Origin of the sequence: Luteibacter anthropi, assembly GCF_023699965.1 — a bacterium.
Lineage (GTDB): Bacteria > Pseudomonadota > Gammaproteobacteria > Xanthomonadales > Rhodanobacteraceae > Luteibacter > Luteibacter anthropi.
Map to the genome: position 1 here is coordinate 172,560 of NZ_CP077072.1, position 115,343 is coordinate 287,902.

A 115,343-nucleotide genomic window follows, 5' to 3' on the forward strand; every position below is an offset into this window, starting at 1 on the left:
TCCATATCCCGAGGGGCAATGGCTCGCCAACATGGCGGAAATCGCCTTGAAGGAGAGCCCCTGCCGTGACCTGCACCGTGATCATCGCCGACGACCATCCCGTCGTCGTCGCAGGCGTCGAGACCGTCCTCACCGCGCACCGCTACACCATCATGGCCCGGGCCTACGACACCGACACCCTGCTCCGGGACATCACCGAGAACCCTTGCGACGTACTGGTCACGGACTTCTCCATGCCCGACGGCACCCACCCCGATGGCATGCCGATGATCCGCCGCATCCGCAGTCTCCGGCCAGACGTGGGCATCGTGGTGCTCACCATGCTCAGCAACCCGGCCATCCTGCGTACGCTGCTCGACATGGGCGTGGCAGCCATCTTCGACAAACGGACCAACCTGAAGGACATCCCCGTGGCGGTCCATGCGGCGGACGTCGGTCGCTGCTACCTGAGCCCGGCGGTACGCCGCCTGTTTCATCAGGCCGACTGCGCCGACCAGCGCAACGACCTGGACGCACGACTCTCCCCGCGCGAGGTGGAGGTGCTTCGCGCGTTCGCCGAGGGGTTTTCGTTATCGGATATCGCTGGCGCGATGGGGCGCAGCTTCAAGACGATCAGCCGGCAGAAGCGCTCGGCGATGGGCAAGCTGGGCCTCGCCAACGATGCCCAGCTCTACCAGTTCCTGGCCGGCGTCACCGCCAGCCGGCTGGGGTCACGCTCCGTGCACCTGAAGGCGGCTGCCGCACTGACGGCCACCGCCTGAGAGGCGGATCAGGCCACCAGGCGGCCGGAAGCCACCAGCTCACAGACGAGGCGCACCTCGCCATCCATCGCCCGGTCGCGCTGCATGAAGGCGATGTGCTCGCGCAGGGTCGACAGCGCCTTGCGCACAGCGTGGCCGCCGTGGAAGTCGTCGGCGCTGGCCAGTGCCTGCATCAGCGCCCGCACTTCTTCTTCAAAGCGGGCGTAATGCGGCGAATCGCTGCGCGGGGCGCCGGAGACCTTGGCGGCCAGGGCCTGCCAGTCACCGCGATGAGCCAGCGTGCGGGCGGCATTGAGCATGTCCTGACGGTATTCCAGCGCCTGGGCGGCGGTATACAGCTCCATGGCCAGCACGTGACCGAGGTCTTCGGTCATCTCCAGCACGTGGCGGGCCTCGTTGGCGCCCATGGACACATGGTCTTCGGCATTCGCACTGGTGGGCACCGAGTAAACGGATGCCGGGTGCGCACGCGTGGCGAGGTCGTTCACCAGCGCGGCGGCGGTGTACTGGACAATCATGAAGCCCGAATCCGTGGCGTCTTCATTGCCAATGAGGAAGGCCGGCAGGCCATCGTTGTTGGCCGGGTCCACCAGCTTTGCCGTGCGACGCTCCGAGATGGAGGCCAGCACCGGAATCGCCGCCTTCACGTAGCTCATGGCCAGGGCCAGCGGCATGCCGTGGAAGTGGCCGGCGGAGATCACCGGGTCTTCGATGACCTGGGCATTCTCGGCGTCCGGGAACACCAGCGGGTTGTCGGTGACGGCGTTGAGTTCGATATCGAAGACGCGGCAGGCCTGCTCCCACGCATCGCGCACCGCACCGTGCACCTGCGGTGCGCAGCGCAGGCAGTAGGCATCCTGCGGCTGGTGCTTCTTGCCGCCCTTGAAGGGCAGAAAGCGCGCATAGAACGCCTCCTTGCCATGACGCTGCGTGGCCGGTACCCAGTCCCAGCCGATGTCGAAGCGATGGGCCTGGTCGGCAGGCTCCGACCACGAATCCGCCAGCCAGGGCCGGAAGCGCGGCACGAGGTGATAGGCGATGTCCGCCAGCGTGGAGCCTTCCAGCAGGCCACGGATGCTCCGGGCTGCCTCGACCTGTCCCGGATGGGGGCGAAGCTCGTGCACCTGTTCGGCGTAGGCGCCCGTGCGACCGGCGAAGGCGTCCAGCGTCATCGCGGCAGCCAGGTCGGCCGTGCGGATCAGCATGTCCATGGTGTCCAGCGCGAGCACGCCCGTGGCGAGCATCTGCGTGGTGCCATTGTTGAGGGCCAAGCCCTCCTTGAACGACAGCCGCACCGGTTCGAGACCGGCCCTGGCCAGGGCATCGGCACCGCTCAGGCGCTCGCCCTGATAGAAAGCCTCGCCACCGCCCAGCAGGACGATGGCCAGGTGCGACAGCGGGGCGAGATCGCCACTGGCGCCCACCGAGCCCTTTTCCGGAATGACGGGGATAACGTCGCGATTGAGCAGTTCGGCGAGGGCGCGCAGTGTTTCCACGCGAATACCCGAGTGACCGCGCATCAGCGTGTTGACGCGGATGGCCAGCATCGCGCGCACCACGTCTACCGAGAACGGCTTACCCACGCACACCGCGTGCGTGATGATGAGATTACGCTGAAGTTCTTCGAGCAGCGTCCCTTCGGTGGCTTCCGGGTTGCCACCGGGCAGCTCGTCGCGCACGCGATGCGCACCGAGCAGCTTATCGGCATTGCTGCCGAAACCCGTGGTCACGCCGTAGATCGGCTCCCCGCCCCCTACCTTCTCGGCGAGGAAGTCCGCCGCCCGCTTCACCTTCAGCAACTGGGTTTCGTCGAGGCGGATCGAGGCGCCCTGACGGGCGATGGCGGCGACCTGGGCGCGGGTGAGGCTGCGCCCGTCGAGGAGGATGCTGTTCGTCATGGGAAATCCCGGGGGAAAGGGGGAACGAAGAAAACTCAGCGACCGATTTCGGCCTGGGCCAGTTCGACACGCAAGGTTTTCACCAGATCGGCGCGCGATACCTCGAACTGGTCTTCGCGGCGCAGGTCCTTCACTGTGACGACGTCCTTGGCGACTTCGTCTTCACCGATGACGATGGCGAAACGGATGCCGGCACGGTCCGCGTACTTGAACTGCTTGCCGAGCTTGCCGCTTTCCATCACCACCTCGGTGGCAATACCCGCACCGCGCAGGTCGTTGGCAACGGCAAGGTAGGTGGGCAGCAGCGAGGGGTCCATCTGCGTCACGAGCACATCCACCGTGCTCTGCGCCGTCGAGATGAGCCCCGCATCGCGCAGCTGCCAGTACAGGCGCGTAAGGCCAATGGAAATGCCCACGCCGGGCAGGTGCGACTTGGTGTACTGCCCCGCCAGGTTTTCGTAGCGACCGCCGGAGCAGATCGAACCGATACCCGGGTGATCGTTGAGCGTGGTCTCGTAGACCGTGCCCGTGTAGTAATCCAGGCCGCGCGCGATCGAAAGGTTAAGCGCGAAATAGGATTCCGGCACGCCGAAGTCACGGATGAGCCCCAGCACTTCCTTCAGCTCCGCCCTGCCCTGCTCGAACACTTCCGAGCCATTGCCCAGTGCATCGAGTTTCGCGAAGGCGTCGTCAACCGACGTGGAGCGCACCTGCACGAACGCGAGAATCTTTTCCGCCGCCTCGGCCGAGAGACCGAAGGCCTCGCCCGTGAGTGTTTCGCGGACATAGTCAGGGCCGCGCTTGTCGAGCTTGTCGACCTCGCGCAGCACCAGCATCTGCTGTTCCGGATCGGTGACACCCAGGTTTTCGAAGTAACCGCGCATCAGCTTGCGGTTGTTGAGCTGGATGGTGAACGCACCGATGTTCAGTTCACGGAACACGCTGTGGATCACGGCCGGAATCTCGGCGTCGTAACGCACCGAGAGGGAATCCTTGCCGATCACGTCGATGTCGCACTGGTAGAACTCGCGGAAACGGCCACGCTGGGCACGCTCGCCGCGATAGACGCGCTGCATCTGGTAGCGACGGAACGGGAAGCTGAGATCGTGTTCGTGCTCCGCCACGTAGCGGGCGAGCGGCACGGTGAGGTCAAAGCGCAGCGCCAGCTCGGGCACGCCGTTTTTCGTCTCGGCGTTGAGCGAGCCGGTGGACTGCACGAAGTAGACCTGGCGCTCGGTTTCGCCGCCCGTCTTGGTCAGGAGGACGTCGCTATGCTCGATCACCGGCGTCTCGATCGGCAGGAAGCCGAAACGCTCGTAGTTGCGGCGGATCGTGTCCAGCATGCGCTGGAAAGCAATCTGGTCGAGCGGCAGGAGCTCGAGGACACCAGGCATGGTGCGGGCCGGGGTGAGTGCCATGCAATTCCTCTTGGGACAGGCTGTACGGAAGCCGCCAGGCGGCAGCCCGTTAGAGTACCAGATGGCGTCAGGGCACTCCGGGAGCCCTGTGTAAAAAATTTGAGAACACCTGTTGCCATCCGGGGCCGCCATGGCTAATATACGCGGCTCCCGTCGGGGTGTAGCTCAGCCTGGTAGAGCGCTACGTTCGGGACGTAGAAGTCGCAGGTTCGAATCCTGTCTCCCCGACCAATGAATCAACAAAAACACCGGCCTCTGGCCGGTGTTTTTGTATGCGCGATCCATACGTGGCGACACTCAGTATGCCGCGACGAACACCTCCACCACCTTGCCCATCGCCTCGCGCCAGCGCCGCTCCAGTTGCGGGGTGAGCTGGTCGTCCCGTTCGCGCACCGCCAGCATCAGGCTTTCCAGCCAGTGCTGGTGAAATACCGGAGAAACCGGCGCCCTGCCCGTTCTCGCATGCACGCGAACCATCTCATCAACCGGCCGCCTCGCCATGCCATCGCCCGCTGCCCAGGAAATCGCCAGGCTGATACCCCGGCGCAGGGCCATATGCTGTTTCTGGAAATCGGTGCGCGCGAACAGTGGCGAGATATCCGGATCCCGGGAAAGAAGGATTTCGTAGAAGCGCTCGATGAAGCCGCGCGAACGCAGGCAGCGACCGTAACTGGCCTGCAAATCGTCGTATCCCGTCGACATGGGTCATCCCCGCCAGAAAACGCCCAGACTAGGACGAAGCACGCGCAGCACCCCTGACCTGGATCAATTCCTTGGCTGGGATGTGCCTGGAGCACGAGCCGGAAGCACGATGCGCTGAAACGCAAAACGCCCCACAAAGGGGGCGCTTTACGTAACTGGCGGAGAGTGAGGGATTCGAACCCTCGATAAGGCTTTTGACCCTATACTCCCTTAGCAGGGGAGCCCCTTCGGCCTCTCGGGCAACTCTCCGGATTGTTTCGCCGATCTGACCAACTCAACGAGCCAGCAAGGATACTTGCCCTTGCGCGGCTCGTAAAGCCTTATTGATCGTTACCGGAATGGTCGCCGGCATCGCCTTCGTTCTTGATGCGCTGGTAGATCTCTTCGCGGTGAACCGCAACGTTCTTCGGCGCATTGATACCGATGCGGACCTGGTTACCTTTCACACCCAGGACGGTGACGGTCACCTCGTCGCCGATCATCAGGGTTTCACCGACCCGGCGGGTCAGAATCAGCATGATTGATACTCCATAAAATCAGGTATTGGCTTCCCCACCAACGACAACTCACCCCGAGTGCTTGTCGCCGATGGATCGACGTTTCGACCATCGAAGGCCGAACTGCCTTCCCCGGCTCATAAGTTGTGTTTGTCGCTGACCAGCTGTCCTGCCTTCGACCCTTTGCCGGATCGATGCCGAAGGATGCGCTCGACATTCGGCTGATACTAGCTGAGCCAAACCGACTGGCGCAACGCACGCGACCGTGAAGACCGACGCCGGCCGCTCGATCGGAGCGGCCGGCACCTCGCAAGAACTTCGGATCAGCCGAGCTTGCCCGCGATCCATGCCGGAATGCCGGCCAGGATGGCAGGCAGGCCGGGGGCATCCAGGCCGCCGCCCTGGGCCATGTCCGGTCGGCCGCCGCCCTTGCCTTCAATCTTCGAGGCAACCTCGGCAACGAGGTCGCCCGCCTTGATCCGGCCCAGGGCAGAACCGCCCACACCGGCCACGAGCGACACGCGCCCATCGGCCGCGCCGGCAAGGATCACCGCGCAATCGCCGAGCTGTTGTTTCAGCACGTCGAGGCTGTCGCGCAGCGACTTTGCATCAAGGCCTTCCAGGCGTGCGGCAACCACCTTGATACCCGCGATATCGGCAGCGGAAGCGGCCAGATCGGCCGAAGCCGAGCTGGCGGCCTTGGCCTTGAACGATTCGATCTCGCGCTCGAGTTTCTTCTGGCGATCGAACAGCTGCCGCAGCTTCTCGATGACGTCGTCACCCGTGGCAGCAAGAAGACCTGACACCTCGCCGAGAATGCGCTCTTCGTCGGCTATACGGGCCATGGCACCGGCACCCGTGACGGCCTCGATACGGCGCACGCCAGCGGCCACGCCCGACTCGGACACGATCTTGAACAGGCCGATATCACCCGTGCGCGACACATGCGTGCCGCCGCACAATTCGGTGGAGAAGTCACCCATTTTCAACACACGCACTTCCGAGCCGTACTTCTCGCCGAACAGGGCAATGGCACCGAATTCGATCGCGTCGTCGTAGCCCATGTGATGCACTTCGGCCTGATCGTTACGACGGATCTCATCGTTGACCATGCGCTCGATCTGCGCGAGTTCTTCGGCCGAAAGTGCCTTGAAATGCGAAAAATCGAAGCGAAGACGCTCAGGCGCCACCAGCGAACCCTTCTGCGCCACATGATCACCCAGGACCGTGCGCAGGGCCGAATGCAGCAGATGCGTTGCCGAATGATTGAGCACGGTGGACTGACGCTGCGCGGCATCCACCGAGGCCGTGACGATGTCACCCTTGTTCAGCGCGGCAGAGCCCTGCCACGTGCCGAAGTGCGCGAAGAACACGCCACCGACCTTCTGGGTGTCCTGCACGGCCAGCGCGCCCGACGGATTGCGCAGCATGCCCGTGTCGCCAACCTGGCCGCCGGATTCGGCGTAGAACGGCGTGCGATCAAGCAGGAGAAAACCTTCCTCGCCATCGGCGAGGGTATCCACCGCCTTGCCCTCGCGAACGATGGCGACGACACGTGCATCGGCGAGATCCAGAACCTCGTAGCCGGTGAACACCGTCGGCGCCAGCACGCTGGCCACTTCGGCAGGCAGCTGCGCCTTGGTGGCGAAGTTGCTGGCGGCACGTGCACGTGCACGCTGCTCGCCCATGGCCTGCTCGAAGCCGGCCATGTCGACGGTCATGCCACGCTCACGCGCGATATCTGCCGTGAGATCGACCGGGAAACCATAGGTGTCGTACAGGCGGAACGCATCGACACCCGGGATAACCTGGCCCGACTTCGCGGCGATGTCGTCGAACAGGCGCATGCCGTGTTCCAGCGTCTCGCCGAAGCGCTCTTCTTCCGTCCGGAGCGCCTGCTCAACGAAGGCACGCTTTGCGGCCAGCTCAGGATAAGCCTCGCCCATTTCCTCCACGAGCGGCGCGACCATCTTCCAGAAGAAGTCACCGCGCACGCCCAGCATCCAGCCATGGCGCAATGCGCGGCGGATGATGCGGCGAAGAACGTAGCCACGCCCCTCGTTCGACGGCAGCACGCCATCGACGATGAGGAACGATGCGGCGCGGATGTGATCGGCAATGACACGCAGCGACTTGTTGGACAAGTCGGCCGTGCCGGTCAGGCGCGATGCCTCGCCGATGAGGTGGGCGAACAGGTCGATCTCGTAGTTGGAATGCACGTGCTGGAGTACGGCCGCAAGGCGCTCCAGGCCCATGCCCGTGTCGACGCACGGCGCCGGCAGGGGCGACAGCGTGCCATCCGGTGCGCGGTCGAACTGCATGAACACGAGGTTCCAGATTTCGATGTAGCGATCACCGTCTTCGTCGGGCGAGCCGGGGGGGCCGCCGGCAACATCCGGACCGTGATCGAAGAAGATTTCCGTACACGGACCGCAGGGGCCGGTATCGGCCATTTGCCAGAAATTGTCCGAGGCGAACGGTGCCCCCTTGTTGTCGCCGATGCGCACGATGCGATCGGCCGGCACGCCGACTTCCTTGTTCCAGATGTCGAAGGCCTCGTCGTCCGTGTGATACACGGTGACCCAAAGGCGGTCGGCCGGCAGCTTGTAGACGCTGGTAAGCAGCTCCCAAGCGTAGGCGATGGCGTCGCGCTTGAAGTAATCGCCGAACGACCAGTTGCCCAGCATCTCGAAGAAGGTGTGGTGGCGGGCGGTATAGCCCACCTGGTCGAGATCGTTGTGCTTGCCACCCGCGCGCAGGCAGCGCTGGACGTCGGCAGCCCGGACGTAGCCCGGCTTTTCGCTGCCCAGGAACACGTTCTTGAACGGGACCATGCCCGAGTTCGTGAACAGCAGCGTGGGGTCGTTCGACGGCACCAGCGATGCCGAAGGCACGATGGTGTGGTCCTTGGAACGGAAGAAGTCGAGGAAGGTCGAACGAATGTCGGCGGTTTTCATGAGCGATCGTGGCTGGCGGCTGCGTGTCACGGAGACGCTCCGGCCGGAATCAAGGCTCGTTGCCTTCAGTCGTCGTCGGGGTCTTCCGCATCGGCGTGGGTAAGAACACGTACTGTGGCGGCCGCGAAGCCTCGACGCAAGAGGAACTGCGCCCTTCGGGCCCGCTCAGCCGGGTCCGCGCTGCCCGCGCCATAGCGTCGGCGCAACTGATCCGCGGCAATTTCGTGCCAATCGACACCGGCCTCCTCCAGCAGGGTGCGGACCTCGCTGTCGGCAAGGCCCTGGCTGCGCAGCTCGGCCCGTATGCGGGCCGGCCCATAGCCCTGCCCTACCCGGGTGCGGAGCAACGACTCCGCGAATCGCCGGTCATCCTGATAGCCCTGGCCTTCCAGCCGCTCGACGGCGGCCGTGGTTTCCTCACGCGCAAAACCGCCGCGCTCCAGCTTCTGCCGGAGTTCGCGACGGGAGTGTTCACGGCGGGCCAGCAGGCCCAGCGCCTTGTCGTAGGCGCTGCGGGAGGGGCGGCCGGCCTTGCCGGACTCGCCCGTCCCGCCGCTACGGTCAGGCTTCCTCGGCCTCATCCTGCTCGGTGTCGTTCGAGGCGCTGTTGCTGTTGCCCGGCTTCACGAGCAGGCGCGCGCGCAGTTCGGCATCGACTTCGTTGGCAATGGCCGGGTTGTCACGCAGGAACTGGCGGACGTTTTCCTTGCCCTGGCCGATGCGGTCGCCCTTGTAGCTGTACCACGCGCCGGACTTGTCGATGAGGTTCTCGCGAACGCCCAGCTCGATGATCTCGCCTTCGCGCGAGGTGCCCTCGCCGTAGAGGATCTCGAATTCGGTCTGGCGGAACGGCGGCGCCACCTTGTTCTTGACCACCTTCACGCGGGTTTCGGAGCCGATGACTTCCTCGCCCTTCTTCACTGCGCCGATGCGGCGGATGTCGAGGCGCACCGAGGCGTAGAACTTCAGCGCGTTACCACCGGTGGTGGTTTCCGGGCTGCCGAACATCACGCCGATCTTCATGCGGATCTGGTTGATGAAGATGACCAGGCAGTTCGACTTCTTGATGTTGGCCGTGAGCTTGCGCAGGGCCTGGCTCATCAGGCGGGCGTGCAGACCCACGTGGGAGTCGCCCATCTCGCCTTCGATTTCGGCCTTGGGCGTGAGTGCTGCCACGGAGTCGACCACCACCATGTCGACGGCGCCGGAGCGCACGAGCATGTCGGCGATTTCGAGCGCCTGTTCGCCGGTATCCGGCTGGCTGACCAGCAGGTCGGCCACGTTGACGCCCAGCTTTTCGGCGTAGGACGGATCAAGTGCGTGCTCGGCATCCACGAAGGCCGCCGTGCCGCCACCGCGCTGGCACGAAGCGATGGCCTGCAGGGTAAGCGTGGTCTTGCCCGAGGATTCCGGGCCGTAGATCTCGACGATGCGGCCGCGAGGCAGGCCGCCGATGCCGAGGGCGATGTCGAGACCCAGTGAACCAGTCGACACGGTGTCGATCTGGTCGTCGACCCGGTCGCCAAGACGCATCACGGCACCCTTGCCGAACTGTTTCTCGATCTGGCCAAGGGCGCTGGCCAGCGCCTTGCGCTTATTGTCGTCCATCGTGATTCCGGTCTCGTAAGTAGTGGGGTTATGTTGCCCGACCGTGGTCTCAGGGACTGCGATCCGCAATCCCCAAGTGTGCCATAGCCTCAGGGCTTCTTCAGTTCCTCGACCATTCCAGCGAGTGCGGCCGCCACCGTCTGCCGCCGCACCGCCTCGCGATCACCTGCAAAATGGAAGAGCGTGGCGTGGGCGTAGCCCCCGCGGCGCTTCCAGCCGATCCAGACCGTACCCACGGGCTTGTCCGCGGTACCACCGGAGGGGCCCGCAATACCGGTGACCGCCACCGCCACGCCGGCGCCATAGCGGGCGACGGCACCGGACACCATCTCCAGCACGGTCTCCTCGCTCACCGCACCGGTGCGCTCTAGGGTACGCGGGTTGACCCCCAGCAGGGATTCCTTGGCGCTATAGCTATAGGTGACCACGCCGGCCTCGAACCACGCCGAACTGCCCGCCAGGTCGGTGAGCGACTTGGCGATCCAGCCACCGGTGCAGGATTCGGCCGTGGCAACCATCACGCGGCGCTCGATGGCGGCCGTCGCCACCTGTTCGGCCAGGGCCATGAGGTCGGAATCGGCAGGAACGGGGATCGGGGTCATAAAGGCTGCCTTCTAGTGCAATGCGGAATCGGCACGTTCTACCACCGGCGGAAAATGAACGCCAAGCGGACATGCGGACTGCGTGGCCCTTTTACCAGCAAGCAGCCCCTGATGACCCACCCCTCCCTCTCACGTCGATCGCCCCCGCCCTGGATACGGTGACGCCGCCTACACGTTCTCTGCTGTTTCATCCACGCAACAGGGGGACGGCCGATTGACGGCCGCCAAGGGCGAAACCCACTAACGCAACCATCTTGTGTCGCACAAGCTATGCAACACACGTTGTGAACGCCATGCGCTTGCGTATTGTGAGGCATCCCGGATTTCCCCGAAAAATTGGAGGGATTTGGTAATGCAGCCAATAAGTCAATGGATAACCACGCGCCTTTCGCCCGAGCCCCGGGTCGACGAATCGCGGATGTATGGACGTCTATTTGACGGGATCATCGGAAGCAGGCCGACGCACTTGCAACCCACCTCAACAGTGATGAAACAACCACCATCAGCCCTGTCTGGCGAGCGGCCCGAATGCGCGTCATCGCGACTCACCAGAACCGTCAACAGTTCGACTTCTTCAAAATGGTTTAATGCGAAAGACTTCATCACCCCATAAATGTCAAGGCATGTTTCGCGTCTTTATTCTGTGAAATCAATCACGAAGATAAATTTTTTCCGGTCTAGCCAAATGATGAATGATGAGTTATTTTTTTGACGCGGATGGAATCCGTCGCGGGGAGTCCACAATCGTTAGCCGGTTTTTCTCGATGAGCTGCTGTCGCCGACAGCATGGCTCCCGGCTTCGACGGTGCTCCCTCGGAACACCAGGTGGATAAGAGCGACCAGGGTCGCCAGGAGTTGGATGCTGTATGGATTGCAAACCGATGAGACGGGTCGTAGAGGCCCGTGATCGTCATCAAAGGGCCGCGCCCTGCGCGAATGCAGGCGCGTGCCCGTTTTATGGATGCATCAGCGATCGCTGCGGCGCAGTGCGCGTGCGCGAGCGTTTTTTTGCCGAATAGCAGTCGAGTCGTACCGGGTGGAATCCGGTGTCCGTCGATGGACCGATGCCGCAACCCGTAATCAGAAAGTATCTATCTTTCAACGAATTACGAGTCAAACGTGAAAACTGACCTTCCTAACTTTCGAAAAATTGGCACGTCTGCCGTGATTTGCCTGGCTCTTATCGGATGCGGCACTCCGCCCGCCAAGGATTTCGGGGGTACCTGGAAGCCTGTGAACCGCTACGACGACACACCGACCGAAATCCCGCTTGCCGTGCCCTACGCTTACTACGCGGCTCCGATGGACGGCACGCTCAAGGTCATGCTTACGCGCTGGAGCTCGGATACCGGTATGAAGTTGTCCTATCGTCTTCGTTCCGACTTCACGCTTCCCAAAGCTGCGTCACAAATTCACACCTCCGAAGCGCGTGATGCCGCCTCGCAGTTGAGCGCCATCTATGCGCCGCAGGGCATCGCCGTGGTCATCGAAGGGCCGCAGATCATCGTGGAGGAGGTCAGCCACATCACGGCGCCTTCCGTCCCGGGCGCCACGCCGCCCAACGCGCAGGCCTCGGCACCCACGCCGGCCAAGCCCGCCACCCCTGACACCAAGTGACGGACAGCCCCTGATGCTCAAGAAAAAAGAATCGCCGAAGATCGACGAGGCCGTGTCGAAATCGGTGAACTTCGAAGTGACGATTGCCGACATGGCCAGGCGCAGCGAACGCCGCGCGTGGTGGGTCGCATCCGCATCCCTGGTCGTTTCGCTCTGCCTGGTCGGCGGGTACTTCTACATCCTTCCCCTCAAGGAGAAAGTGCCCTACCTCATCATGGCGGATGCCTATACCGGCACCAGTTCGCTGTCGCGCCTGACCGAAGACGTCACCAACCGTCGCCTTGCCGCCAGCGAAGCCATCAATCGCAGCAATATCACGCATTTTGTGATGGCTCGCGAATCGTATGACTACAACATGATCATGCTGCGCGACTGGGATACGGTGATGACCATGTCCTCGTCCAAGCTGGCGACGGCTTACATGAACCTTCATGCGCCGGAAAACCCCGGCAGTCCGTACAAGCAGTATGGCCGGGACCGTGCCATCCGCATCAAGGTCACCAGCATCGTCCTCATTCCGGGCGACGCGCCTGGCGATCCGCCCCAGGGTGCCACCGTGCGCTTCCAGCGCACGGTCTACAACAAGATAAATGGCGCAACCTCGCCGCTGGACAACAAGATTGCCACGATGGCGTTCGTCTACAAGCCGAACCTGAAGATGGACGATCGCTACCGCGTGGAAAATCCCCTCGGATTCCAGGTTCTGGACTACCGCGTGGACAGCGACTATGCCGATACGCCGCCCGGTGAGGTTGCCGTCGATCCGTCACCAGCGACCGCTGCACCGACGCCGGCAGTGGACGGCGCCATGCCCGCTCCGACGGTCGATACGTCCGGTACCAACGTTCCGCCGACCCAGGCCAACGCACCTGCGGCCCAGGCAGCTCCGACCTTGCAACAGCCCGTCCAACCTACCGTCCAACCGAACGCTTCCGCACCTGCCGGCGGCCGCGCGAATGGAGTCCGCCGCTGATGATCTTCCGGTCCAAGCCATCCGTCGTGGCGCTCACCCTGCTGGCCGCAGCATCGGCTGCCATGCAGGTTCGCAGCGCAGAGAACACGCCCTTGCCTCCGCCAGCATCCATTGCGCCCGCGCAGGCACTACAGAGTTACGAGTACGAGCCGAACCGCATCTACACGGTGCGCACCGGCCTTGGCATTACCACGCAGATCGAACTGAGCCCGAACGAGAAGATTCTCGACTTCAGCACGGGCTTCAGCAGTGGCTGGGAGTTGACCAGGCGCGAGAACGTCTTCTACGTGAAGCCAAAGAACGTGGACGTCGACACCAACATGATGGTGCGAACCGCCACCCACTCGTACGTCTTCGAGCTGAAAGTTGTCGCCACCGACTGGAAAACCCTCGACCAGGCCCGTCGCGCCGGCGTGCAATACAAGGTCACTTTCACCTATCCGGCCGACACGAGCTTTCTCGACGAAACCAAGAAAGTCGAGGCATCACCGATGCTCGACACATCCCTCGTCAAGGGTCGCGACTACAACTTCGACTACGACTACGCCAAGAAGCGGAAGACCGCGGTGTGGCTGGTACCGATCAACGTCTACGACGATGGTCGTTTCACCTACATCAAGATGCCGGACCTCAAGCAGTTCCCGACGGGAAATTTCCCCTCGGTATACATGCGTGAAAAGGAACACGGAGAGGAATCGCTGGTGAACACCACCGTGGAAGGCAACACGATCATCGTCCACGGCACGTACAACTACCTGGTGATTCGTCACGACGACAACGTTGTGGGTCTGCGAAGGAACACGAAGAAGTGAGCCCGAATAATCCCTACCACCCCGATGACGATTCGGCACGTGAGAACGTGACGAACAACGAGCAGGCTCAGCAGCACGATCCGCTGTCGGGCAATCCGTACTCCAACCAGCAACAGCGCCAGGCCCAGCCGGACCTGGATGCGGCGGCGCCCCAGCTGGCTGCCGCCGATGTGCGCCGGATGAACCGACGTGCGCTGGCATTTCTCGGCGGGATCGTCATGCTTCTGTTGTTCGTCGGCTACTTCCTGGCAACCGGAGGCCGCTCAGGCAAGCAGGAAGCCGCGCCCAAACCCAAGGAAGAAACGGTCACCGTCCCTCAGGCACCCAAGCCACTTGCCCTGCCGACACCCCAGCCGGCGGAACCGATCGCCCTTGTCCCGCCGCCGCCGCTACCTACTGCGGAGCAGACCCGTCCGGCCCGTATGGACCTGCCGGCGCGCCCGGCAGGCCCCACGCTGCTAGAGCGTCGCATCATGGCTGCGGAAGGCGGGGCCGCGCAGGCAGCCGGAGGCATGAATGGTGCCCCTCCGGGTCCGCAGGGGCCTTATGGCTTTCCTGGCCTGGGCGGTCCGCAGCAGCCGCCGCCGCAGTCGTACAACGGCGTGCCCATCAACAGCGCCTACGCCAAGAGCGACGAGGACGAAAAGCCCACCAGTGCGGAGCCACTCACGCACCCGGATACCCTCATGCTGCGCGGCACGTTCATTCGATGCGTTCTGGAAACGCGCATCATCACGGACATCCCCGGCTTCACGTCATGCATCGTGACCGAGCCCATCTATTCGTTCACCGGCAAGCGTTTGCTGTTGCCCAAGGGTTCGAAGGTACTTGGCAAGTATGAAATGGAGCCCAATGGTCCCCGCGTCGCGGTGATCTGGGACCGTATCGTCACGCCGACCGGCATCGACGTGAAGATGTCCAGCCCGGGCATCGACAGCCTCGGCGGTGCCGGCCACCCTGGTATCTACAACGCCCACTGGGGTAGCCGTATCGGCTCCGCCCTGCTGATCAGCATGTTCAGCGATGCGTTCAAGTACGAAGCCGCCAAGCACGGCCCGCGCCAGACCACGATCGCCGCCAACGGCACGGTGCTTGACAACCCGTACGAGAGCAATACCGCCCAGACCCTGCAGATGCTCGCGAACAGCGCGGTGGTGCGTGCCGCCAACCGTCCGGCCACGGTGACGATCAACCAAGGCACCGTGCTCGCCATCTATGTCGCCAAGGATGTCGACTTCGCTGGCGTAGTCGCCCGCTACTGACGAGCACGACATGAACGAACCCGCCCTCGCCGCCGTCGGAAACGATTTCCTCGACTACCAGTACGAGATCCTCGGCGTGCGCGAGTACCTGTCGTCTCCCGATGTCACGGAAATCTGCATCAACCGGCCAGGTGAGCTCTATCTGGAATCGCGCGGCGCCTGGCGCCGTGTCGAGGTGCCGAGTCTCACGTTCGAACGCGCCCGCCAGTTTTGTACCGCGGTAGTCAATGAAAGCAACACGGGGCAGCGCATCACCGATACCGATCCCGTGGTGTCGCTGACCTTCCCCACCGGCCAGCGTGCGCAGTTCGTGATCCCTCCGGCCTGTGAGGCCGGAAGGATATCGATCACCATCCGCCTTCCGTCGCGGCAGACCAAGTCACTGGCCCAGTACCAGGAGGACGGTTTCTTCGATGAGATCATGGAAGGAGGCCAGACGCTCACCGATACCGATCGCGAACTGCTCGAACTCAGGGCCGAGCGTCGCTATGCCGACTTCTTCCGCCGCGCCGTACTGGGCAAGAAAAACATCGTGGTGGCGGGGGCCACCGGCAGCGGCAAGACCACGTTCATGAAATCTCTGGTGAACCATATTCCCACGGAGGAGCGCCTGGTCACCATCGAGGACGCGCGGGAACTCTTCATCGAACAGCCGAACGTCGTCCATCTGCTTTACTCCAAGGGCGGGCAGAGCGCGAGCAATGTCACTGCCAAGAGCTGCATGGAGGCCTGCCTGCGCATGAAGCCCGACAGGATCATCCTCGCAGAGCTTCGCGGCGATGAATCGTTCTACTTCATTCGTAACTGCGCATCAGGCCACCCAGGATCCATCACCAGCTGCCACGCCGGCAGTGTCGAGCAGACCTGGGACCAGCTGGCCCTGATGGTGAAGGCCTCGAACGAAGGCGCGGGCCTGGAGTTCTCGACAATCAAGCGCCTGCTGATGCTGACCATCGACATCGTGGTCCACATCAAGGCACATGCAGGCAAGCGACACATTACAGGCATCGATTTCAACCCCGCTCGCGCCATGGGCGCCAGCGGGACCTAACCGCACACCACACCAACGGTCATCAGACAGGAGTTGTAAGGTGCTTCCAGGACTTGAAATGATGGGTTGCCAGAATCTCTCCGTACCCGCGGAGGTGATGCAGCACGTCGTCAACGTCGAATCGAGCCACAACCCCTACGCCATCGGCGTGGTGGGCGGCCAGCTCGTGCGCCAGCCCCAGAACCTGCCTGAAGCCGTTGCCACGGTGCGCATGCTGGAAGACAAGGGCTACAACTATTCGCTGGGCGTAGCCCAGGTCAACCGGGCCAACCTCGGCAAGTACGGACTGGATACATACGAAAAGGCATTCGACCTGTGTCCCAATCTCCGGGCTGGCTCGCAGATCCTGGCCCAGTGCTATGCCAGTGCAGGAGGCGACTGGGGCAAGGCCTTCAGCTGCTACTACTCGGGCAACTTCACCACCGGATATCAGGACGGCTACGTCCAGAAGATCTTCGATTCCATGGCGCGCCAGGCGGCCATGGTGGGTGCGAATCCCATCCCCCTGCAGGTGGCGCGGAATGCGGCTGTCAGCATGGTCAAGGCCGCGCCGCTGGCGAGCACTGACGGCGCGACCCGGGTAGCCATGCGAAGCGTGGCGATGCGTAGTGTCGCCGATGCCGCCCTGTCTGCGACCATCGCGCCCGCAGTCAGTCGCGTCGCAGCCGTGGGTCCCGCCGCGGAGCCCCCGCAGGCCATGGGCATGAGCGCGGAAGATCTCCAGGCCCTTGCCCAGGTTCAACAGCAGGAAATGCTGCCAGCACCGAATATGCAGGCCGCCTACGCACCGCCGACGATGCCGCAACAGCCTCCCGGTCGGATTCCCACCGATCCGGCCACCGCCCGGTTGATGAACCAGGTGGGTCAATCCGTGCCCGACACCATGCAGGCGCAGCCAGGCCGTATTGCCATGGACCCGGCCACGGCTGCCGCCATGGCAGGTGTCGGCGTCTCCGCCGCCAATCCGAAGGGCGCCCAGGCTGCTACGCCATCCGACAGCGGTGTCTTCGTACCCGAAGTTCATGGGCCAAACGATCCGGCTCCAGCCTCCGTTCAAGCTGCACCGAAAGCGCCTGCGGTAGACCGGGCCGACTTGCGCAATGGAGGTGGCGATGGCGCCTTCGTCTTCTGATTTTCCTGCCGGGGGCCCCGCGCCCACCGCATCAGCAATTCGCACGGGGACCCACCCTGCCCGGGTCCCGGCGATGGCCTCAAGGCCGCCCTGCCACGTCCATCCGAACGATGCCGTGGTTTACCCGACCGGCTACCCGCGTAGTAGCCACTTCGATCAAAACGTAGACAAAGGAACTCTCGCGATGGCCAAGCCGTCCTTCAACCCCACCATCGATAAGTCCAGCGCAGATCTCTCGCGCAAGATTGCATTCGCCTTCATCGTGATCGCCATGCTGCTTCCCACCGTTGCATTCGGCTTCGTCGATGGCGGTGACTCCACCCAGACCAGCACGAAGGTCTGTGGTTTCTTCGAAAACATCAACGGCCTGCTCAACGCCGCTTCCATCGTGGTGGTGACCATCGCCGTGATCTTCTCCGGCTACCAGATCGCCTTTGCGCATAAGCGCATCGCCGACGTGGCCCCGGCCCTCATCGGTGGCGTGCTGATTGGTGCCGCGGCCCAGGTGGCCAGCATGGTCGTCGGCGGCAGCGGCAGCGCCAGCAAGGCCTGTGACGCTACCAGCGGCAAGGTGATGGGCCTGCTCATCGACGCAGCCAGCACCATCCAGCACCTGCTGCCGTTCCATGCATAAGAATCCGCTGTTCCGCGGCTGCACCCGCCCACCGATGTTCATGGGCGTTCCCTATATCCCCTTCTTCGTGGGTGCGGGCAGCGGCTTGTTGTTTGCGGAGTACTTCAACCTCTGGTTCCTCCTGATGATTCCCATCTCGATCTTCGTCATGCGCCAGATGGCGAAGCGGGACGAGATGATCTTCCGGTTGCTCGGCCTGCGCCTGCAGTTCCGGGCCCGGGTAAGGAATGTCCAGGAGCATGACGGCATGTGGGTATTCACACCCAATAACTATCGCGAGCCATCGGCCAAGTCTGGTCGCTGAACAGCCTCTCGCCCTGGCAGGCAACTGCCAGGGCGAATCATCGATTCATCCGGTAACGACCATGTTCATTCCCGACGCCCCCATTGCTGAACACATTCCCCTGTCCACGCATGTGTCCCCGACCGTTGTGAAAACCACGGCAGGTGACTTCCTCATGGTCTGGCGACTGGGCGGCCTGCCCTTCGTCGGTCGTGAAGAGTGGGAAATCGAACACCGACACAATACGTTCAACCGCATGCTGCAGACGCTGCGCGCGCCCGACTTCGTCAATGTGGCCTTCTGGGTCCACGATATTCGCCGGCGCCGCAAACTCAAAGACAACAGCAAGTTCGAACACGCATTCAATCAAACTCTGTCAGATGGCTATTTTGAATCGCTGTCTGGTCAGAAGCTGATGCAGAACGAGCTTTACCTGACCATGATCTATCGTCCGATCGTGGAGGGTAAACGCTTTGCCGAAAAATCCAGCGACGTTTCCCGGCTGGAGGCTGAGCAGCGCCAGGCGATCACCAAAATCCTTGAACTTGCCGGTAACGTCGAAGCCGTACTCAAGGATTACGCGCCGAACCGACTTGGCATGTACGAAGCGCCAAACGGTATCGTCTTCTCCGAGATCCTGGAGCACTTCGGTTTCATCCTCAATCGGATCGACGAGCCGGTGCCGGTGCTTCCGGCAGCCGTAAAGGACTACCTGCCGGTCAGTCGCCAGCGGTTTTCGAGCCGGACGGGTGATTTCGTGCTCACCACGCCGTCGGGGGTGAATCATTTCGGCGCGATCCTCAACGTCAAGGAATATCCCGAAGGCACCTACCCGGGCATCCTCAATGGACTGAAGTACCTCGACTTCGAGTATGTAATCACCCACTCGTTCAGCCCCATGGGCAGGCAAGCCGCCCTCAAGGCCCTGGATCGCACCAAGGGAATGATGATTTCTTCGGGTGACAAGGCCGTCAGCCAGATCATCGAACTCGACCAGGCCATGGATCAGCTCGCATCGGGCAACTTCGTGCTTGGTGAGTATCACTTCTCCATGACCATCTATGCGCCGTCGCAGGAAATCCTGGGGCAGCAGCTGGCCGCAACCCGTGCGGAGCTTTCGAACGCCGGCTTCGTATCGGTGAAGGAAGACCTCGCCGTCACTTCGGCGTTCTTTGCCCAGCTGCCGGGCAACTGGAAGTACCGGACCCGGCTGGCCAACGTCAGCTCGCTCAATTTCCTCGGCCTGTCGCCGCTGCATAACTTCGCCACTGGCAAACCGCAGAACAACCCCTGGGGTGACTGCGTCACCACGCTGCAGACCACGAACGGCCAGCCCTATTATTTCAATTTCCATGCCACGCATCCGGCCGAGAATTCGCTGGGTGAAAAGGCCATCGCCAACACGATGGTCATCGGCAAGTCCGGCACGGGTAAAACCGCCCTCATCAACTTCCTTCTGAGCCAGGTGCAGAGGCTCGATCCCGCACCCACCATCTTCTTTTTCGACAAGGACAAGGGTGCCGAAATCTTCGTTCGCGCCTGCGGCGGAAACTACCTCGCCCTGGAAAATGGCAAACCCACGGGGTTTAACCCATTCCAGTGTGAGCGCTCGGAAGAAAACATCCAGTTCCTGGCAGACCTCATCAAGGTGCTGGCCGGCAAACCGATCTACAGCTCGCGCGAGGAAGAAGACATCTTCCGTGCCGTCGAGGCCATGCTCGATACGCCGATGCATCTTCGCAACATGACCAATTTCCAGAAGAGCCTGCCCAACCTCGGTGACGATGGCCTGTTTGTCCGCATGCGCAAATGGACCTCCGGCAATTCGCTCGGTTGGGTGTTCGACAACCCTCGCGATACGGTGGACCTTACCCGGGCCAACATCATCGGCTTCGACTACACCGACATCATCGACAACGCCGAGGTCCGTGTTCCCGTCATCAATTACCTGCTGCATCGGCTCGAAGCGATCATCGATGGGCGCAGGCTGATCTACGTGATGGACGAATTCTGGAAGATCCTCGACGGCAAGGGCGGCCTTAAGGAGTTTGCCAAGAACAAGCAGAAGACCATCCGTAAGCAGAACGGCATGGGCATCTTCGCCACCCAGAGTCCGGAGGATGCGCTCGCCAGCGACATCGCCGCCTCGCTCATCGAACAGACCGCCACGATGATCCTGCTGCCGAACCCCAACGCAAGCAAGGAGGATTACGTGGATGGCCTCAAGCTCACCGAAGCCGAATACCAGGTGGTGGTCAGCCTTGATGAGCGGTCGCGTTGCTTCCTGGTGAAGCAAGGTCACGCCTCGGCCGTATGCCAGCTCAATCTTCGCGGCATGGACGATGCCCTGGCGGTCATTTCGGCCTCCACGGACAACATCGAGATCATGCATCAGATCCTGCAGGCCCGAGGTGAAACCCTGAGCATTCACCCGGATGACCTGAGGCCGGAGCAGTGGCTTCCGGACTTCTACGAAAACAGGAAGGGCAGCGGCAAGAAGCCCACCCCAGGCCCCCAGTCCTCCCGCACCGCGCGTAGCGCGGCGGGTTGAGCCATACAGCATCGACGATCGGAGAACACCCCATGTCAACGGTTATATTTCGCATTCCCCTGCGCCCGACCTTCCTCCGCTTACTATCCCTGGCGGCAATGATACTTACGGGCAGCGTGATCGCACCCGAAGCACATGCACAGTGGGCAGTTCATGACGAAGCGAACGATACGCTCAACACCACGATGGGCGGCAAGACGGACGGAAACTCAGTCAATGACAATCTGAATGCCATCAGGAAAAAACTGATGATCTCAGACTACACAAATGGTCGACCTGGCGATCGCGTGAAAGACCCGGCGTCCACGATTCCCACGGATACCACCCGGCTGATTCCCACTGGCGACAAGCGCTGCGACGCGCTACCGGATCCGCAGCAGACGAACTGCAACAAGATCGTGGAAATCCAGAATGCGCAGTATCAGTACATGCTTACCATGTATGCAAACAGCAAGACCCGTAACGACATGCTTCAGGCCATCATCGCCGATCGCAAGAGCATCAAGGCCGATGACCCGAATGCGCTCGGAAAAATCGAAGAGAACACCAACCAGCTGACCGCCCTCTATAACCTGATCGCACTGGACCAGGCGCAGATGCAGTCGGTCAATTACGCGTACGAAGCCAACTTGCGGTTCCTCCGTGAGGAGCAGGGCCGCCTGGCCCGCGCCGCCAATAGCGGAAAGACGGCGGACAAGCCCTCTCCGTTCACCATTCCGCTTCCAGGAGGCGGCGATCTGGATATTGGCAAGGCACTTCCATCCATCGCCGCTGGTGCTGCACTTAAACTTGCCCTGGATGGTGTTCAGTCGGACAAGCCTTCCGGGATACAGACGCTTTCGATATCCCAATCGAACGGCTGGTAATGCGCACTTACAGTCCTGAACTTCTATCGCAAGGAATGGTTCCATGATTGGAACAATCGGAAGCCTCTTCGACTTTGCTGTCGCTGATATTGGAGATGGCGTAAACGAAGCGACCAATTTCGTCTTCTTCCGGACGATCAACAACTTTCTGCGCACCGAAATCGATTACATGCAGTGGCGCCTGCTCTCAAGCGCCGCTTCACTCATCGGTACAGCTGCCGTGGTCATCCTTACCATATGGATCATGTGGCAGGGATTCCGCATCGTCACGGGACAATCCCGCCAGCCCATGATGGTGCTGGTTGGCGATGCCGCCCGGGCAACTCTTATCGTCTTCATCGCAACGTCCGTTGCCTATGCCTCGAGCCCGATCTACTGGACGCTAACCGACGGAATGTCGTCAACCATTTCCAGCTATGTTTCGTCGAGCACCAAGAGTCCATTTGAGTCGATCGATGACAATCTGGCAAAGATGGAAATGGCCCTGGCCCTTATCGACAGCGTCGACCCGGGAAACAAACAGTCTGAACAGGAAGCCAAGGACCGCAACCGCTGGTTCACTGGCATCGGTGTAGCCGGGCCATCCGTGATTGCAGGTGCCATGTTGTTGCTCAACAAAATTGCCCTGGCCCTGTTCATCGGCTTCGGGCCATTCTTCATCATGTGCCTGCTTTTCGAGAGCACCAAGCAGTTATTTCAGAAATGGCTCCTATATGGCATAGGAACGGTGTTCTCACTGGCGGTTCTATCGGTCATGGTCACCATTGCCATGAAGATGCTCGGCGCCATCACGGCGGCCTACGCCGCAAAGTACCTGACTACCATGGCATTGACCGGTGGCAGCAGCACCGGCGCGGACGGCATCAACAGCCTGGCCCTTCAGCAGGGTGGCATCGGCCTGTTACTGTCTACACTCATCGTCATGGCACCGCCTATGGCAGCATCCTTCTTCCAGGGCACACTGGGTCAGTTCTCTTCCTATTCCTCGTTTGGCCTGATCGGCTCGCAACTGGGGGCACAGGATCAGCAGGCGATTGCTCAAGGGAGAGCATCGGCAGCATCGGGCTACAACCCGCCGCCTAGAAACAATGGAGGTGAGGATGCGGGCGCTCACAGAGATAAGTCACAGATGCTGTCGGCATTTGGGGCTGGTGGCATAACGAACCAGGGCGATGCCGTTAAAATGGGTTCCCCCCGACAGTCCGATGGGTAACAAGATGAGTATCTCCAAACTGCTAGTTATCGCCATATGCTTCTTAGGGCCGATCTCCTGCTTTGCGCAATGCGCTCCGGGAATTCCCTCGGCCGGTAACCCGGGATGCATTCCTCCTACGGCGCCCGGCTCTCCCTATGGAGTTCCCGATGCAAACGCTCCGGCGGACGTACCGCTGCCTCAGCAAAACGTCCAGTGGGCAGACAGTTGGGGAGCCATCGCTTATGACAGAGTGGAAGTCAAGGCGGGCAATGCAGAAGACCAGCCATCGAAGGAAGTCGCAAGCAGGGTGGCGATGGATTACTGCCAGAGATATGGAGGCAAGCAGTGCCAAGTCGTCATCACTTATTACAACCAATGCGTATCCGCTGCACAGCCAACTGAAGGCCTTGGTGACATAAGGTTCTCTACTGCTGCAGAGCAAGAAGATGCTGATCAGAGAGCCCTTCGAGCATGCGGCAGTGGATGTGTCACCGTGCTCAGAAAATGCAGCTTGCCCAAACGAATCAACTAGGCAAGTGCAACGCCGCACTGATTGTTAAAAGCGCCATCAGGCAAGCTTGCTTGATGGCGTATTCGGCACGAAATTGTTGAAAGGAGTCAACCATCAAATGGAGCGAAAACTAGCAAATTGGGGGCTGAGAAGATTATTCATTGCATCATTTTTCATGATCACTTTTGCACTTAACGGCAACTCAGTTCACGCGCAATGTGCGCCCGGCGTCCCCTCAGCGGGCAACCCAGGATGCATTCCTCCCAACGCGCCGGGCTCCCCGTACTATCAAGACCAGGCACCTTCACCAAGGTCTATACCACAGACCGTAAAGTGGTCAAGCCGATGGGGGCCGCAGCAATCGATGACGAAAGCGGCAGAGGTGGTACCGTCGAAGACAGGGAAAGCGAAGGTATTGCTCGCGATATCGCCACGGATCTTTGCCGCAAGAATGGCGGAAACAACTGCAAAGTTCTGATTGCCTATCATGACCAATGCGCAGCGCTAGCTCAAACACCTGGCGGAGGGAAGATCTTTGCTACGTCCGCCGTGAATTCTCAGAAAGCTGAGCGCATGGCTTTGGATAATTGCAATAGCGATCGATGCGCCATCATATATAGCAAATGTAGTCTCGCCCAACCTACCGACTAAATTACAGTGATGCGATCTTTAATTGCGTGACGTGATTCCTCTCAAGAAGTACCCGGCATCCATAATAGAGGCAGAACGTCAACGCATCTTCCATGCATAAGGAAAAGGGCGAACAGAAGCATTTGGTCATGCTTTGCATGAATAGCCTGGTTCATGCTGCCTATTTCTGTTTTGGCCTGATCGGCTCCCGGCTGGGGCGAAAGATCAGCAGGTGATTTCTCAGGGAAGGGCTAGTTTGGTTTCTGGCTATACACATCCGTCCCGCAACCATGAAAGTAATCGTACGAACAGTTTCGCAGACAAGTCACAAGTTCTATCGTCCCTTGGAGCTGGAAGTACTACGCAGTCTGGTTCCATTAAAAAGGGAAATGCCCGACAGCCCAATGCATCCTAGAATGAAACTATCAAATAGCCTGTTTGTATTGACCTGCATAGCGATATCAGGCCCGTGCTTCTCGCAATGCGCTCCAGGCATACCGTCCGCCGGAAACCCTGGTTGTATTCCACCGACAGCACCAGGATCTCCATATGCTCTTCCTGATGGGACCGTTCAGCCACCTGTACCCGTTGAACAAAAGGTTCGATGGGCAGATAGCTTCGGCGCAATAGCTTATGACCATGTAGAAGTTAAAGCCGGAAACTCCGAGGACAAGCCGTCCAAGAAAGCTGCTGAAGATACAGCGATGGACTACTGTCGAAGAAACGGCGGCAAGGATTGTCAAATCGCCGTTTCCTATCACAATCAGTGCGCATCGGTTGCCCAGGCACCTTCTGGCGGAGGCAACGTCTATTTTGCTACCGCGGCCGAGCAGGAGGATGCCGACAGATATGCTCGCCAGGACTGCGGCCCTGGCTGCATTACAGTTCTAAGCAAGTGCAGCCTCCCAAAGCCGAGCAACTAACCAGATACAACGTCGGACCATCTGATAAAAACGCAGTAAGGCAGCATTGCACAGCCCAAGCACGCTCATTAAAGGGAGTCAACCCGAAGATATAGTCTGCCCGAGCGTACGCAATAGACTCAGGACCCGCCCAGCCCATGAAACCACGACGTTCTCCAGGGAGAAACCTTCCCATGACATCCTTTGCAGGAGCGGGCCTGGCATTTCTCGCCCTGCTCTTCTCGGCACCCGGCGTGTTCGCCCAGTATGCGAACCCCTACGCCACGCAGAACCGCGCCACGACGTCCGCCGCGACGGACAAAGGAAGCAAGATGGATGACTTGAAGTCGTTTGCAACGGACGGAACCCGGATCCTCGAATCGAAGACGGGTGACCTGACCGGCGCAGGACACAAGGATGTCCTGCTCGTGCTCGACCCGCCGACAACTGGCAAGGAAAGGCTTGGCGAAGGCCCGAGCCGCACGGTGCTGGTTCTGCTGCGGGACCCATCCGGCAAGCTCATCAAGGCCAGCAGCAACAGCCATGTGGTGCCTTGTGCCACCTGCGGCGGCGTCGCCGGCGACCCCTTCGGCTACGTGCGGGTCGAGCCCGGCTCGTTCACCATTGTGAACGGCGGCGGAAGCCGGGAGCGCTGGTCCGACGAATTTACTTTCACTTACGCGAAGGATAGCCAAGACTGGTTCGTCACGAAGGTGAATCGTCAGGTCTCCGACAGTGAGACCGGTCACGAGAAAAAGATCGAACTGACCCCACATGAACTGGGAAGGGTTTCGTTCCACGATTTCGACCCGGCGAAGGTCCAGGAGGTGACCCTCCCCTGAGCCGAAGCCTCCGTGGTCGCGGAGGATGATTGAAGACAGCAGGAGAAGCTGTCGCCATCGAAAGTTAGACAGGAGCTGCACATGGCGATTGATCGTGAGACCCAGGTCCTGACGGACGCGTATGCCGCTGGCATACGATCTCCCCGGGAGCTGGCCAACTTCATGGCGCAAGTGACACATGAGTCCAATGGGCTGAACCGGCTTGAAGAAAGCTTCCGGTATACCCGTGGTAGCTCCCAGATTCCCGTCCAGTCGGCCTGGCGCGAAGGCGCTGCCGCTCTGGAGAGTGCCCGCAAGGATGCCCTGATGGGCAAGCCGGAGCGGCTGGCTGAACTGATGTACGGCGGTCGCAACGGCAATGACGATCCCGGTGATGGCTGGAAATACCATGGTCGCGGTTATATCCAGCTCACCGGCAAGGACAACTATCGTGCAGCGGGAGAGGCACTGGACCTCGACCTGGTGGGCAAGCCGGAACTGGCTGCCGACCCAAAGAACGCCTCCCGCATCGCCACCTGGTACTGGCAGAATCGCGTTCCGGAGCAGGCGCGTGAAGACGTGCGCGCCGCTACCCAGGCCGTGAACGGCAAGCTCAACGGACTGGAAGACCGCGAGCGCCGCTTCGACGACTGGCAGCGCCGGCTCAACCCCCAGGTCCTGGAGCGGCTCGCCAGCGGAAGCGTCGGCCAGCCGGCCCCGAATCCATCCGAAGCAGCCGCCGGACGCGTCCTCAAGGAGGGCATGCGGGGTGAAGATGTCCGCGTGCTGCAGGCCAGCCTCGCCAGGCTGGGCTATACCGACGCGAACGGGCGCGCATTGCACACCGATGGAGAGTTTGGCCCCGGCACCCGCGGTGCCGTGGAACGTTTCCAGCGCGATCACCATCTGGGCGCAGATGGTATGGCGGGGCCGGAAACACAGAGCGCCATCACGGCACAGAAGCACGCCGATGCCATCCGCCAGGATCAGGCACGCAAGCCCGGGGACAACCCTGCTGATCGAACCCTCCTCGACCAGGCGCGGACAGGCGTCCATGCCGTGGATGCCCAACATGGCCGCAAACCCGACCAGCTGAGCGAAAACCTGGCCGGCTCGCTTGCCGCTGCCGCAAAACACAGCGGACTGACCCGGATCGACCACGTAGTGCTGAGTGATGACGCCAGCAAGGTCTACGCGGTGCAGGGGGAGATGAATTCGCCCCATAAGCGGATGGCCGAGGTACAGACCGCCCAGGCGGTGAATACCCCCGTGGAGCAGAGCAAGGCAGCCATGGCGACCGCACAGGAAAAACAGCCACTGGCGCCGCAGGAGCCGTCGCACCAGCAGGCGCCCCCGCAATCGGGGCCCGGTCGCTGAAGACCTTGGCGCCAGCATGACATTCAGGCAGTCATAGTGGGACGGCAATCGGCACGTCAAAGTTGCCGGATCGCGCACAGTGAGGGGGTTGGAATCACGCTAGGGTAGTGGGACCTGAATCCGACGGCACAGGAAACATGCCGATTCGCTGGATCAGGGCAGGCCCGTCGGGACGACGGGTGAACGGCACGCGGGATGCGACGCCGAAAGATGGTCAAACAGGAGTTCCATATGGCGATTGATCGTGAAACGCAGGTCCTGTCCGCGGCCTACGCGGGCGGTATTCGCTCTCCCAGGGAGCTGGCCAATTTCATGGCCCAGGTAAGCCATGAGTCCAATGGCCTGAACCGCCTCGAGGAGAGTTTTCGATACATGCGGGGAGTGACCCAGATCCCCGGACAAGCTGCCTGGCGCGAAGGCCCCCAGGTGCTTGAGGCTGCACGCAAGGAGGCCTTGCAGGGCAAGCCGCAGCGGCTGGCCGAACTGATGTACGGCGACCGCAACGGCAACAACGAACCGGGTGACGGATTCCGTTATCACGGACGTGGCTACTTGCCCGTTCCCGGCAAAGGGCACTATCGGGCCGCGGGTGCCGCACTTGGCATCAATCTGGTTGACACACCGGAGCTGGCGGCCGAGCCGCAGCATGCGGCACGCATCGCCGTATGGTATTGGCGCAATCATGTGCCACCCGAGGCCCGGGAAGACGTAAAAGCCGCAACGCAGGCCCTGAATGGCCGCCTATACGGCCTGGACGACCGCAGAATGCGCTTCGACGCCTGGGAAAAACGACTCACGCCCCACGTCATGGCGCGACTGGCCCACCCTGAACAGGACAACGATGTGCATCCGGCGGACGCCCGCATCGCTGAAGCATCCTCCGCAGCGCTTGCCGCCAACGCCCTGCGGGCGCGTGCGAAGAAGCGCAGCAAGGAAGACGAGGCAAAGAAGACGACTCTGGACACCGACTCACAGGACGACGGTGTCGACCCCATCCTGCGCTACGAGCAACAGCGGCGCGTCATGGACGAGGCATCCGATTTCCTGCCACCACCGCCGCCCTCCCGACACCATCATCACCCGCATACCCATCCCTACGTTTGCGCACTCCCACTGGATGCCCCCGCCCATCCGCAGCATGCACTCTACAAACAGGCCCAGGAAGCAGTACGCCAACTCGATCACCATCACATGCGACAACCGGATGAGCGCAGCGACAACCTCGCCGCCGCCCTGACCGTGGAGGCGCACAGGAAGGGAATGACCCGCATCGACCATGTTGCGCTCAGTGAAGACGCCAGTCGCACTTTCGCTGTGCAGGGAGATATCCACTCCCCTCACAAACTGGTCGCCGACGTAACCACGGATACCGCCGTGAAAACCAGTACGGAACAAAGCACGCAGGCGCTGGCCACGCATGTCGCCACGGAAACGCCTGATCCCACTCACGTGCAACAGGCGATCAAGCCGCCGCACGGTCACTGACATCCGATGGCCATGGAACATCTCATGAAAATCACCCTTCCCTGCCTTGCCACGCTCATGCTTGCGATGACGGGCATACCCGAAATCCATGCGACCGAAGCCAGCCGCGCTATGGCGCCGACATTGCCCTGTGAAGGCAAACCGTCCTGCAGCATCAGCGGATTTGCCGTGGAGTTTGCCGGCTGCGGCAAAGGCGCCCTGTTCGGCGCCATTGCCGCCCAGGACGGCGCCGATGGCGTAGACCTCAACGACAAGCTGGATGGCAAAGGCCAGACCACGGCCCGCCTGAAGGACCGTCAGTTCGTATGCATCGCTGCCACCGCACGCGGCAACGACAGCCAGCGGCACTACGTCATCGCCGTACCCACGGCAAGCGTGCCGGAGTGCAAGGGCAAGGATCTCTGCAAGAAGGCCGATCTTCCGGTCGAGCGGAAAAAGGCGACGACGGGACAGTCGTGCCAGCGTGTCGGTGACGGCAAGTACACCGGCGATTGTGCGGCGGGATGGGTCGACCAGGGAGAACTCGACCAGTACGCCGACGGCATCTGACGTTCATTAATCAGGAGTTGCATATGAATCCGGATATTTACAACGAAGCGCGCATCCATTTCTTCGAGTCGGGCCAGAAGTTCGAGTATGGCCGACCGGACATGGTTCTCCACAGCAGGATCAACGGCCGCACCGACCCGAGTCGCACCGAGCAGGACCTCGACGGTGACGGCAAACGCGGCGTCGATTGTTCGTCGTTCGTCTGGCGTGGCCTGCATGACGCCGGTTACGACGTAGGCAAGGCACCTTTCGCCACCAGTGACCTGTTCAACGGCCAGAAGACCACGCAGTACGCCAGGTCACACTTCGACACGATCCCCGCCAGCGAAGCGCGCAAACCGCACGGCCATCTTCAGCCGGGCGACATCATCATGTTCAAGGAAAAGGGTGGCACCGGGCAGCACGTCGGCATCGTTCGCGATTACGATTCCCACGGAAACATCCGCTTCATCGGCTCGCAGGTCGGTACTGGCCCAGGCGAAGTCACCATCCAGCCCGGCCGTTACTGGGATGGCGACAAGATGGAAATCGTCGGCGCGCTGCGCGCCAAGCCGGAATTCCAGACCAGGGCGCCGTTGCACGGCGGTCAGGCACCTCGCGACAAGGCGCAGGAGCCCACCGCCCATAAACAGCCGGCTGCTTCGACAAAGACGGAAACACCCGCCCAGCCGAACCACGCCACCGGCGCGCTTCGCCAGGGCGACCACGGTGCCGATGTCCATCGTCTCCAGGAGCGCCTGAACGCACTTGGCGCCACGGATGCAAATGGAAAGCGCCTGGAAACCGACGGCACCTACGGCAAGCACACGAAGGAAGCCGTGGAGCGATTCCAGCGCGAGCACAAGCTCGACCCGGATGGCATCGTCGGCCCGAAGACGCTCGACACCATGAAGTCGCTGGAGCAACAGAGGGCCCATTCACCGCGCATGGATTCGCCTCAGCATCCGGACTACAAGCTATTCGAGCAGGCCCGTGAAGCCGTAGGTCGCCTCGATGCCCAGCACGGCCACGTATGGGATGAACGCAGCGAACGTGTTGCCGGCCTCGCCACCCTGACCGCCCGTCAGCAAGGCCTCACGTCAATCGACCATATCGTGACCAACCAGGACGCAAGCAAGGCCTACGCGGTGCAAGGCGATCTGAATTCCCCGTTCAAGCAGACTGCCGAGATCGACATGCAGAAGGCAATGGCGACACCGCTGGACAAAAGCAGTGAGATGGCCTCCCAACATCACGCTACCCAACAGGACCAGGTGGCCCAACAGGTGCTGCAGTCACAGCAACAGCAACAACAGACCCAGCAACAGAAGCAGCACTAAGCCACACCGAAAAGGAAATAATGCGCATGTCATACGACGGACCTCCGCCCGCCACACCCACTGCGCCAGCTTTGCCGGTGCATGGTCGCTCGCGAGTGTTGTCCGTGTTGCGCACCGATCGGTTCACGCGTCACGTCCCTGACGCGTTCGGCCCGGCAGGCCTGTACCGGATGGCCAGGCGACTCGTGCCGGTTACCATCCTCGACCTGCTGTTCTCACTTGCAGCATATAGTGGAGACATGGAAGAACATAAATTTCGACCTAGTTCAAGACCAAGGCTTAGATATACCTTGGAACTGGAAATACAAGATGCCCGAGGCCCATTCGATCGCTTGTCGGCCCTCGCTCAGTTTGACGTAATTAACGCCAAATGCCTACCTGAACAAGCTATCCCTGGCGCGCGCATCACGCCTCGAAAACAAAATCCCATCAGCCTTTTCTCGACTACGACGGGAAAGTACGAAGGAGCTTTCTACCTCAATGCTGATCAAGACGATAATTATTTCGACCTTGGGGTTTGCTATTGGTCTCTTACATCGATCAACGTACTGACTACAAAGAGAAGGATCCCTTATACCATTCATGTCATCAGCGAAAGCGACAAGATTTCTCAGTCATCGAAACGCTATTTCTCGAAAAAAATCCACGAAAACCTCACCTCTCACTTTGTTGATAACGGCAGCACCGCTCACCTAAGCATCAAGAACCCGAAAACGGCATTCTCGATAGAGGCGACGATCAGAGAGTCATCCTTATTCGCAAAGAATAAGCCACATCATGCAAGGTGCTCAGGTGAAGAAGACCAACAGCCACCTATCCATAAAGATTTGTATCACCAAATCACATCGTAAAGACAGGGCATCCATGTCACGAATCAAGCACTCGATCCACCATGGTTGAAGCACCACCAACTCCACCGAACTGGAAGAAACGAACATGAAATTTCGGATATTACTGCTAGCCGCAATCAGTGTAGGAAACGCCTACGCCCAAAATCCAACACTTACTTATCGAAGCTCGGACCCGTTTCTTTTTTGCACCGAAGGTCAAAACCCAAAAACAAAAGGAGACCGTTGCTGGTGGCCCATACCTCCCTATACAGGTGGCAGCGCATGGGTGAATGCACCATGGTGTGAACCAGAAGACCCAGAGGGAAAGCCGTGGGATGCCGACGACTACGCATCATTAGCCCAGTATCAGGATGTCTGCCGCTATGGAAAGCAAGCTGGCGCATGGGACAGCAAAGGAGGGGAGCGGGATATGGTACCCACTCAGCATTGACACGCTAAAGATCGCACCAAGATCAATACTTACCGGACTCAGCATCGGCAAGGAATGGAAGACGTTATGACGCATTATGGGAACTAAAACAAGGAAAGCCGGAACCATGCTGCGAACTGAGACAGACCACCCAGCAGTTGCGGAAGTCACAACAACAGCAACAGATGCAGCAACAGCAGCAGCGATAAGCCACACCAAAAGGAAATGACACCCATGGCACACGACGGAATTCCGCTCGCCACCCTCATTGCGCCAGCTCCGCTAGCGCACGATCGTGTGCAACCGTCACCCGCATCGTGCGCCGAACGATTCACGCGTTACGCCCCTGACGCGCCCCGCCTGGCGAAGCTGAGACAGCTCACCAAGCGATTCGCACAGGTCGCCGTCCCCGGCCTGTTTCTCTCACTTGCCTCATGTGGTGGAAACATGGAAGAACCGAAAGTCCAGTTCAATCCGAATCCTTCGTCTCAATACATGGTTCATATAGCATTCGACAAACTACCGCGCCCTTTCGATGTCATCGACGCGCTGGCTAGCTACGAAATAGATGATGAAAGCTGCCTCCCTCGCAACAAGTTTTCTGGTGCGCGGAGATCTCCATCCGGAGCCATATCCATCCCTGTTGAGAAAATCTCCGATAAGGAAGTCACGGTTAAATTTGCAAAAGACGAATTGGTTGATGAGGATTACTACGGGCTCGGCATCTGCCGATGGAAGTTCGTTGGCATTGTCGTCAGATTTCGTGTCAACCAACTCACGTTCTCGACAACGACATATTCCGATGATCTCGCCGACGGCCATATCACCAAGGTCTACTTCCCTTTGCGTGCATTCGAAAAGAGCGAATATTCCATCGATATTTCGGCATCTCGCACACCGAGCGACCTACCTGACCCCCAGGCAACGTTCGACGCAACCGTTCGGATAGAGAGGATGTCCATATGACTCTCACCGCAACTGATTATGCCCTTCTAGCCCAAGACGCTTATAGGAATCGGGAGGTAGGGGAGCTGGTAAAACTTGGTAGCCATACCTACCGGGCCCTCGCCAAAGCCAACAATTTAAACACGGGATTTCAAGCTACGGCTTATGAGGAAGCAAACGAGCACAAAGTCGTTATCGCATATCGCGGAACCGAACCGGATCGGGATGCTCTACGCGATGGGCTAGTGGATGTAGGCATGATCTTTACCGGCCTCAACGGTCAGGAGGCCGATTCTCGGAAGTTCACTCATGAAGTGATCGAAATGACAAAACAGCGAGGTGAAGCTAAGGGTCAGAGCAATGAATTATCGGTAACAGGCCACTCCCTTGGCGGCACACTAGCAGAAATCAACGCATCTGAATCCGGCCTTCCGGGACAGACGTTCAATGCTTACGGCGCAGCGGGCCTTTACCGTGATCGCCCACATGGTAACCAGTCCGTCATCAATCATGTTCGTGCGACTGATCTCGTGGGTGCGGCAAGCACTCATTATGGTGAAGTTCGTATATATGCCTCGACGCAAGATATCGAGATCCTGCGCAAAGCCGGATACAAGCCAGAAGGAAGCCATGCCATCCTTCGCACAGTTAACGCGATCAACATGGAATCGCATGCGATCGATAACTTCATACCAAGCGCCAATACCCAAGAAACCATCATCAGTCCAGAGAATGAATCTAGGTATGTAAACAATCGTGCCCTCGTGGACCACTTCCGATCTGACGTCGAGGAAATCCGACATCACGCTTCCGTGGCCTGGGAAACCAAAAAGTCTGTATCCGATGGCGTTGAAAAAGGCGCGACCATCGCGGCCGTCGCCGGACGAAGGGCTGCCACCGAAGTAGGGCATGCTGCGGAACACGGTGCCATTGCGATCGCCGCAGGAGCACGTGCAACTGCTCATGCGGGCATGGCCGCAGGCAAATTCGGGAGTGATGTTGCCATCAGCTCAATGATGGAAACTTCCGCAGCCGAGAGGTTGCGCGGATCTGCCACCGGATCTCCGGAACTCGACAAGCTTCTACATCAACAACGTATTGATGATCCATTCCATCCCGGGAACACTCTTTTCAAACAAGCCCTCGAAGGCACCCAGCGTCTGGACGCCGAACAGGGCCGCACCCCCGACAAGCTCAGCACCAACCTGGCAGGCTCCCTCGCCGTGGCCGCCCAACGCCAGGGCATGGACCGTATCGACCACGTTCTGCTCAGTGATGACGCCAGCCGGGCGTATGCCGTACAAGGTGAGTTGTCCTCGCCCTTCAAGAAAATCGCCCAGGTCCAGACCGAACTGGGAATCTCCGCGTCCATCGAGCAGAGCAGCAAGGAATGGACGCAAGCATCCGCACAACGACAGCAGGCGGAGCTTGCCCAGGCCATGGAGCGCAGCCAGCAGGCTGCCCAGGATCAAGCTGTGCCATCCCCCGGAAGGAGCCTGCATTGATGACCCTGCGATGCTACCTCACCTGTTCATTGACCACCCTGTCCCTCTTCCTGACCGTCCCATCCTACGGTGAAGCCATGAACCAGCCTGAAGTCAAACTCAATCCCGCGCCGCGCATGCGTTACGAGATCACCGTAAAGGTTGATGGCGCGCCGGGGCAGTTCGATCGTATCGACGGCCACGTGGACTACCGCGTGGACAACCCGGCCTGCGTACCCATGACACCGGTCATGGGCGCCACGGTGGTGCCGGAGAAACGGATTCCGGTCGAATTCACGCGTACGAGCGACAACGAATTTCGCGGCGAGATATTCATCGACCGCATCCAGGACGAGGACTACTTCGGCCATGGCGTTTGCCACTGGGCCGTGGTCGGTGCCACGGCCGATTTCCATCACCGGCAGGTCAACTTCAGCCCCGCGATCTACAAGGACGACATCCTTGGCAAGCGCGAGGTCGTGAAGTACTTCTCCCACAAGTCCTACCAGCGTGCCGACGACGAGCGCATCGACACCGGCGCCAATGAAGCCAGCGCCTTCAACGATCCGCACGCCACGTTCTCCATCCGCCTGCATGCGACGGAGCGGCTGCCGTGAGCCCGCGGTCGACGGATTACGCCCTGCTCTCGCAGGACGTCTATCACGACACCGCCATCAACAAGACCGTCGAGCTCGACGGCATCACCTACCGTGTCATCGACGCGGCCGACGATCCGATCACCGGCTTCCAGGCCCAGGCCTACGTACGTGAAGATGTCCAGCCCCAGCAGGTGATCGTCGCCTTCCGCGGCACCGAGTTCGACCGGCAGCCTGTACGCGACGGTGGTGTCGATGCAGGAATGGTGCTCACCGGCATCAACCTGCAGAGCGGCGACGCCCTCGCCTTCACGAAACGGGTCATGGACAAGGTCAACAAGGCCGCTGCGGACGAGGATCGCAAACCGCCGGAGATCACCGTCACCGGCCACTCTCTTGGCGGCACGCTGGCCGAAATCAGTGCCGCGAAATTCGGCCTGCATGGCGAGACCTTCAACGCCTATGGTGCGGCTGGACTTCGCCAGGGCATTCCTGAGGGCGGCAACCAGGTCATCGACCATGTGCGCGCCGGCGATCTCGTGAGCGCGGCCAGCGCTCACTTCGGCGAGGTACGCGTCTATGCGGCCCAGCAGGATATCGACACCCTGGCGAAGGCCGGCTACCGGGACGACAGCGGCCTGTTCTCGCTGCGCAATCCCCTGAAAGCCACCGATTTCAGCGCACACGCCATCGACAATTTCGTGCCCGGCAGCAAGCTGCTGGGTCACTCCATCATCAGCGAGGAAAGCCAGGTCCGCTATCGTGCCCATGAGGGCATGGTCGACCGCTATCGCGACGATGTCATGGATATCCGCAAGGGCATCTCCGCTCCCTGGCAGATTCCCAAGACCCTGGGTGACATCAAGGACGCCATCGAGCACAAAGCCATGCAGACCCTGGCCGAAGGCGTCACGGCCGTGGAGCATGGGGTGGAGCACGTAGTCCACGAGGCCCGGGAAGGTTTCGAACATCTCAAGGAGGGCGTCGGACACGTGGCGCACGAGATCGGCGAAGGCATTCATGCCATCGAGGAAAAGGCCTCCGGCGCCTGGCACACCCTTACCCACCCCAAGGAATGGTTCGAGCACGACAAGCCAGCCGCTCCCCTCAACCACGAGGCGCATCCGGACCACGCCATGTTCCGGCAAGCACAGAAGGCCGTGCATGAACTGGATGCGGCGCACCAGCGCAAGCCCGACGGTTCCAGCGATAATCTCGCTGGCGTGCTGGCCGTTACGGCGAGGCGCGAGGGGCTGGACCGCATCGACCGGGCAGTGATGAGCGCGGATGCTTCCCGCACCTACGCGGTGCAGGGATCGCTGGATTCACCGCTGAAACGCGTGGCCGAGGTGGATACCCGGCAGGCCGTGGCCACCCCGGTCGCCGCTAGCAGTGATGCCTGGCACCAGGCAGCGAAGCAACATGAGCAGGCGCTTGCCATGCAGGCCAACCAACAACACGTACCCGGCCGCGACAACCCAGCGCCAGGACTGTGACGAACCATCGGAAAGGTAGATCAGATCATGAGTAAAACCAGGGGATACTGGGCGGCCGGCCTCTTTCTGGCCGCCCTTGTGGCAGGCGAATACCTGGCAGGCTATTTCAGCCTGCTGTCCATCGGCCGAGGTGATGTGCCGGTGCAGTGGAACACCTACATCGGCTATCTGCAGGCGCTCGATCTGCCCCAGGTGCAGCCCTTTGCGTGGAAGATCAAGGTCGCCGGCGCTGTCGGATTCCTGATTCCGCTGCTGATCTGGGCGGTCGTTGCCTACTTCATCTTCCGCAAGCGCAAGCAGTCGATGCATGGCGATGCCCGCTTCGCCACCACCGGCGACCTGCGCAAGCAGAAGATGCTCTCCGAGGCACCCAACGGCATCCTCGTCGGCAAGTTCAAGGGCGATCTGGTGCGCCTTCCCGGCCAGCAGTTCGTGATCCTCGCGGCCCCCACCCGCTCGGGCAAGGGTGTGGGCGTGGTTATCCCGAACTTGCTCGACTACCAGGAATCGGTGGTCGTACTCGATATCAAGCAGGAGAACTTCGACCTCACCAGCGGCTGGCGCGCCAGCCAGGGGCAGGAGATCTACCTGTTCAACCCCTTCGCCGAAGATCGCCGCACGCATCGCTGGAATCCCCTGAGCTACGTCTCGAAGGATCCCGCATTCCGTGTATCCGACCTGATGAGCATTTCTTCCATGCTTTATCCGGATGGCTCGGACGACCAGAAGTTCTGGGTCAGCCAGGCGCGCAATGCCTTCATGGCCTTCTCGCTGTACCTGTGCGAGAAGTGGGAGCACGACGAGAAGAACGGGCTGCCCATGATCCTGCGCAGCAAGCCCACGCTGGGCATGATCTATCGCCTGTCTTCAGGCGACGGCACCGATCTTCGTGAGCTGTATACGCGCCTGTCGAAGGAGCCCTTCCTGAGCGGCAATGCCAAGTCGGCCTTCGCCAACATGCTGTCACAGGCCGCCGAAACCTTCGCGTCCATCCTGGGCACCTTCAAGGAGCCGCTGAACGCGTGGATCAACCCGGTACTGGATGCCGCCACCAGCGACGATGACTTCCAGCTCACCGACGTGCGCAAGAAGCGCATGACGATCTACATCGGCATCCAGCCGAACAAGCTGGCCGAAAGCCGCCTGATCGTCAACCTGTTCTTCAGCCAGCTCATCAACCTCAACACCAAGGAGCTTCCGCAGAACAATCCGGAGCTGAAGCACCAGTGCCTGCTGTTGATGGATGAGTTCACGTCGATCGGCAAGGTGGAGATCATCGCTTCTGCCGTGTCGTACATGGCTGGCTATAACATCCGCCTGCTGCCCATCATCCAGAGCATGGCGCAGCTCGATGCGGTATACGGCAAGGACGTATCGCGCACGGTCATCACCAACCATGCTTTACAGATCGTCTATGCCCCCCGCGAACAGCAGGATGCGAACGATTATTCCGAGATGCTCGGGTATACGACCGTGCGCCGGGAGAACATCACCAAGAGCAAGAAGGGCGACGTGAGCCGCAGCCATTCCGAGGAGAAGCGCGCACTCATGCTTCCCCAGGAACTGAAGGCCCTTGGCATGGAAAAGGAAGTGTTCTTCTATGAAGGCATTCCGCATCCGGTGATGTGCGAGAAGATCCGCTACTACCAGGACAAGTACTTCACCTCGCGCCTGATGGACAAGGTGAAGGTGCCGCAGCTCACGGTGTGACAGCAGGCCGCTTCTGAAGAAGCGTTATCGCCGACATGGTCCGCTCCCACCCCTTCGGTAGAGAACTTCCTGCCGAAGGAGTGGGAGATTCACTACCGAAGGGGTGGGAGCGGATCGTATCCGCGATGATACGAGCGACGCCCTGGCGGGATTAACGCTGCATCTGACCCTGCTGCTGTTGTTGCTGCTGCTGCGAAGCATCCTGCTGCTGCGCCGCCGGCTGCCATTGCTGGCTGCTCTGCTCCAGCGGCTGGCCGACGGCCTTCGAGACATCGACCTCGGCGATCTGCTTGTGCGGGGAGTTGAGATCACCCTGCACCGCATAAGCGCGCTTGCCGTCGTCGCTCAGCACCACGCTATCGACACGGGTCAGCCCTTTCTCGTGCGCCGCGATGGCAACCACGCCCGCAAGATTGCTACTGGCATGATCCGATGCCCTGCCAAGCTTCGCGTCGAGGTTGGCAACTTCCTTCAATGCCTGCTCGTACATGGCATTGCCCGGATGGGTCTTGTCTGCAAGCCCCGGCGCTGCCACGCGATTGGCGCTGCGCAAGGCGTCCATCGTCTTTGCGCCAGCGATACCATCGGATGTCAGGCCATGGTCTTTCTGGAAGGCTTCCAGAGCCACCCGGGTGTTCTTGCCGAAGTCGCCGTCCGGGTGAATGAGCTTGCCGTCGCCTCCCTTGTAACCGAGATTCGCCAGCTGCTGCTGGAGATCCTTTACCGGCGGCGCGTGATCATGCTCGCGGAGGGTACCCGCGCGCTGGATGTGATCCCCTGATGCCACTCCCGGAGAAGCGTGGGCCGGCTGGACGCGTACGTGATTACCCGGATGGGTTACATGAAGCAGCCGCTGGTCCGCGCCATCGCGATGCACGTTGACGTCCAGTGTCTTGTCGGCATTCTTGTGCAGCGAGATGTCCCTGCTGTTGACGTCGCTCCACTGGCCGTTGACCAGGGCATGGCCATGACCCGCCCTGTCCCAGACCACCATATCGCGGCCTTCTGACAGATATCCACGGTTGTTCTGGGTGTTCGCGTATGAACCGCCCTGCTCCAGGGCCTGCACCATCGATCGCGAATGATGCGGATCGACGAAGGCATCCTTGATCACCGCATATTCGTGAGGAAGATGGGGATGCGTGGGGTCTGCGCCCAGGCGCGTCGGATTGACTCCCGGATTCGCCGCCACATCCTGCCACGCCGCATGCATCGGGTTATTCGCACCTGCGGCCCGCAGGTCGTTGAACAACGCCGTGCCGGCCAGCGCGTGGTCGCGGCCCGCGGTGACATAGTCGGGGTAGCCATTGAGCGCGCTGCTCACTTCTTTCACGCTATGAAGCTCACCGCGCTCGATCTGGCCAAGCACATCCTTGCCGTACTTTTCGCTCTGGTTGTAGAGCTTGGCCGTGATGGTGGCGAGCTGGGCCTGCTCCTGTTCCGAAGCATGCTTGTACAGATCCGTCTTCTGCAGCGGGCCGATGACATTCGTCATCAACTTGTCGACCTGGGCCATATCGTGCTGGTGGACGAAGTTCATGCCAGCCTCGCTGGCCATGAAAGCGTCGAGATGCGACTTCACCGTGGCGTCGAGAGGCCGGCCGTGCTGGTCGTTGATCTGGTGCCCGGTACGCCTGAGGTCGGCGATGGTATGCGTGCGTTGCGCATCGGAGAGTACCCAGTCCGGATGAGCCATGCGCGCCCAGTTCTGGTACGCGTCGGTCAGCTCGGTGGCCACAGCCGGTCGCTGGCCGAGGTCAGTCTGTAGCGTGCCGATGGAATAGCCACTGTTGCCCGCGGGATGCATCACGGGATTGCCGTGGGCATCGTTGCGGATGTTGCCGGCGAAACTAAGCCGGTAGGCGACATCGCCGCCTTCGGAGCTCACGCCTATCGCGAAGTACGACAGCGCGCGAAGCTCATTGTCAGTCAATCCTGCCATGGTCCAACTCCTGGTTTACCTGCTACTGAGGGTTAGCGATCGCCACCTTTGCAATGGGTGTCGAGCGGAGCCTTTCCGCCCTTGGGAACGCGATCGAGGGCGACATACCTGTCATAGGTTTCTCCTGAACGCTGGAACCACACGAGCTGCCTGCCCTGTGGCGTGAAATAAGCAACTTCTTCGCTGTAGGCCGGACAGGCCGGGTAGTCGCCCTGCTCCCCGTCGTCGGAACAGAAACGCACATAGAGCTTGCCGTCGCGCCACTGCCCCTTCAAAAGCCCCTGGCTGCCGTCATTACGGGTGCCATCGCCCCATTTTCCTTCCGCATCGGGGCTCGCTTTGGTCACGGTGACATTGACGTAGTGACCGAAATCGCAGTCGGTGCGATAACCCCAGTCACCGCTTATCGCCGTGTCGGCCGACGGCTTGCCGGCAGAAGCCGCACTACCGGCGCGTCGTTCGAGTTCATCTGCACGAGTGCGGGTGCTGGCCGTCGTACACGCATTCTTGAGCACCTGGCCGGCAGTGGCGCCACAGGCCTTGTCGCGTCCGAGGATCCATTGACGCTCCTCGTCGCGCAGGGCCTTGCGATTCGCGTCATCGAGCCCTTGCGAGAGTTTCTTGTAGGCCGCGTTGAGCCGGGCGTCCTGCGCATCGTAATCGCTGGCCTGCGCGACGGCTGCATGCGACATCGCTACGGCCAATGCGGCGCACAGCACCCTGGATATGTCCTTCTGCCTGAAAAACATTGCAACTCCTGTGATTGGGTCACTCATTTCCTGCGCGAGGTTATCAAGGTAACGCCTGGAAAACCGTGCGGACTGCCGCGCTATACGTCTCCTGGCAGGTGTACTCGTCGCCGATGCAGCTATTGAGGCAACCGTGGTATCGGCCTTTTATTGGGCCTAGCTCCAGAAAGACTGTCATCGGCCATGATGTCCGATGCGCGCGCAACACAATAAGGGCTCCAGTAGGCGCCCCGCGCTTTCGTCCGAGAAATGATGGAACTCCTGTGATCGTCATCCTGATCTACGCTCGGAGGATAGCAGAGACGGGCATCACGAAAACGTGCAGACATTCCCGAAGTCGCCATCCTGAACGTGCATTCATATCCCGCGTACAAAGGACGAGTTTCTACCGAGCAACAGGCTCGGGAACCGTCAGCGGTCCGCAGTTCTCATCCGCCACGAAGGTGGCAAGCAGCTCTGCGTCTTCCGTCAGGCTGGGATTTTCGGCAAACAAGTGAAGCGCGCCGGGCGGTTCAAACCATGTCTGCGTGGCTGCATAATTCTTGGCTGGCGTGCCCTGGAGTTGCGAGCGGATAAGCCCCTTCAGCACCACGGCGGTGACGGATCCCGGATGACGGTGTGCGGGGGTGTACGCACCTGGCGGAAAGTAGACAAGTGCCGTTGTAATCGCCTTTCCTGGTAGGTGTGGCAACCGTTGGCAGGAGAGCGGCTTTACCGTCGTTTGTGGGCGCGCATCGGTGCCTGCGAACGGTGTGGTGAACATCCGGGTGACGCCGCCGCAGAGGGCATCGGTCCAGGCAGGCATGGAAGGAACCCTGTCGATGGAGAACGCCGCTATCAGCCCCATGGCACCGGTAGCGACGAGCAGCACGAGCATTGATCGCCGGGCTGGATGGCGAAGCGAGGTGGACAGGACCGCCATGACTCATTCCCTACGCGGTCACGCCGGACGTCGGCGACCAGCCCAGCACCTGCCGGGCGCGACTCAGGTCGAGGCGGCGCTCGTCGTCGGCGATGTTGTAGACGCCCGGCTGACCGTGCCCGACCGCTCGCAGGGCGGCACTCACCGCGCCGTCTACATGCAGGGGCATGTCCTTGCCCTCGGAGGTATCCGCTCCAGTGCCATCGCCCCACAGCTGACCGTATCTCAGCACGAGCCCATCGATCCCGTCTGCATCCAGCACGGCTGCTTCCAGCGCGACGACACCACCGACGCTGATGGCACGCAGGCCATTGGCTGCCACATCCAGTGCATCGCTTTCGACGAATCGCTCCGGTCCGCTTGCATAGGCCCAGGCGATGCTCTGTGCCACGATCCGGCGAACACCGGCCGCCTTCGCTGCCTGCACCAGGTTGGCGGTGCCTTCGCGACGTATGCGCGCATTGCGCTGGACACCCTCTTCCATGCGGGACGGATCAAGACTGCGCGGCAGGTCGGTGAGCTGATGAACGACGATATCCGGTCGCGCCGCCACTACCGCCTGCTGCAACCGCGACGCATCGAACACGTCGACCACCAGTGGCACAGCGCCGGCGTCGAGAAGTCCGCAGGTTCTGGCCGGGTCGCGGGTGAGGCCGAAGACCCTGTAGCCGGCCGACACAAGCTCAGGCACCAGACGACGGCCGATGACGCCCGTGGCGCCAGCGACCAGGATGGTGGTGGATGATGGGTGGTTCATGAGGGTGCGCCTGGGAAACGATGCGCACACTCTAGGCCTGGCATGGCTATCAGGGCAGGCCCAAGTTCAGGGCAGATGAATGTACCAATGCCCGCTGACGCATCACTTCGGAGGGCTGGGGCAAAGCTTGCCGGTGTCGTCGCTGACTGCGCATGCACGGGCAGCATAGGACTTCTCGGACCAGCCGCCGGCACTACCCGCCTTTCCATGCCACTCGTAGATCCACTGCTGGAAAACCGCTGGGCTCTGGTCTATCAGCTCGATGATCTGGCCCTCCTCCCCTGATAGCGGCAATCGCACTGGCGGACCCTTGTCCTGCGGCACACCGGCTTGAGCCGCCATGGCCTGCTTCGCGTCTGCCGACGAGGTGGTCATCGTGATCGAGATCTGACCTGCCTCCGTCCCCCATGGCGTGCCATCTGCTTTCCTGGTGGTTGCCTGCTGGTGCTTGATCCAGGCCGCCCACTGCTCGTAAAGCTTCGATCCCGGCGTCAGCACGAAGGTCTGGCTGGAATCGCTGATTTTGTATTCCTGGGTGTCAGGCTGTAACGACTGGGCCAGCGCGGGACCGGCCAGAGCCGTCAGTGCCAGGGCGGCAATCCATTCTTTGCGCAGGGTCATCCGGTTTCCTTGTGGGCGCTGTGGGACGGTGGGTGATGCCGAGATCGCAATATAGTGTTGCCGCTGGGCAGCTGCCGATGTTGCATGTGCGATTGCCAGAAACGTGCATTGGTTCGCAAGAAATTCCTGCCCTTGGCCGGGCCCTGGACGCTGCCGAGTGGGTGACTTGTTGATGGCCCGGCTGGCTTCCGGCTATCAAGGATGAAGCGACGGGGCGCGTGCCGGGCCGGACGCGCTGGGCCGGGTCGCGCGCGAGGCGCGCTCCTACAGGGGGTGCGGGCGGTATCATGGTCGGCCGGCGTGCCATGGGCGGCACGCCTTATGTCGCATTTTTTGGAAAATCATGGCTTTAGCTGAAGACATCTCGGCCGCCGCGGGGCATACCCCGTTCATGCGCCAGTACCTGGCTGCGAAGGCGGAACATCCGGACATCCTGTTGTTCTTCCGGATGGGCGACTTCTACGAGCTGTTCTACGACGACGCACGCAAGGCGGCGCGACTGCTCGATATCACCCTGACCCAGCGTGGGCAGTCGGCCGGCGCGCCGATTCCCATGGCAGGTGTGCCCTACCACGCGGTGGAAGGCTATCTGGCGCGGCTGGTGAAGCTGGGCGAGTCGGTAGCCCTGTGCGAGCAGATCGGTGATCCGGCCACCTCGAAGGGGCCGGTGAAGCGCGAGGTCGTGCGCATCGTCACGCCGGGTACGGTCACCGATGCCGCCCTGATGGAAGAGCGCAGGGACAACCTGCTGCTCTCCATCGCCGCCGGTCCGAAGGGCTATGGCCTGGCCTGGGTGGATCTCTCCACCGGCCGTTTCCTGCTGACCGAAGTGAACTCACCCGAGGGCCTCGCCGCCGAACTGGCGCGCCTGCAGCCGGCAGAGACCCTGGTCAGCGAGGACGTGGCATGGCCGAAGCTGGTCAGCACGCTGCCCGGCGTGCGCAAGCGCCAGCCCTGGCATTTCGATGGCGATGCCGCCACGCGCGAGCTGTGCCGTTTCTTCCGTACGCGCGACCTGCTCGGCTTCGGCGTGGAAGGCCTGCCGCTGGCCGTGGCGGCCGCCGGCTGCCTGCTCGGCTATGTCGAGGAAACCCAGAAGAGCGCGCTGCCGCATCTCACCGGCCTGGCCGTGGAGAACGCGAGCGAAACCATCGCGATGGACGCCGCCACGCGGCGCAACCTGGAAATCGACGCGCACCAGAGCGGCAATGTCGACAACACCTTGCTCGGCGTGCTCGACGAAACGGTGACGCCGATGGGCGCGCGCCTGCTGCGTCGCTGGCTCAATCGCCCGCTGCGCGATCGTGCCGTACTGCGCGGCCGTCACCAGGCCATCGGCAGCCTCATCGACCAGCGTCGCCATGGCAGCCTGCGTGAGCGCCTGCGTGGCGTGGGCGATCTCGAACGCATCCTGGCGCGCGTCGCGCTGCGTTCGGCGCGTCCGCGTGACCTTTCCACGCTGCGCGACGGCCTTGCCGCCGCTCCCGAACTGCGCGATGAAATCGCCGGCCTGGACAGCCCGCTGCTGCATGGCCTCGTGCAGCGAATCGGCGACCACGCCGATACCGCCGCCCTGCTCGCCCGAGCCATCGTCGAGGCACCCCCCGTGCTGCTGCGCGATGGTGGCGTGCTTGCCGAAGGCTACGACGAAGACCTCGACGAACTGCGTCGCCTGTCCACCAATGCCGACCAGTTCCTGGTCGACATGGAAGAACGCGAGAAGGCGGCCAGCGGTATTCCCACCCTCAAGGTGGGCTACAACCGCGTGCACGGCTACTACATCGAGATCACCAAGGCGCAGGCCGACAAGGCACCGCAGCACTACACGCGCCGGCAGACCACGAAGAACGCCGAGCGCTACATCACCGAAGAACTGAAGCAGTTCGAAGACAAGGTGCTGTCGGCAAAGGAACGCTCGCTCATGCGCGAGCGGGCTCTTTACGAACTACTGCTCGACAAGCTCATCGAGCGTCTTTCGGAACTCAAGGTCGCCGCCTCGGCCATTGCCGAGCTCGATGTGCTCGCCAACCTGGCCGAGCGTGCCGAGACGCTGGACTGGGCCGCCCCCGAACTCACCGACGTGCCAGGCATCCACATCGATCGCGGTCGCCACCCCGTGGTGGAAAAGGTGCGCGACGAACCCTTCGAGCCGAACGATCTGGTGCTGGATCGCGGTCGTCGCATGCTGGTGATCACCGGTCCGAACATGGGCGGTAAGTCCACCTACATGCGCCAGAACGCGCTGATCGTGCTGCTGGCGCACGTGGGCAGCTACGTGCCTGCATCGGCGGCCACCATCGGCCCGATCGACCGCATTTTCACCCGCATCGGCGCGGGCGACGACCTCTCGCGCGGCCAGTCGACCTTCATGGTCGAGATGAGCGAGACGGCCAACATCCTGCACAACGCCACCGATTGCAGCCTGGTGCTCATGGACGAGGTGGGTCGCGGCACCAGCACCTACGACGGCCTCTCGCTGGCGCGTGCCGCCGCCGTGCATCTGGCGGCCACCAGCTGTGCCTTCACTTTGTTCGCCACGCACTACTTCGAGCTGACGGAGCTGGCGGGCGAATTCCGCACCATCGCCAACGTGCATCTGGATGCCGTGGAGTACGGCGAACAGCTGGTCTTCATGCACACGGTGAAGGACGGCCCGGCCAACCGTAGTTTCGGCTTGCAGGTGGCGGCACTCGCCGGCCTGCCGAAGACGGTGATCGCCGATGCACGGCGCTACCTCGCTGCACTGGAACAGGGCCATGAAGTCACGGCGGCGGTAGCTGCGCCGCCTGCGGCCACTACGCCGCAGATGGGGCTGTTCGCGCCGTCCCTGCCCTCACCCGTGGAAGAAGCGCTGCGCTCCATCGACCCGGACGACCTGAGCCCGCGCGATGCCCTGGAGCAGCTCTACAAGCTGCGCAAGATGCTGCGCTAATTCATTGAGGCTATCTATCGAAACGATCTGAACAATCGAATTCACTGTGGGGCGATGCCTTTCTATAGTGGCGTCGTTCCACCTGTTTTTCGTTGGGTTCAATCGCGCTGTCGCTCCCTGTGGCGCGTTCGTTTCACCAGGCCTCATGACTCTCCATCTTCGGCCTCGTGACGTCCCCCGCATCCGCCCGAGTCAGCAGCCCGGGCCGGATGTTTCGGGGGACGGCTTTTTTAAAGCCTCATGTAGGAGCGCGCCTCGCGCGCGACCGGATCTGCCGTTGCCCCCGGGTCGCGCGCAAGGCGCGCTCCTACAGGGGGTTCGGTTTATCGGACCATACGGCCAGCTCATGGCCGTCCGGATCGCGGAAGTGAAAGCGCCTCCCGCCCGGAAACTCGAAGATCGGCTTGGCGATGCTGCCCCCGGCACTCGTGACCTGCTCCAGGGTCTTTTCCAGATGCTCGGCATAAAGAATCACCAACGGCCCACCGGTGACCACCTGTGAACCCGCGGCAAAACCACCCTTCATCCGGCCATCGTCAAACTCGGTGTAGTGCGGACCGTAATCCGTGAACTTCCAGCCAAACGCGTCGCCGTAGAACTGCTTGCTGCGCCCCGTGTCGGCGACATTGAGCTCGATATAGTCGATCCGTTCCTTCCCCACCTGCATCTCCTGCTGCACCCGGCCTGCGCTCGGGCAACAAAACGAAAACAACCCGGGCGTTCACTCCCCGGGTGACCAGCGCACCGTGCACAAGTAACACGAAACGATTGACATCGCACCCCCTCGTAGGAGCGCGCCTCGCGCGCGACCGGCCAGCCATCAACGCCAATCCCGCCCCAAACCACCCATCTCTGCGCTATCTCGCCACCTGCCGCTTCTGCGCAAGCCATCCGACGCCAACCAACAATCCAGGCCCACCACCTAAAGCTGCTTCTTCAAATCCTGGATCAACCGCCGCGACCGCTTGTCTGGCCGCGAATCCGGCCGCAGCAACGCCCCACCGGTAAGACGCCGGTCCTCCCGCTGGCGCTCGCGCTCCGCGATGCTGGCCGCGGTTTCCTCATACAGCTTGCGCGCCTCGGGCGCCGGCCCACGCTTGGTGGACAGTGCCGCCACGACACAGGTCAGGCGCTCCTCGCCCCGGGTGACCTTCAAGGTGTCGCCGATCTGCACGGTCTTGGCCGGCTTGCAGGTAGCGTCATTGAGCTCCACCTTGCCGCCGTCGATGGCCTCCTTCGCGAGGCTGCGGGTCTTGAAAAAGCGTGCGGCCCAGAGCCACACATCGGCGCGTACGCCGGCATTGGTCGTGTGTTCGGTCATGCGGGGAAGTGTGAGGCCGTTGGCGCCCGATCCCAAGCGTCAGGCCGGCAGGAGCGCATTGCCCAGGGAAATCGTCAGCAACGAAAGGAGGATGCCCGCACCAAGCACGGTATTGGCCAGCCGCGGTTCGAGGCCATGCTGGTCGGCAAGGATGGCCGCCGAGATCATCGGTGCCATGGCGGCCTGGAGCACGCCCACCGTCAGCGTGAGGCCACCGACACCGGCGGCAAGTCCGATGCCCAGCATGAGCAGCGGTGCCAGCAGCATCTTCCAGCCGAGTCCGGCAACGAGCGCTCCGACCTGCTCGCGTTGCAGATGCAGGCGGAACTGGAGACCCACCGAGAACAGCGCCAGCGGCGTCAGCGTCTGGCCGAGCTGCATCAGTACCTTGTCCACGGCGACCGGCCAACCGCCTGCCACGCCGACGAGGATGCCCACCAGCAAGGCCAGGAAGGCAGGAAAGGTGAATACGCGGCGCACGATGGCCGTCGCCGAGGTCGCCCTGCCCGAGTAAAGCGAGGCCACCACGATACCGGCCGATGCGAGCAGCGGGAAACAGCCGAGCTGGTCGGCGATGACGGCAATGGAGAGGCCGGCCTTGCCGTGCATGGCTTCCATCATCGGATAGCCCATGAACGAGGTGTTGCCCAGTCCGCAGACGAGGATCAGGCAGCCGATGCGGTGCCGTGACCAGCCGAAGGCGCGGCCCAGTGATGCGAAGACGGCCCATGCGCCGAAAAAGGTGACGTACATCGCCGCCACGGGAAACCACAGGTGCGAGTCCAGCGGCACCTGCGGCACCAGGGCGAGTACCAGCGCCGGCAAGGCGACGTTGAGCACCCACCAGTTGATGCCCTGCACGATGCCATCGGGCAGATTGGCGTAGCGGCGGGCCAGGATGCCGAGGGCAAGGCAGGTGAAGAGGATGAGCAGGGCTGACATGGCCCCGGAACATACCAGAGCACTTCCTGTAGGAGCGTGCTTGCGCGCGACCGGTATCGCAAAAAGGTTGCTTATCGCGATACCGGTCGCGCGCAAGGCGCGCTCCTGCAAGAGCGCGTTCGGCGCGTTTTGCTTCGGCCGGTCGCGCGCGAGGCGCGCTCCGGCAAAAGCAGGTCGAGGCGTTTAGCCCAGGAGGACGCGGTTCATGCGTTGCACGAAGGCAGCGGGGTCGGCGAGCTGGGCGCCGGCGGTGATTTCCGCCTGCTCCAGCAGCAGGCTGGCGAGATCGCCGGCCTTCGCGTCGTCTGTTTCCGCAGCGAGGCGCTTCACCAGCGCGTGCTCCGGATTCACTTCGAGCACCGGCTTGCTGTCCGGCACGTCCTGGCCGGCTTCGCGCAGCAGGCGTGCCAGGTGCGGGGCCATCTCGTAATCGGCCAGGGCCAGGCACGACGGCGAGTCGGTGAGGCGGGCGGACACGCGGACGTCGCCGACGCGATCACCCAGCAGTGTCTTTGCGCGCTCCAGCAGCGGTTCGGCTTCCTTGGTTGCCGCTTCCTGCTTCGCCTTGTCGGCTTCGTCGAGCGGGAACTCGCCCTTGGCGACGTTGCGCAGGCGCTTGCCTTCGTATTCGTTGAGGTAACCCAGCATCCACTCGTCGACACGGTCGAACATGAGCAGCACTTCGATGCCTTTGGCCTTCAGCGCTTCGAGCTGCGGGCTACCGGCGGCCGCCGCATAGCTGTCGGCGGTGACGTACCAGATGGCATCCTGATCGACGACCATACGACCGATGTAGTCGTCGAAAGACACCGTCTTCGCCGCGCCTTCGCCCTTGGTGGACGCGAAACGCAGCAGCTTGGCGATGCGCTCGCGATTGGAGGCGTCCTCGACGATGCCTTCCTTCAGCGTATTGCCGAAGGCCGACAGGAAACCGGCGAATTTCTCCGGCTCATCGCGCGAGAGCTTTTCCAGCAGATCGAGCACGCGCTTCGTGCAGGCGCCCTTGATCTTGTCCAGCTGGCGGTTCTGCTGGAGGATCTCGCGGCTCACGTTGAGCGGCAGGTCGTCGGCGTCCACCACGCCGCGCACGAAGCGCAGGTAGTTGGGCAGCAGCTCTTCGGCGGCGTCCATGATGAAGACGCGCTTGATGTACAGCTTCAGGCCCTTGCGCTCGTCACGGCCGCCCATCATCAGGTCGAACGGCGGCTGCTCCGGCACGAACAGCAGGGTGGTGAAGCTCTGGCTGCCTTCGACGCGGTTGTGCGTCCAGGCGAGCGGGTCGTTGAAATCGTGGCCAAGGGCCTTGTAGAAGGCCTTGTACTCGTCGTCGCTGATCTCGCTCTTCGAGCGGGCCCACAGGGCCGAGGCCGAGTTGATCGTCTCCCATTCGGTCGGGTCCGGCTTGCCGTCGGTTTCCTTGGGCATGCGGATCGGGAAGGCGACGTGGTCGGAGTACTTCTTCACCAGCGAACGCAGCTGCCAGGCTTTGAGGAATTCGTCCTCGTCGGCCTTCAGGTGCAGCACCACGGTGGTGCCGCGCTCGGTGACGTTGGTTTCTTCGAGGGTGTATTCGCCCTTGCCGTCGCTTTCCCAGCGCACGCCGCTCCCGGTGGGCTGGCCTGCGCGGCGGGTGATCACGGTGACCTTGTCGGCCACCACGAAGGCGGAATAGAAGCCCACGCCGAACTGGCCGATCAGGCGCGCGTCGGCCTTCTGCTCACCGGACAGCGCTTCGAGGTAGCGGCGGGTGCCGGAGCTGGCGATGGTGCCGATGTTGGCCACTACGTCGTCCCGCGTCATGCCGATGCCGTTGTCGCGCACGCTGATGGTGCGGGCCTCGGGGTCCCAGGTGATCTGGATGCGCAGGTCGGCGTCGTCGGCGGTGAGGCTGGCATCGGCCAGCGCTTCGAACCGCAGTTTGTCGCAGGCGTCGGACGCGTTGGAGATCAGCTCGCGCAGGAAGATTTCCTTGTGCGAGTAGAGGGAGTGCGTCACCAGGTGCAGGACCTGGGCGACCTCGGCTTCGAACTTACGGGTTTCCTGGCTCACGATGCCGTTCCTTCAGGATGGGACAGACACCGGATTATGGGGGCGCCGGGCGCACGACAAAAGCGGGGCACCCTGTAGGAGCGCGCCTTGCGCGCGACCGGGATCAACGAGAGCGGATGACCCATGCGACCTGAAACGAAGCGGCCCACCCGGTCGCGCGCGAGGCGCGCTCCTACAGGAAAGAAAAGGCCGCCTCGGGGGCGGCCTTTTGATCAGCGGGCGTTCTGCAACGCCGCGATGCGCTCCTCGATGGGAGGGTGGCTCATGAACAGGCGCTTGAAACCCGAGGCCAGCTGGCCCGAGATGCCGAAGGCCTGGATGGTCTGCGGCAGCGTGGTGTCGCCGTGGTTGCCGGACAGGCGCTGCAGGGCCGAGATCATCGAGGCCCGGCCTGCCAGGTTGGCGCCGGCCGCGTCCGCCCGGAACTCGCGCCAGCGCGAGAACCACATCACGATCATCGAGGCGAACAGGCCGAAGATGATCTGCAGGATCATCACGGTGACGAAGTAGCCGATGCCGCCCTCGCCGTCGCGCTCGCGACCGCCGGACAGCCAGCTGTCGATCACCCGGCCCACGATGCGGGCCAGCACGATCACCAGGGTATTGAGCACGCCCTGGATCAGGGTCAGGGTGACCATGTCGCCATTGGCGACGTGGCCGATCTCGTGGCCCAGCACCGCCGAGACCTGCTCGCGGTCCATCTGCTGGAGCAGGCCGGTGCTGACAGCCACCAGCGAGCTGTTGCGGGTCATGCCCGTGGCGAAGGCATTCATTTCCGGCGCGTCGTAGACGGCCACTTCGGGCATGCCGATGCCGGCCTTGTCGGCGTGGCGGCGCACGGTGTCGAGCAGCCAGCGCTCGGTTTCGTTGCTCGGCGTGGTGATGACCTTGGCGCCCGTGGACATCTTCGCCATCCACTTGGACATGGCCAGCGAGATGAACGCGCCGCCCATGCCGAACACGGCAGCGAACACGATCAGGCCGCCAAGGCCCATGCCGCGCTGGGCAGCCCACTGGTCGATACCAAGCAGGTGACAGACCGCGCTGAGGAGGAAGATGACCGCGAGGTTGGTCGCGATGAACAGGGCAATACGTTTGAACATGGGGTTCTCTCTCACGACGGCTGTCTATGTGGCGCCGCCCGGATGCAGTTTTCGGGGCTTAGGCTGAACGATTCAATGCCCGATGTACCCACAAGCGCGCCCGTCCCGGTATGGCGCCGTTCAGCGAATGAAGCCGTGTCCTACACTGTCTGCTTCGCGTCCCACTCGCGCTGAGAAACGTCTCACCATTGGATCCGTCTACCCGCACGCGCTATCGCGGGCGTTTCGCCCCCTCTCCCACCGGCGCCCTGCACTTCGGTTCGCTGGTGGCCGCCGTCGGCAGCTGGCTGGTGGCAAGACATGCCAGTGGTGACTGGCTGCTGCGCGTGGAAGACATCGACCCGCCACGCGAGGTTCCCGGCGCCGCCGCAGGCATCCTCGCCGCCCTCGATGCCTTCGGCCTGCATGCCGATGAGCCGGTGGTCTACCAGTCCCGTCGCCAGGCCCTCTACGAGACCGCCTTCGAACGCCTTCGCGAGGCCGGGGAGGTGTTCCCCTGCTGGTGCAGCCGGGCCGACCTGGCCCCGCATGGGGGTATCCATCGCGACGGCCGGTGTGTGGCGGCACCTGATCCGCAACGTCCGCCTGCCTGGCGCCTGCGGGTGCCGGACGAAACGCTGCGCTGGACCGATGAACTCCAGGGCCCTCAGGAGGAAAACCTGCGTGACGTGGCAGGTGACTTCGTCATCCGCCGCGTCGAGGGCCTGTGGGCCTACCAGCTGGCCTGCGTGGTGGACGACGCCGACCAGGGCATCACCCACGTGGTGCGCGGAGCCGACCTGCTGGAATCCACCGCCCGGCAGATCTATCTGCAACGCGTTCTCGGCTTGACGTCGCCCGGCTACCTGCACCTGCCACTGGTACTGGATGGCGAGGGCCGCAAGCTGTCCAAGTCGGCCGCGTCGCTACCGGTGGACCCGACCGATCCGCTGCCCGCCCTCCGACGGGCCCTGGCATGGCTGGGCATGCCGGCAGGCGACGCCGGGGACAGTCCCGGGGCCCTGCTGGCCTCGGCGCTGAACGGATTCCAGCCTGCGGCGCTTCGCCGCAGTAGTCTTACCCCGGCACCGGCGTTATAAAAATCGTTTGCCCGCCACGCGGGCCACTCCATTACGGGACACGGCTGGGATGAAGCACGGCATCACGCAACGCACGGCGCTGGTCACCGGCGGCACCGGGGGCATAGGCACGGCGATCGTGCGCTACCTTGCCCGCCAGGGCCACCGGGTGGCCACCAACTACCGCGACGACGCCAGGGCCGCGGCATGGCGCGAGGACATGATCCGCGACGGCATCGACGTGGTGATGGTCAAGGGTGACGTTTCCGACCCCCATTCGGCGGCGGACATGATCCGCGGCGTGGAGGAACTGGCCGGTCCGGTCGAGATCCTCATCAACAACGCCGGCATCACCCGCGACACCACCTTCCACAAGATGGACTACCAGCAGTGGACCGAGGTGGTGAACACCAACCTCAACGCCTGCTTCAACGTCACCCGCCCGGTCATCGAGGGCATGCGCTCCCGCCAGTGGGGTCGCATCGTTCAGATCAGCTCGATCAACGGTCAAAAGGGCCAGTACGGCCAGGCCAACTACGCCGCCGCCAAGGCCGGCGTGCATGGTTTCACGATCTCGCTCGCGCAGGAAAACGCCCGCTTCGGTATCACGGTGAATACCGTATCGCCGGGCTACGTGGGCACGGATCTGGTGATGGCCGTGCCGGAAGATATTCGCGCCAAGATCGTCGCGCAGATTCCTGTCGGCCGCCTCGGGCGTCCGGATGAAATCGCGCACGCGGTGGCCTTCCTCACCTCCGAGGAATCCAGCTGGATCACCGGCTCAAACCTGGCCATCAACGGCGGCCACTACATGGGCTGGTAAACGCCCCTGTAGGAGCGCGCCTTGCGCGCGACCGGTCCTCACGAAACCCATGGGGCTCATCGCACAGTCCGGTCGCGCGCAAGGCGCGCTCCTACAACAGGTTTGCGATGTCGCGGGGTTCGCGGATATCCACCTTGTTGTGGTGCGCGCGGAACTTCGCCATCACCTGATAGGCCAGCCGGCGCGCACGCATCACGGAACCCAGCGGCCGGTGTGCGGCGATGCCGTGCCACGGGCTGAATGACAAGCCATCGTCGATGGCTTGTCGACGTGACTCGTTCCACGCAGGCTGTGGCGCCAGCACGATACGCGCCACGTCGATGTATGGGCTCTTTTCTTCCGGCCATGGCACCGAGGCGTCCTCGACGGGCATCGTCTCCGGGTCGGTCAGGAATTGCACACGCACGTCCCACTCGCCTCCCTGCGCTGCGAAGTGTTCCTGCACCGCCTCGCGCAGGCCATCGGGCCGTCCGTTGACCTCGACATGCGCGCCGGTCAGCTTCGTGAGATTCGGCGAACGCGGTGCAATGCACAGCTTCACCACGTAATCGCCGAAACGCAGCGGTGCCTGGCTGTAATAGGTGTCGCCCAGCGGGTGTGTCTCCGGCTGCCCGCCGAGGGCCAGCAAGGTCGAGCTCTTTCCACCGAAGGCTTCGACGACGCGCTCTGCACCACGCAGTACGGCGGAAAGGGCCTTCTTGGCGCCTTCGGCACGATCGGTGGTGGCGGCCACCAGCTTCAGCGAGCCGGAAAATTTCTTCGCCGTCGCCGCCTTGAATGCCGGGCCGTTGGCCAGCACGAAATCCTGCGTGACGTCGTTTTCGCTACCCGGCAGACGCTCGCCGTCCACACCGACGATCTTCACCGCCATGCCACGCGGGGTGGACACGCTATCGTCAAGCAGGTCGCCGGGAATCGTGGACAGTCGCATCACGAGGGGCCACGTGCCGGGCCTGGCAAAGATGCCTTGCGCCAGTTCCCGGGGCAGGTCGCCGGGGACGATGAGTTCGCCGGTCAGCAGTCCGTGGCTCTTCGCATGTACCGAGCGGTAGGCGTGCTTTTCGTGTTCCAGCGTCGTGGTGTTGATGCCGGTGAGGGTTTCGATCAATTCCTCGGCCGTCTCGGCTTCATCGTCGCCGACGTGCTCCAGCGCATCGTTGTAGAGGATCGGAGCGGGATGAAGCGACAAGGGCATGGCACGACCTCCGGACGGGATCGGAAGATCGTCGCCGCGCCCACGTGAACTCCATGTAGGAGCGTGCGGTCGCGCGACTTGAGCGAAGCTGCCTGTCCGGTCGCGCGCGAGGCGCGCTCCTACAGGAGAGTGCGGTCGCGCGAGGCGCGATCTTCCCCGCTTTTGTAGGAGCGTGCTTGCGCGCGACCGGTGGGTGAGGTCGCGCGCAGGCGTGCTATTACTTGAAGCGATAGCTGAACGTCAGGTTCCAGCGCTTCTCGCGGGTGGTGCTTTCCGGTGGCTTGTCGCCGGTGGGTTTGGCCAGGGCGAGATCGATGGTGTAGTGCTTCGCATCGGAGAAACGCACGCCAACCGCCGCCGAGTCGAGATGGTTGATCAGCGGCCGTGCACCGTTGAGGTAGACGCGCGCACTCTGATACGCCACGTACGGCACGATCGACTTCACCCACGTATCGCCTGACACGAACGCCCGATTCACTTCCGCCGATGCACCCCAGCCACTGTCGCCGGCCGCATCGCCGGGATCATAGGCATAGGCGTAGCTCGGCCCACCGAAGTTGATCTGCTCCGTCGACGGCACCGAATCCTTGCTGTACTGGCCCGTCAGCCGGAACACGGCACCGAACTTGTGCCCCAGCTGCTGTGACCACAGCCCATTGATCATGTAGCGGGTGAACGTGGTGTCCGGCAGCGCCACCGACACGCCTCCCGGTACATTGGTCAGTGCCCGCGAATAAGCCCCCATGCCGTCGAAACCATGTGCCACGGCGAAGCTGAATTGCTCCGTGTGTTTCTCGGCGATCTTCAGCCATGCCAGCTCTGCATTGAGTACGCGCACGTTCGACTGCAACGCGATGAATGCCCCGGTATCCACGTTGTGATAACGGTCGTCCTGTTTCGACCCATAGAAACCGATCGTCAGGTTCAGGCGCTTCGTGTTGGTGAGGATGATCGGATAGCTGGTGGAAAGCGCCAGCTTGCTCTGGCTCAGTCGATGATCGAGGTACGACGGCAGCTGGCTGTTGTCGGTATCCGGGTTGCCCCAGTAGCGGCTGGCATCCACCTTGGCCTGCCAGCCACGCGAACCGATCGGCTCCAGCCAGGTCGCCGCGTAATAGCGCTGCCCGCCACCATTGGGAATCAGCGTCGATATGCTCAGCTGCTCACCCAGTGGCGTGAGTCCGTTCTCCTGCAGCGACAACACGCCCTGAGTACCGGGGTGGTTGAAATCGACGCCATAACTCGCGTCATAGCGCTGCCGGGTGACATCGAGATCCAGCCGCGTTGCACCGTCGGTGGTCGTGGGTGCCGGTACGTTGGCCGCCACCTTCACGCCGGGCAGCATGCCCAGAAGCTGGGTGTAACGTTCGAAGGTCTCCTGTCGCAGCGGACGTTCGTCGACGAGGTGCCGGGCCATGGCGCGGATGCGCTTGTCCATGTTGCCCGTGTCACCCTTGATCTGCACATCAGCGACGTAGCCTTCCACCACCGTGATGTGCACGACGCCACCGGCGAAATCCTGGGACGGCACGAAGGCGAACGACAGCGCATAGCCCTGTTGCTTGTACATCGCCGTGACCTTGTCGCAGGCGGCGATCAGGTCGCGCACCGTCACTTCCTTCCCGCGCATCGGCGAGAAGACGTCGGCGACCTTGTCGAAGGAAATCGATTTCACCCCGCTCACATCGAAACGGGATGGCGTGATCCGGCTGGCGAGCAAGGCCTCCATGGCCTGGGTCGGAGCCTGCACGTTGACCTTGACCGCGGGCGCCTCTTTGGGGACTTCGACGTGCGGAAGGGTTTGCAGTGGATTGGCCGGGACGCGAACCTGCGCCTGGGCGGAACATACGACGGTGATGCCAGCGAGGCAGCCGAACCATCGATTCATGGGTTCTCCCTGCAAACGATGACGAACGTCGCCCTGCCCGGTCGACGCCATCGGTGGATCCCACTACCCGGGAGCAGGTGGCGCATCGCGCCACCTGCTCCGGTCCATCCCTAGTGCTTCTTGATGCCCAGCACCGCGCCGAGGCCCGCGCCCACGTCGACACTGCCACCCGTGCTGCTCGTGCCACCGGCCACTGACCCGACCGTGTTGCTCACGCCGCTGACCACACCACCCACCAGGGAACTGACTGCATTCTGCGCGCCGCCCCCCGTTCCGGTCCCAGCATTTGCGGCATTACTGACCGTCGCTACCGTATTGCTGACCGTGGAGGCCACGGTGCTGGTGAGCGCACTGACCACGTTGGCCGCCCCGCCGGTGCCGCTGCCGGTACCGCCGCTGGCGCCCGTGAGGCCCGTGGCATTGGCGACCTGGTTGACCAGATTGTTCACCGGCTGGGTCACGGCGGCGGCAGGCGAACTGGCGGACGTGATCGTCGCCACGGTACTGGCCGTGTTGTTCAGCAGGCTCGCCACCGGCGTAGTCACCGGCGACAGTGCGGCCAGCGGGCTGCCCGACGCCGTCAGGCCGGACACCGTGGTCGCTGCCGCGTTGATCGTATTGCCCAGGCCGGTGCCTGTATTCGCGATCGTCGCGTTGGCGCCACCCGCCGCACCGACACCCGTGTTGAGCGTCGTGCTGAGCGCGCCCAGCGTGCCGCCGGTATTCGACAGCAGGTTGCCGGCCAGCGAGGTCACGCCGCCTGCCGCACCCGGCGCCGAGGTGGCCGAGACCTGCGCACCGAGGTTGCTGATGCCCGTGGCGACGCCGCCGGTCACCCCACCGGCCGCCGAACCCGCCGCTGCCACGAGGTTGCCGGAGTTCACCGGGCTGGCGCTGCTGCCCAGTGCGCCGGCGAGCGGCGTCACGACGCTGCTCAGGGTCTGGGTCAGGGTCGTTCCGCCGGAAGAGCCGAGGGCTCCGCCGAGCTGACCACCCAGCTGCTGCACACCCGTACCGAGCTTGTCCACGACGGTACCGACCGTGGCCGTGATCGGGCTGATTGGCGTACCGCCGCCCACGCTGCTGACACCGGCGCCGACGTTGTTCACCGCCTTGCCTACATCGGTGACGACGTTGTCCGTGCTGCCAAGGGTCACGCCCACCGGGTTGGAAATGTTGCCGGTCTGTCCGAGGCCGTTGGTGACGCCGTTGCCAAGCGCCGTCACCGCATTGCCGAGGTCGCCGACGACGCCGCCGAGCGACGTGGTGAGGCCGCTGGTGCCACCCAGTGCCGTGATGGCCGGGATCTGGCTGCCAACGCCGGAAACGGTGCCGCCGACGGCCGAAATGATGTTGCCCAGGCCGGTGCTCACGGCGCCAACGGCGTTGCTGGGCGGCGGGGTGGGTGTCGTTCCACCGCCTCCGTTGTTGCCGCCTCCACCGTTGTTGCCACCGCCTCCGTTATTCCCGCCTCCACCGTTGTTACCACCACCGCCGTTATTCCCGCCGCCACCATTGGTGCCGCCACCGCCGTTGGTCCCACCTCCACCATTGGTGCCGCCACCGCCGTTGGTGCCGTCGCCACCATTACTGCCGCCACCGCCGTTGGAGCCGGTGCCGCCGGAGCCGGAACCGCCGTTGTCACCCGAGCCGGTGCCACCGCTACCCGACCCGCCGGAACCGCCGCCGTTATCGCTGCTTCCGCCGGACCCGCCGGCACCACTCGGATTCACCGTCGCACCGGAGCCACCACCGGAATGGGTGGAGCTGTGTCCGCTGCATGCGGTGATCGAGACCATGGCCGCGAGGATGCAACTGGCCAACAAAGTGCGGGTAAAAACCTTGCCGAATGTCTGCTCGCTCATGATTCACTCCTGAACGCGTTGCGTTCTGGGTAGTGCCCCCCTGCCATGTGGGAGCGATTCGAGGACTGTGACCCACGTCACATCCTTGTCTCCATCAAACGCCTGGCGCGAAAGACGGATTACGCAAAATTGGCTAGCGGCAGGGGTTGTTCTGTGCAAATTCGGAGAGTTGTTCAGGGGCGTCGCAGCGGGCGGAAAGACGTTCGATTGAAATGGTTAAATTGATTTTCTCGAGGGGTATCGCCTGATCGGTCGCGCGCAAGGCGCGCTCCTACAGGGCTAGGTTGTAGGAGCGCGCCTTGCGCGCGACCGGTAGGGCTAGGTTGTAGGAGCGCGCCTTGCGCGCGACCGATCAGGCGACCCCTACCCCAAAATCAAAAAAACGCCCCGGAAAACCCAACGCGCCAGACAGGCGCGCCAGGTCTTCCGGGACGTCTCCGTGACATCCCTTTCGGTGTCGGTTCCGTCAGTGCACGGTGAAAAGCTTGTCGAAGCCGGCGATGCGCAAGGTATTGCGCAGCTGCGGGTTCGCATTGACCAGACGGATGTCGGCGCGGTCGCCACCGGCGTGTTCGCGCAGGAGCATCAGCATGCCCAGCGCGGAGCTATCCATGGCGGTAACGTCTTCCAGGTCGAGGACGTAGCTGCGCACGGCCGCCACGTCGCCCAGGCAGGCGTCGTGGAAGGTGCGGTGGATCGAGAAGTCGAAGCGCTCGCCCAGGTGAAGGGTGAGGCAGCCCTGCTCGGTATCGTGGTGGATGTTGATCGCCATGGGTTATCCCTTCAGAACAGGTCGATGTCGCCGGCAGCCATGGACTGCTGCAACGCAGGTCCGCGCGAACGCAGGCGGGCGCGTTCGCGCTGCTCGGCCAGGCGGGTGCGCACGCGCTGGGCGCGGCTCGCCAGCTCGTTGGCGTCGGCCGGCGCGCAGGCCAGCTCTTCGATATCGCGGGTGCAGTCGGCCGTGATCTCCTGCAGATCGACCAGGCGCGAACGCGTCTGGTGCAGCAGCTGGCTCAGGATGTCCTCGAACTGCAGCGAGCGGATGGTGGTGGACACGTCGTTGCCGAGGCCACGGTTGATCGTGGCGGCCTCGTCGGCGGCGGCGCTGGTGCGTGCGTTGGTCTCGGTGATGTTCGACATCATCTCGTCGATGTCGCCCTTGGCCTGCAGCGCCACGTTCATGTCCTGCGAGGCCATGTGGCCCACCAGCTCGCGCAGCTGTTCCATCGCCGTGCGCGAACGCTCCACGTGGGTGCCGATCTTCTCGTTGAACTGGTTGCTGTGCTGGGCGAGGTTGCGGATCTCGCCTGCCACCACCGCGAAGCCACGACCGGATTCACCGGCGCGGGCCGCTTCGATGGCTGCGTTGAGCGCCAGCAGGTTGGTTTCCTCGGCGATCGTGTTCACGTTCTTCAGCAGGGCGAACACGGCGTCCATTTCCTTCGCCATGCCGTCGATGCGGTAGACGATGCGCAGGCTTTCGCGCGACAGCTGCACGATGAGGCCCACGAAGTGTTCGAGCAGGCCGGCGGTGCGCGAGGCGAAGTCCTGCACCGAAATGCCCTTGCCGCCACTCTCGATGATCTCGCTCAGCAGCTTCTGCTGCTTGCCGGTCTTCTGCGACAGGCCGTTGAAGCCACCGCCCAGTTCGGCCACGGCATCGCGCAGCAGGTCGAGGGCCTGGTTGAGTTCGCGGCTGGCGTGGCCCAGTTCGTCCACGATGGCGCTGCGCACGTCTTCCATGGCCTCGCGTACCGAGGCTTCCTCGCTGGACGAGCTGTTGAGCACCACCTCGACGGCCGGCAACGGTGCCGGACGCAGGCTGATGGCGATCCAGGTCGCGGTAAGCAGTGCCACCACGACCGGGGCGACCCAGGCCACATGGAACACGAGGACCAGGACCAGCGCCACGCCGCTGGCGGCGAAGCCGATGCTGCGTTCGTTCTTGGGAATGACCATGATGAACTTCTCGGTTATCAGGTGCCGACGCGTGCGGCGGCGGAAACGGGTGTATGGGCAAGCGCGAGCAGGCGCGCGGCGATGGCGTCCAGCGGCAGCATTTCGCTGGCCGCGCCGGCTTTCCAGGCAGCGCCGGGCATGCCCCAGACGACCGAACTGGCCTCGTCCTGGACCAGGGTCGGTGCGCCGGCTTCCATCAACTCGCCGAGGCCTCGCGCACCGTCGTCGCCCATGCCGGTCAGCAGGCAGCCGATGGTGGCGGCGCCGACGCTGGCGGCCATGGAACGGAACAGCACGTCCACCGACGGCTTGTGCCGGTTTACCGGCGGGCCGTCGTGCAGGCGACAGACGTGGCGTGCGCCGTCCCACATCACCAGCAGATGCTGGCTGCCGGGGGCGATATAGGCGTGGCCGGGCTGGATGGGCTGGCCGTCGCGGGCCTCGCACACCTTCATCGCGGAACAGGTATCCATGCGCGCGGCAAAGGGGCCGCTGAAGGCGGCGGGGATGTGCTGGGTGATGACGATGGGCGGCGCGGTGGGCGGCATGGCTTCGAGCACCACGCGAATAGCCTCGGTACCGCCCGTGGACGCGCCGATGGCGATGATCCGCATGCCGCCACGGGTGCCGGCCGACTGCGCGCGCGGCAGCACCGCGTCGGCGGACAGGCGCGGAGCCACCTCCAGCCTGGCCGCATCGAGCTTCGTAACGTCGATCTTGTTCACTGCCGTGCGCTCGCGCGGACGCGCGCCCGCGGCGAGGCGCACCTTCGCGCAGATGTCCGGCGCGTGGTCCATGAAGGTGTTGGCCAGATCGGCGGCCGGCTTGGTGAAGAAATCGACCGCGCCCAATTCCAGCGCACGCAGGGTGACGTCCGCCCCGCGCTCGGTCAGCGTGGACACCATCACCACGGGCATCGGCCGCAGGCGCATCAGGTTTTCGAGGAAGGTCAGGCCGTCCATGCGCGGCATCTCGACGTCGAGCGTGAGCACGTCGGGATTGAGCGCCTTGATTTTCTCACGCGCGATCAGCGGGTCCGGGGCCGTACCGACCACCTCGATTCCGGGATCGGATTCGAGCATGGCGGTCAGCACCTTACGAACCAGGGCCGAGTCGTCGACGATGAGAACGCGTACTTTCTGCATGGGCTCTGCCGCTGAGTGGCTGGACATCCTTGTCGGCAAGCCGACCGGATCGTGAAACGCAAGATGGAGCGTCAGAAGAGCTCCACCTCTCCCTTTATCGGATCGTCGGCCAATCGCTTGAGGTATCGCTTCTCACGATCGGCGAGATGAGTGTCATGGACGGCGCGCAGCTGGCGCACACGTACCTTGCCGCTCACCGGGAAGAACTGGACATGGCGCGGATAGATATCACCCACGTCGGCCGCGCACAGTTTCAGCTTCTCCGTGGCGATGTACCGCTGCACGAAGGCGATGTTGCGCTGGCCGATGTCGGTCATCGTGGACAGCACGCGACCACCGCCGAAGATCTTCACTTCGAGGTCGTCGCGACGGCCGCCCGCTTTCAGGATGGCGTTGATCAGCTGTTCCATCGCGTCGTTGCCGTAGCGCGCCGCGCGGCCCACGGTGGAGCTCCAGCCGTCCCGCTCGCCCGTGGGCTCCGGCAGCATGAAGTGGTTCATGCCGCCGATGCGCCGGCGCGTGTCGCGGATGCAGGCGGAGACACACGACCCCAGCACGGTCGAGATCATTTCTTCCTGCACGCTGACGTAGTACTCGCCAGGCAGGATCTTTACCGTCACCACTTCCTGGGCAGGATCCCAGAAGCGGCGCACGTGCTCGAAGCCGGGCAGCACGCTCTTCGGGTCGAAACCCACGAAAGTGCGGGGCTGCGCGACGAAGGTGTCGCTCATGTGCGTTTCCGGTAGACCGTGCGGCCGATCAGGTCGAAGTCCTCGGACAGTCCGTACATGGATTCCGAGTGCCCGAGGAAAAGATAGCCGCGGCTTTCCAGCATGCCGGCATAACGGGAGAACAGGCGTTGCTTCGTGGGCTTGTCGAAATAGATGACCACGTTGCGGCAGAAAATGGCATCGAACTGGCCCTGCATGGGCCACTCGTGCAGCAGGTTGAGCGGCTGCACCGTCACCAGCTCACGCAGGCGCGGATGCACGCGGGCATAGCCGTCGTAGGCACCTTCACCGCGCTGGAACCAGCGCTTGCGGCGGGCTTCGTCGACACCGCCCAGGCGATCCACCGGGTAAACACCCTTGCGCGCCACGTCGAGTGCCTGCGGCGACAGGTCGGTGGCGAGGATCTTCGCGTCGATGGACGAACCGTTGCGCTCCAGCGCCTCGGCCAGCACCATCGCAAGCGCATAAGGCTCTTCGCCCGTGGAGCAACCGGCCGACCAGATGCGCAGGCGACCGCCCTTCTTCTCAGCCAGCCAGCGGGGCAGCAACTCGTCCACCAGCAGGTCGTAGTGATGCATCTCGCGGAAGAACGAGGTGACATTGGTGCTGATGCAGCTGGCCAGCTCGCCCAGTTCGCCGTCCGGATCGCTGCGCAGCAGGTCGCAGTACGCGCCGAAGCCGGAGAGGTTCAGCGCGCGCAGGCGACGCAACAGGCGTCCCTGCACGAGCTGGCGCTTGTGCTCGCCCAGCGAGATGCCACAGTGCTGGAGCACGAAATCGCGCAGGAACGCGAAATCGGCGTCACCCAGGGACGGACCGGTGGCGCCCGCCAGCACGACGGCATCGCCGTTGTTGGCGAGCGCGGCCATCGATCAGAATTCCTTCCACACGCCGTTGTCGGCGGATTCCACCGGACGGGACGGACGCTGCGCCGGGGCGCTGCTGCGCACGGAGGCGAACACGGTTTCCATCTCGACCTGGGTGGCGTCCTTGCGCTGCACGCGGGCAGCGGCCTGGCCGCTGACCTGGAAGAACGACACCTGGCGGCTGAGTTCCGTGGCCTGCTCGTGCATCGCACGGGCGGCAGCGGCGGACTCTTCCACCAGCGCGGCGTTCTGCTGGGTCATTTCGTCCATCTGCAGCACGGCGTGGTTCACCTGGTCGATACCGGCCGACTGCTCCGAGCTGGCGGCGGCGATCTCGGCAACGATGTCCGTCACCTTCTTCACGCTGTCGACGATCTCGGCGAGCGCCTTGCCCGACTGGTCCACCAGCTCCGAACCGGCCTTGACCTTGCCTGCGCTGTCGTTGATGAGGCCCTTGATCTCCTTGGCGGCACCGGCCGAACGCTGGGCCAGGTTGCGCACTTCGGTGGCGACCACGGCAAAGCCACGGCCCTGCTCGCCCGCACGCGCCGCTTCCACGGCGGCGTTGAGCGCCAGCAGGTTGGTCTGGAAGGCGATTTCGTCGATGAGGCTGACGATGTCGGAAATCTTCTTCGACGAGGCATTGATCTCGCGCATGGCGACGACGGTCTGCGCGACCACTTCGCCGCCCTTCTCCGCCTGCTCGCGGGCACCGCGGGCGAGCTGGTTGGCGTGGCTGGCGTTCTCGGCGTTCTGCTTCACGGTGGAGGTCATTTCCTCCATCGACGAGGCCGTTTCTTCCAGGCTGGAAGCCTGTTCCTGCGTGCGCTGCGAGAGATCGTCGTTGCCGCGCGAAATCTGCTGCGCCGCCGTGCTGACCGAGGTGGAACCGTGGCGCACTTCGGTGACGATGGCGGCGAGACGATCGTCCATGGCGCGGAAGGCGGACTGCAGCTGGCCCAGTTCGTCGTTACGCGTGACCTGGATATCGTGGCCGAGCTTGCCGGCGGCGATTTCGTGGGCCACCGACACGGTGTGCGACAGCGTGCGGATGATCGAGCGGATGACCAGTACGGCGATGGCAAGGCAGATCACCAGGCCGATGATCAGCGAGGCGATCGACAGCGTGCGGATCGTCTTGTACTGCGAGGTTTCTTTGTCGAAGATCTTCGAGGCTTCGTCGCGTTTGGCTTCGATGAGCTTGCCCAGCTGCGACTGGCGATCCATCAGCAACGGACGGACCTGCAGCTCGAGCACGTCGGTGGCGCCCTGGTCACCCTGGTTCAGGGCATCCACCATGTCGTTCTTGGCCGAGGCGTAGTCGTCGTTGGTGGACTCCCACTTGGCGAAGAGCTTCTTGATGTCGTCCGACATCGGCACCTTCACGAAGACGGCCTTGTTGCCTTCCATCTCCGTCTGGTACTTCTGGAATTCGGCGATCTTCTGCTTCACCTGGTCGGGGCTGCCGACCTTGGCGGCCGCCTCGCCCAGCACCACGAACGACATCAGCGATTCGGTGTTGATCCGGCTCAGCAGCTCCGACGGAACCAGCTCTTCCTCGTAAATCTGGCGCATGCCTTCATTCTGGAAGTGCATGGCACCCAGACCCACCGCCGCACCGCCGAACAACATCAGCGTGAGCAGCCCGAGCACGCCATAGAGGCGGCCACGAATGGTCAGGGCGGGAATCTTAAAGTTGAACTTCTTCATCACGGTTCCAATCGTCAAGGTGCGGCAAGGGCGGTCCAGGCTTCACACACCGAACGGGCTCCCCCCCGCCGGCGTTCTTACGCTCAGGCGACGGCTTTCGCTTCGGCGGAAGCCAGCGCGGCTTCCAGCATCTGTGCGTCCTGCGGCTGAAGCAGGCGGTCCACGTCGAGCAGGAGAACCATGCGCTCGCCGACGGAGGTGAGTCCTTTCAGGTATTCGGTATCGACGGTGGTACCCATGTCGGGCACCGGGCGGACGCCGCCGGGGGCGACCTCCACCACATCGGACACGGCATCGACCACGATGCCGAACTGGCGGCCGGCCACCATCACGATCACGCAGACGGTGGTGGCGGTGTATTCCTCACGGGTGAGGCCAAAGCGCAGGCGCAGGTCCAGCACGGGCACGATGGCGCCGCGCAGGTTGAGCACGCCCAGTACGTAGGACGGGGCCTGCGGGATACGGGTGACGGGCGTCCAGCCACGGATCTCGCGGACGGCGAGTATATCGACGCCGTATTCCTCGTTGCCGAGGTTGACGGTCAGGTACTGCGCGGCCTCGGCGGTCGCGGCGACGGTGCTGGCTGGCTGGTTCATGTCCTTCCCACGGCGAATCGATACAGAGCCTATGGCCCCCTTCGGCATGGGTATCGGCAGCAACCGCCCGGACTTGAGCCCTTTCTCTTTAATGTAGGAGCGCGCCTTGCGCGCGACCGGTTTTCGCGAAAGACAACATCTACGCCAATACCGGTCGCGCGCAGGCGCGCTCCTACAGGGGGTGGTGCGGAGCCGTGTGGGGGGCGCCCTGTGCCGGTCGCGCGCAGGCGCGCTCCTACAGGGTTTGCTCAGGCGGCCTTGCGGCGGGTCTGCATGCGGACCAGGCCGGTGACGTCGACGATCAGGGCCACCGAGCCGTCGGCGAGGATGGTGGCGCCGGAAATACCCGCCACGCGGCGGTAGTTGGCTTCCAGCGACTTCACCACGGCCTGCTGCTGGCCGATGAGCTCGTCCACGAACAGGCCGATGCGGGTGCCCTCGGCCTCCACGACGATGACGATGCCCTCTTCCACACCCAGACGCTGGCCGTCGCAGCCGAACACGTCGTACAGGCGCACGATGGGCAGCCAGTCCTCGCGGAACCGGAACAGCTCGCCGCCGCCCACCACGCTGCGCACGGCGTCGGTCTTCACCTGCACCGATTCCACGATGGAGACCAGGGGCACGATATACGTCTCGCCGCCCACGGCAGCCGTGAGGCCGTCGATGATCGCGAGGGTGAGCGGCAAGGTGATGGTGAAGGTGGTGCCCTGCCCCTGCACGCTACGGATGCCGACCGTGCCGCCCAGGTCCATTACATTGCGGCGGACCACATCCATGCCGACGCCACGACCGGAAAGATCCGTTGTGGCCGCCGCCGTGGAGAAACCCGCCTCGAAGATCAGCTCGGCCACGGCGTCGTCGGACATGCCCTCGCCTGAGGCGATGATGCCGCGCTGGATGGCCTTGGCGACAATGGCATCGCGATTGAGGCCCGCGCCGTCGTCGGCCACTTCCACCACGATGGAGCCGCCGCGATGGAAGGCTTCCAGACGCAGGGTGCCGGTATCCGACTTGCCGCTGGCAAGGCGCTTGTCCGGCCCCTCCAGGCCATGGTCGATAGCGTTGCGGACCAGATGGACCAGCGGATCGCCGATCTTCTCCAGCACCGTCTTGTCCAGCTCGGTGGTCTCGCCGCGCAGGTCGAGCACCACCTTCTTGTCGAGCTTCTGCGCCAGGTCGCGGACCAGACGCGGAAAACGGTTGAACACCGTGCTGATAGGCAGCATGCGGATGCTCATCACGCTCTCCTGCATCTCGCGCGTGTGACGCGCCAGCTGACCGAGGCCGTGACGGAACATTTCCAGCTGCGCGGCGGGCACACCATCGTTGAACTGGCTCAGCATCGCCTGGGTGATGACCAGCTCGCCCACCAGGTTGATGAGCATGTCGATCTTCTCGATGCCCACGCGAACCGAGCTGGCCTCGGTGTTGGTCGCCACCTCGCGCACGGCACGCGGCGCGGCCGGAGCGGGCGCGGCCGCCGCCACCACGGGGGCCGGCGCAGCGGCCACGCGCGGAGTCACCGTCAGTTCGCAGTCGCCATCGACCCAGTCGAACACGCCTTCCACGGCGGCGCGCCTGGCACCGGCATCAAGGCGCAACTGGTAGGCAAGGTACGACGCCGTCGGATCCATGTCCGCCAGCGATGGCAGCGTCGAGGCATCCACCGTGGTTGTCAGGGGGCCAAGGGCCTCCAGCTCACGGAACATGCGCGCCGGGTCGTTACCCGACTTCAGCAGGTAGTCGAACGGACGGAAGGCGATGTCCCAGCCTTCGACCGTCTCGGTCGGGGCGGCCGGCTTCGCGGCCGCGGGAGCCGCAGAACCGCCCGACACCATGGCCGACAGCTCGGCCAGCAATGCCTGGCTTTCGGCCGTGGCACCGGACTGGCCGGCCATTTGCAACGAAAGCATGTCGCGGATGATGTCGCCCGAGCGCAGCAGCAGCTCCACCACGGCCTTTTCCATCGCACGACGGCCGCTGCGGACCTCGTCCATCAGGTTTTCGGCTACATGGGTGAAGGCCGCCACGTCGGCAAAGCCGAAGGTGGCCGCGCCGCCCTTGATGGAATGGGCGGCACGGAACACGACGTTGATCAGCTCCGGATCGTCGGCACCCTCGTCCAACGCAAGGAGCGCCTGCTCCATGGCGTCGAGACCGTCGAGGCTCTCCTCGTGGAAGGCCTTGTGGAACTGCGCCAGATCGACTTTGGACATGGTGGAACCCTGAAGAGACCGAACGTCGTGGGATGGATCAGCCGAGCACGCGGGCGACGGTGGCCAGCAGCTGGTCGGGATCGAACGGCTTCACCAGCCAGCCGGTGGCACCGGCAGCCTTGCCTTCCATCTTCTTGTTGGTGTCCGACTCGGTGGTCAGCATGAGGATGGGCACGCCGCTGTAGCCGGACATGGTGCGCATTTCGCGGACCATCGAGATACCGTCCATCACGGGCATGTTCACGTCAGCCAGCACCAGGTCGAACTTGTGCACGTTGGCCTGGTCAATCGCCGCACGACCGTTGTCGGCCTCTTCCACATCGTGGCCCGCGCCGCGCAGGGTGAAGGCGACCATGCTGCGCATGGAAGCCGAATCGTCTACCGCAAGAATCTTTGCCATCGGTGCACCTTCAGTTCACGCCGGCAGGCGCCGGCAGTTCAATCAATTCGTGGAGGCCCAGCACGGTCACGCCGCGCCGGAGGCTGTCGCTCGCACCGGTCCAGCTGACCGCCAGGCCAGCCGCGCGTGCGTCGCGGGAAAACGCGGCCAGCACCTGGAGGCTGGCCGTATCGACCTGGCTCACCGTGGTGCCGTCCAGTTCGACGGGTGTGCCGCCGCCCAGGGCGGCCAGCAAGGTGTCACGGAGCGCCGGAGCCGCGCCGATGCGCAGGTCCGCGTCAAGCGCGATCGTCGCGCGCCCGCTGTCTTTGGAGGATTTCCTGGCCATGATCCCTACCGTCGAACCCCCCGGCACACACTGCCCCGGGGAGGTGTTCGGCAGGCTTATCGGCCGCCCATGGGAAAGCTTTAGGCCGGCCGGGGCGGCGGCAGGATCAGCATGGCATCGCCGTAGGAGAAGAAGCGGTAACGCTGGAGCACCGCGTAGCGGTAGGCATCGAGGATCGCATCCTTGCCCGCCAGCGCGGACACCAGCATCAGCAGGGTGGACTGTGGCAGGTGGAAATTGGTGATCAGCGCATCGATGCTGGTGATGCGGTACCCGGGGAAGATGAAGATCTGGGTTTCGCCCGCGAACGGGCGCAGCACACCCTCGACCGTAGCGCTTTCCAGCGCCCGCACCACCGTGGTGCCCACGGCCACCACGCGGCCACCGGCCTCGCGCGTGGCGCGGATCTTCTCCACCAGCGAGGCGCCCACGTTGAGCCATTCGCGGTGCATGGTGTGGTCGCGCACGTCTTCGGCGCGCATCGGCTGGAAGGTGCCGGCACCCACGTGCAGGGTGACGTAGCCGAAGTCCACGCCACGGTCGCGCAGGCGTTGCAGCAGGGCTTCGTCGAAGTGCAGGCCGGCCGTGGGGGCCGCCACCGCGCCGGGTTCGCGGGCGAACACGGTCTGGTAGCGCTCCTTGTCGGAGGTATCGGCGCCGCGCTCGATATAAGGAGGCAGCGGCATCTCGCCCAGGCGGGACAGCACGCGCTCCAGGGGCTCGTCGCCCTCGAAGCGCAGCAGGAAGAACTCGCCGTCACGCCCCAGCACCGTGATAAGGCTGCCGTCGGCCAGGATGATGCGGCCGCCTTCCTTGGGTTTCTTGCTGACGCCGAGTTGGGCCCGGGCCTCGTGGGCCCCGGTGACCCGCTCGATCAGGATCTCGACCGCCCCGCCCGACTCCTTGTGGCCGTGAAGACGGGCCGGCAGCACGCGGGTGTCGTTGAACACCAGCAGGTCGCCCGGCTGGAGCATGTCGGGCAGTTCGTAGAACTTGCGGTCCTTCTTGCTATGCCCCGGCACGTCGAGCACGAGCAGCCGGCTGCCCGAGCGCCGCTCCAGGGGAGCCTGGGCGATCAGGTCGGGGGGCAGTTCGAAGTCGAAGTCGGATTTCTTCACGGAGCAGGCCGGTGGTGCACAAGGCAGGGGATTATCGCGCAATCGGCCCCCGCCTGCCCCGCCCCTGTAGGAGCGCGCCTTGCGCGCGACCGTTCCACACGGAAGGTTGCCGATTTTCGCGACAACCGGTCGCGCGCAGGCGCGCTCCTACATGGGCTTGCGGCGGCGGGTGATGCGCCAGCCTATGCCGGCCAGGAGCAGGACGATCACGCCGATTTCCACTGGCAGCCAGTGCCTCACGAAGCGCTTCGCCGCCACGATCTGCTCGGCCCGCTTCAACTCGCGCGCCCTGGCAAAATCCGGCTCCTCGCAGTTCCAGCCGAACGAATCGGCCCATTCCACGTAAGGCCCCTGCTTCACATACCGGGCGTAGTACGCCTTCGCCCGGCGCTGCCGCTCGTTCAGCGGCTTGGTGGTATCGCCATCATCCGCTTCGCTGTAATCCGGCGGCCCTTCAAGCATCCAGTGGGTGGCCATGCACAGGCTGGCCGCGAAGGCCTGCGAGCGCGGCGGCAGCAGGTCGGCGGCCGATGCCGCCTTGTCGGAGGCGAGATAGCGATAGTGCAGGCGACGATCCGGCTGCGCCGCGCTGGCCTGGAATCGCTGGCGCTCACCTTCGGTCACGTCGTCGCCCTTGAGCGAATCCATCGACTGGCCGCTGCCACCCTGGAAATTGCCGCCGTTGTCGGCGTAGTCAGGCCCCTGCTCGTAGCCGATCAGCTCCATGCCGTGCTCACGGGCGATCTTCGCGGCCGTGTAGCGTGCCTCGGCCTTGCCGATGTCCGTCCAGGCATGATCGCCATCGTGCAGAGCTTCCGCATAGGCCTTCGCCGTGGCGCGCAGATCGACGTCGGAGAAACGCTTGTCGATGCCCTGCGGAAAGTACGCATAGGCATCGTCATAACGCTCCGCACGCATAAGCCGACGCGCCAGCAGCCATCGCAGGCGATCATTCACAGGCAATGGCTGGTACGGCGCGTCCTTGTCGTCCGGCTTCGTCGCTGGAGGCGGCGATGCCGGCGCATGCGCATCCACGAACGACTTCAACTCATCCACCGTGAGCACGCGCTCGGCGATGTAGTTCATGTCGTTGCCATAACCGGCCCCGGATACCTCACCGTCGTAGTCATACACATTGCCATCGCCACCGACGTTCGTCGCGGCCTCGTACATGCGCGTCATCGCCTCGACATACTCGCCGCGCGCCAGTGACAACACGCCACGCTCGCCCATCACCTGCTCGATACTCGATGGTTCAAGCGAAGCCTTCGGATCGTCCACGCGCGGGAACGCCTGCGCGGCCTCGGCATAGGCACGCGCCGCCGCATCACGATCGCCCTTGCGCAACGCGAGCTTTGCACGCACCCACGCGGCCAGCGGACCGTCGGCCTTCGCCACGAGACGCCCCGCGTCGTCATAGCGCCCCAGCTGATAGTTGAGCGAAGCCAGTCGATCGGCGGAGGCGATCTTGTCGGGTGCCACCTTCGCCAGCGCCTCGACAAGCGTCACCAGCACCGGCTCCGGCTTACCATCCGCCGTCTGCGGCGCAACGCGGGCCAGCGCATACGTAACCAGCAGACGCTGCGATACCGGCCCATCCACCAGCGCCGCCACCTGCTCCGGATGCCCCAGCACCGCGCCCGCGATCGACGCCAGCGACTGCACGGCGCTTTGCGAACCGTGACCGGCCTGCGCGGCATAAAGCGCGATGGCGTGCTTCAGATCGACCGGCGCCAGCTTCGCCACGCATTCGCGATCATTGACGAAATCCACCCACATGCATGGCTTGCCATCCACATAGAGACTGAGCGCGGCCTCCTCGCCAAAACTGGCCACTGCCAGCCCCTGCGCATCGGATGCCCCGGCCAGTACGCGAGTACGCACCTGCTGGAACGCCTTCGCCGACGCATCGCGCTCCGTCGTAAAACCCGCACCGTTCGCGTGTCCGGCACGCAAGGCATGCGAGCGACCCAGCATGTATGCGGCCCATGCGCCCCGCCGCACGGCCTGATCCTGTGGCAGCGCCAGCACGGCTTCGAACCGCGCCTGCGCGCGATTGAGCGCACCGCCATCAAAGGTGGTGCACGACGCATCGCCGCCACCGCCCGCGTTGCCATCCGCGTCGGACGCAGGTGCGCAAGCCTTCATGGCAAGGTTCCAGTCCACGGCACCGGCGGCATACAGCCGCACATCCTCCGGCAGACCCGCACCGGCCGAATAAGCCTCGTCACCCGAACCTGCCGCCATCAGGGACTTCACCTTCTCCGCCTGATCCGCCGGCAGATCGGGCCCGGCCTTCGGCTCCGCATCATAAGGACCGGACTCGACTGCCTTCAGGCTATCGGTGGCTGGCAACAGGTGCGCCGCCTCGAAAGCGAACGTGTTCTGCGGTACGGCGGCAAGCGTGGCCGCGCGGTTGTCCAGCATCTGCGACGGGAAGTCCGGGCCGCAGGCCCAGGCAACCGCGCCGGCAAAGGCGATGGCGCAACCGATCGCGAGCGTGGAGGGCTTCATCATGAAACGGGCTTTCCTTGGGCTGAAAGAGATACGGTAGTACCAGGCGCGCAGCGCGCCCAGCCAATGGGACGGGAGGCATGCGCAGGCAAAGGACGTGCCTGCACCGCGACAAGCGAAAGCGATTCGCCGGTACGTTTCAATGCATAACCATCGATACCGTCGGCCAGCGTACAACCTGCCGGCAGATCCACGCGTACCGGCGCCTCGGCATCCACGGCACCGGGATTCTCGATGATGACGTCGGAGGGTTGATCCGGCCCGGCCACGCTCAGCGACACCTTCACCGGTTCGGTTTCGAGATGCCCGCTGACCACGCCACGCCAGGTGGCAAGGCTCCAGGCCCGCGTATCCTCAACGGTAGGCAACCGGAACCAGACGATACCGGCAAGCCGGGGCGGCCGGTGATCGCGCAAGTACTCCACGAACGCCAGCACCGTGGCCGGCGCGGCATACAGTTCGGAAGCCACGGCACCCGCCGCCAGGGCGGCGGATTCGCTCTCCACCGCAAGCAACGAGCCATCGGCATTCCAGCTCACCCGCGAACCATACGTCGGCAACGCCACCCGGAACGGCCTGCGCGTCCGCTTCGCGAAATCAGCGACCCAGCGTGACGCCACGTCGGGATTGAAGAGTCCGGCCTGCGGCGCCTGAACGGCATGCACCTGCAATACGGACTCATCGGGAATCGCCAGCAACGCGTTCAGATCCGCCGACCCCAGCCAGGTAGGCAAGGCCGTGATGGAAAGCGGCGTCTTGCCCAGCCGTTGTTTCAACCGCTGCAAGAAATCCGCATAAGCCGGCAGCCGCGACGTCGGGCAGTCATAGTCGATCTCGACCCCGACCACTGCCGGCCAGCGCTTGCGCACCTCGTCGATGCGGTCGACGAGATCATCCGCGTCAAAACGGGCCAGGCGTCCATCGATGCGTATCACGGCGATAGCGGGACGCCCCCCGAGCGAGGCCGTGTCCGGGGTAAAGGCATGGAAACGACCGTCGCGATCCGCCTGCGCCGCAAGTACCCGCCAGTCGCGCACCAGATCGGCCGACGCGGCAATGGCATCGCGCAGCCCCGGCGTCCATTGCCGCTGCCAGATATAAGCATCGTGGCTGAGCGGCGGCGGACGATGACAGGCAGCAAGCGGCACAAGCACCGCCAGCGTCAACATGGTCCGGACGAATTTCGTCACACGGCAAGCCCTTCCCCGCGCGGGATGCGGGCATGGGCCATTCTATCCAGACCGCAGATGGATCAACGCTGAAAACCCCGCCCCATGTAGGAGCGCGCCTGCGCGCGACCGGTGGTATCGAAACGATGATGATGTTCGCGACAACCGGTCGCGCGCAGGCGCGCGCCTACAACAAGCCGCGACCACGTTGGTCAGAGGCGGCGGGGGCGGCCCTTGGCGCGACTTGATGGAGGTGAGGGGAGTGGGCGGATAAGGCCGCGTAGCGGGGCCGGCCAGGAAGGCCGGCCTTTTTCGCCGAGGCAGGAGCCGAGTCGAAAAACCCCGCACGCTCCCCGTGCCCGACGGGGCGCAAGCCATAAAACACTGAGCCGCGCAGCGGCTCCTCCTTTCCCGAGGGACACCGCAGGCCGGAGCGACAAGGGCCGCACCCGTCGGCTCGTTCGCCGCCACGCTCACGCGCCGAGTGCGAGGCCGTTAGGCGAGCCTTTCCTACGGAGCGACGCACCACATGGGCTGCTTTACTACGGAGCGGCAACGTTTCAACCGGTCGCGCGCGAGGCGCGCTCCTACAGGGGGGTGTTAGAGCCAGCCTTTTTGTCTGGCCAGGCGGTAGGCTTCGATGCGGTTTGCTGCGCCGAGCTTTCCGATGGCTTCGGAGAGGTAGTTGCGTACCGTGCCGTGCGACAGGTTCAACTGGGTGCCGATGTCGCTTGCGGAATGGCCCTCCCCCGCAAGGCGCAGCACCTGTCGCTCACGGTCGTTCAGTGGATCGGCCTCCGACCACGCCTCCAGCGCCAGCTGCGGATCGATCGCCCGGCCGCCCCGGTGCACGGTACGCAACGCATCGGCCAGGTTCTCGGCCGGCGCATCCTTCAGCAGGTAACCACCCACCCCTGCATCCAGCGCACGGCGCAGGAAACCCGGGCGGGCAAACGTCGTGACGATCACCACCTTCACCGGCAGCTCATGGCGACGCACGCGCTGGGCGATCTCCAGTCCCGTCAGCCCCGGCATCTCGATGTCGGTCACCAGCACGTCCGGCTTCAGGCGTTGCAGCTCGCGCCAGGCGGTTTCGCCATCCGGCGCCGAACCCAGCACCTCGATATCCGACTCCAGGTTCAGCAGCGCCGACAGCGCGCCGCGCACCATGGCCTGGTCTTCCGCCAGCAGGACGCGGATCATGCGGCCGGCTCCGAAACCAGCGCCAGTCCGATCTGGAGCGACGTGCCCTGCTTCGCCGGCGAGTCGATCGCCAGCCGCCCGCCGATCTGGCGCACACGCTCGCGCATGCCCGACACGCCATTGCCATGGGCGGCGAGACCGCCGCATCCGTTATCCGTGATCCGCATCGAGAATTCCTGTCCGTTCCGGGTAATGACCACCCGCGCGGCGGTGGCCTGCGAGTGACGATGTATGTTGGTGACCGCTTCGCGCAATACCAGCGAAAGCGACGCCTGCACGGCAGGCGGCAGGTCGAGCGAATCGGGCAGATCCATATCGAACGCGATGCCGGAGGCTTCCAGCATCACGCGCGCCGATACCAGTTCACTGGCCAGGTCGCCCGAACGAAGGCCACTCACCGCGCTGCGCACCTCGGTCAAGGTATGCCGCGCGACACGCTCCACCTCTTCCATCTCCTGCTGTGCCCTTGCCGGATCGGCCAGCGCAAGGCGCCGGGCCAGTTCGGATTTCAGGGTGATGAGCGAGAGCGTGTGCCCCAGCAGGTCGTGAAGATCGCGGCCAATGCGCTCGCGCTCTGCCAGCGTAGCCAGACGGCGCACCTCGGCCTGTGACAAACGTAGTTCGGCATCGCGGCGTGCCGAGCGGACATAGAGATAGTTGCTCACCCCGCCGACGATGCCACTGACGAACACCAGGGCGACATGAAGCCAGGGCACCTGGAACAACACATGCCAGAGGGCGGTCAACAGCGACGCCGCAACCGACAGGCTCAACCACAGGCGCAACCGCCCCTCGAACGCGAGCAACGACAGTCCGATCACTACGTAGCCGAGAGCCAGCGGATTGACCGGCCAGAGCACAAAGCCGAGTACGACGATAGCCACCGCGAACCGGCTCATACGATGCTGCGGACCGAAAAACACCTGCCGATAGCAGGCGAAGTAGACCGGAATGGACAGCAGGGTGGGCACCAGCCATGTCCAGTCTCCCCCTTTCAGGGACCACGGCGCCTGGATCAACGCCACCAGCCAGAACGTCTGCAGGACGAACTGCCACTTCAGGAACGGTGGCGAATTCAGGCTGCCAAGCAGCGAATCCCTGGCCGGTACAGGCAGGCGGATCACGATGGCAGTTCCGCCTGCGTCAGGGGCGCGTGCAGGCGCTCCACCGCCAGCAAGGGCACCGATACGCGCAGGCGCGTGCCTTTGCCACGAGGCGATTCGATCGCCAGCGTGCCACCCATGGCGCGCACTCTTTCACGCATGCCACAGAGGCCGTTGCCTTCCTCCGTCACCCCGCCCTGCCCGTTGTCGGCAATGCACAGGGTCAGCACGGTGCCCTGCACTTCGACCTTCGCCTCGGCAATGGAAGCCCGCGCATGTCGGTGGATATTCGTGACCGCCTCGCGCAGCACGAGTGCCAGTCCCGCCTCGAAGCGCTCGGGGAGTGCCGGCAGGTCGCTGACATACTCGAAGTGGACCATCGAGGCACTCAGCAGCAAGCGCGCCGACGCCAGTTCGGCGGCAATGCCCGTGGCCCGGATACCCGTCACCGCCGAGCGCACCTCGGCCAGCGCATGCCGGGCCACCCGCTCGGCCTCCTCGATCTCGCGCCGCGCCGCGTCGGTGTCGCGATCGATGAGTCGCCGCGACAGCTCCAGCTTCAGCGTGATCAACGAAAGCGTATGCCCCAGCAGGTCGTGAAGATCACGACCGATGCGCTCGCGCTCGGCCGTGGCGGCCAGCCGGCGCACCTCGTCATGCGAAAGCTTCAGCTCGGCATCATGCTGGGCATTGGCCCGGTAGAACTGGTTGACCAGGCCCACGGAGAACGCGATGAGCGAAATCATCATCGCCGCCTGCCAGGGCCAGTGGTGCAAGGTCATCGTGGTAACGACGAACAGGCCCACCAGCAGCGCGATGCGCAGGATCGCCATGCGCTGCGAGGTGTTCACCCCAATGAATGAACACGCATAGATGATGTAGCAGGCACCGCCGTTGTTATTGGTATAGAGCGTGGCAAAACCCAGCGCGGCGATGCCGATGGCAAACAGCGGCGCATAACGAACAGGCCGGATCTGCACCTGCCAGTACATCAGCAGGAACACGGGCAACGAGACGGCCGTGACCAGGTACCAGTAGGGCGGCAGCTCATCCCGGCTGAACAGGTCTACGAAGACGTAGACGATCCAGATCAGGTGGAAGTAGCTGGCGAAGCGCGCGCGCGGCTTGTCGCGGAAACGGGTCCACAACGAATCCGGTGCCGGCTGGAACCACGAGCTTGCCATGAGGGTATCCGTCGGGAGGCTGGGTATCATGCTACTTCACCCCTGTGGGTCAACGTACGCACCGGCAACGCGATGCGCAGGCGCGTGCCTGCCCCTCGCGGCGAGTCGATGCTGAGCGTGCCGTCCAGTGCCCGGATCCGCTCGCGCATGCCGTTCAGGCCGTTACCTCCTTCCGTCACCCCGCCCTGGCCATTGTCGGAAATACAGAACATGAGCGTGTTTCCCCGCATCTCTACCCGGGCTTCGGCGATAGACGCCCGGGCGTGCCGGTGGATGTTCGTGACAGCTTCGCGCAGTACCAGCGCCAGACCCGTCTCAACGCGTTCGGGTAAGGTGGGCAGGTCATTGAGGTAGTCGAACTGCACCATGGAGGCGTTGAGCAACAAGCGCGCCGACGCCAGCTCGGCGGCCATGCCGGTGGTGCGGACGCCGGTGACTGCCGAACGCACCTCGCCCAGTGCGTGCCTGGCCACTCCTTCGGCCTCTTCAAGCTCACGGCGTGCCGCAGCACCATCGCGATCAATGAGGCGACGCGAAAGCTCCAGCTTCAGCGTGATCAGCGACAGCGTATGCCCCAGCAGGTCGTGAAGGTCACGGCCGATGCGCTCACGCTCGGCCGTGGCGGCCAGCCGTCGCACCTCGTCGTGGGAGAGTTTCAGCTCGGCATCGTGTTGCGCGGTGGCCCGGTAGAACTGGCTGAGGATGCCGACTGCAAAAGCCATGACGGCCACGATCAGCGAGGCCGGCCAGGGCCATCCATTGAAGATGGTGACCAAGCCGACACTGATGACTGTGAGCACGATGAGGCGTACGACGGCCGCGCGTTGCGACGCATTCACACCGATAAACGAGCAGCCATAAATGACGTAGCAGACGCCCCCGTTATGTCCGTCGGCGAGCATCGCCAGCCCGAGCAGGGCCATGGTGAGTGCAAAGAGCGGTGCATAACGCGCGGGACGCAGATGCACCTGCCAGTACAACAGAAGGAACACCGGAAGCGACAAGGCCGTGATGGCGTACCAGTCGATGGGCAGGCCACCCTTGTTGAACAGATCGACGAAGACGTAGACGATCCAGATCAGGTGGAAATAGCTGGCCAGTCGCGTGCGCGGCTTGTCGCGGAATCGCGACCACAGCGAATCTGGCGCCGACTGAAACCACGTACTTCCCATGACCATCGTCCTTTTTCCCCCTCAACCCTGGTGGCGCAGACGCCGCGCGGCGACAAACAGGAAAACCGCCGTGAACCCGAGCAATACGGCCACATGCACCGCATCGCCCCCCTCGCCAAGCCCCACCGCCGAGAGCGCGAGGCGATCCAGATGGTACGCCGGCCACAGCGGGGCGACCGACTGGATCACGTGCGGCATGGCAGACAGCGGAAACCACAACCCGGACAGGAAGGCCATCGGCAGGTAGATGAGGTTGGCCGTGCCCGGCGCTGCGTGGCCTTTCGCCAGGGTGCCGATCATGAGGCCGAGGGCGCAGAACGGTAGGGTGCCCAGGATTTCCACGAGATAGAACGCCGCCACCCGCGATGCCGTCATCGGAGCGCCGGCCACGAAGATCGCGAGGATCAGCAAGGCGGAGCACACCACCGTAGCGACGAAGAGGGCCATGCACATCTTGCCGAACAGGTAGGCCCCCGGCGGCATGGGCAACGCACGCTTGAGCGTGAGCAGGCCACTCTCACGCTCGATGGCCAGCGACACGCCGAAGCCGAACAGGCCCGGGGACATGACGCCGAAGGTGCCGTAGGAAGCCAGCAGGTAACGGGTAGCCTCCGGCGAATTGGAGTGCGCCAGCACGATGCCGAACATCACGTAAAACGTGGTCGGAAAGAGCAGGATCGGCAGGAGGAAGCCCGGATTGCGCATGTAGCGCAGGCATTCACTGCGGATCTCCTGCAGGTAGGCATTGAGCAGTCGCGCGGTGGTCATCACCGGCGTGGCCGTGCTTTCGATGGTGCTCATGCGGCCTCCCGGGTGGCATCGGCCACATCGGTTTCGCGGGTGATTTCAGTGAAGGCCTCGGCGAGGCCCGCGCGCTGCACTTCGAGTTCGGAAAGCATGGGGTCGCTATCGAGCAGCCGGCGCACCACGGATTCCGCCTGTGCGGTGGCGATACTCAGGCGTCCGCCTGCCTGACGCTCCACACTGGCCACATCGGGCCGGCGGGATACGACATCCGCATCGACCGTAGTGATACAGCGGATACGCCGCACGGCCACGTGGGCGCGCAGGGCATCGACGGTGCCTTCGGAAATCACCCGGCCCTTCGCGATGACGCAGACGCGATCGGCCAGCGCCTCGGCTTCCTCCAGGTAATGCGTGGTGAGCACCACGCCACAGCCTTCGGCCACCAGGCGGCGGACCGCCGCCCAGAGCGCCTGGCGCGCGGCGAGGTCCATGCCGACCGTGGGCTCGTCGAGGAACAGCAGTTCCGGACGCCCGATGAGTGCCATGGCGAACTGGACGCGTCGCTGCTGGCCACCGGAGAGGTCGGAGTAGCGGCGTGCCATCAGGTCGTCGATGCCGGCCAATTCGGCGCATTCGCCGGCAGTACGCGGTTCCGGGTAATAGCTGGCCGTGAGCCGCAGCAGTTCGCGTACCTTGAGCGTGGGCGGCAAGGCCGCCGATTGCAGCATGACGCCGATGCGGCGACGCGCATCGATGTCCTGCGGATCGCGACCGAACAGCGTCACCCGCCCCTCGTCCGCCCGTTGCAGGCCGAGCAGCAGGGCGATGCTGGTGCTCTTGCCGGCGCCGTTCGGGCCGAGCAGGGCGAGCAGTTCGCCGCGGTGGATATCGAGGTCGATGCGGTCCAGCGCGACGATCGCGCCATAGCGCCTGGAAACCTGTTCGAGTCGTGCGATGCGGGTGTCTTCGGTCATATGTCCTCCCTTGCGATGCAACATATTCCGAGGCAAGCCCTTGGCGGCAGTCGCTTGCGTCATTGTGCGGATGTGACAAGCGTCACCCAGGGGGTTACGCGTGTAAAAACCGCATGATATGCTGGGTCAATAATCCCTTTAATTATCTGCACTTAGGCACGTTTTCGATATATAGACGCATCGGGATTCCCTGGCGGCACCGCCGTCATTTCAGGCATTGTTGAGGAGTGGGTTATGGACGTGATCGGTCTCCTGCGCGAACTGCGCGAGTTTGGTGGTCAGCAGCGTACGCGAGGGCTGCCTGATGCCACTGTCGACCGTTTCGCCCGCTCCGATGCCTCGCTGGTACGCGCCGTCGAAGAAGCCGTGGCCTATCACCGCGCGCTGCGCGCCGACATGGGCGACTTCCTGCGTCTGGACGAGGCCGAACAGATTCATCACCTCCAGGCCGGGCTGGTCAACTTCTATCCCGACGATGGCGTGAATCCCTATGTGCCCGCTGCCGCGCGTGGTCCCTGGGTCGTTACCCTGAAAGGCGCCGTACTGCACGACAACGGTGGCTACGGCATGCTGGGTTTCGGCCACAATCCCGAAGCCATCATCGAGGCGATGTCGCGCCCGCAGGTCATGGCCAACGTGATGACCGCCAATGTCGCGCAGCTGCGTCTTTCCGAAGCGCTGAACCGCGAGCTCGGCCGCACCCGTGGCGGCAGCCCCTATTCGCATTATCTGTGCCTGAATTCGGGGTCGGAGTCGGTGACGCTCGCCGGCCGCATCGCCGACGTCAACGCCAAGCTCATGACCGATCCGGGTGCGCGTCACGCCGGCCGCACCATCAAGCGCCTCGCCGTGAAGGGTGCTTTCCATGGCCGCACCGAGCGTCCGGCTATCTATTCGGATTCCTCCCGCCGCAATTACCAGCAGCATCTGGCGAGCTTCCGTCACGAAGACACCCTCGTCACGGTCGAGCCGTACAACGTCGCGCAGCTCCGCGAGGTGTTCGCCGAGGCCGATCGCCAGAGCTGGTTCATCGAGGCGATGTTCCTTGAGCCGGTGATGGGCGAAGGCGACCCGGGTCGGGCTCTTACGCCCGAGTTCTACGCGGCCGCACGCGAGCTCACCCGCGCCCACGGCACCCTGCTGCTGGTGGACTCCATCCAGGCCGGCCTGCGTGCGCACGGCGTGCTGTCGATCATCGATTACCCGGGCTTCGAGTCGCTTGAGGCACCGGATCTGGAAACCTTCTCCAAGGCGCTCAATGCCGGCCAGTATCCGTTGTCGGTGCTTGCCGTCTCCGAGCGTGTCGCCGGCCTGTACCGCAAGGGCATCTACGGCAACACCATGACCGCTAACCCGCGCGCGCTCGACGTGGCGGTGGCGACCATGCACGAGCTCACCGACGATGTCCGCCGCAATATCCGCGAGCGTGGCAAGGAGTTCGTCGAGAAGCTGGAAACGCTGAAGGGCGAGCTGGGCGGGCTCATCACCAAGGTGCAGGGCACCGGCCTGCTGTTCTCCTGCGAGCTGGCGTCGGAGTTCAAGTGTTATGGCGAGGGTTCCACCGAGGAATTCATGCGCGAACGCGGTATCGGCGTGATCCATGGTGGCGCGAATTCGCTGCGCTTCACCCCGCATTTCCGCGTGACCAGCGCCGAGGTCGACCTCATCGTCGACGAGGTGCGCCATGCGCTGATGGAAGGCCCTCGCCGCAGCGAGTCCAAGGCCGCCTGACCTCGGCCGCCCCACTTACCCTGTAGGAGCGCGCCTGCGCGCGACGGGCTGCGATAGCAGCCCATTCGGGCATCTGCCGTTCACGGCCTCCGGAACGGTCGCGCGCGAGGCGGGCTCCTACAAGGGTGAGGTGGCGAACAGGCTGCCGCGCAGGGCACTCCCCTGTAGGAGCGCGCCTGCGCGCGACGGGCTGCGATAGCAGCCCATTCGGGCATCTGCTGTTCATGGCCTCTGGAACGGTCGCGCGCGAGGCGCGCTCCTACAAGGGTGAGGTGGCGGGCGGGCTGCCGCGCAGGGCACTACGCTGTAGGAGCGCGCCTGCGCGCGACGGGCTGCCATAGCAGCCCATTCGGGACTCTGTCGTTCACGGCCTCTGGGACGGTCGCGCGCGAGGCGCGCTCCTACAAGGGTGAGGTGGCGAACAGGCTGCCGCGCAGGGCACTACCCTGTAGGAGCGCGCCTGCGCGCGACGGGCTGCGATAGCAGCCCATTTGGGAATCTGCCGTTCACGGCCTCTGGAACGGTCGCGCGCGAGGCGCGCTCCTACAAGGGTGAGGTGGCGGGCAGGCTGCCGCGCAAGGCGCGCTCCTACAGGGTAAGCTGCGGGCGCCGGATTGGCCCGGCGTCACGTAGGGGTTCGCCATGCGTACGCAGTTCCGTGTCCTTGCCGTTTCCACCCTCCTCGTTTTCGCCGGGTCTGCCTTCGCGGCCCAGACACCTCCCGCCAAGACCCTCACGCCGCAGCAACAGCGGATGAAGGACTGCAATGCGCAGGCCACCGGGAAGAAGGGTGACGAGCGCAAGACCTTCATGAGCAGCTGTCTGAAGGGCGAGCAGCCCGCAGCGGCTGCCGCCCCGGCCACCCAGCAGGAGAAAATGAAGACCTGCAATGCCGACGCCTCCGCCAAGAGCCTCAAGGGCGATGAGCGGAAGACGTTCATGAGCACCTGCCTCAAGAAGTAATCCACTCCCCTGTAGGAGCGCGCCTCGCGCGCGACCGGTCATGCCGGGCGCCATGGCGATACCGGGCGTTCCGGCGATACCGGGTGTTCCGGCGATGCCGGGCGTTCCGGCGATTCCGGGCGTTCCGGCGATTCCGGGTGTCCCGGCGATACCGGACGTTCCGGTGATACCGGTCGCGCGCGAGGCGCGCTCCTACAAGGGAGGGTTGGGCTTCGGGCGGGGCGGTTACAATGGGGTTTTCTGCCCAGCCGGCCGCCCATGAAGATCGTCGAAGTCCGTCACCCCCTCATCCAGCACAAGCTCGGCCTGATGCGCAAAGCCGGCATCAGCACCAAGGAGTTCCGCGAGCTGGCTTCCGAAGTCGCCGCCCTGCTCACCTACGAAGCCACGGCCGACCTGGAAACCGAGACCAAGACGATCGACGGCTGGGCCGGCCCGGTCGAGGTCACCCACATCAAGGGCAAGAAGGTCACCATCGTGCCCATCCTGCGCGCGGGCCTGGGCATGCTTACCGGCGTGCTGGAAATGATTCCCGCTGCCCGCGTCAGCGTGGTGGGCCTGCAGCGCGACGAGGAAACCCTCGAACCGGTGGCCTACTACGAGAAGCTTACCGGCGGCATGGACGAGCGCACCGCGATCATCGTCGACCCCATGCTGGCCACGGCCGGCACCCTGGTCGCTACCGTGGACATGCTCAAGGCCGCCGGTGCCAAGCGCATCAAGGGCCTGTTCCTGGTGGCGGCGCCGGAAGGGCTGGAGCGCGTCAAGGCCGCCCATCCCGACATCGAGATCTACGTGGCATGCATCGACGACCACCTCAATGAGCTGGGCTACATCATCCCCGGCCTGGGCGATGCCGGCGACAAGATCTTCGGCACCAAGCAGCTTCCGGCACACCGCTGATCGTCGCACCAAGGACTGGGCGCCATACCGCGCTCAGTCCTTGAAGATGGCCGGCGTGCCCACCCAGATCATCCGCACCTCGTCCGTGCCGATGTTGCGCACGCCATAAGGGTGCCGCTGGTCGAAATGCGCGCTATCCCCCGCGTTGAGCACGAATTTCTTCTTGCCGACGTTCATCTCCAGCGACCCGCTCAGGATGTACCAGAAGCCCTCGCCTTCGCGATGGATCGTGGGCGCCGCGAGGCCGGGCGGTACGACCAGCCGCAGCGCTTCCATCTTCCGTTCGGGATGCCTGCCACTGAGCCTCTCGTACACCACGGGCGAGCCGAGCTGGATGCGCTCATGCTCGTCGGCACGCCGGACGATCTGCCCCGGATTGGGCACGCTCACAAAGTAGCCCACGTCGACGCCCAGCGCCTGCGCGATGGCTTCCAGCGACAACAGCGACGGCGATGCCAGGTTCCGTTCCACCTGCGAGAGAAACGGAATCGACAGGCCCGAACCTTCGGCCAAGGCCTTGAGCGTGAGACCCAGTCCGCTGCGCCGGTCGCGAATGGCCGCACCGATGCTACGTGCGGGGATCTTGTCCGGCGAGCTGTCGTTGCCCTGCATGCGTCAGGAGGTGTGATCGTTGGCGATCAGCCAGCGACCGCCCTGCTTGTGGAACAGCAGCGTCGTGATGCCCGACGGTGTGCTGCCGTCGGCCTGGTGCAGGGTGTAGCGACCCACGACGAAGGCGTATTGCGAGCCGATTTCCTTAACGTCCAGCACCTGAAGGCTCAGCTTGCCCATGTCGGCACCCGGCTTGAAGCGTGGCGCGTACTTGGCCTTGATGGCTTCGTACCCTTCGGTGACGCCGCTTGAATTGATATAGCGGGTAGTCGGTGCGTTCTCGTACAACTGCATGAAGGTATCGAGATCACCGGCCATCCACGCCGCGGCGCTGGCGTTGAGCGCTTTTTCGATGGAAGCACGCGTGGTTTCGGCGGGCGTTTCAGCAAGCACCGGCGCCACCAGCAGGACAGTGGCGGTCGTGCACAACAGCAAGGGCAGGTTTTTCATAGCGCTCCGTGACATGGCATGAAGGTGCAAGCGACAGACAAGGGGCTGGCTTCCCGTCGCCATGCAGACATGGCCTGTGGTGTTGCCTGGTGTCGAACATCGTATGACCCCCCTGCCCCCCGGCTGGTTGGCCTCCCGCTGCACTGGAAGAGCCCTGGGTTGCATCCTAGCCGGAATTGCTTGACGTCATCAAAACTTTTTGATCTGATCAAAATCACGTGAAGACACCTTCGTCGGCCTCGCCCCTCGGGGACATGCCGCTACGAAGGCCGTAAGGGCCAGGGATGCCGACATCCGCCGCGCCATGTGTTTTCGCAATCCGCAGTACCGATACGCCCGCCTCTGGGGAGAGAGGGGCAACGTCAGGATCGACCTCCGCTTTCGGACATACCGTCCGCGAGACGGGCTCGTCTGGGCCGTTTACGGCCGCCCCTGACGAACGATCGCTTCGACCATCAAATAGAGGGGGTTTGAATATGCATCATCAACGCGAACGCGTGTTCCTGTGTACGGCGATCATGGCCGCACTGCTGGCCCATCCGGTCCATGCCCAGGAAGCTGCACCCGGAAAACCCGGTACCACCAAGAAGACAGACGACGCGCCCGTTGCGCTGGAAAGCATCACCGTCACCGCGACCAAGCGCGAACAGGACGTGCAGAAGGTGCCCATCAGCATGGCCGCCTATACGGGCGAGCAGCTGGAACGCCAGGGCATCACCAGCCTGTCGGATCTCTCGCGCATCGCACCGGCGTTGAGCGTTGCCTCGTCGGGCCCGGGCGCCAATAACCTGATCGTGCGCGGCATTTCATCCAGCGCCGGTTCGGCAGCCACGGTGGGCTACTACCTCGACGATGTGCCGATTGCCGCGTCGAGCAATGCCGCGCTGATTTCCACCCGTGGCGTGATCGATCCCTCCGTGTTCGACATCCAGCGCGTGGAAGTGCTGCGTGGCCCCCAGGGCACCATCTACGGCTCCAGTTCGATGGGCGGCACGGTGAAATACATCACCAACCAGCCCGATGCGAACAGCACCGAAGTGCGCATCAAGGCCGATGCATCGGGCACGTACCATGGCGGCCCCAATGGCAACATCAACGGCGTGGTGAACATCCCCCTGTTGCAGGACAAGGTAGGTCTGCGCATCTCCGCGTACTACCGCGATGACGACGGCTACATCGACCGCTACCGCATCGATCCGAAGAACTACCTCGCTGCCGATCCGAATGGCGGCAAGCAGGACAACGTCAATACGTACAAGACCTACGGCACACGCATCGCCCTGCTCATCACGCCGGACGATACGCTGACCATCACGCCGAGCTTCATCTACCAGTATGCAAAGGTCGGCTCGCCGTTCACCTACGACAAGATCCCCGCCTCGTTGCAGGATCCCTACCAGGTGCGTGACGTCAACGAAGCCAACGTGCAGAAATCGACCATCTCCAACCTGGCGATCCACAAGCAGTTCGATGCGTTCGAGCTGATGTCGTCCACCTCGTACTTCACGCGCAACATCGACGTAAAGGACGACAGCTCCAAGGTGATCAACTACTTCTTCAACCTGCCCAGCGTGTATCCCACCACGATGTACGGCAGCTACAAGAACAAGGAATTCACCCAGGAATTCCGCGCCACCAGCAAGTTCGACGGACCGTTCCAGGCCATCCTCGGTGCGTTCTACCACGATGTGGATGCGCCACTGCATTCGGCCACTCCGTATCCGGCAGGCTTCAACCAGGCTTTCAACACGCCCTTCCCCACTTATTCGACGATCTATGCCGGCGCCCGCCACGCGACGCTGGATGAGTACGCCGTGTTCGGCGAGCTGTCGTACAACATCACCGACAAGCTCAAGGCCAGCGTGGGCCTGCGCGCCTTCGAGGTGAAGCAGAGTTTCGACCAGAGTGGTGATGGCCTGCTCAACGGAGGCCCGAGCAGCGTACACAACACCTCGAAGGATTACGGCAGCACGCCCAAGTACACCTTGCAGTACCAGATCTCGCCGGATCACATGATCTACGCCACGGCCTCGCAGGGGTACCGCCCGGGCGGCCCGAACAACCCCGCACCGGCGGCGCTTTGCGGTGCGGAAGTGAACGGGCTGGGTCTCAGTCAGTCGCAGCTGAGCAAGTACGGCCCCGATTACCTGTGGAACTACGAGATCGGCGCGAAGACGGCATGGCTCGATCACCGCCTGATGATCAATGCATCGGTGTATCACATCGACTGGACCAAGGTGCAGCAGCAGATCGTGCTGGGTTGCGGCTACAACATCACCGCCAACTTCGGTAATGCGGTGAGCCAGGGCGGCGAGCTGGAAATCACCTGGCTGCCCATCGCCGGCCTCACCCTGGGCGCGGGTTTCGGTTACACCGATGCGCACCTGAAGAGCGACGTACCCGGCACGCCCGCAAAGGATGGCGACCGCCTGACCAACGTGCCGCGCTTTACCGGTTCGTTGTCGGCCGAATTCCGCCGCCGGGTCAACGCCGAATACATGGGTTTCGTACGCGCCGACATAGGCTTTATCGGCAACGCCACCTTCCTCTACGACCGCACCAGCCCGTTCTATCGTCGTGGCGGCTTCGCTACGACCAACATCCGGGTGGGTGTCGAAGGGAACAGTGGCTTCGATGTCGCGCTGTACGCGACAAACCTATTCGACAAGCGCGGTGAAACCGATCTTCCGGTGGCGATCTCCGCCGACCTGCCCACCACGCGTCGCGTGGCCCTGAACCAGCCGCGTACCGTAGGCGTGACGGTGCAGTATCACTACTGAGGTATCCGCCGGGCCGTGATCCTCGCGGCCCGGCAGGCTGTTCGACGTGCGCGCGCCTTATAGCAGACTATTTCGTAGGAATCTGTCACATCCCCCTGTCATAAACTTGCGGCACACTTCGCAAGCGGACCTGACAGGGGGAACACCGCGCCAGCCCATGGCAGGTGCTTCGGGTCGCGTACAACCTCACGACTCGAAGGGGAACAACGCATGCGTTCGACCACGTCTCGGCGCGCCCTCTGGGCGGCGCTGGCCGGCCTTGCCACCATCGCACCGCTGCAAGCGGCCGATCTCTCGATCACCCAGTTCCGTCTCCGCGGCCCCGCGGGCGGCAACGACGAATTCATCGAAGTACAGAACACCGGCACCGCGCCGCTCGACCTGTCGGGCTACAAGCTCAACGCGTCGAATGCCAGCGGTACCACCGGCACCCGCTTCACGTTTCCTGCCGGCGCCACGGTGGCACCGGGTTGCTTCGCCCTGCTCGCCAACACGGCCGCATCCGGTTACTCCGGCAGCGTCACGCCTGACTTCAAATACAGCACGGGCGTCACCGACGACGGCGGCATCGCACTGCTGAATGCGTCGGGTGCGGTGCTAGACCAGGTGGGCCTGAGCAGCGGCTCCGCCTACAAGCTGGGCACGCCGCTCGCCAGCCTGGGCAGCAGCAACGCCGACCAGGGCTACGGCCGCAAGACCAATGCCGGTGGTTTCCCGCAGAACAGCGGCAATAATGCATCGGACTGGGTGAAGGTCGCCCCCACCGCGCCGCGCAACAGCACGTCACCGTGCGTAGCCCAGGGCCCGTCGCTGTCGATCGCGGACAGCACCGTCAGCCTGCGCAACGGTGACGATGTGCAGATGCCGTTTACCGTCACCCTCAGCAAGGCTGACGACAGCGACGTCACCGTGCATGCGGCTACCGCCGACGACACGGCCACCGTGGCTGCCGGCGATTACGATGCCGTCAACACCACGCTGACCATTCCGGCCGGTGCGACCAGCGCCACGATGAACGTCACGGTGCATGGCGCCAAGGCCGCCGGTCCGGACAAGGCCTTCCGCGTGAACCTGACCGATGCCACCGATGGCATCGCGATCTCGAAGGGCTCGGCCATCGGCGCGATCCTCAACGAGATTCCGGTCGCCGCCGAGATCTGGCAGATCACCGGCCGCGGCCAGGTCTCGCCGATGCTGGGCAAGCGCGTGGCCACCAAGGGCAATATCGTAACTGCCGTAGGCCCGGCCGGCTTCACGATGCAGACGCCGGACAACCGTGCGGATGACGACGCCCTGACCTCCAACGGCATCTACGTGTTCACCAGCGCCGCCCCGACCGTGAAGGTGGGTGACCAGGTGGACGTGGAAGCCACGGTGGACAACTACTACAACCTGCCGGAGCTGAAGAACGCCACGGTCAGCACCACGATGCACGGCGCGCGCCTGCCGAAGGCCGTCGTCTTCAACGACAAGGTGCCCTCGTCCGATCCGAACGCCCTGTCCTGCGGCACCACCAACTTCCAGTGCTTCGTGGGCATGCGCGTCACCATCAACGACGGCATGATCACCACGGGCAACCTTCGCTTCAGCAACGAGCCTTTCGCCGAGGTGTACATCACCGCCAACGGCAAGCGTTCGCTGCGCGAGCCGGGCGTGCGTTACACGGTGCCGGTGCCCGAGGGCGTAAACCTGCCGAACTGGTCGGGCAACCCGCAGGTGCTGAAGATGAACACGGCCGACTTCGGTGCCGTGCCGGTGAACACGCCGTACAACGCGGGCACCACGTTCAGCGCCGAAGGCGTGATCTCGTATGCGTTCGGTGCCTATACGTTCATTCCGACCAAGGTCACCGTCAAGAAGGCGGCACCGCTGCCGCGCGCGGTCGATCCGCGTCCGTTCTTCGCCGTGCGCGTGGGTGGCTTCAATACCGAGCGTTTCTGCGATACGGAGTTCAACACCACCTTCACGTGCAGCGGCGGCAGCAAGGAGCCCACCGCCGACGAAGTGAAGCTGAAGACGCAGCGCCTGTCTGCCTACATCGGCAGCGTGCTGAAGCTGCCGGACATCCTGTCGGTGGAAGAGGTGAAGAGCCTCACCGTGTTGCAGGGCCTCGCCAAACAGCTGGGTGACGATTATCCGGTGCAGTACGAAGCGTTCCTGCAGCCGGGTCATGACCCCAGCGGCATCAACGTGGGCTTCCTCGTGCGTACGGATCGCGTGCGCGTGGTGAACGTGCGCCAGCTCGATGCCGACGCCACGTGGCAGGACCAGGGGCAGACTTCGTTCCTGCATGACCATCCGCCGCTGCTGCTCACCGCCGACGTGCCGACCCTGCTGGGACGCATGCGCGTCAACGTGATCGCGGTACATCCGAAGGCGCGCCAGAACGTTGACAAGACCGGCCCCACCGCCGATCGCGACCGCCAGAAGCGTTTCCTCCAGGCCCAGTCGCTGGCAAACCAGGTGCAGGCCTTGCAGACCGACCGCAAGAACCTCTTCACCCCGCTGCTGGTGGTGGGTGATTTCAATGCTTATCAGTTCAGCGATGGCTTCGCGGACGTGGTCGGCCTGATCTCGGGCAAGTACGACGACAGCCAGAACCTGCTGAAGCTCGGCAAGAACATCGTCAAGCCGGCGCTGTGGAACGCCGTGGATTCGGTGCCCTCGAACGATCGCTATTCGTTCCTGTTCACCGAGAACTTCGGCAACGTACAGGGCCAGGCCCCGCGCTCGGTGCCGACGCACCAGGTGCTGGACCATGCGCTGCTCAACACCAATGCGCGTGCGCTGTTCCTGAAGATGCAGTACGGCCGCGGCAACCTCGACGCACCGGTGCAGACGCTGGACGATTCGGCGAAGGCCACCGATGTGAAGAAGGCGCTGGGCTCGTCCGACCACGATGGTTTCGTGGTGGATATGCTGGCACTGCCGACGATCCTGCTTTGATGGCGTGATGTAAAAAGGCGCCCGGCTTCGGCCGGGCGCCTTTTTTTATGCCTGGGTCTACGAGCCCCGCTCTTGTAGGAGCGCGCCTGCGCGCGACCGGATGTGGCGAAATCCATCACCGTTTCCGGATACCCGGTCGCGCGCGAGGCGCGCTCCTACACGGCGAAGCGGTTGGTTGCCTTCACCAGTTCGCTGGCAATGCCCGGCTCGAAGGCCGAATGACCGGCATCCTGCACCACCGTCAGTTCAGCCTCAGGGAATGCACGATGCAGATCCCACGCACTGCGCATCGGGCAGACCACGTCGTAGCGACCCTGCACGATCACGGTGGGGATGTGGCGGATCTTGTGGACGTCACGCAGCAGCTGGCCATCGACTTCGAAGAAGCCCGCATTGACGAAGTAGTGGCATTCGATGCGCGCGAAGGCCAGTGCGAATTCGTCTTCACCGTTGGACGAGATATGGCCCGGGTCCTGGTGCAGGTGGCTGGTGCCTGCCTCCCACACGGACCACGCACGCGCTGCCGCGACACGCACGGCCGGATCGGTGCTGGTGAGACGGCGATGGTAGGCGCTGATCAGGTCGCCGTGCTCGGCCTGCGGAATGGCCGCCAGGTAGGCCTCCCACGAATCCGGATACAGGTCGCTGCAACCGGACTGGTAGAACCACTCCAGCTCCGTGCGGCGCAGGGTGAAGATGCCGCGCAGCACCAGCTCGGTCACGCGCTCCGGATGGGTCTCGGCATAGGACAGCGCCAGGGTGGAGCCCCACGAGCCGCCGAAGACCTGCCACTTTTCGATGCCCAGGTGCTCGCGCAGTCGCTCGATGTCGGCGACGAGATCCCAGGTGGTGTTGTCGGTGAGTTCGGCGTGCGGCGTGGACTTGCCGCAGCCACGCTGGTCGAACAGCACGATGCGGTACTTCGCCGGGTCGAAGAAGCGGCGGCAGTTGGGGTTGGTGCCGGCGCCGGGGCCGCCATGCAGGAAGACCACGGGCTTGCCCTTCGGATTACCGCTTTCCTCGAAGTAGAGGGTATGCAGGGGCGAGACCTTGAGCATGCCGCTGTTGAACGGCTCGATCGGCGGGTAGAGGTCGGTGGATTCCGGGGCCATGGTCGGGTCCTTGGGAGGGGGAAAACCCCAAGGCTAGCACCACACCCGTTGTAGGAGCGCGCCTCGCGCGCGACCGGTGGCGTGGAGACAATGAGGATCGCCGCCCCGCCCTGTAGGAGCGCGCCTCGCGCGCGACCGGTGATGCGATGATCTCCATCGGTTCCGCATCACCGGTCGCGCGCAAGGCGCGCTCCTACCAGGAGACAGATGGTTCGGGGCGGCGGGGTCGCGCGCGAGGCGCGCTCCTACAGGAGTTTTCCGGGGTTCATGATGTTTCTGGGGTCCCAGACGGCCTTGATGCCGCGCATCAGGGCGATCTCGGCGTCCGAGCGTACGCTGCCCAGCCATGGCTTCTTTACCAGGCCGATGCCGTGCTCGGCCGAGATGCTGCCTTCGTGCCGGTGCAGTGTTTCCACCAGCAGCGAGGTCACGTGCTCGCACTGCGACACGAAGGTGTCGTTGGCGAGATCATCCGGCTTCAACACGTTGATGTGCAGGTTGCCATCGCCGATGTGGCCGAACCAGACCACGTCGAAGTGGGGATACTCGGCGGACAGCAGCCGCTGCATTTCCTCCATGAAGGCAGGCACCACGGAAATGCGCACCGACACGTCGTTCTTGTAGGGCTTGTAGCGCGCAAGGCTCTCGGTGATGCCCTCGCGCAGCCGCCACAACGCCGCCGCCTGCGCATCGCTGGAGGCGATCACGCCATCGACCACCCAGCCCTCTTCCACGCAACGCTCGAAGAAATCCAGTGCGTCGGCTTCGCCAGCGGCGTCGAACTCCGTGACCACGTAGAACGGATGATCCTCCGCAAACGGCTTCTGCGCACCATGCGCGGTCACATGCGCCAGCGCGCGGTCGGTGAAGAATTCGAACGCTTCCAGCCGCAGACGATGGTTCGCCTCGGCGAACACCTTCATCAGGGCATCCATCGCCGGTATGGCGAGCAACATGACCTGGGTGTCGGGCGGTGGCGCCGTGAGCCACAGCGTGGCCTCGACCACGATGCCCAGCGTGCCTTCCGAACCGATCACCAGATGGCGCAGGTCATACCCCGAAGCATTCTTCACCAGCCCCTTGTTGAGGTCGAGCAGTTCGCCCGTGCCGGTGACGACCTTCAGCCCGGCTACCCACTGGCGCGTGTTGCCGTAGCGGATGACCCGGATTCCGCCGGCATTGGTCGCGATGTTGCCGCCGATCTGACAGGAGCCTCGTGCGGCGAAGTCCACCGGATAGATCAGCCCCCGGTCGCGGGCCGCTTGCTGCACCGCCTCAAGCGCGATGCCGGGCTGCACGGTGAGGGTGCGGTCCACGGGATTGAAATCGAGGACCTTGTTCATCCGGTCCAGGCTCAGCACCAGCTCGCCATGGGCCGCCACGGCACCGCCGGACAGGCCGGTCCGGCCACCGGAAGGAACGATGGCGACACCCGTCTGCGCCGCCCAGCGGACGATGGCCTGCACCTGCGCGATATCGGCCGGAAAGGCCACCGCCAGCGGGGCCGGCGTCCAGCGCCGGGTCCAGTCGCGGCCATGGTGTTCGAGGTCGCCGGGGTCGGTCGACAGCTTCAGGTCGGGCAGCAGGCGGGCAAGCTCGGACAGGCGCGGATCGGTCATGGGGGCTTCGCTCGGGTCGATCCCCCGAGGGTGCCAGCGGCGGGAAGCGGCGTCCACTGCACTGCAACAATCCCGTCGCCCATCTGGCATAGTGGACGTCCACCCACGCGGAACCTGGCCGGCCATGAAGCGCACGTCGTATCCGAAAGAAGACATCAAGGTCCTGCTGCTCGAAGGCGTCAGCCGCAGCGCCCTCGACACCTTTCGCCAGGCCGGATACACCCAGATCGAGTTCCACGAAAAATCCCTGCCCGACGACGAACTGCGCGAGCGCATCGCCGATGCACACATCGTGGGCATCCGCTCCCGCACGCATCTCTCCGCCGAGGTGTTCTCCCATGCCCGCCGCCTGATGGCCGTGGGCTGCTTCTGCATCGGCACCAACCAGGTCGATGCCGCCGAAGCCGAGCGCCTGGGTATCCCGGTGTTCAACGCGCCCTACTCCAACACGCGCAGCGTGGCCGAACTGGTCATCGCCGAAACGATCATGCTGGTGCGTCGCATCCCGGAGAAGAATGCCGAATGCCATCGCGGCGGCTGGTCCAAGTCGGCCGCCGGCAGCTACGAGGTGCGCGACAAGGTTCTGGGCATCGTCGGCTACGGCCACATCGGCACCCAGGTCGGCGTGCTCGCCGAGTCGCTGGGCATGCGGGTGATCTTCCACGACATCGAGCCCAAGCTCTCGCTGGGCAATGCCCGCCCGGCTGCCAGCCTGGATGACCTGCTCGAACGCGCCGACGTGGTCACCCTGCACGTCCCCGAAACCGCGCAGACGAAGGACATGATCGGAGCGGCCGAACTGGGCCGCATGCGCCCGGGCTCCATGCTGGTGAACGCCTCGCGCGGCACCGTCGTGGATATCGACGCCCTGGCCGAAGCCCTGCGCTCGAAGCACCTGGCCGGCGCCGCCATCGACGTTTTCCCGGTGGAGCCCAAGGGCAATGGCGATGCGTTCCTGTCGCCGCTGGTGGGCATGGACAACGTCATCCTCACTCCGCACGTCGGCGGCAGCACGGCCGAGGCGCAGGAGAACATCGGTATCGAGGTGGCCTCCAAGCTGGTGCGCTACAGCGACAACGGCAGCAGCCTGTCCGCCGTGAATTTTCCCGAAGTGTCGCTGCCGGGCCATCCGACCAGCCGACGCCTGCTGCACATCCACCGGAATATCCCGGGCGTGCTCTCGCGTATCAACGAGGTGTTCTCGCGCGCCGCCGTGAACATCGACGGCCAGTACCTGCAGACCTCGCCGCAGCTCGGCTACGTGGTGATCGACGTGACCACCACCGAAGAGCATGCCGCGGCACTGCGCAACGAACTGGCCGCCATCGACGGCACGCTGAAGGCGCGCGTCCTCTACTGAGGCGCGTCGTCGGAGACCACCCGCGCCCTGCCCCGCTGCTTGGCGGTGTAGAGGCGGCGGTCGGCCACGCCGATGAATGGGTTCACCTCGTCGTGTTCCTTCGGCACCAGGGTGTGTACGCCGGCACTCAGGGTAAGACGGGCACCCGGACCGATGCCCGTATGCGGGATGAGGGCACGGTCTACCAGGTCGAGGCAGCGCCAGGCCTGCGCCATGGCCGTGGGCTCGTCGGTGTCGGGCAGCAGTAGCACGAACTCTTCGCCGCCGAAGCGACACAGTACGTCGCGCGGTCCGCGCAGGATGCCGGTGAGTGCCTTCGCCACCCGCTTCAGGCATTCGTCGCCTTCCAGGTGACCGTAGTGGTCGTTGTACTGCTTGAAGTAATCGATATCGAGCACCACCACCGATACCGGCTGCCGAAGACGCTTTGCCTCGCGCCATTCGATGTCCATCATGCCGTCGAAGCGGCGACGGTTGGCAACGCCCGTCAGGCCGTCCTTGTAGGACAGCTCTTCCAGCTCGCGCTGCATGTCGAGCAGTTTTTCTTCCGTACGCTTGCGCTCGCTGATGTCGAACATGAAGCCGATCAGGGAGTTTGGCGTGCCATCCGGGTTGCGCACCACGTGGACCACGTCGCGGATCCACACGAAGGTGCCGTCCTTGCGCAGCGCCCGGTAGTCGGCCTCGTGGTCGATGCCTGCCTGCGACTGCGCCACGCAGAAGTTGAACACCCATTCGCGGTCTTCCGGGTGCATGCGGTCGGCCCAGTCCTGCACCGTCGCCCACGACTGCGGCGACCAGCCCAGTAGTTCCTCGATCTGCGGGCCGATGTAGTCGAACCGCAGCGTGGCCCAGTCGATCTTCCAGGGAATGGCCCGGGTGGATTCCAGCAGGGTCTTGTAGACCCCCGGTTCCTCGGTGAGGATCACGTCTTCAATGCTCATGGGGATCGGTACGCTTGGGAGTTGGCCCGCTTAAGACGGTCGAGTGCGCGCTGATGCAACTGGATGAGATGATCGGGATCATCGTAGTCGATCCGCCAGCCGCAGCGTAGTTCCCGGCGCATCAGGCGGATCATGGCCTTGATGACGACATCACTGTACGCCTCCGGCTTATCTCCCGTCACTTCGGCGAGACGGCCACGTACGCACTCGTCGTCGCTCAGCACGGGGCAGATGCGATAGCGGTAACGCCCGCCGATCCGCTCCGGGGGAAGATCCATGAAGCGCTCGCCCTTCTGGCGGAAGACACTGTGCGGCAGGCGATAGGCGTTATGCCCGAAGATCGGAAGATCATCGGGCATGGGCACCTCGTCATCCAGCACCTGCAACTCGGTAACGAGCGGCGTCAAGTGGTCGAGCCGGTAGTCCGCCTGGACGGATGGGTTGCCCACGCGCGTGAGGTTGGCCAGCAGTTCGCCCAGTGACGCATGGCCTATCACTGCCGCCTTCTTGGGCAGGCCACCCCACACGCCGTCCGCGCCCTGAAGCAGGGCTTCGATCACGGAGGCATTCTCGAAACCTGCACCGGCATGGATGTGCACCAGAATCTTGAAAGGAGCCGGCAGGATCTCGCGCGCCGCCGCGACATAGGCGCCCACCTGGAACGGAAGATACGTACCGCGGTCGTCCTCCATCGTGATCCCCTCGATCGGCAGTGAGCCGATGAGTTCGAGCACGTCGAAGGTGTCGTCAGGGGATTCCGAAAAGGCGTCGCAACCATCGACGATATTGATGAAGATGCGCGGCTTGCCACCGTCCTCGCCCTTCACGTTGTCGAGCAGCCATTGGACGCTGGCCGGAATGCTCCGCTTGAGCATGTCGAGGTCGTACAGGCCGTCCATGCCGAAGGGGCTGAGATAGATTTCGTGGACGGTGTTGGGGACGCGGTAGTCGCGCAGCTTGATCTGCGAGGGATCGGGCGTGAAGCGCCCCTTGTCGTCGACGCGGCCCAGGGCGGTGAAGGCATAGCAGCCGTGCAGGTCGGCATGCGTATCGCGCAGGAAACGCATGAAGTCGTCGTCGACTTCCAGTTCCCCGGGTGCGCTGTAGTCGAGCGTGCCAAGCGAGATATGACGGAAGCCGAACTCTCTCAGCCTGGGCAGCAGTTCCACTTTTTCTTCCAGCGTCTGGCCCACCCGGGAGCCGACCGGGTTCTCGCGCAGCGAAAGATCGATCAGGAAGGGCTGGATGGAGGCCAGCCTCGCGAGCTTTGCCTGTGCCTCGGCGAGCACGGCGCGGGCACGATCCCGTGCAACGGATGACGACATGCGATTCCCCCCGGAAGCGGCGTTGTAGCCGTGTCTGTATCGCAGGGATATCGGCAGGCTGGCAAGGCCCTTGAGCCCGGTCGGTGTCGGGGTGAACCCAAGGGCGCGGCAGGTGTTTCATCCATGAAACACGATCGATTACCGGGAAAGACTTACCACTGGTTATCGTCGAACGAATCGCTGCCGCCGGATGAGCTGTCGTCCCAGGAATTGTCGTTGTTGCCGAAGTCCACCGGATCGTTGCGGAGATCGTCGTAAGCCTGCCCTGAAGGGTCCGGCGTCACGTTGCCGGAAGAACCTACCTCCCGGATGACTTCCCCGTCCCGATGCGAACGGAGAGCCTCGTCGAGAAGCACGCCGGCGGCGAGGCCACCCAGGCCTGCGGCGACGGCGCCACCCACGCCGGACGACGGCGGCGGGGCATAAGGCGGAGCGTAACCGTTATAGCCGTTGGGGTTGTAGCCACCGCCCGGTGGTACGCCGTTGAACGGCGAGGCCTGGTTGCCATTGCCAAAGGGGCTGGCGGCCGGACGCTGGCGACGCGACCACAGCACGGCGATGAGCACGATCACGCCGACGATCACCAGCAGGCCGGTCAGCAGTGACACGCCACCGTGCTCCCGGGCCGGACGTGCGCCCTCGGACATGACCTGGGCGCTGCCCGATCGCGAGCCTGAAGACGGCGCCAGCGCCGTGTTCAGCTCTCTCTGAAATTGCTGGAATTTCGCCGGGTCCGTGAAATGGGTGGCCGGATCGAGCGTGGCCGCTTGCGTGGCCTCGGCACGCGCTTCACCGATGTTGCCCTCGTGGGCCAGCACCTGGGCCAGCACGTAGTGCGCCTTGGCACTCTGCGGGTGATCCTTGATCGCCTCGCGCAGCAGGGCCTCGGCTCCCGGATAATCGCCCCGGACGATGAGCGCCTGGACGTCGTGCGGTGAATCGGCGGCACTCGCCAGCCCCGTCAGGGCCAGCAGGACAAAGGCAAGAATCAGCTTCTTCATGGCACGCTTCGGCGGGGTGATTCCCGTTTGAGTGGCGCCGACCACGAAAGTTCTCAAGGCCCAGCACGACCGGCTCATGTAGGAGCGCGCCTGCGCGCGACCGGAAAGGCGAAGCGCCCCCATCCCGCCATGCCGTGGAAAACCCAAGCCGTATGTATTGCGATGTCGCGAAAACCGGTCGCACGCAAGGCGCGCTCCTACAGGGGTATTCGGCTGATCCGAACGCAACCCAGCCCTTGTAGGAGCGCGCCTGCGCGCGACCGTTCAAAGCCGTGAGCCTCCCGCTAACGAATCTGTCGCGCGCAAGGCGCGCTCCTACAGAGGTATTCGGCTGATCCGAACGCAACCCAGCCCTTGTAGGAGCGCGCCTGCGCGCGACCGTTCAAAGCCGTGAGCCGCCCGCTAACGAATCTGTCGCGCGCAAGGCGCGCTCCTACAGGGGCGTTTGGCTGATCCGAACGCAACCCAGCCCTTGTAGGAGCGCGCCTGCGCGCGACCGGGACGGGCGATACCTCAAAAGCAAAAGGCGCCCCAACGGGACGCCTTTTGTTTTGAATAATGGTCGGGGTGGCGAGATTCGAACTCGCGACCACTACACCCCCAGCGTAGTGCGCTACCAGGCTGCGCTACACCCCGACGAGCTAACGATTGTAGCAGCTTCGACGCCGCCTGCGGAAGCAGGTCAGCGACGAAGCAGAGTGAGAACTTCTTCCAGCTCCAGGCGAACCTGACGCACGATCTGATGCGACATGGTGGCCTCCACGCGGGCCTGGGGGCCCTCGAGGCGGGCGCGGGCGCCCGTGATGGTGAAGCCCTCGTCATACAGCAACGAGCGGATCTGGCGGATCATGAGCACATCATGGCGCTGGTAATAGCGGCGGTTGCCGCGGCGCTTGACGGGCTTCAACGCGGGAAACTCCTGCTCCCAGTAACGAAGCACGTGCGGCTTGACGCCGCAAAGCTCGCTCACCTCACCAATGGTGAAGTAGCGCTTCGCCGGTATGGCCGGAAGCTCGGTGTTATTCCCTGGATCCAGCATAGCCCTCGACTCTTACCTTGAGTTTCTGGCCGGGACGGAAGGTGACCACCCGCCGGGCCGAAATGGGTATTTCCTCGCCGGTCTTCGGATTGCGACCGGGCCGCTGATTCTTCTGGCGCAGGTCGAAGTTGCCGAAGCCCGACAGCTTTACCTGCTCGCCCTTCTCGAGCGCCTCACGCACGACCTCGAAATACGCGTCCACGAATTCCTTGGCCTCGCGCTTGTTGAGGCCCACGTCGAGGAAAAGCCGCTCGGCCATTTCCGCCTTGGTCAGCGCCATCTCATCCTCGCATTCTTGCCTTGCATGTCTTCTCCAATACCCCCACCGCTTCTGCCACGCGAGCGTCGGCATCGTCGTCGGTAAGGGTGCGTGAAGCGTCCTGTAAAATCAAGCCCATAGCGAGACTCTTTCGCCCCTCGTCGATCCCCTTGCCCGCATAGCGGTCGAACAGGCGGATCTCCTTGAGGACGTCGCCGAGCACGCCACGGACGGCGCCCTCGACGCTGGCCCAGGTCACCTCTTCCGGCAGTTCCATGGCGATATCGCGGCGAACGGCGGGGAAACGGGTCACCCGCGACGCCCGCGGCAGGCGACGGGCCAGGATCGGCTCCAGTGCCACTTCCAGCACGTGGACGTCGGTGCCCAGGTCGAGTGCCTTCGCCAGCGCGGGATGCAACGCGCCGATGAAGCCGGCCGGGTGGCCATCACGCAACACGCGGGCACCACGGCCCGGATGCAGCCACGACGGCAGATCATTCGTATCGGTCGACCAGCGCTCCGGCTCACCGGTGCGTGCGATCAGTGCATCCAGGTCGCCCTTGAGGTCGAAGAAGTCCACGGTGCGCGTGGCTTCGCCCCACTGCTCTGCCCGGGCCGCACCCGAGGCGACCACGGCCACGCGGCCGATCTCGTCCGGCGCGCCGCCTGTGGCATGGAAACTACGCGCCACTTCAAACAGGCGCACGCGTTCCTGCTGGCGGGCACGGTTGTAGCGCAGAGCCTCGATCAGGCCCGGCAGCAGCGAGGTGCGCATCACGGCCAGATCGGCCGACAGCGGATTGGCCAGCGGTACCCAGGCATGGTCCACGCCCCAGGTCTTCAGCAGTTCGGCGCTGACGAAGGAGAGAGTGACCGCCTCGTAATAGCCTCGGGCGGCGAGCTGATCGCGCAGCTGCATCTCGGAAAGACGGGTCTCGGCCTCCGGCATGAGGGCGATCTTGCCTGCCGGGGTGGTCGTGGGAATCCGCTCATAGCCATGGATGCGGGCGACCTCTTCGATGAGGTCTTCCTCGCGCTCGATGTCGAAACGGCTGCTGGGCGGGGTGACCTGCCAGCCATCGGCCACCTCCACCACACCCATGCCGAGCGCGGTGAAGATGCGGGTGACTTCGGCGGCGGCCACATCGATGCCCAGCACGCGACGCAGGCGCGCATGACGCAGCAGCACCGGAGCGTGTTCGCGCAGGTCTTCCGGACGCTCGGCTGAGCTGATCGGACCGGCCTTGCCGCCGGCGATGGCCAGCAGCAGTTCGGTGGCCCGCTCCAGCGCACGCCTCGGCAGCGCGGGATCGACGCCACGCTCGAAACGATGCGAGGCGTCGGTGTGCAGGCCAAGCTTGCGGGCGCGACCCATGATGGCGGACGGCGCGAAGTGCGCGGCCTCCAGGAAGATGTTGCGGGTGTCGTCGGTGACGCGCGAATCGAACCCGCCCATCACGCCGGCTACGGCCAGCGCCTTCGCATCGTCGGCAATGACCACGAAGGACGGATCGAGCTTCGCCTCGCTGCCGTCGAGCAGCTTCAGGGTTTCACCCTCGGCCGCATGACGGGCAACGACGGTGCCGGAGAGCGTGTCGTTGTCGAAGGCGTGCAGCGGGTGGCCCAGTTCAAACATTACGTACTGGGTGACGTCGACGATGGCACTGATCGGGCGGATGCCCGAGCGACGCAGGCGTTCGGCCAGCCACAGCGGCGACTTCGTGCTGGCGTCGATGCCCTCGATGACGCGACCGAGATAGCGCGGAGCGTCGGCGCCAGCGTCCAGCTTCACCGCACGGGTGGCGGCGGAGGTCACGGGCGCGTCGCCCACGCCGATCGACTTCACATGGCTGCCGAACAGCGCGGCCACGTCGTGGGCCAGGCCGTTGAGGCCGAGCACGTCGGGGCGGTTCGGGGTGATCTTCAGTTCGATGCTGGCATCGGGCAGGCCGAGGTAGGCGGCCAGTGGCGTGCCGACCGGTGCATCGGCCGGCAGTTCGAGCAGGCCGGAGGCATCGGCGTCGATGTCCAGCTCCTTGGCGGAGCACAGCATGCCGAACGATTCGACGCCGCGCAGCTTGGCGGCCTTGATCTGGATGCCACCCGGCAGGCTGGCACCCACGGTGGCGAGCGGCACGCGGATGCCTACGCGCGCATTGGGCGCACCGCAGACGATCTGCAAGGGTTCGCCCTGCCCTGCATCGACCTTGCAGACCTGAAGACGGTCGGCTTCGGGATGTTTGGTGGCTTCGATGATCTCGGCGACGACCACGCCGTCGAGACCTTCGCCCAGCGTGGTGACCTCTTCGACTTCGAGGCCGGCCATGGTCAGCGCGTGCACCAGCGCGGCGCGGTCCGCGTCGACGGTCACCAGTTCACGCAACCAGTTTTCGGAGAATTTCATGGGAGCGACTCGCTAAACAGGAATGGCGGATCAGGCGAACTGGCGCAGGAAGCGCAGGTCGTTCTCGAAGAACGCGCGCAGGTCGCCCACGCCATAACGCAGCATGGCGAAGCGCTCCACGCCCAGGCCGAAGGCGAAGCCGGTGTAGCGCTCCGGATCGATGCCGCAGTTCTTCAGCACGGTGGGATGCACCATGCCGCAGCCGAGCACTTCGAGCCAGCGCGTGGAACCGTCTTCGGCATCCCAGCGGATGTCCACTTCGGCCGAGGGCTCGGTGAAGGGGAAGTAACTCGGACGGAAGCGCATTTCGAAATCGCGCTCGAAGAACGCGCGAATGAACTCGGCCAGGGTGCCCTTCAGGTCGGCGAAGCTGGAGGTCTCGTCCACCAGCAGGCCTTCGATCTGGTGGAACATCGGCGAGTGGGTCTGGTCCGAATCGCTGCGATAGACCTTGCCCGGCGCGATGATGCGGATCGGCGGCTGGCGCCCCTGCATCGAACGGATCTGCACCGGCGAGGTATGCGTGCGCAGCAGGCGGCCGTCACCGAAGTAGAAGGTGTCGTGCATCGCGCGCGCCGGATGGTGCGGCGGGAAGTTGAGCGCTTCGAAGTTGTGCCAGTCGTCCTCGATCTCGGGACCGTCGGCGCGCTGGTAACCCAGGCGACCGAAGATGTCGGCGATGCGTTCGAGGGCGCGGGTGATCGGGTGGATGCCACCGAAATCGCCGGCGCGACCCGGCAGGGTGACATCGATGCGTTCGGAGGCGAGGCGACGATCCAGCTCGGCCTGCTCCAGTGCCTGCTTGCGCACGGCGATGGCGTCGGTGAGGCGCTCCTTGGCCCGGTTCACTTCCGCGCCGCGCGCCTTGCGCTCGTCGCCGGATAGCTGGCCCAGGGCCTTCAGGGCGGCGGTGACCGCGCCGTTCTTGCCCAGGAGGGCGACACGCAACGTGTCCAGCGCCTCAAGCGAAGCCGCCGATTCGATGTCGCGGAGGGAGGCGTCGATATGCTCGATCGATTCCATCGGTTTTCCCTGATTTTTCGGGCACACAAAAAAGTGTGGGGAGAAGGCAAGGCCTTCTCCCCACGTCATCCATCATCGCGCGATATAAGTTACCGCACGTGGTAAAGCGGATTACGCAGCCAGACTGGCCTTGGCCTTCTCTGCGATCGCGCCAAACGCCTTGATGTCGTGCACGGCAAGGTCCGCGAGAACCTTGCGGTCGACCGAGATGTTGGCCTTGGCCAGACCGTTGATGAGACGGCTGTACGACAGGCCGAACTGGCGAGCGGCGGCGTTGATACGGACGATCCACAGCGCGCGGAACTGGCGCTTGCGCTGCTTGCGGCCGATGTAGGCGTACTGACCGGCCTTGATGACAGCCTGGTTAGCTACGCGGAAAACCTTGCGACGGGCGTTGTAGTAGCCCTTGGCACGGCCGATGATTTTCTTGTGACGACGACGAGCGGTAACACCACGCTTAACACGAGCCATTTTTCTTAGCCTCCCTTAGAGATACGGCAACATGCGAGCTACACCCTTGGTGTCGCACGCCTTGACGTGGTTGGGAGCGCGCAGGCCGCGCTTACGCTTGGTGGACTTCTTGGTCAGGATGTGCGACTTGAACGCATGGCCTGCCTTGAACTTGCCCGACGCGGTCTTGCGAAAACGCTTCGCGGCCGCCCGGTTGGTCTTGATCTTGGGCATGGGAATGCTCCGTATTTCGGTTGCTGACTGATCCGGCGGCGGGCCCTGGGGCCTGCGCTTTCCATCCTGCCGGGTACGGTGATCGGCCCATCCATTCGGACCGAGCCGGCGAGGATACACGAAATTCGTGGGTTTATCACGCTTTGTGATGCGTGACATCACAACCTGTGATTTTCGTATCACGGTGCGTGATATTACCCTCATGGCCCGTTAGCCCCGGCTCGTCGTTCCTGTGAAAACAGGAACCCAGCGCCCCGGTTTGCCAGCATGGCCAAGGCGTTGCATCGGCTTTTATGTAGGGGGAGCCCTGGCGATAACCCATTGCATCGCACTGGGTTCCTGCGTGCGCAGGAACGACGGGTAGTCGCGCTGTCTCAGCCAGATATGAGAACGGCGCCCTGAGGCGCCGTTCCGAGTGATCAGATCTTCTTTTTCGGACCGATCATCATGACCATCTGGCGGCCTTCGAGGCGGGGGAAGGACTCCACCACACCGTCTTCGCCGATGTCGGTCTGAACCCGGCGAGCCAGGTTCTGGCCGAGGTCCTGATGGGACATTTCACGGCCGCGGAAGCGGATGGTGACCTTGACCTTGTCGCCTTCCTCAAGGAACTCGCGCATCTTGCGAAGCTTGATCTGGTAGTCGCCCTCGTCCGTGACCGGACGGAACTTCACTTCCTTGATTTCGACCTGCTTCTGCTTCTTCTTGGCGGCCTGGGCTTTCTTCTGGGCTTCGAACTTGAACTTGCCGAAATCCATGATCTTGCAGACCGGCGGGTCGCCGTTCGGCTGGATTTCGACGAGATCGAGGCCGTCCTCTCCGGCCAGGCGGATGGCATCACGGGTATCCATGATACCCAGCTGCTCGCCCTCGGCACCGAGCACGCGCACGCGCGGCACCTTGATCTCGTTGTTCTTGCGATTGCCCTTGTTATCGGTCGTAGCGATACCGCTATCCTCCAGAAGATTTAACCCTAACGGCGAGCCCGCAGCCTAGCGGCGGGTCTCAGCCTCCAGTTTCTTGGCGAAGTCGGCCAGCGGCATGCTGCCCAGATCCTCACCACCGCGCGTACGTACTGACACGGTGCCCGTTTCCTTCTCGCGGTCGCCGACTACGATGAGATAAGGCACCTTCTGCAGCGTGTGCTCGCGGATTTTATATCCGACTTTTTCGTTGCGCAAATCGGCCGCCACCCTGAAGCCTTGTCCCACAAGGGCTTGCGTGACTTCACGCACATAATCGGCCTGGGCGTCGGTGATGCTGAACACCGCTGCCTGAATGGGGGCAAGCCAGGGCGGAAGCAAGCCTGCGTGGTGCTCGATCAGGATACCGATGAAACGCTCCATGGAGCCCACGATGGCCCGGTGGAGCATGACAGGGTGCTGACGCTGGCTGTTTTCGTCCACGTACTCGGCGCCGAGGCGCTCGGGCATCATGAAGTCGACCTGCATCGTGCCGACCTGCCAGGTACGGCCGATCGAATCCTTCATATGGTATTCGATCTTGGGACCGTAGAACGCGCCCTCGCCCGGGAGTTCTTCCCATTCCACGTCAGCCACGGACAGCGCCTTGCGCAGGGCATCCTCCGCCCTGTCCCAGACTTCCTCGGCACCGATGCGCTTTTCCGGGCGCAACGCGATCTTCATCGCGATGTCCTCGAAGCCGAAATCCTGGTACACGGCCATCGCCTGGCGATGGAAGGCCGCCACCTCATCCTCGATCTGTGCCGGGGTGCAGAAGATGTGGCCGTCGTCCTGCGTGAAGGCGCGCACGCGCATGATGCCGTGCAGCGCGCCCGAGGGCTCGTTGCGATGGCAGCCGCCGAACTCGCCGTAGCGGATCGGCAGGTCGCGGTAGCTGTGCAGGTTGGCGTTGAAGATCTGGATGTGACCCGGGCAGTTCATCGGCTTCAGCGCATAGGTGCGCTTCTCCGACTCCGTGAAGAACATGTTCTCCTGGTAGTTGTCCCAGTGGCCGGACTTCTTCCACAGGCTCACGTCCATGATCTGCGGCCCGCGCACTTCCTGGTAGCCGCTGTTGCGGTAGACGCCGCGCACGTACTGCTCGACCACCTGCCAGATGGCCCAGCCCTTCGGGTGCCAGAACACCATGCCCGGGGCTTCTTCCTGCAGGTGGAACAGGTCGAGCTGCTTGGCGATGCGGCGATGGTCGCGCTTCTCGGCTTCTTCCAGCTGGTGCAGGTAGGCCTTGAGATCCTTGTCGTTGAGCCAGGCAGTGCCGTAGATGCGGCTGAGCATCGCGTTGTTGGAGTCGCCACGCCAGTAGGCGCCGGCCACCTTCATCAGCTTGAACGCGCGCAGCTTGCCCGTGTTGGGCACATGCGGGCCGCGGCACAGGTCGGTGAACTCGCCCTGCGTATAGAGCGACAGCTCTTCGCCGGCAGGGATGCTCTCGATGATCTGCGCCTTGTATTCCTCGCCCATGCCACGGAAGAAGGTCACGGCCTCGTCGCGGTCCTTCACCGAACGCGTGACGGGGATGTTCTCCTTGACGATCTTTTCCATCTCGGCCTGGATGGCGTCGAGATCTTCCGGCGTGAAGGGACGCTCGTAGGCGAAGTCGTAATAGAACCCGTTGTCGATCACCGGACCGATCGTGACCTGCGCGCCGGGGAACAGGCGCTGCACGGCCTGGCCCAGCAGGTGGGCCGTGGAGTGGCGGAGGATCTCGAGGGCGTCGGGGCTCTTCTCGGTGACGATTTCGAGCGCGGCGTCGCGGTCGATCGTGTAGCTGGCATCCACCAGCTTGCCGTCGACCTTACCGGCCAGGGTGGCCTTGGCAAGACCGGCGCCGATGGAGGCGGCCACGTCCTGCACGGACACGGGGTGGTCGAAGGGACGCTGGCTGCCGTCGGGGAGCGTGATCTGGATCATGGGAAGCGTTTTCCGGACAAACAAAAAGGGCGCCAGGCGCCCTTCGGATGAAGACGAAGACGTGGCGGGGGAATCAGGTTGGAAAGCGGGTAGTGCTCATGTCGCACACTCGGCCGGCGTTGCCGCGGGCCACCTCTCGTCTCGTAGATACCTGTAAAAAGCTAGTGCAGGGCTGCCTCCATGTCAATCCGGGCGCTCCGTTACAATGGTGATCCGCTCCACAGGCAGGTCATCCCCATGCGCATCCTGGTCACCGGCAGTGCCGGCTTCGTCGGCTCCGCCCTCACCGAGCGCCTGCTCGCGCGTGGCGACACCGTGCTCGGTTTCGACAACCACAACGACTACTACGACCCGGCCCTGAAGGAAGCGCGTCTGGCCCGGTTCGCGAACCACCCGAACTACACGCACCTGCGCGCCGACCTCGCCGAGCAGGCGGCGGTGGACAAGGCCTTTGCGGATTTCCAGCCCGAGCGCGTGGTGAACCTCGCCGCCCAGGCCGGTGTGCGCTATTCGCTCACCCATCCGCATACCTATGTGCAGAGCAACCTGGTGGGCTTCGTGAACGTGCTGGAGGCCTGCCGCCGGCATGAGGTGGGGCATCTGGTCTATGCCTCGTCCAGCTCGGTGTATGGAGCCAATCGCAAGATGCCTTTTGCGGTGGAGGATGCCGTCGACCATCCCGTGAGCCTGTATGCGGCCACGAAGAAGTCCAACGAGCTGATGGCGCATACCTATAGCCACCTGTTCGGCCTGCCGACCACGGGGCTGCGCTTTTTCACCGTGTATGGCCCCTGGGGTCGCCCGGACATGTCGCCGATCCTGTTCGCCAACCGCATCGTGCGAGGCGAACCGATCGACGTGTTCAACCACGGCAACCACAGCCGTGATTTCACCTATATCGACGACATCGTCGAGGGCGTGATCCGCACGCTGGATCATCCGGCGCAGCCCGATCCGTCCTATGACCCGGTGGCGCCGAACCCGGGCAGTTCTGCCGCGCCTTATCGCGTCTACAACATCGGCAACGACGAGCCGGTGCAGTTGATGGACTTCATCGGCCTGCTGGAAAAGCACCTGGGCCGCACGGTGGAAAAGCGCCTGCTGCCGATGCAGCCGGGCGACGTGCCGGATACCTGGGCCGATGTGTCAGCCCTGCGCCGCGACGTGGGCTACGCCCCGTCGACGTCGATCGACGAAGGCCTGCGCAAGTTCGCCGCCTGGTACAAAAGCTTCTACCTGTAGGAGCGCGCCTGCGCGCGACCGGCACAGCGAAACCATTCGTTGAAACCGTCACAACCGTTGAGCAACGACCCGTAACCTGATCACAGCCTCAACGTTTCATTGGTTTGTCGCGCGCAAGGCGCGCTCCTACGAGAAGCGGTGTGCCTTGATGCGATCACGACCGCACCGCTTCGTCGGGTTGTCGCGCGCAGGCGCGCTCCTACAAAAGGCGGGGGAGCAGGCCGGAGGCGCGTCGGGTCTGGCGGGCGATGGCGTAGGCCATGATGTCCGGCGTGGCCAGCAGGGTGAAATGGGTTTTCGCTCGCGTCACGCCGGTGTAAAGCAATTCGCGCGTGAGCACGGCCGAAGGCTCCGTCGGCAAGGCCAGCGCCGTGTGCTCGAACTCCGAACCTTGCGACTTGTGCACCGTCATCGCGTACACCGTCTCCACCGCCGCGAGGCGACTGGGCACGACGAAGCGCACGCGTTCCTTGCCGTGCTCGTCCAGCACGGCGAACACCACCCGCAAGGCCATGCCGCCCTGCCCGTCCGGAATCCACAGGGTGATGCCCACATCACCGTTCATGAGGCCGATGGCGTAGTCGTTGCGGGTCACCATCACCGGGCGGCCTTCGTACCAGTCGCGCTCGATGTCGATCAACCCGCGCGCCGCCAGCCCCTGGGCGATGCGTTCATTCTGCGCCGGCACACCGGTGTCGCCATGCCGCGAGGCGCACAGCAGCTGGAAGCGCGCATAGGCCTGCAGGGCTCCGCCGCCCCAGGCTTCGAAGGCATCGAACGGCGCATCGGGCTGCGGTCTTTCCCGTTCGATCCAGTCGAGATACGCCCGATAGCCCGGCGTGCCTGCGCGTCCCTCGATCGCCAGCGTGGCGATGCCATCGGCCGTGGGTGCCTGGAGAGCGATATCGCCGGAAGACGCCTTGAGGGTCTGCCCCGCCGCCTGCGTATCACCCTGGCGGATGGCATTCGCCAGCGCACCGATGCCACTGTGCTCACCAAACCGGCGACTACGGCGCAGCATCACCACGCGTTGGTCGAGCGCCCTCGCTTCCTCCGGATCACGCCACGCCGCCATATCCACGTCACAGACCTCGGCCAGCCATTGCACCGTATCGGCGTCGTAATGCCCCGCTTCCGCCCGCGCACAGAGATCGCCCAGTACCGCGCCGGCTTCCACCGACGACAGCTGGTCCTTGTCGCCCAGCAGCACCAGCCGCGCATCCGGTGGCAACGCATCGAGCGTGGCGGCCATCATTTCCAGGTCGATCATCGAGGCTTCGTCGATGACCAGCACGTCGAGGTGCAGCGGGTTGTCGCGATCGTGGCGGAAAGCCCTGCTATCCGGCCGGCTGCCAAGCAGTCGGTGCAGCGTGGTGACCTCGGCGGGAATCGCCTGCTTCACCTGTGCATCGACGTTCAGGCGCTCGATCTGTCCTGCAATCGAGGCATTCAAGCGCGCTGCGGCCTTGCCCGTGGGTGCCGCAAGACGGATGCGCAGGCGCGGCTCGCCGCGCCGGACCGCCAATGTCTGTAACAGGCCGAGCAGGCGGACCACCGTGGTTGTCTTGCCCGTGCCCGGACCACCGGTGATGACGGCGAACGCACCGCGCGCCGCGATGGCGCAGGCGATCTTCTGCCAGTCCGGGGACATATCGTCCGGTGGGAACAGACGCGCCAGCTCGGAAGCAAGCCCTTCCGGCGTACCCTCGTGCGCCAGCCGGGAACGAATGGCACCGGCCACCCCCACCTCATATCGCCAGAAGCGGCGCAGGTAGAGCAGGTCGCCATCCAGTACCAGCGGCGATGCGTTGTCTTCGTACGTGGTGGCAACCAACGGTGACTCCCGCAGCTCATCGGCGACATCGTGCAACCATGGCGCACGCTCCGCCAGTTCGTTCACATCGACACAGATATGGCCGTCGCCCAGCTCCTTGCTGGTCATGGCCGCTGCCGCGAGTACGCGGGCATCGGCACTGGCATCCAGCGTTGCGAGGAAACGTGCGAAGGCGCGATCCAGCGGACGAAGCCGCTGCTCGATGACCTCAAGATCCAGCCAGGGCAGGATATCGACCGTCATGGCGTGCGACCTTCGAACAGGGCATCCATGGCCTCGATCATCGCCAGGGGCGGCCGCTCGGCATGAATGCCATGCCCCTCGCCATCCACGCCACGCAGGTAGAGATATACCGCGCCACCGATATGGGTGTCGTAATCGTAGGCATCGCCAAGGCGCGAGCGCAGCAGGCGATGCAGGGCCAGGAGGTATAGCGCGTACTGCAATTCGTAGCGTGCTTCCAGGATCGAATGGCGCATGGCCGCCGCGCCGTAGGCGCCGGCATCGTTGCCCAGCCAGTTCGACTTGTAATCGACCACGTACCAGCGTCCTTCGTGTTCCACGATGAGATCGATGAAGCCCTTGAGCATGCCATTGACCTTTTCGGCGGCCAGCGGCACACGGCGTGCGCCATCCAGCGTGTGCTCGCGTACGATGCGGTCCAGCGCCAGCGTGTCGACGCCACGGGCTTCAAACAGGAACTCAAGCTCCGCGCGATACCGCGACGGATCATCGAAGGATGCCAGCGTCATCGCGCCTCCTGACGGAAGCGCCAGTGGCACCTGCAGCAAGCCCAGCAGCCAGTCTGTCAGCGGGTCGATCCAGGCCGTCCAGCCATGCCGTTCGCAACGGCGCGCCACGGTATCGCGCAGGCGCGGCCTGTCGTGCGCCATGGCCGCGAAGCCCTCATCCGCCATCCATTCCAGCAGGTCGTGCAGGAAGGTGCCGGCATCCGCGCCGCGGTGAAAATCATGAATGCTGCCAGCCACGATGGGCACGACCGGGCGTTCCTCGCGGTATTCCACGATGACGTCGTCGATGGCGGTCTCGGGCGCCGCGCTCTTGTCGTCGTGACGCAAGGCGCTGTAGCTGGCAATCCACCATGGCTCGGCGCGGGCAATCTTCGGCTCGCGTGCGGGCAGGGAACGTACCTCATGCACCGGTGGCACGTAGACGGCATCATCCGGCTCGGGCACGTATTCCACGACGATCGACGCCACGCCGCCTTTCAGTTCCTGGAGCAGGTTGGCAAGCACGCCATTGTCGATCTCCGCACCGCCACGCAGGAGGTGGCCGAACGCGGAGCGATGCACCTGGGGTTTCTTCGCCGCGTTGTAGCAGACCGGCGCCACGCCCAGCCAGCAGGCATGACGCGCACGCGTCAGCGCCACGTACAGCAGGCGCAGGTCTTCCTGCAACGAAGCACGCTCGGCGGCCTCCTTGGCTTCGCGCACGGCATCGCTGCCGCTGGCGCTGGCCGAAAGCAGCTCGATCTGCGCCGACTCGCCGTCGTGGTAACGATAGCCCTGCCCGGCACGCAGACCGCCCTGCCCACAGACGAAGGGCAGGAACACCAGCGGGTATTCCAGGCCTTTCGACTTGTGGATGGTGACCACCTTCACCAGGTCATCGTCGCTCTCCAGGCGAACGATCTGCTCGTCGCCCGTGTGCCCGGCACGATCCGCAATGCGCTCGGCCAGGTGGCGGATCAGCGCCTGCTCCCCTTCGATGGTGGACGCGGCGTGCTGCAACAACTCGGCCAGATGCAGCAGGTTGGTAAGGCTGCGCTCGCCGCCGGGCAACGAAAGCAGACGCCCCGGCAGGTCGAACTCGTGCAGCATTCGGTGCAGCATGGCCAGCACGCCGGCCTTGCGCCAGACCTCGCGCAGGGCGAACAACTGCTGTCCGCGATGCTCCCAGTGACGCTCGTCGAGATTGAGCTTTTCCAGTTCCGCGTAGCCCAGGTCGAGTGTACGCGTCGCCAGTGCGGCGCGCATCGCGCCATCGGAGGTGGGCTCGGCGACGGCGCGCAGCCAGAACAGCAGGTCGCTGGCCTCGACGCTGTCCAGCACCGAGTCGCGATCGGAAAGGAATACGCTACGCACGCGGCGCGCCGACAAGGCAGCACGCATCTCGGCCGCTTCGTTGTGGCTGCGCACGAGGATGGCGATATCTGCCGGTGCCAGCGAAACATGCCGGCCGTCGGCCGTCTCGAAACCGCAACGGCCGTGCGCCGCCGCATCCAGCAGGCGCACGATCTCGCTGGCGCATGCCTCCGCCATCTGCTGACGGTACATGCGCACACCGACCGGCGTCTCGTCGTCGAGCAGCCATAGTCGCAGGGCCGGCTGCGGCTCGCCATCGCGCACGAAACGCTCGTCCCTGCCCCGCGCCCTGACCGGCTCGAAGGGCAGCCCGCGATCCGCAAAGTGGAAGGCACCGGTCGCATGCGATTCGGCCCGCACGAAAAGCCGGTTCACGGCCTCCACCATGCCCACGCTGGATCGGTGATTGGTGTCGAGGCTGTAATGCGGCGCCATCGCTTCCGCGCGCGCCGTGAGATACGTGTGGATATCCGCGCCGCGAAACGCGTAGATGGCCTGTTTCGGATCGCCGATGAGTAGCAGCCCCGTGCCTTCCGCCTGCGCATACACGGCGCGGAAGATGCGGTACTGCAACGGATCGGTGTCCTGGAATTCGTCGATCAGGGCCAGCGGAAACTGCTGCCGGATGGTGGCTGCCAGATCACCGCCCGACGGCCCTGCCAGCGCGGCATCCAGACGCAACAACAGGTCGTCGAAGCCGATCTGCGCACGACGTCGCTTCTGCATGACGAAGCGCTGGCGCACCCACGACATCGCTTCGGCGAGGATCGCGTGACGTACCACCACCTTGCCAGCCTGCCATTCGTTCCAGTGTTCCAGCGCGCCGAAGGCGGGATGCTCTGGAGAGCTCTTGCCCTTGCCGGTGGCCTTGCCCAGGCGCGATGTCGAATAACGCGCGATGTCGAACCCCAATGCATCGCCGCTCGTCGCCCAGCGACGCATCGCCATCATGTCCGACGGCATACGCTCCGGGCGATACCAGCCGTTGTGCAGCACCTTGTCGCGCACGGCAGCCAGCAACATGGCGTCGAGGTCATCGGCGGCGTGACGCCACGTGGCGGCCGCGTCGTCCAGGCGCCCGCGATCTTCTTCGTCCCAGCGGCGACGCTCGGCCAGCACCTCGTTGGCGGCGACGTCTTCCCGCAGCACCTCGCCATCGACGCGCAGCACGGCTTCGCCGCCGAACAGCAAGGGCTTCAGGTCGCGCATCAGCGCATCCGGCGTGCGCCATTCTTCCAGCACGGGGGCCAGCTGGGCTTCGTCCAGAGGATAAAAAGCCTTGCGCCAGTAGTCGCGCACGCACTCGGCCAGGAGTTCGGTTTCGTCCGGTTCCAGCGTCTGCGCAAAGGCATGACCGCTGCCGAATGCATGCTGGGTCAGCATGCGCTGGCTCCAGCCATGGATGGTGAAGATGGCCGCCTCGTCCATCCATTGCGCAGCCAGTTCCAGACGGCGCGCACAGGAAGGCCAGGTGTCCGCGGGCAGGTCCGCCAGCAGGTCCGCCAGGAAGGCTTCACTGGCTGTTCCGGCCCGGAACGCCCGGGCTGCATCCACCAGCCGCGCGCGGATACGCTCGCGCAGTTCCTGCGTGGCGGCCTCGGTGAAGGTCACCACGAGGATCTGCGGCGGCAGCAGCGGCTGCCCCGTGCCATGCCCCAGCACGGCACGCACGTAGAGGGCCGCGATGGTCCAGGTCTTGCCGGTACCTGCACTGGCCTCGATCAGACGCATGCCGTCGAGCGGCATGGCCAGCGGACGCAAGGGCTGTGCGGAACTCATGCGCTGCCCTCCACCCGCAGAACCCCGAGAAAATCACGGTAAGGACCGAGCCAGTCGGGGAATCCGCCGTCCATCAGGGTGTTGAACGACGGCCACGCGCGTGTCAGGTAAGGATCGCCATCGACCTCGCCGTGCGTGCGATCCTGCGCGCCTTCGTAGGCCGTGCGCGCCTTGCCCGGGGCGTTCTCTGCCGTATCGGCCGTCAGCCACGCCAGCGCCGTGCGAGCAGCCATGGGAAGCGGACGGGTCATGCCCTCGCGCCAGCTGCGCAACAAGGAGGCGAGCATGCGGCGGGCGTCGTCGGTGTCCAGCGGCGCCATCACGAGGGTGGCGTCGGGCCCGATATAGCGGCTTTCCAGGGCAAGTCCTGCGGCCTGCGCTACCAGATGGTCGGCCCAGGGCATCACCAGACGATGCAGCTTTGGCGCGCCATCGGCGTCGAGCACGCCGGATGGCGAGGGCAGCAACCAGGCCAGGCGTCCGTCAGCATCCATGCGCAGGTCGGCCAGCCAGTCCTCGATGGACAGGCCCTCGATATCGATGCGCACCTCGCGCTTGCCGGCGTCATGCGGCCACGCGCGACGCTCCGTGAGATAACGGCCGTGCACGGCTTGCGCCGCTTCGACGAGATCGCGACGCAAGGGCCCAGCGAAACCACCCATGGGCAGCACGCCACTGCGTTGCAGGCGCGCAGCGGCGAGATCGATGGCAGCGTTGCCGCCCTCGTCGCGCAGGGCGGCACGCAGGAGGGTGTCGGTCATCGCGTAGCGGTCGAGGCCATCGAGGCTGAAGGGTTCCAGCTCGTCGCTGGCCACGTCAGGTGCCTCGAAGCGCACGCCGAGCCGGCCCTGGAAGAATTCACGCACGGGATGGCGCAAGAAACGCCGCAGCGTGGCCAGCGTGAGCGGACGCTCAACGACCGGGGCGGCCAGCGTCACGTCTTCGCGCTTGTCGCGCATCGCATGGACTTCGCGCCATTCGTTGGCATAGGTGAACAGGCGTGGATCGCCTGCCTGGAAATAGTCGCGACCAAACGGTTGCAGCGGGTGCTCCACGGTGAGCGCGGCAAGCGAGCCACTGCCGTCACCGGCACGCCAGCCGGCCGCGAGATAGTCGCGCAGCTGTCCCACAAGCACGGAAGGCGCGCGTTCGCTGTTATCGCGCACGCTGCGTCCCACCCAGCCGATATGCAGGGCGTCGCGCGCCGACAGCAGGGCTTCGAGGAAGAGATAGCGATCGTCCTCGCGACGCGAACGGTCGCCAGGGCGCCATGCGCCCGCCCGCGACATGAGGTCGAAATCCATCGGAGGCCGCGCACGCGGATAGTCGCCGTCGTTCATGCCCAGCAGGCAGACGATGCGAAACGGAATGGCACGCATCGGCATCAGGGTGCCGAAGCTCACTGCGCCAGCAAGAAAGCGCTTGGAAAGGCCGCCATCGTCCAGGCCACCCAGCCATGCCTCGCGTACGACATCGACAGGCAAGGGCTCGGCGAAGCTGGCTTCCGCGCAGGCGGTCTCCCATGCATCGAGGGCGTCGTGCAGGCGTTCGAGACTCATGCGGTCGTCGGCGTCCGCGGGATCGACGAAATCGCGCAGCAGATGCCGCAGGCGCTCGGCCCAAGCGGCAGGCGCAACGCGCTCGCTCATCGCCCGCCAGTGCTCGCCCAGGCGGTCGAGAAGATCAGCCAGGGGGCCGACGAGGTGCGCATCGAGGCCACCGACCTCTCCATAGGGCTCGATGTCGCCCCAGGCCTCTCCATCGCCCACGGCATAGCCGAGCAACATGCGGCGCAGGCCGAAGGCCCAGGTGTTCTGCGTCAATGCCGGCAGATCGAGGGAGGCACGCTGCTCGGCGTCCAGGCCCCAGCGGATGCCGGCGCCTTCGACCCAGCGATGCAGCAACGGCAGGTCGTCGTCGCTTAGCCCGAAGCGCTGGCGCACGGCGGGTATGTCGAGCAGGTCGGCCAGCTCGCCCGCGCCGAAGCGCGATTCGGTCATCGCCAGCAGCATGTCCAGCGCCACCACCAGCGGCACGCTGCCGCGCGAGGCGCGGTCGGCCACGCTGTAGGGAATGAAACGCGGATCGTCGCGCGGCACGCGGCCGAACACGGCATCGATGTGCGGGCCGTAGGTCTCGATGTCCGGCACCATCACGATGACATCGCGCGGACGGATGGGGTCGCCCGCCAGCGTCGACGCTTCGAAGCGCGCGAGCAACTGATCGTGCAGGATCTCCACCTCGCGCTGTGGCCCATGGGCCACGTGGAACGCGATGGAATGATCACCGGACGCCAGCATGACGGGTTCGGCAGGTGGCGGTTCCAGATCGAGGATGGCCGCCTGCACCTGGCCCAGCAGATGCGTGTTTGCCGGTTCGGCGAACAGGTCGATACGTTGGTCCCAGGCGGTGAAGCGCTCGCGGTACGACTCCGGGTGATCGAACTCGTCAAGCAGGCGGATGTAGTCGCGCCCCTGCTTGCCCCAGGCCGCCAGCAGCGGCTGGGCAAACAGGTGCATGTCTTCGTCGGACAGCGATAGCGGCATGCCCGGCTTCGCCGTCTGGCGGCGACGCTCCGCACGCAACAGTTCGCGATCGTCGACGATATCCGCCCAGTAATGCCGGCATGGATTCATCACCACCAGCACCACCTGCGACCAGCGTCCCAGTGCGGACAACGCCTCCAGTGTCTGCCGTGGCAATGACGACATGCCGAACACGACGATGCGGCGTGGCAACGCGGCAGGTCGCGTCGTCGCCCCGGCGACGGCACGCAGGAATCGCGCATGCACGGCCGCGCGATGACCATCGGCCTCCTGCGGGCCCACGTCGTCGAGCAGGCGTCGCCACAAGGCGGCCTGCCAGCGATCGGCCTCGATCATGGCGGGCGCGCCACCGCGCGCGTCGCGCAGGATGTCCTGCCCGGCCGCCCAGTCTTCGAGCCAGTCGGCGCGATAGACCTGATATTGGTCGTAGAGATCAGCCAGGCGCTCGGCAAGCTGATGACACTTACGGGCATCCTCGCCGTCGCCCAGGAAGGCGGCCAGCGGCTCGAACACCGGCTCGCGAGCCAGCGACGGCAGCAACCGCATCAGTCGCCAGACCAGCCGCGACTTGTCGAA

At 63.9% G+C, this 115,343-nt stretch carries 94 protein-coding genes, 3 tRNA genes and 1 pseudogene (1 of these 98 only partly in view); 38 read left to right on the top strand and 60 right to left on the bottom strand.

Annotated features, from left to right (window positions below; translation table 11 throughout):
* The first annotated feature begins 65 nt into the window (after positions 1-65).
* A complete protein-coding gene (locus KR767_RS00830) occupies positions 66-761 on the top strand; it encodes a response regulator (protein ID WP_166947256.1) in 696 nt (231 codons plus the stop codon).
* 8 nt (positions 762-769) lie between these two features.
* On the opposite strand, the gene KR767_RS00835 is transcribed toward KR767_RS00830, so the two are convergent.
* The gene (locus KR767_RS00835) at positions 770-2,659 is read right to left on the bottom strand and encodes an HAL/PAL/TAL family ammonia-lyase (protein WP_250877801.1); all 1,890 of its coding nucleotides are present in this window, start codon (positions 2,657-2,659) and stop codon (positions 770-772) included.
* A gap of 35 nt (positions 2,660-2,694) precedes the next feature.
* Positions 2,695-4,077, bottom strand: a complete 1,383-nt coding sequence (hisS, locus tag KR767_RS00840) for a histidine--tRNA ligase (protein WP_250877802.1) — start codon at positions 4,075-4,077, stop codon at positions 2,695-2,697.
* Positions 4,078-4,231: 154 nt separating this feature from the next.
* Between hisS and KR767_RS00845 the strand changes: the two genes are divergently transcribed.
* Positions 4,232-4,308 (top strand) — tRNA-Pro (locus tag KR767_RS00845).
* A gap of 66 nt (positions 4,309-4,374) precedes the next feature.
* Here KR767_RS00845 and KR767_RS00850 read toward each other — a convergent pair.
* The 7 genes from KR767_RS00850 to KR767_RS00880 all read right to left on the bottom strand — a co-directional run bounded on the left by KR767_RS00850 (position 4,375) and on the right by KR767_RS00880 (position 10,443).
* Complete coding sequence (locus KR767_RS00850; RefSeq protein ID WP_166947259.1) at positions 4,375-4,779, bottom strand: globin; 405 nt, start codon at positions 4,777-4,779, stop codon at positions 4,375-4,377.
* A 156-nt stretch (positions 4,780-4,935) separates the two neighbouring features.
* Positions 4,936-5,028 (bottom strand) — tRNA-Ser (locus KR767_RS00855).
* A 71-nt stretch (positions 5,029-5,099) separates the two neighbouring features.
* Positions 5,100-5,297 carry a carbon storage regulator CsrA gene (gene csrA / locus KR767_RS00860; RefSeq protein WP_250877803.1) on the bottom strand — a complete coding sequence of 66 codons (198 nt, stop codon included), beginning with the start codon at positions 5,295-5,297 and terminating at the stop codon, positions 5,100-5,102.
* 302 nt (positions 5,298-5,599) lie between these two features.
* Positions 5,600-8,233, bottom strand: a complete 2,634-nt coding sequence (gene alaS, locus KR767_RS00865) for an alanine--tRNA ligase (RefSeq protein WP_250877804.1) — start codon at positions 8,231-8,233, stop codon at positions 5,600-5,602.
* A 65-nt stretch (positions 8,234-8,298) separates the two neighbouring features.
* The gene (locus KR767_RS00870) at positions 8,299-8,814 is read right to left on the bottom strand and encodes a regulatory protein RecX (RefSeq protein ID WP_250877805.1); all 516 of its coding nucleotides are present in this window, start codon (positions 8,812-8,814) and stop codon (positions 8,299-8,301) included.
* Positions 8,795-9,841 (bottom strand): recombinase RecA, encoded by a 1,047-nt coding sequence (gene recA, locus KR767_RS00875; RefSeq protein WP_250877806.1) that lies wholly within the window; start codon positions 9,839-9,841, stop codon positions 8,795-8,797. Before recA ends, KR767_RS00870 begins: the two co-directional genes overlap by 20 nt.
* A gap of 89 nt (positions 9,842-9,930) precedes the next feature.
* Entirely contained in the window at positions 9,931-10,443 is a 513-nt protein-coding gene (locus tag KR767_RS00880) for a CinA family protein (protein ID WP_166947264.1), read from the bottom strand.
* Between the two features lie 1,233 nt (positions 10,444-11,676).
* Here KR767_RS00880 and KR767_RS00885 point away from each other — a divergent pair.
* The 25 genes and pseudogenes from KR767_RS00885 (at position 11,677) to KR767_RS00990 (ending at position 37,904) form a co-directional block, all read left to right on the top strand.
* The gene (locus KR767_RS00885) at positions 11,677-12,060 is read left to right on the top strand and encodes a toxin co-regulated pilus biosynthesis Q family protein (RefSeq protein WP_250877807.1); all 384 of its coding nucleotides are present in this window, start codon (positions 11,677-11,679) and stop codon (positions 12,058-12,060) included.
* Positions 12,061-12,073: 13 nt separating this feature from the next.
* A complete protein-coding gene (locus KR767_RS00890) occupies positions 12,074-13,033 on the top strand; it encodes a VirB8 family type IV secretion system protein (protein WP_250877808.1) in 960 nt (319 codons plus the stop codon).
* Positions 13,034-13,095: 62 nt separating this feature from the next.
* Positions 13,096-13,845 carry a TrbG/VirB9 family P-type conjugative transfer protein gene (locus KR767_RS00895; RefSeq protein WP_250879204.1) on the top strand — a complete coding sequence of 250 codons (750 nt, stop codon included), beginning with the start codon at positions 13,096-13,098 and terminating at the stop codon, positions 13,843-13,845.
* Complete coding sequence (locus KR767_RS00900) at positions 13,842-15,107, top strand: TraB/TrbI/VirB10 family type IV secretion system protein (RefSeq protein ID WP_250877809.1); 1,266 nt, start codon at positions 13,842-13,844, stop codon at positions 15,105-15,107. The genes KR767_RS00895 and KR767_RS00900 overlap by 4 nt, the downstream gene beginning before the upstream one ends.
* Before the next feature lie 10 nt (positions 15,108-15,117).
* On the top strand, positions 15,118-16,158 hold the full coding sequence (gene virB11 / locus KR767_RS00905; RefSeq protein WP_250877810.1) for a P-type DNA transfer ATPase VirB11: 1,041 nt from the start codon (positions 15,118-15,120) through the stop codon (positions 16,156-16,158).
* A 58-nt stretch (positions 16,159-16,216) separates the two neighbouring features.
* Positions 16,217-16,661: pseudogene (locus KR767_RS00910) on the top strand (lytic transglycosylase domain-containing protein); the annotation flags it as partial.
* A gap of 813 nt (positions 16,662-17,474) precedes the next feature.
* Entirely contained in the window at positions 17,475-17,924 is a 450-nt protein-coding gene (locus KR767_RS00915) for a TrbC/VirB2 family protein (RefSeq protein ID WP_250877811.1), read from the top strand.
* Positions 17,917-18,228 (top strand): VirB3 family type IV secretion system protein, encoded by a 312-nt coding sequence (locus tag KR767_RS00920; RefSeq protein WP_250877812.1) that lies wholly within the window; start codon positions 17,917-17,919, stop codon positions 18,226-18,228. Before KR767_RS00915 ends, KR767_RS00920 begins: the two co-directional genes overlap by 8 nt.
* A gap of 61 nt (positions 18,229-18,289) precedes the next feature.
* Entirely contained in the window at positions 18,290-20,758 is a 2,469-nt protein-coding gene (locus tag KR767_RS00925) for a VirB4 family type IV secretion/conjugal transfer ATPase (RefSeq protein WP_250877813.1), read from the top strand.
* A 32-nt stretch (positions 20,759-20,790) separates the two neighbouring features.
* Positions 20,791-21,624 carry a hypothetical protein gene (locus KR767_RS00930; protein WP_250877814.1) on the top strand — a complete coding sequence of 278 codons (834 nt, stop codon included), beginning with the start codon at positions 20,791-20,793 and terminating at the stop codon, positions 21,622-21,624.
* A gap of 43 nt (positions 21,625-21,667) precedes the next feature.
* Complete coding sequence (locus tag KR767_RS00935) at positions 21,668-22,837, top strand: TrbL/VirB6 family protein (RefSeq protein ID WP_250877815.1); 1,170 nt, start codon at positions 21,668-21,670, stop codon at positions 22,835-22,837.
* A 4-nt stretch (positions 22,838-22,841) separates the two neighbouring features.
* Positions 22,842-23,351, top strand: a complete 510-nt coding sequence (locus KR767_RS21400; protein WP_425602714.1) for a DUF4189 domain-containing protein — start codon at positions 22,842-22,844, stop codon at positions 23,349-23,351.
* A gap of 324 nt (positions 23,352-23,675) precedes the next feature.
* On the top strand, positions 23,676-23,981 hold the full coding sequence (locus tag KR767_RS21405; RefSeq protein WP_425602759.1) for a DUF4189 domain-containing protein: 306 nt from the start codon (positions 23,676-23,678) through the stop codon (positions 23,979-23,981).
* Positions 23,982-24,376: 395 nt separating this feature from the next.
* Positions 24,377-24,883 (top strand): DUF4189 domain-containing protein, encoded by a 507-nt coding sequence (locus tag KR767_RS21410; RefSeq protein WP_425602715.1) that lies wholly within the window; start codon positions 24,377-24,379, stop codon positions 24,881-24,883.
* Between the two features lie 173 nt (positions 24,884-25,056).
* Positions 25,057-25,704: a hypothetical protein gene (locus tag KR767_RS00940; RefSeq protein WP_250877816.1), complete on the top strand. Its 648-nt coding sequence runs from the start codon at positions 25,057-25,059 to the stop codon at positions 25,702-25,704.
* A gap of 81 nt (positions 25,705-25,785) precedes the next feature.
* Positions 25,786-27,060, top strand: coding sequence for an XVIPCD domain-containing protein (locus tag KR767_RS00945; protein WP_250877817.1), 1,275 nt, complete (start codon positions 25,786-25,788; stop codon positions 27,058-27,060).
* Between the two features lie 231 nt (positions 27,061-27,291).
* A complete protein-coding gene (locus KR767_RS00950) occupies positions 27,292-28,545 on the top strand; it encodes an XVIPCD domain-containing protein (RefSeq protein WP_250877818.1) in 1,254 nt (417 codons plus the stop codon).
* A 24-nt stretch (positions 28,546-28,569) separates the two neighbouring features.
* Positions 28,570-29,094, top strand: coding sequence for a hypothetical protein (locus KR767_RS00955; RefSeq protein WP_250877819.1), 525 nt, complete (start codon positions 28,570-28,572; stop codon positions 29,092-29,094).
* A gap of 23 nt (positions 29,095-29,117) precedes the next feature.
* Positions 29,118-30,413, top strand: a complete 1,296-nt coding sequence (locus tag KR767_RS00960) for an XVIPCD domain-containing protein (RefSeq protein WP_250877820.1) — start codon at positions 29,118-29,120, stop codon at positions 30,411-30,413.
* Between the two features lie 26 nt (positions 30,414-30,439).
* Positions 30,440-31,264, top strand: a complete 825-nt coding sequence (locus tag KR767_RS00965; RefSeq protein ID WP_250877821.1) for a hypothetical protein — start codon at positions 30,440-30,442, stop codon at positions 31,262-31,264.
* Positions 31,265-31,907: 643 nt separating this feature from the next.
* Positions 31,908-32,639, top strand: a complete 732-nt coding sequence (locus KR767_RS00970; RefSeq protein WP_250877822.1) for a hypothetical protein — start codon at positions 31,908-31,910, stop codon at positions 32,637-32,639.
* On the top strand, positions 32,636-34,123 hold the full coding sequence (locus tag KR767_RS00975; RefSeq protein ID WP_250877823.1) for an XVIPCD domain-containing protein: 1,488 nt from the start codon (positions 32,636-32,638) through the stop codon (positions 34,121-34,123). Before KR767_RS00970 ends, KR767_RS00975 begins: the two co-directional genes overlap by 4 nt.
* Before the next feature lie 77 nt (positions 34,124-34,200).
* Positions 34,201-34,719 (top strand): hypothetical protein, encoded by a 519-nt coding sequence (locus tag KR767_RS00980; RefSeq protein WP_250877824.1) that lies wholly within the window; start codon positions 34,201-34,203, stop codon positions 34,717-34,719.
* Positions 34,716-36,194 carry an XVIPCD domain-containing protein gene (locus KR767_RS00985; protein WP_250877825.1) on the top strand — a complete coding sequence of 493 codons (1,479 nt, stop codon included), beginning with the start codon at positions 34,716-34,718 and terminating at the stop codon, positions 36,192-36,194. The genes KR767_RS00980 and KR767_RS00985 overlap by 4 nt, the downstream gene beginning before the upstream one ends.
* 27 nt (positions 36,195-36,221) lie before the next feature.
* Complete coding sequence (locus tag KR767_RS00990) at positions 36,222-37,904, top strand: type IV secretory system conjugative DNA transfer family protein (protein ID WP_250877826.1); 1,683 nt, start codon at positions 36,222-36,224, stop codon at positions 37,902-37,904.
* A gap of 151 nt (positions 37,905-38,055) precedes the next feature.
* Here the strand turns inward: KR767_RS00990 and KR767_RS00995 are convergent, their stop codons facing one another.
* The 5 genes from KR767_RS00995 to KR767_RS01015 all read right to left on the bottom strand — a co-directional run bounded on the left by KR767_RS00995 (position 38,056) and on the right by KR767_RS01015 (position 42,895).
* Complete coding sequence (locus KR767_RS00995; RefSeq protein WP_250877827.1) at positions 38,056-39,846, bottom strand: peptidoglycan-binding domain-containing protein; 1,791 nt, start codon at positions 39,844-39,846, stop codon at positions 38,056-38,058.
* A 32-nt stretch (positions 39,847-39,878) separates the two neighbouring features.
* Positions 39,879-40,595 carry a lysozyme inhibitor LprI family protein gene (locus KR767_RS01000; protein ID WP_250877828.1) on the bottom strand — a complete coding sequence of 239 codons (717 nt, stop codon included), beginning with the start codon at positions 40,593-40,595 and terminating at the stop codon, positions 39,879-39,881.
* 385 nt (positions 40,596-40,980) lie between these two features.
* Positions 40,981-41,517, bottom strand: coding sequence for a cupin domain-containing protein (locus tag KR767_RS01005; RefSeq protein ID WP_250877829.1), 537 nt, complete (start codon positions 41,515-41,517; stop codon positions 40,981-40,983).
* A 10-nt stretch (positions 41,518-41,527) separates the two neighbouring features.
* Complete coding sequence (locus tag KR767_RS01010) at positions 41,528-42,274, bottom strand: NAD-dependent epimerase/dehydratase family protein (RefSeq protein ID WP_250877830.1); 747 nt, start codon at positions 42,272-42,274, stop codon at positions 41,528-41,530.
* 102 nt (positions 42,275-42,376) lie between these two features.
* Positions 42,377-42,895 carry a hypothetical protein gene (locus KR767_RS01015; RefSeq protein ID WP_250877831.1) on the bottom strand — a complete coding sequence of 173 codons (519 nt, stop codon included), beginning with the start codon at positions 42,893-42,895 and terminating at the stop codon, positions 42,377-42,379.
* Positions 42,896-43,238: 343 nt separating this feature from the next.
* Here KR767_RS01015 and mutS point away from each other — a divergent pair, with 343 nt between their 5' ends.
* Positions 43,239-45,827, top strand: coding sequence for a DNA mismatch repair protein MutS (gene mutS, locus KR767_RS01020; RefSeq protein ID WP_250877832.1), 2,589 nt, complete (start codon positions 43,239-43,241; stop codon positions 45,825-45,827).
* Positions 45,828-46,134: 307 nt separating this feature from the next.
* Here mutS and KR767_RS01025 read toward each other — a convergent pair whose 3' ends face one another.
* The 5 genes from KR767_RS01025 to htpX all read right to left on the bottom strand — a co-directional run bounded on the left by KR767_RS01025 (position 46,135) and on the right by htpX (position 51,242).
* Positions 46,135-46,494, bottom strand: a complete 360-nt coding sequence (locus tag KR767_RS01025; RefSeq protein WP_250877833.1) for a VOC family protein — start codon at positions 46,492-46,494, stop codon at positions 46,135-46,137.
* A 255-nt stretch (positions 46,495-46,749) separates the two neighbouring features.
* Complete coding sequence (locus tag KR767_RS01030; protein ID WP_250877834.1) at positions 46,750-47,148, bottom strand: RNA-binding S4 domain-containing protein; 399 nt, start codon at positions 47,146-47,148, stop codon at positions 46,750-46,752.
* Positions 47,149-47,187: 39 nt separating this feature from the next.
* Positions 47,188-48,090 (bottom strand): AEC family transporter, encoded by a 903-nt coding sequence (locus KR767_RS01035; protein WP_250877835.1) that lies wholly within the window; start codon positions 48,088-48,090, stop codon positions 47,188-47,190.
* Positions 48,091-48,273: 183 nt separating this feature from the next.
* Positions 48,274-50,139 (bottom strand): molecular chaperone HtpG, encoded by a 1,866-nt coding sequence (htpG, locus tag KR767_RS01040; protein WP_250877836.1) that lies wholly within the window; start codon positions 50,137-50,139, stop codon positions 48,274-48,276.
* A 212-nt stretch (positions 50,140-50,351) separates the two neighbouring features.
* The gene (gene htpX / locus KR767_RS01045) at positions 50,352-51,242 is read right to left on the bottom strand and encodes a protease HtpX (protein WP_166947297.1); all 891 of its coding nucleotides are present in this window, start codon (positions 51,240-51,242) and stop codon (positions 50,352-50,354) included.
* Between the two features lie 188 nt (positions 51,243-51,430).
* On the opposite strand from htpX, the gene gluQRS reads away from it, so the two are divergent.
* On the top strand, positions 51,431-52,321 hold the full coding sequence (gluQRS, locus tag KR767_RS01050; protein WP_250877837.1) for a tRNA glutamyl-Q(34) synthetase GluQRS: 891 nt from the start codon (positions 51,431-51,433) through the stop codon (positions 52,319-52,321).
* A 61-nt stretch (positions 52,322-52,382) separates the two neighbouring features.
* Positions 52,383-53,123, top strand: a complete 741-nt coding sequence (gene phbB, locus KR767_RS01055) for an acetoacetyl-CoA reductase (RefSeq protein WP_166947353.1) — start codon at positions 52,383-52,385, stop codon at positions 53,121-53,123.
* Positions 53,124-53,214: 91 nt separating this feature from the next.
* Here the strand turns inward: phbB and KR767_RS01060 are convergent, their stop codons facing one another.
* The 16 genes from KR767_RS01060 to KR767_RS01135 form a co-directional block, all read right to left on the bottom strand.
* Positions 53,215-54,318, bottom strand: a complete 1,104-nt coding sequence (locus KR767_RS01060) for a catalase family protein (RefSeq protein ID WP_166947299.1) — start codon at positions 54,316-54,318, stop codon at positions 53,215-53,217.
* Positions 54,319-54,535: 217 nt separating this feature from the next.
* Positions 54,536-56,206 (bottom strand): ShlB/FhaC/HecB family hemolysin secretion/activation protein, encoded by a 1,671-nt coding sequence (locus tag KR767_RS01065; protein ID WP_250877838.1) that lies wholly within the window; start codon positions 56,204-56,206, stop codon positions 54,536-54,538.
* Between the two features lie 110 nt (positions 56,207-56,316).
* Entirely contained in the window at positions 56,317-58,071 is a 1,755-nt protein-coding gene (locus KR767_RS01070) for a collagen-like triple helix repeat-containing protein (RefSeq protein WP_250877839.1), read from the bottom strand.
* 466 nt (positions 58,072-58,537) lie between these two features.
* Positions 58,538-58,843, bottom strand: coding sequence for an STAS domain-containing protein (locus tag KR767_RS01075; RefSeq protein WP_208392458.1), 306 nt, complete (start codon positions 58,841-58,843; stop codon positions 58,538-58,540).
* Positions 58,844-58,854: 11 nt separating this feature from the next.
* Positions 58,855-60,033 carry a methyl-accepting chemotaxis protein gene (locus KR767_RS01080; RefSeq protein WP_250877840.1) on the bottom strand — a complete coding sequence of 393 codons (1,179 nt, stop codon included), beginning with the start codon at positions 60,031-60,033 and terminating at the stop codon, positions 58,855-58,857.
* A 17-nt stretch (positions 60,034-60,050) separates the two neighbouring features.
* Complete coding sequence (locus KR767_RS01085; RefSeq protein WP_166947303.1) at positions 60,051-61,178, bottom strand: protein-glutamate methylesterase/protein-glutamine glutaminase; 1,128 nt, start codon at positions 61,176-61,178, stop codon at positions 60,051-60,053.
* A gap of 71 nt (positions 61,179-61,249) precedes the next feature.
* Positions 61,250-61,909 carry a chemoreceptor glutamine deamidase CheD gene (cheD, locus tag KR767_RS01090; protein WP_166947304.1) on the bottom strand — a complete coding sequence of 220 codons (660 nt, stop codon included), beginning with the start codon at positions 61,907-61,909 and terminating at the stop codon, positions 61,250-61,252.
* Positions 61,906-62,778, bottom strand: coding sequence for a CheR family methyltransferase (locus KR767_RS01095; protein ID WP_250877841.1), 873 nt, complete (start codon positions 62,776-62,778; stop codon positions 61,906-61,908). The genes cheD and KR767_RS01095 overlap by 4 nt, the downstream gene beginning before the upstream one ends.
* Before the next feature lie 3 nt (positions 62,779-62,781).
* Positions 62,782-64,485 carry a methyl-accepting chemotaxis protein gene (locus KR767_RS01100; RefSeq protein ID WP_166947306.1) on the bottom strand — a complete coding sequence of 568 codons (1,704 nt, stop codon included), beginning with the start codon at positions 64,483-64,485 and terminating at the stop codon, positions 62,782-62,784.
* Between the two features lie 83 nt (positions 64,486-64,568).
* Positions 64,569-65,081: a chemotaxis protein CheW gene (locus KR767_RS01105; protein WP_166947307.1), complete on the bottom strand. Its 513-nt coding sequence runs from the start codon at positions 65,079-65,081 to the stop codon at positions 64,569-64,571.
* Between the two features lie 248 nt (positions 65,082-65,329).
* A complete protein-coding gene (locus KR767_RS01110) occupies positions 65,330-67,300 on the bottom strand; it encodes a chemotaxis protein CheA (protein ID WP_250877842.1) in 1,971 nt (656 codons plus the stop codon).
* A gap of 37 nt (positions 67,301-67,337) precedes the next feature.
* Positions 67,338-67,700: a response regulator gene (locus KR767_RS01115; protein WP_166947309.1), complete on the bottom strand. Its 363-nt coding sequence runs from the start codon at positions 67,698-67,700 to the stop codon at positions 67,338-67,340.
* 10 nt (positions 67,701-67,710) lie between these two features.
* Entirely contained in the window at positions 67,711-68,028 is a 318-nt protein-coding gene (locus KR767_RS01120) for an STAS domain-containing protein (RefSeq protein ID WP_250877843.1), read from the bottom strand.
* Positions 68,029-68,108: 80 nt separating this feature from the next.
* A complete protein-coding gene (queA, locus tag KR767_RS01125) occupies positions 68,109-69,146 on the bottom strand; it encodes a tRNA preQ1(34) S-adenosylmethionine ribosyltransferase-isomerase QueA (protein WP_166947311.1) in 1,038 nt (345 codons plus the stop codon).
* Positions 69,147-69,293: 147 nt separating this feature from the next.
* Positions 69,294-71,663 carry a hypothetical protein gene (locus tag KR767_RS01130; protein ID WP_250877844.1) on the bottom strand — a complete coding sequence of 790 codons (2,370 nt, stop codon included), beginning with the start codon at positions 71,661-71,663 and terminating at the stop codon, positions 69,294-69,296.
* Positions 71,660-72,850, bottom strand: a complete 1,191-nt coding sequence (locus tag KR767_RS01135; RefSeq protein WP_250877845.1) for a DUF3142 domain-containing protein — start codon at positions 72,848-72,850, stop codon at positions 71,660-71,662. Before KR767_RS01135 ends, KR767_RS01130 begins: the two co-directional genes overlap by 4 nt.
* A 32-nt stretch (positions 72,851-72,882) precedes the next feature.
* Here KR767_RS01135 and KR767_RS01140 point away from each other — a divergent pair, with 32 nt between their 5' ends.
* Entirely contained in the window at positions 72,883-73,077 is a 195-nt protein-coding gene (locus KR767_RS01140) for a hypothetical protein (protein ID WP_250877846.1), read from the top strand.
* A 352-nt stretch (positions 73,078-73,429) separates the two neighbouring features.
* Here the strand turns inward: KR767_RS01140 and KR767_RS01145 are convergent, their stop codons facing one another.
* The 6 genes from KR767_RS01145 to KR767_RS01170 are packed head-to-tail and all read right to left on the bottom strand — an operon-like array spanning position 73,430 to position 79,212.
* Positions 73,430-74,032, bottom strand: coding sequence for a response regulator transcription factor (locus tag KR767_RS01145; protein ID WP_166947313.1), 603 nt, complete (start codon positions 74,030-74,032; stop codon positions 73,430-73,432).
* Positions 74,029-75,156, bottom strand: coding sequence for a sensor histidine kinase (locus tag KR767_RS01150; RefSeq protein ID WP_250877847.1), 1,128 nt, complete (start codon positions 75,154-75,156; stop codon positions 74,029-74,031). The genes KR767_RS01145 and KR767_RS01150 overlap by 4 nt, the downstream gene beginning before the upstream one ends.
* Positions 75,153-76,319, bottom strand: coding sequence for a sensor histidine kinase (locus tag KR767_RS01155; protein ID WP_250877848.1), 1,167 nt, complete (start codon positions 76,317-76,319; stop codon positions 75,153-75,155). Before KR767_RS01155 ends, KR767_RS01150 begins: the two co-directional genes overlap by 4 nt.
* A gap of 26 nt (positions 76,320-76,345) precedes the next feature.
* Positions 76,346-77,491 (bottom strand): sensor histidine kinase, encoded by a 1,146-nt coding sequence (locus KR767_RS01160; RefSeq protein ID WP_166947316.1) that lies wholly within the window; start codon positions 77,489-77,491, stop codon positions 76,346-76,348.
* Positions 77,492-77,512: 21 nt separating this feature from the next.
* Positions 77,513-78,292: an ABC transporter permease gene (locus KR767_RS01165; protein WP_250877849.1), complete on the bottom strand. Its 780-nt coding sequence runs from the start codon at positions 78,290-78,292 to the stop codon at positions 77,513-77,515.
* Complete coding sequence (locus KR767_RS01170) at positions 78,289-79,212, bottom strand: ABC transporter ATP-binding protein (RefSeq protein WP_250877850.1); 924 nt, start codon at positions 79,210-79,212, stop codon at positions 78,289-78,291. The genes KR767_RS01165 and KR767_RS01170 overlap by 4 nt, the downstream gene beginning before the upstream one ends.
* 234 nt (positions 79,213-79,446) lie before the next feature.
* Between KR767_RS01170 and KR767_RS01175 the strand changes: the two genes are divergently transcribed.
* From KR767_RS01175 to upp, 3 genes are all read left to right on the top strand, one after another.
* A complete protein-coding gene (locus KR767_RS01175) occupies positions 79,447-80,943 on the top strand; it encodes an aminotransferase class III-fold pyridoxal phosphate-dependent enzyme (RefSeq protein ID WP_250877851.1) in 1,497 nt (498 codons plus the stop codon).
* Between the two features lie 642 nt (positions 80,944-81,585).
* Positions 81,586-81,906: a PsiF family protein gene (locus KR767_RS01180; RefSeq protein ID WP_166952460.1), complete on the top strand. Its 321-nt coding sequence runs from the start codon at positions 81,586-81,588 to the stop codon at positions 81,904-81,906.
* Between the two features lie 258 nt (positions 81,907-82,164).
* Complete coding sequence (gene upp / locus KR767_RS01185) at positions 82,165-82,809, top strand: uracil phosphoribosyltransferase (protein ID WP_166952461.1); 645 nt, start codon at positions 82,165-82,167, stop codon at positions 82,807-82,809.
* Between the two features lie 33 nt (positions 82,810-82,842).
* Here upp and KR767_RS01190 read toward each other — a convergent pair whose 3' ends face one another.
* Both KR767_RS01190 and KR767_RS01195 read right to left on the bottom strand, forming a co-directional pair.
* Positions 82,843-83,421 (bottom strand): helix-turn-helix domain-containing protein, encoded by a 579-nt coding sequence (locus tag KR767_RS01190; RefSeq protein WP_250877852.1) that lies wholly within the window; start codon positions 83,419-83,421, stop codon positions 82,843-82,845.
* Positions 83,422-83,424: 3 nt separating this feature from the next.
* A complete protein-coding gene (locus tag KR767_RS01195) occupies positions 83,425-83,871 on the bottom strand; it encodes a YybH family protein (protein WP_166952465.1) in 447 nt (148 codons plus the stop codon).
* A gap of 476 nt (positions 83,872-84,347) precedes the next feature.
* Between KR767_RS01195 and KR767_RS01200 the strand changes: the two genes are divergently transcribed.
* Both KR767_RS01200 and KR767_RS01205 read left to right on the top strand, forming a co-directional pair.
* On the top strand, positions 84,348-86,651 hold the full coding sequence (locus tag KR767_RS01200) for a TonB-dependent receptor (RefSeq protein WP_250877853.1): 2,304 nt from the start codon (positions 84,348-84,350) through the stop codon (positions 86,649-86,651).
* Between the two features lie 210 nt (positions 86,652-86,861).
* Positions 86,862-89,597, top strand: a complete 2,736-nt coding sequence (locus KR767_RS01205) for a lamin tail domain-containing protein (RefSeq protein WP_250877854.1) — start codon at positions 86,862-86,864, stop codon at positions 89,595-89,597.
* Between the two features lie 155 nt (positions 89,598-89,752).
* Here the strand turns inward: KR767_RS01205 and pip are convergent, their stop codons facing one another.
* The gene (gene pip / locus KR767_RS01210) at positions 89,753-90,709 is read right to left on the bottom strand and encodes a prolyl aminopeptidase (RefSeq protein ID WP_250877855.1); all 957 of its coding nucleotides are present in this window, start codon (positions 90,707-90,709) and stop codon (positions 89,753-89,755) included.
* 245 nt (positions 90,710-90,954) lie between these two features.
* A complete protein-coding gene (locus KR767_RS01215; RefSeq protein WP_250877856.1) occupies positions 90,955-92,328 on the bottom strand; it encodes an FAD-binding oxidoreductase in 1,374 nt (457 codons plus the stop codon).
* Between the two features lie 124 nt (positions 92,329-92,452).
* On the opposite strand from KR767_RS01215, the gene serA reads away from it, so the two are divergent.
* Complete coding sequence (gene serA / locus KR767_RS01220; protein WP_250877857.1) at positions 92,453-93,688, top strand: phosphoglycerate dehydrogenase; 1,236 nt, start codon at positions 92,453-92,455, stop codon at positions 93,686-93,688.
* Here the strand turns inward: serA and KR767_RS01225 are convergent.
* The 12 genes from KR767_RS01225 to thrS form a co-directional block, all read right to left on the bottom strand.
* Positions 93,682-94,632 (bottom strand): GGDEF domain-containing protein, encoded by a 951-nt coding sequence (locus tag KR767_RS01225; RefSeq protein ID WP_250877858.1) that lies wholly within the window; start codon positions 94,630-94,632, stop codon positions 93,682-93,684. The genes serA and KR767_RS01225 overlap by 7 nt on opposite strands.
* Positions 94,629-95,957: a beta/alpha barrel domain-containing protein gene (locus KR767_RS01230; protein WP_250877859.1), complete on the bottom strand. Its 1,329-nt coding sequence runs from the start codon at positions 95,955-95,957 to the stop codon at positions 94,629-94,631. Before KR767_RS01230 ends, KR767_RS01225 begins: the two co-directional genes overlap by 4 nt.
* A 152-nt stretch (positions 95,958-96,109) precedes the next feature.
* The gene (locus KR767_RS01235) at positions 96,110-96,958 is read right to left on the bottom strand and encodes a tetratricopeptide repeat protein (RefSeq protein WP_250877860.1); all 849 of its coding nucleotides are present in this window, start codon (positions 96,956-96,958) and stop codon (positions 96,110-96,112) included.
* A 559-nt stretch (positions 96,959-97,517) separates the two neighbouring features.
* A tRNA-Pro gene (locus KR767_RS01240) sits at positions 97,518-97,594 on the bottom strand.
* Positions 97,595-97,640: 46 nt separating this feature from the next.
* A complete protein-coding gene (locus KR767_RS01245; RefSeq protein ID WP_166952494.1) occupies positions 97,641-97,997 on the bottom strand; it encodes a MerR family transcriptional regulator in 357 nt (118 codons plus the stop codon).
* Positions 97,978-98,277 carry an integration host factor subunit alpha gene (ihfA, locus tag KR767_RS01250; RefSeq protein ID WP_144909793.1) on the bottom strand — a complete coding sequence of 100 codons (300 nt, stop codon included), beginning with the start codon at positions 98,275-98,277 and terminating at the stop codon, positions 97,978-97,980. Before ihfA ends, KR767_RS01245 begins: the two co-directional genes overlap by 20 nt.
* Before the next feature lies 1 nt (position 98,278).
* Positions 98,279-100,660: a phenylalanine--tRNA ligase subunit beta gene (pheT, locus tag KR767_RS01255; RefSeq protein ID WP_250877861.1), complete on the bottom strand. Its 2,382-nt coding sequence runs from the start codon at positions 100,658-100,660 to the stop codon at positions 98,279-98,281.
* 30 nt (positions 100,661-100,690) lie between these two features.
* Positions 100,691-101,683 (bottom strand): phenylalanine--tRNA ligase subunit alpha, encoded by a 993-nt coding sequence (gene pheS, locus KR767_RS01260; RefSeq protein WP_166952500.1) that lies wholly within the window; start codon positions 101,681-101,683, stop codon positions 100,691-100,693.
* A gap of 111 nt (positions 101,684-101,794) precedes the next feature.
* A complete protein-coding gene (gene rplT, locus KR767_RS01265; RefSeq protein WP_072322974.1) occupies positions 101,795-102,154 on the bottom strand; it encodes a 50S ribosomal protein L20 in 360 nt (119 codons plus the stop codon).
* Between the two features lie 15 nt (positions 102,155-102,169).
* A complete protein-coding gene (gene rpmI / locus KR767_RS01270) occupies positions 102,170-102,367 on the bottom strand; it encodes a 50S ribosomal protein L35 (protein WP_036114929.1) in 198 nt (65 codons plus the stop codon).
* Between the two features lie 419 nt (positions 102,368-102,786).
* On the bottom strand, positions 102,787-103,314 hold the full coding sequence (gene infC / locus KR767_RS01275) for a translation initiation factor IF-3 (RefSeq protein ID WP_425602760.1): 528 nt from the start codon (positions 103,312-103,314) through the stop codon (positions 102,787-102,789).
* A 45-nt stretch (positions 103,315-103,359) separates the two neighbouring features.
* On the bottom strand, positions 103,360-105,261 hold the full coding sequence (gene thrS, locus KR767_RS01280) for a threonine--tRNA ligase (protein WP_250877862.1): 1,902 nt from the start codon (positions 105,259-105,261) through the stop codon (positions 103,360-103,362).
* Positions 105,262-105,498: 237 nt separating this feature from the next.
* Between thrS and KR767_RS01285 the strand changes: the two genes are divergently transcribed.
* Positions 105,499-106,503 carry an NAD-dependent epimerase gene (locus KR767_RS01285; RefSeq protein WP_250877863.1) on the top strand — a complete coding sequence of 335 codons (1,005 nt, stop codon included), beginning with the start codon at positions 105,499-105,501 and terminating at the stop codon, positions 106,501-106,503.
* Positions 106,504-106,702: 199 nt separating this feature from the next.
* Here KR767_RS01285 and recD read toward each other — a convergent pair whose 3' ends face one another.
* The 3 genes in view from recD to recC are tightly spaced (each overlapping or abutting the next) and all read right to left on the bottom strand, a layout consistent with a single transcriptional unit that may run on beyond the window.
* On the bottom strand, positions 106,703-108,580 hold the full coding sequence (gene recD / locus KR767_RS01290) for an exodeoxyribonuclease V subunit alpha (RefSeq protein ID WP_250877864.1): 1,878 nt from the start codon (positions 108,578-108,580) through the stop codon (positions 106,703-106,705).
* A complete protein-coding gene (recB, locus tag KR767_RS01295) occupies positions 108,577-112,221 on the bottom strand; it encodes an exodeoxyribonuclease V subunit beta (RefSeq protein ID WP_250877865.1) in 3,645 nt (1,214 codons plus the stop codon). The genes recD and recB overlap by 4 nt, the downstream gene beginning before the upstream one ends.
* Positions 112,218-115,343 carry the 3' portion of an exodeoxyribonuclease V subunit gamma gene (recC, locus tag KR767_RS01300; RefSeq protein ID WP_250877866.1) on the bottom strand. 300 nt of this gene lie beyond the right edge of the window, so only the last 3,126 of its 3,426 coding nucleotides appear in the window; its start codon lies beyond the right edge, outside the window; the stop codon is at positions 112,218-112,220. Before recC ends, recB begins: the two co-directional genes overlap by 4 nt.

Coding starts and splice junctions, on each gene's coding strand:
- KR767_RS00940 (WP_250877816.1), top strand. CDS start 25,057: ATGACATCCTTTGCAGGAGCGGGCCTGGCATTTCTCGCCCTGCTCTTC.
- KR767_RS00945 (WP_250877817.1), top strand. CDS start 25,786: ATGGCGATTGATCGTGAGACCCAGGTCCTGACGGACGCGTATGCCGCT.
- KR767_RS01230 (WP_250877859.1), bottom strand. CDS start 95,957: ATGTCGTCATCCGTTGCACGGGATCGTGCCCGCGCCGTGCTCGCCGAG.
- KR767_RS01000 (WP_250877828.1), bottom strand. CDS start 40,595: ATGTTTTTCAGGCAGAAGGACATATCCAGGGTGCTGTGCGCCGCATTG.
- KR767_RS01190 (WP_250877852.1), bottom strand. CDS start 83,421: ATGCAGGGCAACGACAGCTCGCCGGACAAGATCCCCGCACGTAGCATC.
- KR767_RS01065 (WP_250877838.1), bottom strand. CDS start 56,206: ATGAATCGATGGTTCGGCTGCCTCGCTGGCATCACCGTCGTATGTTCC.
- KR767_RS00980 (WP_250877824.1), top strand. CDS start 34,201: ATGAACCAGCCTGAAGTCAAACTCAATCCCGCGCCGCGCATGCGTTAC.
- mutS (WP_250877832.1), top strand. CDS start 43,239: ATGGCTTTAGCTGAAGACATCTCGGCCGCCGCGGGGCATACCCCGTTC.
- KR767_RS01200 (WP_250877853.1), top strand. CDS start 84,348: ATGCATCATCAACGCGAACGCGTGTTCCTGTGTACGGCGATCATGGCC.
- KR767_RS01070 (WP_250877839.1), bottom strand. CDS start 58,071: ATGAGCGAGCAGACATTCGGCAAGGTTTTTACCCGCACTTTGTTGGCC.
- csrA (WP_250877803.1), bottom strand. CDS start 5,297: ATGCTGATTCTGACCCGCCGGGTCGGTGAAACCCTGATGATCGGCGAC.
- KR767_RS21405 (WP_425602759.1), top strand. CDS start 23,676: ATGGGGGCCGCAGCAATCGATGACGAAAGCGGCAGAGGTGGTACCGTC.
- KR767_RS00895 (WP_250879204.1), top strand. CDS start 13,096: ATGCAGGTTCGCAGCGCAGAGAACACGCCCTTGCCTCCGCCAGCATCC.
- KR767_RS01145 (WP_166947313.1), bottom strand. CDS start 74,032: ATGATCCGCGTCCTGCTGGCGGAAGACCAGGCCATGGTGCGCGGCGCG.
- cheD (WP_166947304.1), bottom strand. CDS start 61,909: ATGAGCGACACCTTCGTCGCGCAGCCCCGCACTTTCGTGGGTTTCGAC.
- KR767_RS01085 (WP_166947303.1), bottom strand. CDS start 61,178: ATGCAGAAAGTACGCGTTCTCATCGTCGACGACTCGGCCCTGGTTCGT.
- KR767_RS00835 (WP_250877801.1), bottom strand. CDS start 2,659: ATGACGAACAGCATCCTCCTCGACGGGCGCAGCCTCACCCGCGCCCAG.
- pheS (WP_166952500.1), bottom strand. CDS start 101,683: ATGGAATCGATCGAGCATATCGACGCCTCCCTCCGCGACATCGAATCG.
- KR767_RS01105 (WP_166947307.1), bottom strand. CDS start 65,081: ATGAACCAGCCAGCCAGCACCGTCGCCGCGACCGCCGAGGCCGCGCAG.
- rplT (WP_072322974.1), bottom strand. CDS start 102,154: ATGGCTCGTGTTAAGCGTGGTGTTACCGCTCGTCGTCGTCACAAGAAA.
- KR767_RS00930 (WP_250877814.1), top strand. CDS start 20,791: ATGTCAACGGTTATATTTCGCATTCCCCTGCGCCCGACCTTCCTCCGC.
- KR767_RS01095 (WP_250877841.1), bottom strand. CDS start 62,778: ATGGCCGCGCTCGCCAACAACGGCGATGCCGTCGTGCTGGCGGGCGCC.
- KR767_RS00915 (WP_250877811.1), top strand. CDS start 17,475: ATGGCCAAGCCGTCCTTCAACCCCACCATCGATAAGTCCAGCGCAGAT.
- pip (WP_250877855.1), bottom strand. CDS start 90,709: ATGGCCCCGGAATCCACCGACCTCTACCCGCCGATCGAGCCGTTCAAC.
- KR767_RS01235 (WP_250877860.1), bottom strand. CDS start 96,958: ATGAAGAAGCTGATTCTTGCCTTTGTCCTGCTGGCCCTGACGGGGCTG.
- KR767_RS00995 (WP_250877827.1), bottom strand. CDS start 39,846: ATGGCAGGATTGACTGACAATGAGCTTCGCGCGCTGTCGTACTTCGCG.
- KR767_RS01075 (WP_208392458.1), bottom strand. CDS start 58,843: ATGGCGATCAACATCCACCACGATACCGAGCAGGGCTGCCTCACCCTT.
- KR767_RS01100 (WP_166947306.1), bottom strand. CDS start 64,485: ATGAAGAAGTTCAACTTTAAGATTCCCGCCCTGACCATTCGTGGCCGC.
- virB11 (WP_250877810.1), top strand. CDS start 15,118: ATGAACGAACCCGCCCTCGCCGCCGTCGGAAACGATTTCCTCGACTAC.
- KR767_RS01285 (WP_250877863.1), top strand. CDS start 105,499: ATGCGCATCCTGGTCACCGGCAGTGCCGGCTTCGTCGGCTCCGCCCTC.
- KR767_RS00870 (WP_250877805.1), bottom strand. CDS start 8,814: ATGAGGCCGAGGAAGCCTGACCGTAGCGGCGGGACGGGCGAGTCCGGC.
- KR767_RS01160 (WP_166947316.1), bottom strand. CDS start 77,491: ATGGGAAGTACGTGGTTTCAGTCGGCGCCAGATTCGCTGTGGTCGCGA.
- htpX (WP_166947297.1), bottom strand. CDS start 51,242: ATGTTCAAACGTATTGCCCTGTTCATCGCGACCAACCTCGCGGTCATC.
- KR767_RS01005 (WP_250877829.1), bottom strand. CDS start 41,517: ATGGCGGTCCTGTCCACCTCGCTTCGCCATCCAGCCCGGCGATCAATG.
- recD (WP_250877864.1), bottom strand. CDS start 108,580: ATGACGGTCGATATCCTGCCCTGGCTGGATCTTGAGGTCATCGAGCAG.
- KR767_RS01170 (WP_250877850.1), bottom strand. CDS start 79,212: ATGACCGAAGACACCCGCATCGCACGACTCGAACAGGTTTCCAGGCGC.
- KR767_RS01175 (WP_250877851.1), top strand. CDS start 79,447: ATGGACGTGATCGGTCTCCTGCGCGAACTGCGCGAGTTTGGTGGTCAG.
- recB (WP_250877865.1), bottom strand. CDS start 112,221: ATGAGTTCCGCACAGCCCTTGCGTCCGCTGGCCATGCCGCTCGACGGC.
- KR767_RS01010 (WP_250877830.1), bottom strand. CDS start 42,274: ATGAACCACCCATCATCCACCACCATCCTGGTCGCTGGCGCCACGGGC.
- serA (WP_250877857.1), top strand. CDS start 92,453: ATGAAGCGCACGTCGTATCCGAAAGAAGACATCAAGGTCCTGCTGCTC.
- KR767_RS00950 (WP_250877818.1), top strand. CDS start 27,292: ATGGCGATTGATCGTGAAACGCAGGTCCTGTCCGCGGCCTACGCGGGC.
- rpmI (WP_036114929.1), bottom strand. CDS start 102,367: ATGCCCAAGATCAAGACCAACCGGGCGGCCGCGAAGCGTTTTCGCAAG.
- KR767_RS00970 (WP_250877822.1), top strand. CDS start 31,908: ATGGCACACGACGGAATTCCGCTCGCCACCCTCATTGCGCCAGCTCCG.
- KR767_RS01245 (WP_166952494.1), bottom strand. CDS start 97,997: ATGCTGGATCCAGGGAATAACACCGAGCTTCCGGCCATACCGGCGAAG.
- KR767_RS00880 (WP_166947264.1), bottom strand. CDS start 10,443: ATGACCCCGATCCCCGTTCCTGCCGATTCCGACCTCATGGCCCTGGCC.
- KR767_RS21400 (WP_425602714.1), top strand. CDS start 22,842: ATGAGTATCTCCAAACTGCTAGTTATCGCCATATGCTTCTTAGGGCCG.
- KR767_RS01195 (WP_166952465.1), bottom strand. CDS start 83,871: ATGAAAAACCTGCCCTTGCTGTTGTGCACGACCGCCACTGTCCTGCTG.
- KR767_RS00955 (WP_250877819.1), top strand. CDS start 28,570: ATGAAAATCACCCTTCCCTGCCTTGCCACGCTCATGCTTGCGATGACG.
- upp (WP_166952461.1), top strand. CDS start 82,165: ATGAAGATCGTCGAAGTCCGTCACCCCCTCATCCAGCACAAGCTCGGC.
- KR767_RS01155 (WP_250877848.1), bottom strand. CDS start 76,319: ATGGCAAGCTCGTGGTTCCAGCCGGCACCGGATTCGTTGTGGACCCGT.
- KR767_RS00935 (WP_250877815.1), top strand. CDS start 21,668: ATGATTGGAACAATCGGAAGCCTCTTCGACTTTGCTGTCGCTGATATT.
- KR767_RS01035 (WP_250877835.1), bottom strand. CDS start 48,090: ATGTCAGCCCTGCTCATCCTCTTCACCTGCCTTGCCCTCGGCATCCTG.
- KR767_RS01180 (WP_166952460.1), top strand. CDS start 81,586: ATGCGTACGCAGTTCCGTGTCCTTGCCGTTTCCACCCTCCTCGTTTTC.
- KR767_RS01025 (WP_250877833.1), bottom strand. CDS start 46,494: ATGCAGGTGGGGAAGGAACGGATCGACTATATCGAGCTCAATGTCGCC.
- KR767_RS01205 (WP_250877854.1), top strand. CDS start 86,862: ATGCGTTCGACCACGTCTCGGCGCGCCCTCTGGGCGGCGCTGGCCGGC.
- KR767_RS00890 (WP_250877808.1), top strand. CDS start 12,074: ATGCTCAAGAAAAAAGAATCGCCGAAGATCGACGAGGCCGTGTCGAAA.
- KR767_RS00920 (WP_250877812.1), top strand. CDS start 17,917: ATGCATAAGAATCCGCTGTTCCGCGGCTGCACCCGCCCACCGATGTTC.
- KR767_RS00965 (WP_250877821.1), top strand. CDS start 30,440: ATGTCATACGACGGACCTCCGCCCGCCACACCCACTGCGCCAGCTTTG.
- KR767_RS01110 (WP_250877842.1), bottom strand. CDS start 67,300: ATGTCCAAAGTCGATCTGGCGCAGTTCCACAAGGCCTTCCACGAGGAG.
- KR767_RS01015 (WP_250877831.1), bottom strand. CDS start 42,895: ATGACCCTGCGCAAAGAATGGATTGCCGCCCTGGCACTGACGGCTCTG.
- KR767_RS01130 (WP_250877844.1), bottom strand. CDS start 71,663: ATGATGAAGCCCTCCACGCTCGCGATCGGTTGCGCCATCGCCTTTGCC.
- pheT (WP_250877861.1), bottom strand. CDS start 100,660: ATGAAATTCTCCGAAAACTGGTTGCGTGAACTGGTGACCGTCGACGCG.
- KR767_RS00990 (WP_250877826.1), top strand. CDS start 36,222: ATGAGTAAAACCAGGGGATACTGGGCGGCCGGCCTCTTTCTGGCCGCC.
- KR767_RS01225 (WP_250877858.1), bottom strand. CDS start 94,632: ATGAGCATTGAAGACGTGATCCTCACCGAGGAACCGGGGGTCTACAAG.
- KR767_RS00960 (WP_250877820.1), top strand. CDS start 29,118: ATGAATCCGGATATTTACAACGAAGCGCGCATCCATTTCTTCGAGTCG.
- KR767_RS00925 (WP_250877813.1), top strand. CDS start 18,290: ATGTTCATTCCCGACGCCCCCATTGCTGAACACATTCCCCTGTCCACG.
- KR767_RS00850 (WP_166947259.1), bottom strand. CDS start 4,779: ATGTCGACGGGATACGACGATTTGCAGGCCAGTTACGGTCGCTGCCTG.
- KR767_RS01215 (WP_250877856.1), bottom strand. CDS start 92,328: ATGACCGATCCGCGCCTGTCCGAGCTTGCCCGCCTGCTGCCCGACCTG.
- alaS (WP_250877804.1), bottom strand. CDS start 8,233: ATGAAAACCGCCGACATTCGTTCGACCTTCCTCGACTTCTTCCGTTCC.
- KR767_RS21410 (WP_425602715.1), top strand. CDS start 24,377: ATGAAACTATCAAATAGCCTGTTTGTATTGACCTGCATAGCGATATCA.
- ihfA (WP_144909793.1), bottom strand. CDS start 98,277: ATGGCGCTGACCAAGGCGGAAATGGCCGAGCGGCTTTTCCTCGACGTG.
- KR767_RS01030 (WP_250877834.1), bottom strand. CDS start 47,148: ATGACCGAACACACGACCAATGCCGGCGTACGCGCCGATGTGTGGCTC.
- KR767_RS01140 (WP_250877846.1), top strand. CDS start 72,883: ATGGGCCATTCTATCCAGACCGCAGATGGATCAACGCTGAAAACCCCG.
- KR767_RS01120 (WP_250877843.1), bottom strand. CDS start 68,028: ATGGCCAGGAAATCCTCCAAAGACAGCGGGCGCGCGACGATCGCGCTT.
- thrS (WP_250877862.1), bottom strand. CDS start 105,261: ATGATCCAGATCACGCTCCCCGACGGCAGCCAGCGTCCCTTCGACCAC.
- KR767_RS01165 (WP_250877849.1), bottom strand. CDS start 78,292: ATGAGCACCATCGAAAGCACGGCCACGCCGGTGATGACCACCGCGCGA.
- KR767_RS01115 (WP_166947309.1), bottom strand. CDS start 67,700: ATGGCAAAGATTCTTGCGGTAGACGATTCGGCTTCCATGCGCAGCATG.
- recA (WP_250877806.1), bottom strand. CDS start 9,841: ATGGACGACAATAAGCGCAAGGCGCTGGCCAGCGCCCTTGGCCAGATC.
- KR767_RS00975 (WP_250877823.1), top strand. CDS start 32,636: ATGACTCTCACCGCAACTGATTATGCCCTTCTAGCCCAAGACGCTTAT.
- KR767_RS01060 (WP_166947299.1), bottom strand. CDS start 54,318: ATGCCCTTGTCGCTTCATCCCGCTCCGATCCTCTACAACGATGCGCTG.
- KR767_RS01080 (WP_250877840.1), bottom strand. CDS start 60,033: ATGGTCATTCCCAAGAACGAACGCAGCATCGGCTTCGCCGCCAGCGGC.
- hisS (WP_250877802.1), bottom strand. CDS start 4,077: ATGGCACTCACCCCGGCCCGCACCATGCCTGGTGTCCTCGAGCTCCTG.